Source organism: Streptomyces sp. NPDC031474, assembly GCF_055581185.1.
Genome location: NZ_JBVIJX010000009.1, coordinates 297,395 through 379,181 on the forward strand (window position 1 = coordinate 297,395; position 81,787 = coordinate 379,181).

The window sequence follows — 81,787 nt, forward strand, 5'->3', positions numbered from 1 at the left end:
TGTTCTCGCGAGGCGTGGCGACATCCCCGGCGATACGGGTTCTGACGAGGTGGTCGACGAGCTCGACGCGGCTGGGCGTCCCGGGTATCGGCATGCCTCCCATTGTGGGGCAGCCGACTGTGCGCGTCTTGGCTGTTCCGGACGCCGAGACACACGTCAGTGGATGTACGTTCCCTCCACTCCGTGGCTCACAGCTGGACGAAACGTACACTTCGCAGCCGCTTTCCCGCTGCCTAGGGTCGGTGGTCGTCATCGTCATCAGTGCAGTCGCCAGAGAAGCAGCGCAAACGCGACAAGGCGTAAGAAAGAGAGCATTTCTCCATGAGCAGCAACGAGACGCCTCGCGGCCCCGTCGACTCCTCCCGCATCCCGAGGTATGCCGGACCCGCGACCTTCGCCCGGCTGCCCCGCCTCGACGAGGTCGGCCGCGCCGACGTCGCCGTGGTGGGCGTGCCGTTCGACTCGGGCGTCTCCTACCGGCCGGGCGCCCGCTTCGGCGGCAACGCGATCCGTGAGGCGTCCCGGCTGCTGCGCCCCTACAACCCCGCGCAGGACGCCTCTCCCTTCGCCCTCGCCCAGGTCGCGGACGCCGGCGACATCGCCGCGAACCCGTTCAACATCAACGAGGCCGTCGACACCATCGAGGCGGCGGCGGACGACCTGCTGGGCACGGGCGCACGCCTGATGACCCTCGGCGGCGACCACACCATCGCGCTGCCTCTCCTGCGCTCGGTCGCGAAGAAGCACGGCCCGGTGGCGCTGCTCCACTTCGACGCGCACCTCGACACCTGGGACACGTACTTCGGCGCGGAGTACACGCACGGGACGCCGTTCCGCCGGGCGGTCGAGGAGGGCATCCTCGACACCTCCGCCCTCTCCCACGTCGGCATCCGCGGCCCGCTCTACGGCAAGCAGGACCTCACCGACGACGAGAAGCTGGGCTTCGGCATCGTCACCTCGGCGGACGTCTACCGCCGCGGCGCGGACGAGGTCGCCGACCAGCTGCGTCAGCGCATCGGCGACCGCCCCCTCTACATCTCCATCGACATCGACTGCCTCGACCCGGCGCACGCGCCCGGCACGGGCACGCCGGAGGCGGGCGGCATGACCTCGCGCGAACTCCTGGAGATCCTGCGCGGCCTCGCGTCCTGCAACCTGGTCTCGGCGGACGTCGTCGAGGTGGCCCCCGCGTACGATCACGCGGAGATCACGTCGGTGGCCGCCTCCCACACGGCGTACGAACTGACCACGATCATGTCCCGCCAGATCGCCGAGGCCCGCAAGGAGAACGACGGCAAGTGACCCACGACCACGACCTGGAACTCCGCCCGACGGCAGCCCAGACGAAGGCGGCACTGAACCCTCCTCCGGGCCGCACTGGCGGAGACCTGGTCGTGGAGACGCTGTCCGGGCTCGGCGCGACGACGGTCTTCGGCCTGCCCGGCCAGCACGCGCTCGGCATGTTCGACGCCCTGCGCCGCTCCTCGCTGCGCTACATCGGCCTGCGGGTGGAGAACAACGCGGGCTTCGCGGCGGACGCGTACGGCCGCATCACCGGCGAGGCGGCCCCGCTGCTCCTCTCGACGGGCCCGGGCGCGCTGACGTCGTTGGCGGCGCTCCAGGAGGCCGCCTCCGCCTCCGCCCCCGTGCTGGCGATCAGCAGCCAGATCCCGACGGCGGGCCTGGGCGGCGGCCGCCACGGCTATCTGCACGAACTCCCCGACCAGGCGGCCTCGTTCCGGGGCGTGGTGAAGTCGGTCCACCAGGTCCGCACCCAGTCCCAGATCCCGTCGGCGATCGCGGAGGCCTGGAAGTCGGCGCTGACGGCGCCGCACGGCCCGGTGTGGGTGGAGATCCCGCAGGACGTCCTCCTCGCCGAGACGATGCTGCCCGTGGTGACGGCACCGGACGCGACCCCGGAGGAACTGGTCCCCCGCCCCGAACTGACGGCGCTGACAGCCCACTTGCTGTCCAGCGCCGCCCGTCCGGCGATCATCGCGGGCGGCGGAGTGGTGAGGGCGGACGCGTCCCGCAAGCTGCGGCAGCTGGCGGAGCGGCTGCAGGCCCCCGTCGTCACGACCTACGGCGGCAAGGGCGCGTTCCCGTGGACGCACCCGCTCTCCCTCCAGTCCTGGCTGGAGGACCGCCACACGACGGACTTCCTTGAGGACGCGGACGTCCTGCTGGTGGTGGGTTCCGGCCTGGGCGAATTGTCGTCCAACTACCACACGTTCAAGCCGCGGGGCAGGATCATCCAGATCGAGGCGGACCTCGGCAAACTGGAGTCCAACCACCCGGCGCTGGGCATCCACGCGGACGCCCGCCTGGCGCTCCAGGCGCTGCTGGAGACGGTGGAGGAACGATCGGACGAGACGGCGAGGAACCGGGTGGGAGAACTCCTGACGAAGGTGGCCGACCGCATCGCCGCGCAGGAACTGACCCTGGAACAGAGCCTGTTGACGTCGATCCGCAGCGCCCTCCCCGCCGACTCCCCGTCCTTCTGGGACATGACGATCCTGTCCTACTGGGCCTGGTCGGCCTTCGACCCCAAGTCCCCCAACACCATGCACTCGGCCCAGGGCGCCGGCGGCCTCGGCTACGCCTTCCCGGCCGCGCTGGGAGCGGCGGCGGCCGACCCGACCCGCCCCGTCCTGGCGGTCTCGGGCGACGGCGGCGCGTTGTACTCCATCGCGGAGTTGGCGACGGCGAAGCAGTACGCCCTCCCCGTCACCTGGCTGATCATCGACGACGGCGGCTACGGCATCCTCCGCGAATACCTGACGGACGCCTTCGGCGAGGCCGCGGCAACGACAACTGCAACGGAACTGACCCGCCCGGACTACGCGGCCCTGGCGGAGTCCTTCGGCGTCCCGGGCGTGCGGACGTCCCCGGAAACCTTGGAGACGGACCTGACGAAGGCCCTGTCTGCCCCCGGCCCGTCGGTGCTCGTGCTCCCCGCGGTACTACGGATGTTCGCGCCTACGCATCTGGACTGACTCCAACGTCACCCGCTGCTCGCGCAGTTCCGCCCACACGGTCTTGCCTGGGGCGGCCGGGCGAGGGACAACGCCCCAGTCGTCCGCGAGGGCGGCGACGAGGAGCAGGCCGCGGCCGGACTCGGATGCGGAGTCGGGGGCCGGGGAAATGGATGGGGGCTGTTTCTCGGCGCGGGTGTCGGTCACCTCGATGCGGAAGGTGTTCTCGGCCAGGGTGAGTTGGAGGTGAAAGTCCCGGCCGGGGACGTGGCCGTGGCGTACGGCGTTGGCGGTGAGTTCAGCTGCGATGAGGGTGAGAGTCTCGTTCACCGGGGTTGCGTAGGGGTGGCCCCAGTCGTCCAGGCGGTGCGAGACGAGTCGGCGGGCGAGGCGGGCGCCGCGCGGCGTTGAGGTGAAGCGCATGGCGAACTCGCGTTCGGGTGCGAGACGCTGTGGCATATGCCCGTTCGGGGGAGTTGCTGACTTCATGGGGTAAACGGTTGCGGACTCTGCGTAGCGTTGACCAGGAGCGACGTGCTGACGGGTGCGGGCTGTACGCGTGGGCGGAGCGCTTGTGTGTGGTGTTGGCGCGACCGGGCGGAGTCCGGTGGCCGGGACGGTCGTACGGGAGGAGTCGCGGCGTGGACGACGAGGTTCAGCAGCCGGAGTACGAGGTCGGAACGGGCATGCTGTGCGTGTTCGGCCGGCAGTTGAAGCTGTTCCGGGACCGGGCGGGCATGGATCGCGCGAGGCTCGGGTCGCTGACCGGGTACTCGGCCTCGACGATCGCGGCGTTCGAGCAGGCGAGACGTATTCCGCCGCCGAAGTTCATCGACCGGGTGGATGAACTGCTGGACGCCGGTGGAGTGTTGAGCGCGAGCAAGGAGGAGGTGGCTCGGGCCCAGTATCCGGCGTTCTTCCGGGACGCGGCCAAGTTGGAGGCCGAGGCGGTTGAGCTTCATGTGTACGACACCCAGCTGGTCAACGGTCTTTTGCAGACCAATGAGTACGCGCGAGCGGTGTTTGCCATGTGGCAGCCACTGCTGGACGAAGCTCAAATCGAGCAGGGAGTGGCCGCACGACTGGCCCGGCAGGAGATCTTGTCCCAACGCTCGGCGCCGCACCTGAGTTTTGTGATCGAGGAGGCTGTCCTTCTCCGGCCGCTCGGTGGGGAGGCCGTCTGGCGAGGCCAGTTGGAGCACCTCAGGCTGATCGCGGAGAAGCGCAACGTCGTGATTCAGGTGATGCCGTTGTCCCGCCAGGAACATGCGGGGCTCGCTGGCCCGTTCACCTTGATGGAGACCAAGGATGGGCGGAGGATGGCGTACACGGAGGTACAAGGCAGCAGTCGTGTCCACACGGAGCGTCTGAAGGTGCGAGAACTTGAGCGTACGTACGGGATCCTTCGCGCGCAGGCCCACACTCCGACAGAATCGCTGGCGTTGATCGAAAAGCTGCTGGGAGAGAGATGAGCGCGGAAAAGACGCGGCCGGACACCGATGCCCTGGCATGGTTCAAGAGCAGTTACAGCGCTGGCGACGGGGGACAGTGCGTCGAGGTCGCCTCCCGCCCCGGCACGGTCCACGTCCGCGACTCAAAGGACACAACCCGCGCCGCACTCGCCGTAGACCCCACGGCGTGGACCGCGTTCGTCGAGTTCGCGGCACTATGACAGGGGTCGGGGCCTTCGTAGGCGGGCCGGTGCCCTCGATCCAGCCTTGGAGCGAGGGCGCCGGTGCGGTGCGGGCCCGTCAGCTCTCGCCCTCCTTCGAAGGGGTGGCCGATGCGGCGGACGCCCACGGCTTCGGCGATACGGCGGGCGAGGTCTTCGACGTCTTGCCTGTAGAGCTCGGGGAGGTCACCGACGACGTGTTCGGCGTCAGGGTTGTACTCCCAGGCCCAGTCGCTCACGCGGCGTCGGCCTCCGCGTCGGCGAGGATGCGGCCGAGTTCGGCGGAGGCGGCGCGGCGGGCATCTTTGTCGTCGCTGGTGGCGACGGTGTGTTCGCATGCCCGGAAGCGGGCGGCTCGTTCGGGCCACCGCTGGACGGCGACCCATGTCCACCAGTGATCGACGAAGTGGCGGCCGGGTAGCAGGCTGAACTCGTCGCGGGCCTGGTTCATGGCTTCGGCCCAGTGTGTGTCGAACTTGGGCAGGGCTTCGGGGCTGAGGCGGGCAACGGCGATCCGGAGGGCGGCGGGGCTCCTGTCCGGCATGGGGATGAGCGGCCCCGCCGGGGTGTCGGTGAGCCTGGTCATGAGCGGCGTTCCTTTGCGGCGGCGGTGTTCGTCAGGCGGCTACGGGGGCGGGCGTGGTCTGCTTGAGTTCGTCACGCTGGGAAGTGGTGACCATGCATGCGTACGGGTGGATCTCGCCTTGGGCGTAGGCGTCCAAAAGGATCTCGCAGAGCGCGGACATTGAGCGAACCTTGTCCTTTGCGCGACGCTTGTCCGCGCCGGTCCACGCGGTGTCGGTTGCGAAGACGGTCCGGCCGCGGCGAGGACCGGCATCCCGCCTGGCGGTGGTGCGGGACAGGGTGAGGGTTCCGGCGGCGTAGTCGGTGAGGGCTCGGCTCATGACCCAGATGAGAGGCAGTCCCTCGCTCTTGGCTCGTTCGCCTGCGCTCTCCCAAACGGCCTTTCCGACATTGGGGGCGCGTTCGCTCTCTCCTGCTGCCGGCATGCTGGGCTCCGGTTCTCGTGACGGCGCTTTCTACCAATCGAAACGGTACTACGGATCAGGGTGCCATCCCACATGCGGAAACGGTGACGGCGTTCCGGTCGGAAAGCACCTCTCCAGCCTGCCGCTGGCGGAACCCTGGCACCGAGCGACGGATGGGGAAGTCGTGGAGGGCGAAGTCGTTGAAGATGCCTGAACCCCGAGGGGGCGGCCGAGGCGGTGGGCGTTGTCGTCATCGCCGCCGGGGGCGGTGATCTGTCGGCGTGAGGGCTCGCCCGTCACCCCGCCTCGCTGCTCATGGCAAACCGCGTAGACCCGTCGAAGTGCCGGACCCCCGGGGCGGGGGCAAGGGGACGATCTCGAGGCGGAGGTTTCATCCGCTCCGTACTCCCAGCTCCTGATCACCTCACGCACCGGCGAGCAGACCTTGGCGTTGGTCGATGACCTCGCCGACATGCGCGCGGCGTACGGCTCCCCGGTGCGGCCGCACGGCGCCCGGGTCGCGGACCTGTGGGACTGCGCCGCGGTGGTGGTTGCCGTCCGGGCCCGGTTCACCAACACCAGTGCGACGGACGTCCGCATGGGCGGGGCGCAGGCGAACACGCCCGTCGTGCGGGAGCTCGCCGCCCAGCTCTCCGGCTACGCCGGCACCGTCCTGATGGTGACGAACCCCGTCGACCTGATGACGCGGCTCTTCGCCGAGACGTCCGGCTGCCTACGAGTCTTCGGCATCGGCTCCAGTCTCGACACCGCCCGCTACCGGCTCACCCTCGCCCGCCTCCTCGGCGTACCCATGGACGCCGTCGCCGGGCACGTCATCGGCGAGCACGGCGACGCCGCCGTGGTGTGTGCCTCTTCCACCACCGTCAACAGGCAGAGCGTTCCCGTTCCCCTTCAGCAGGTACGCGACGAACTCGCCGCCCGGCCCCGCCGGATCAACGCTGGAATCGGCCGCACCAGGTGCGGACCGGCCGGTGCCGTGCTCTCCACACTGCGCCTTGCCCTCGGCGCCGAGGACGGGGTGACCGAGCTGTCCGCGCCCTATGGAGACGGCTGCCTCGGAATCCCGTTGCGGTTCACCCGAGGCCGGCCTCTGCCGTGCGTGCCTGCGTTGGATGAAACGGAGGCCCGCCAACTCGAGGCGGCCCGCATCAAGCTCCGCGACGCCTACCAGGCCGTGCGCGGGATCCCCATCCGACAGCTTCCCGCAGGGAGGAACTCATGACCCACGCCGTACGCCTGGAGTCCGCTGGCGCGTCCATGGCCGTCATCTCCACCGACAAGGCCGTGACCGACTGGACGGCCCGGTACTTCGGGCCGTGGTGGAAGGCGACAGAGGTCCCGCCGGAGAGCGTCTGCGCGGACCCGGTCGTCATCGCCGAGGTCTCGCCCGACCAGTACGCGAGTGCGGCCCTCGCGGTGACGCAGGCACCCAACGAGAACCTGACGTACGCGAAGGCACAGATGCTTCTCACCCGCGACGTCGCGGCCCGGGTGATCCGGGGCGTGCAGCCGGACGAAGGCCTCGCATACCGGTCGGAGCCCGACGCAGGGAAGCTGACCGTCTTCGGCCGTGACACCGAGCCGGTCGCGACCGCGACCGCGCGCCTGGCCCGTGAGGTGATGCGCGGGATGCTGCTCCGCCAGGGCTGGTCGGTGCTGCACGCCTCCGCCGTCGTCAAGGACGGCCGTACGATCCTGACGTTCGGACAGAAGGGCGCGGGCAAGACGACGACCGCCCTCGCGTTGGCGCAGCGGCACGGGATCGGCCTGCTGGCCAACGACCGCGTGTTCGTCCGCGTAAACGGCGCGGGCGGCGTGGATGTGCTGCCATGGCCGTCTGCCGCCGCGATCGGCCTCGGCCTCCTCGATGCCCTGAGCTGGTTCGAGATCACGCGTGAGCGGCTTCAGGGCGGCGAGCAGCTGCACCCGACGCAGAGCGAGCGGGTGACGGAGGCCCTCCTCGCGGGCGATCGCGAGCCGCTGTGGGACGCCGGCAAGGAGTTGAAGACGCAGGTCTTCCCGGACCAGTTCGAGCGCTGGTACAGCGTGCCGCTGGCAACGGGCGGCGAGGCTGCGGCCCTCGTCTTCCCACGCATCGAGGCCGGCGCCGAACCGGCCGAGGAAGAGACCGTGCGGACGCTGACCGACCACGACTTCATGAGCGGCAAGACCGAGGACCGCTACCCCGACGTATTCGCGCTGGCCCGGGTCGACGGCGGCGGCACCGAGGAGTCCCGGCAGGAGGTCGCCAGGCACCTGGGGACACTGCCGCACCACTCGGTGGTCCTCGGCCACGACGTAGTGGCAAACGCTGACTTCCTGGCAAAGCTGACCGGCTGCGCCTGACTTGAAGGCCCCGGTCGTACTGCGTGACGGCGTACGGCCGGGGCGGCCACACCACACCTGATCCGTGGAGGACCACGTGACCGCTCGCTCGATCATCACCGGAGTCCAGGCTGCGTCCTGCTAAGCCGTGCGCCCCCACCCGTCCAGAAGCGCCAGCGTACGCAGCGTTTCGGCCTCGCTGCCGGTGTAGGCGAAGGTGCGCCGGCACCCTCGCCAGGCATCTCTAGAGATATGTGCGAAAGTGCTCGGAAGGTGTCGCCGTCCGGCTGTAGTGCGTGACCCTTGGTGCCTAGGACGTCTAGAGATGATCAGAGGAGAGACCTGGATGAGCAGCCGGGATGCGGGACGTCAGCCCAAGTACCAGCGCATCGCCGCGGAACTGCGTGCGGCCGTTGCTGCGGGCGAGTACGGGCCCGGCGAGCGGCTCCCCGGCGAGAACGACCTCATGGTGGCGCACGGCGTGGCCCGCATGACGGCCCGGCAGGCGCTCGGGGTTCTGCAGGCGGAGGGGATCGTCGAGGCACGTAAGGGTGCCGGGGTGTTCGTACGGGACTTCAAGCCGATCCGGCGGCGGGGCATCGAGCGTCTCGCCCACGCGCGGTGGGGAGAGGGGCGATCCGTCTGGGAGGCCGATGCCGCCGGCCGTGAGCTCCTCGTCGACTCGGTCGAGGTGAGCGAGGAGGACGCTTCCGATGCGATCGCGGGTGTCCTCGACATGGCCGAGGGCGGGGGCGAGAAGGTCTGCGTCCGTCGGCGCCGCTACACCCTCGACGGCAAGCCCGTACTGCTCGCCACGTCCTACCTGCCTGCCGACCTCGTCTCCGACACCCCGATCACCCAGCCCGACACGGGACCCGGCGGCCTCTACGCCCGGCTCGCGGACCTGGGCCGCAAGCCCGTCCGCTTCCGCGAGGAGATCCGCTCCCGCATGCCCAGCGCGGACGAGGCCGAGCGGCTGACGTTGCCTGCGGGCGTGCCGGTCGTGCTGGTCGCACGCACGGCTTTCGACGCCGAGGGCGCTGCCGTCGAGGTCAACGAGATGGTGCTGGACTCGTCGGCGTACGTGCTGGAGTACGGCTTCGAGGCGTGAATTGAAGAATTCAGCGTGAGTCGCCGTCGATTGAATCAGAAATCCGAAGGTAACGCGCCACAAGCGGACTGTCGCCCTCATATGCGAGTAGTCGCAGTTCGTCGCCTCCGGGAGCCTGGTAGTCGAATAATTGCATGCCAGGTCGCCAGCTGGTGCTTCGCACGGCACGCCCACCAACCGGCAGTCGCACGGCCCGCCGAGCCGGACGCTTAAAAAGGGCACCACCTGCGTCACCGCTGAGCTTTCCGTACACAAAAGCCCTACGCCGCAACCCCTTCCGCCAAGAGATACGACAGGGGACGGGGACATTTTCAGCCCGTTCAGATTCCATCGCGCGCCGAGCCGACCGTCTCGCAATAACTGTCCGAGCCGCGGCACCCGCAAGTGCCGCGAAAAGGGCAAACGCAAGAAATTCCAGCATTGAAGCAACCCTTCCAGATGCGGGTCCCGTGTCCCCGGCAATCCCCAGGGAATTGACGATCCTACGGGCGGCGCCGCAGATGGTTTCCGATAGCACTTACCGAATTAGGGGACCGGATCCTCGGCCATGATCGCGTCGCGTGTCACCTCGAAGGCGGCTTCGGCTTCCGGATCACGTTCCATCATGCGCTCCCAGAAATCTCCTGCGATCCATTCCTTCGGCCCCAGGCTCAGCCCGCCTCCCTGGTAGATCTCCACACTCCATTGGGAAGGGATGGCGTCAGAGACCTGCTCAAAGTATCTCTCGCTGTACAGTCCGGCGAGGTTGCCTGGCGAGCTCTCGATTCGCAGGGAAGAAGAACCGTCACTCCGTACATGAAGTTCGAGTACGACGTGTTCTTGCCCTGGGGTGAAATAATATCTGCCATCGGTCGGTTTGGGAGGCCCCTCCGGGACGCCGCGGTAACGAACTCTCATTGCCTCTGTTCTCCGCCCATCTTATAGTGAACTTCTCCAGTCGCATTGTTCATTTGGAAATGGATATCGAAAATTCCCTCACCTCCCGGAGTGTTAATTCGCGGAGTGCCTCACTTAGCCCACTGGTGAACCCCGCCGTGTGCCCGCACAGTATTCTTTCAGGTGGTCGTTCACCATCTCGGAGCCGTCCTGAATTTTCTGGGAACGTGCGATAGTTTCTGCGGTGGGATCACCATCCCTCGTGGGCATTTTAGCCACTGCGGCTGCATCAGCCTCGTACTCTTAGCTGTTTCTGTTTCCCAAGCCGGTTTCCTATTTTGGCTATGACTGGCCCGACAGCTGCAGCGACCGGGGCACCGACCACAGCCACCGTCACGGCTGTGGCAACTCCCAGCACGATTCTCCGCCAGGTTGCGAGCTTCCCGGTGTCTGGCAGATCGTCGGCGTTGGGGTCGTAGTGCGGGTTCGTTGTGCTGGCATGCTGCTGTTCATAGTCGACCGGGCTTCGGTGACCGAGGGCCGAGTGACGCCGCCTGCGGTTGTACCAGGTCACGCGGTCCGGCAGGAAGCACTCTTTCGCTGGTTCGCACACGTGTGTCACCCTGCGTCCACGATGCGTGGGGCGAGGGCGGGGATCTCTTGAGCAAACGCGGTTGGTTGAGCGCCCGGAAGTGGTTCAAGCGTGGGGTCGCTCTCGCCGAGCAGGGAAAACTGACGGAAGCGCGTGACGCGTACCTCCGTGCGGCGGAGTCCAGCAGCGTGAACGCTCAGTACAACCTGGGGCTCGTCTACGTCGATCTCGGTGACCTCGACAACGCGATCCTGTGGTTCCGCCGGGCTGCCGCCGCTGGAGACGCCGGTGCCATGCACAGTCTCGCGCTGAATCTCTACGGCGGGGATCGGAAGGCGGTCGCCGAGGCGCTGCGCTGGTACGCCGAGGCGGCCCTGCGCGGTCACGCGCCATCGCAGTACAACCTGGCTCTCCACTACCACCTGGCGGGTCAACTCTCCCTCGCCGAGCGCTACTACGAAGAAGCGGCGAAGCAGGGGGACCTCGATGCGGAGGTGTCCCTGGCAGGCCTGTGGTACGGCCGGGGCCTCCACCGGGAAGCCGAAAAGATGCTGCGCCGGGCAGTGGTCAAGGAGCATCCCGGGGCGCTCGACTTCATGGGCAAACTGGCCGAGAACCGAGGTGACACCGAGGGGGCCGCCGGATTCTATGCGCGCTCCCACGCGGCGGGATTCTCCGGTGCGGCGGTGAACCTGGGGATGCTGTACCAGAGTCAGCAGCGCGAGGCGGAGGCCGAGGAGTGGTTCCGTAAAGCGGCCGACGCCGGGAACGCCGGCGGCATGTACGCCTTGGGCCGGCTGATCATCGATCTGGACCGGTCGGACGAGGCCCTTGTCTGGTTCCGCAGGGCCGCCGAACTGGGGGACGCGTCGGCGCAGCACGCGGTGCGGGTCCTCACCGCGCGCGAAGAGGAATGACACTTCGCCACACTCCAGAGCGCCGATGTCCCCGAAGGGCCGGGCGCCCTGCCCGAAGGCGAGGCGGAAACGCGCGGCTCCTGTCGGATGGTCGTTGATACCGTCCGGCCATGTCTGAATCAAGTGGATCATCAGGTCCCGGCCCCGGCCCCGTCACCGCCCATGATGTGCAGTACGCCGTCCGGCTGGCCGTCGTCGCGCTTCGAGGTGTCGAGGCCGCGGCCGACTGGGATGCCAACGCGGGCTCGCTGGAGTGGAGTTGTTGGGAGACCGTCGAGCATCTCGCCGATGATCTGTTCGCCTATGCCGCTCAACTCGGGCCCGAGCAGCCGCCGTTGGACGCGGAGGTGCCGTTCGTCTGGAGTCGGAGGAAGCCAGGGGCGCCGGCGAACGTGATCTTTGCCGATCGTGCGGCCGGGCCGGGCGGGCTTGCGCAGGTGTTGGACGCCTGTGGGGCGATGCTGGCGGCCGTGGTGCGGACGGCGCCGGCGAGCGTCAGGGCTCATCATGTCTTCGGGGTTTCCGACGCCGAGGGCTTCGCCGCCATGGGGGTCGTCGAGACGCTGGTGCACCTGTACGACGTCGCCGAGGGGCTCGGGGTCGAGTGGGAGGAGCCGGATGCCGGGCTCTGTGACCGGGTGCTGGCGCGGCTGTTTCCCGATGCGCCCACCGGCACCGACCGGTGGCCCACGCTGCTGTGGGCCACCGGTCGGGGGGAGATTCCGGGGCATGCGCGTCTCACTCGGTGGCGGTGGTACGGCGTTCCCCGGGGCGAGCGGTAAAGAGGCCTCAGCAGGCGCCCGGGCCCACTCCGTCGATCCTGCCGCCGAAGTCGCCCTGGTAGCGCGAGCGCCAGTCGCCGTTGAAGACGTCCCGCTTCTCGACCGGCCCCCAGTTGATGAAGCAGGCGCGGGTGCTGGCCACGAAGGAGCCGACGTGGTCGTGGAGGTAGGGAGGCATGTCGCGGTAGCCGCTGCGGGCGGTCCACTCCCAGCTGCTGCCGCCGAAGTCCTCGCCGCTGTAGAAGCAGACCGAGCCGTCGGGACAGGACGGCGCCGCCGCGGCCGAGGCGTCCTGGGCCGGCAGGACGAGAGCGGTCAGGGCGAGGGCGGCGGCGCAGGACCAGGCGCGAAGTTTCATGAACGTCTCCGGAGGAGGAAATGAGGGTGCTCAGCGCCTCGGCGGACCGCCGAGGCCGCCTTCATGCTTCCGGCCCGGCTCCGCGACATGCCCGGGGTGATGATCCACATCACCGGTGTGAGGGAAGTGGTCAGTTGATATGGAAAGTGGCTTGAATCGGTAAAGGAAGTCCCATACGTTCTCCCTCGCCCCTGCAGTGCTGCATGGGCACATCAACTTCATCAACTTCATATTCGTCAGAGGGAGCTCTGGGGAGAGCTCCAAGGGGGAGACAAGGGAATGACCAACCCTTGGTTCAGGCGGCTTCGTCGTACCCGGACGCTCGGTGTGCTGCTCGGCAGCGCCGTCGTCCTGGGCACGTTGCCCGCCGTCACCAGCGCGGCCGAGGCCGCCGACACCGTAATCAGCAGCTCGGCCGGTACCACCGCCGAGGCGACCGCGTTCGCCGAGGCCGCCGCCACTGGCGAACCGGTGGAGATCGTGCCGCGGCGCACGGAGGACGAGCTCGTCTTCGCCAACCCGGACGGCTCGCTCACCAGTGAGACCAGTGTGCAGCCCCAGCGGGTGCACCGGGCGGACGGCAGTTGGGCCGCCGCCGACGCGACGCTGGAGCGGCGGGCCGACGGAACCGTAGGACCCAGGGCCGCCGTCGTCGACCTGACCTTCGCGGCCGGCGGCTCGCAGGACTTCGTGACCCTCGGCGAGGACGGCAGGTCCTTCACCCTGCGCTGGCCGAAGCCGCTGCCCGAGCCCGTGCTGCGGGGCGACACCGCCGAGTACCGCGAGGTGCTGCCCGGCGTGGACCTGCTCGCCTCCGCCTCGGTCACCGGGTACGCCTACGTGCTGGAGGTGAAGACGCCCGAGGCCGCCCGCAACCCGGAACTCGCCCGGCTGCGGCTGCCCGTGCGGGTCGACGGGCTCGACCTCAAGGCCGCAGCGGACGGCGGGCTGGAAGCCGTCGACGCCTCCGGCGCGCGCCTCTTCGGCGGCCAGGCCCCCAAGATGTGGGACTCCGCGACCGCCGCCCAGCAGCTCCCGGCCGAGGCCGCGGCCGATGCCCATGTCGAGGCCGTGGCCGCCTCCGGGGCCGCCGCCCCCGTCCAGGACGCGCCCGGCGCGGCCGCGAAGGTCGCCGACATGGGCCTCGACGTGTCCGCCGACGCGGTCACCGTCGTCCCGGACCGCACCGTGCTGACCGCCGCCGACACCGACTTCCCGGTCTATCTCGACCCGGAGGCCGGCATGTCCAAGAGCGAGTGGCTGTACGTCTCCAGCGCCCACCCGGGCACCGAGTTCCACAAGTTCAAGGACGACGAGGGCGTGGGCCGCTGCTCGTACAAGTCCATCGGCGGCACGTACTACGTGTGCAGCTCCTCGCCGTACACCAACCGCATGTACTTCCAGTTCTCCACCGCGGGATGGAAGAACCGCACCATCTCCAAGGCGGTCTTCGAGGTCTACGAGACGTTCTCCTTCTCCTGCCAGGCGAGCACCGTCAACCTGCATCTGGTGGACGAGGCCGGCGTCGACTCCGCCACCAACTGGAACAACAAGCCCAAGGACGGCGACCTGATGGTCGACCGCACGGTGGCCTACGGCCGCGGCAGCAGTTGCAGCCCCGACGCGCCCGCCGGCTGGGTCGACTTCCAGGACAGCAGCAAGGAGGACAACGAGAACCTCACCCCCACCGTCCGCAAGAAGGCCGCGGCCGGCGCCCCGATCGCCTTCTCGCTGCGCGCCGCCGACGAGGACGACGCGAACTCCTGGAAGCGGTTCCGCGGCGACAACGCCAAGCTGGTCGTCACCTACAACACCACCCCGGGCAAGCCGTACAACGAGCGGCTGAGCAACCCGGAGGAGAAGACCTGCACGACCGACAACACCAAGCGGCCGTGGATCCGTGACGACACCCCGACCATGGCGGTCAACGGCACCGACGCCGACTCCTACACCGACGGCACCGGCCAGAACCTCACCGCGACCTTCCGCGTCTGGGACCAGGTCGACGGCCGGCCCATGGTGTACGAAGGCAAGGACGGCCCGCAGAACGAGGGCGTGTTCGAGAAGGGCATCCCGATCAGGGAGCTGGCGCACGGCCACGGCTACAAGTGGCACGCCCAGACCTACGACGGCTCCACCGGCAAGCTGAAGGACTCCGGCTACTCGGACTGGTCCGACTGGTGCGAGTTCGTCGTCGACACCGAACGGCCCGACACCAAGCCGCTGGTGACGCCGGCGGACGGCGAGGCCGACCTCCCGGCGGGCGCCGAGCGGCACTTCACCGTCTCCGCCAACGGAAACTCCGACTCGGTCTTCAAGAACGACGTCGAGTACTACGAGTGGGACCTCGGCAACGACACCCCCGGCCGCCACGCCACGCCCGCGAGCCTCGGCGGCAACGCAACCATCGAGGTGGCGCCGTCCACGTTCGGGCCGAACGTGCTCTACGTGCGCAGCGTCGACCGGGCCGGCAACCGCGGCCCGCTGGAGAAGTACATCTTCACCGCCGACCGCGCCTGCGCCGACGCCCTCGCCGACTCGTGCGCGGCGGCCGTCTACGGCCTCGACCAGAGCACCGGCGCCACCGTGCCCGACGCCTCCGGCCACGACCGCACCCTGACCGTCAAGGGCGCCGACTGGGTCGCGGGCAACCACTCCGCCGACCAGCCCGCCGACAAGGCCCTGCGGTTCAACGGCAGCAGCGACTACGCCACCGCCGCCTCCGCCGTCCACACCGGGCAGGCGTTCACCGTGTCGGCGTGGGTGCGGCCCACCTCGCTGAGCGAGAACATCGCGGTGATCGGCCAGTCCGGCGGCCAGGGCAACGGCTTCAACCTCTACTACTCGACGGCGTTCAAGCGCTGGATCTTCGGCCGGCACATCTCGGACACCGCCGACTCCGACATCATCCGCGCCATGGCGGCCAGTGAGAAGCCGGCCGTCGTCGGCAGGTGGACACACCTGGCGGGCACCTACGACCCGGCCGCCCGGAAGTTCACCCTCTTCGTCGACGGCGAGGAGCAGGGCAGCGCCGCCGTCACCGACGTCTGGAACGCCACCAAGGGCCTGAACATCGGCCGCGCCCAGTACAAGGGCGAGTGGCACGACTTCTTCGCCGGCGACATCGACGACGTCCGCCTCGTGCCCGGCCTGCTCTCCGGCACGGAGATCTACCGGCTCGCGAACAGCTGATCACCCGGTGATCACCGGCTGATCAACCGGCTGATCACCGGCTGCACTTCGACGCTCCTGACCAGAGCGTCCGCCACATCACAAACGGGAGGAGCGCGCATGCGCTCAACACGGAGACATCACGCCCGAAAGTGGGCAAAACCCCTGGCCGCGACCGTGTCCGCGGCCCTGACCCTGACCCTGCTCCAGGCCGTCCCCGCCCTCGGCGACGACGACACCCGGGAGCAGCGGCGGCCCAAGACGCAGGACGTGGCCTCCACCCCCGTGGAGGAGGCCGACGGCCCGCGCACCCCGCTCAAGCACCTCACCGGATACGGCGTCACACCCCGCCCGAGAGCCGCCTGGCCCGAGCCGGGCAGCGCCACCGTCACCCTGGGAGCGAGCGGGGCGAGCGGGGCGGGCGGGGCGACCGCGGCGGTCCGCAAGGGGCTGCGCGCGGGCGGTCTCCCCGTCCGCCTCGCGGCTCCCAAGGCCGCCGCCTCGCGGGCGGCCGCACCCACCCGGGCCAAGGTCGACGTCCTCGGTCACGCCGCCGCGCGCAAGGCCGGCATCGACGGCCTGCTGCTGAAGGTCACGCGCGCGGACGGCCGTACGACGGTCGGGGGCAAGGTCTCCGTCCAGGTCGACTACGCCTCCTTCGCGCAGGCCTACGGCGGCGACTGGGCGCAGCGGCTGCGGCTGGTGCAGCTGCCCGCCTGTGCGCTGACCACGCCGAACGCGGCCGCCTGTCAGGGCGTCACGCCGCTCGCCACCAGCAACGACGTCCGGGGGCAGAAGCTCACCGCCGACGTCCCGGCGGCCGTCGCGGGCGCCAAGGCGCCGCTGCTCGCGGTGTCCGCGGCGCCCGCGGGCGGTTCCGGCTCCTACACCGCGACCTCGCTGGCGCCCTCGGCGTCCTGGCAGGTCGCGGGCCAGACCGGCGCCTTCACCTGGCAGTACCCGCTGCGCGTGCCGCCCGCCCTCGCGGGCCCCTCGCCGCAGCTGGGCCTGGCCTACAACTCGGCCTCCACGGACGGTCGTACGGCCTCCAGCAACAACCAGACCTCCTGGGTCGGCGAGGGCTTCGACCTCAGCGCCGGCTACATCGAGCGCGCCTACCGCTCCTGCACGGAGGACGGCCACGACGAGGCCGGCTCCCAGAAGTACGACCTGTGCTGGCACTCCGACAACGCCACCATGAACTTCGGCGGCCGGGCCGGCGAGCTGGTGAAGAAGTCGGCGAACGAGTTCCGGCTGAAGCAGGACGACGGCACGAGGATCGAGCGGAAGACCGGCGGCTTCAACTCCGACGACAACAAGGAGTACTGGGTCGTCACCACCACCGACGGCACCCGCTACTACTTCGGCAAGGGCAAGCGGGAGTCCGAGGCCGCCGACGCCGAGAACACCGGCTCCTCCTGGGAGGTCCCGGTCTTCGGCGACGACAAGGACGAGCCCTGCCACAAGGACACCTTCAAGGAGTCCCGCTGCCAGCAGACCTGGCGCTGGAACCTGGACTACGTCGTCGACGTCCACGGCAACACGATGACCTACTACTACGGCACCGAGACCAACAAGTACGACTCGGTGCGCGGCGACAAGGTCGTCTCCTACGACCGCGGCGGCTGGCTCAAGCGCGTCGAGTACGGCGAGCAGGAGGGCAAGGAGAACACCACCGTCGCCCCCGCGCAGGTCGTCTTCACCACCGTCGAGCGCTGCACGGGCGCGGCGGCCGACTGCGAGCCGGGCGATCTGAAGGAGTCCACCGCCACGCGTTGGCCGGATGTGCCGTTCGAGCAGATCTGCACGTCCGACACCGAGTGCAAGGACCAGTGGTCGCCGACCTTCTTCAGCCGTAAGCGCCTGTCGAAGGTCACCACGCAGGTGCTGGGCGCCGACGGCAAGACGTACACGGACGTCGACGTGTGGGACCTGGCGCACAAGTACCAGAGCGCCGACACCACCCACTCCCCGGCGATGTGGCTGGAGTCCATCACCCACTCCGGCAAGGACGGCGCGAACAAGCTCCCGAAGCTGACCTTCTTCGAGCGGCAGGACGCCAACCGTGTCGACACGGGCGCCGACGACCGGCTGCCCATGTACAAGTGGCGCATCCGGGCGATCCAGTCGGAGACGGGCGGCACGATCTCGGTCAACTACAAGCCGAACGAGTGCACCCCCTCGAACCTGCCCACCCCCGAGACCAACACCAAGCGGTGCATGCCGTCCTTCTGGTCGAAGGAGGGCACGGTCGGCGAGAAGGAGGACTGGTTCCACAAGTTCGTCGTCGACACGGTGATCGAGGACGAGGTCACCGTCACCGGCCCCAACAAGGTCACCTCCTACGACTACTCCGGCGCGGCCTGGGCCTTCGACGACAGCGAGCTCGTCAAGACCAAGAACAAGACCTGGAACCAGTGGCGCGGCTTCCGCTCCGTCACCATGAAGACCGGCGAGGCGGGTTCCAAGCAGCTGCGCACCGAGACCACCTACCTCCAGGGCATGGACGGCGACCGGGAGAAGGAGTCCGGCGGCAGCAAGTCCGTCACGGTCACCGCCTCCGACGGCACCAAGGTCCGCGACGACGAACGCCACCAGGGCTTCCAGCTGGAGCAGCGCACCTTCGACGGCGCCGACGAGATCAACGCCACCGTCAGCACCCCCTGGAAGTCGGCCCCGACGGCCACCGAGGGCAGCGACGAGGCGACCTACGCGGCGGTCAAGTCGACCAGGACCCGCACGGCGCTGGACGGCGGCAAGGTCCGCCGCGCCGCCATCGAGCACTTCTACGACTCCTACGGCATGCTGGAGCGCTCCTCGGACTCCGGCGACCTCGCCGACCCCGACGACGACACCTGCACCACGAACGCCTACAACCGCAACACCGACATCGGCCTGCTTACCCTGCTGAAGCGGGTGACGGTCGTTCCGGTGGCGTGCGACGGCGGCCCGCCGTCCTACCAGGGCGAGGCGATCAGCGACGTCCGCACCTGGTACGACGACCCCGACACCTACGGCGCCACGCCCACCAAGGGCGACGTGGTCCGCAGCGAGAAGGTCAAGGGCTACACGGCCGACGGCACGCCCCAGTACGTGACCACGTCGACCGCGAAGTACGACGCCCACGGCCGGGTGACGGACTCCGCCGACCAGCAGGGCAACACGACGAAGACGGCGTACACGCCCACCCTCGGCGGCCCGGTCACCGGCATGAAGGTGACGGACCCGGCGGGCAACTCCACGACCTCCACGGTCGACCCGCGCTGGGGCCTGGTCACCGCGACCGTCGACGCCAACAAGCAGCGCACCGACCTGGAGTACGACGGCCTCGGCCGGCTGCTCAAGGTGTGGCTGCCGGGCCGCGCCAAGGCATCTCAGACCCCGAGCCTGGAGTACGGCTACCTGGTCCGCAACAACGCGCCCGTCGTCACCACCACCAAGTCCCTGCTCCCCAACGGCTCGGTGGCCACCAGCCACCAGCTCAGCGACGGCCTGCTGCGGCCGCGCCAGACCCAGACGCCGGCGGCGAACTCGGGCCGGGTCGTCACGACCACCGAGTACGACAGCCGGGGCCTGGCCGTGAAGGAGATCGGCCCGTTCTACAACTCGGCGGCCGTCAGCACGAGCTTCGTGAACGTGGTGGACGCCTCCGAGGGCACCCCGCGCGAGACGGAGACCGTCTACGACGGCGCCGGCCGGCCCACGGACGAGATCTTCCGGGTCGCGGGCGCGGAGAAGTGGCGCACGAAGGCGTCGTACCACGGCGACCACACGACCGTGGATCCGCCGGCCGGCGAGACGCCGACCGCCACCTACAACAACGCGCAGGGACTGACGACCAGACTCCTGCAGTTCAAGGGGTCCTCGCCGACCGGTGACGCCGACACCACCACCTACGCCTACGACACGGCGGACCGCCTGACCGAGGTCAAGGACCAGTCCGGCAACGTCTGGTCCTACGAGTACGACGTGCGCGGTCGCCAGACGGTGGCCAAGGACCCGGACACCGGCACCACCCGCATGACGTACAACGACCTGGACCAGGTCCGCACGACGACGGACGCCCGCGGCACCGTCCTCACCTACGACTACGACAAGATCGGCCGCCAGCGCTCCCTGTACAACGGCTCGACGAAGCTGGCGAGTTGGGAGTACGACAGCGCGACCGTGGCCAACGGCAAGGGCCGGCTGGCCTCGGCGACCCGGTGGATCGGCGCCGACGCCTACACCACGTCCGTCGACTCCTACGACGTGGCGGGACGCCCCACGAAGTCCTCGGTCACCATCCCGGCCGCCGAGGGCAGGCTGGCGGGCACCTACTCCGTCACCGCCTCCTACAAGCCGGACGGCTCGCTGAACGACGTCGACCTGCCGGCCGCCGGCGATCTTCCCGCGGAGACCGTCACCACCGGCTACACCGCGACCGGCCTGCCGTCCTTCACCCTGGGCGACAAGACCGACTACGCCCGCGAGACCCGCTATTCCAACTACGGCGAGGTCCTCCAGCTGACCCTGGGCACCGCCAGCGCCGACAAGTACACCTGGCTGACCAACACCTACGAGGAGGGCACCCGGCGCCTGGAGCGCGCCCGCATCGACCGGGAGATCGTGAAGACCCCGGACGCGGACCTCACCTACGGGTACGACCCGTCCGGCGAGATCAGGAAGATCGCGGACACGCCGGAAGGGAAGACGGCCGACGTTCAGTGCTTCCGTTACGACTACCTGCGCCGGCTGACCGACGCCTGGAGCCAGACCGCCACCGACTGCGCCGCGTCCGGCGACACGGCCACGATCGGCGGCCCGGCTCCCTACTGGCACTCGTACGCGTATGACGCCGCGGGCAACCGCACCGGCGAGACCCGCCACGCGACCGGCGCCACCGGTACGGCGGCCATCACCCAGACGACGTCCTTCACCCCCGGCGGCACGGACGCCAAGGGCGGGGTCCACGTCCACGCGCCGAAGTCCGCCGAGGCGCGCACGGTGACGTCCGCCAAGGAGGTCACGGCCGCCCAGTCCTTCGCCTACGACGAGTCCGGCAACACCGTCCGCCGGACGAAGGCGGCGACCGACCTGGCGCCGGCCGTCGACCAGAAGCTGGACTGGGACGACGAGGGCCATCTGGCCGCCGTCACCCCGTACACCTCGGGCGGCGCCCTCGACGAGGCACAGAAGACCGGCTTCGTCTACGACGCCGACGGCAGTCGGCTGCTCCGCAAGGAGAAGGGCGCGGTCACCCTCTACCTGGGCGACCAGGAGATCCGCCTCGACACGGCGAAGAACACCCTCACCGGCACCCGCTACTACTCGCACGGCGGGCAGCAGATCGCCGTGCGCACGGCGGCCGGGGTGACCTGGCTGGTCGGCGGGCAGAACGGCACGGCGGAGATCGCCGTCCGGGCGGCCGACTCGGCGATCGTCCAGCGCCGCACCCTCCCGTTCGGCGAGGTGCGCGGGGCGGGGCCGGCCGCCGGGGCCTGGCCGGGCGACAAGGCCTTCGTGGGCGGCACCGCCGACGCCACCGGCCTGATCCATCTCGGGGCGCGCGAGTACGACCCGGCGACCGGCCGGTTCGTGTCGGCCGACCCGGCGCTGAACTTCGACGACCCGCAGCACCTCAACGCCTACGCGTACGGGCGCAACAACCCGCTGGCCTTCCCGGACCCGACGGGCCTGTACTGGGGCGAGTCCTGGATCAGCCCGATCGGCCACGGCGTCCTCGACGTCGCCGGTCTGGTGCCCGGCTTCGGCGAGCCCGCCGACCTGCTCAACGGCCTCTGGTACACGGCCGAGGGCAACTACATCGACGCCGGTCTGTCCTACGCCTCGGCCATCCCGATCGCGGGCTACGGCGCGAGCGCGGCCAAGGGCGCCCGGTACGTCAACAAGGCCGTGGACGCCGTCGACACCGCGACCGACGCGGCCAAGGCGGCCGACAAGGTCAAGGACGCCAAGAAGGTCGCCGACGACATCACCCCGCCGGCCACGCCGAAGCCCAAGCCGAAGCCCGAACCGGCCCCGCCGGCCAAGGCCAAGGAGGCGCCCGAGGTCAAGAAGGGCGACTCGGGCGGCAAGAAGGGCGACGGCGCGGGCGAGAAGGGCGGCACGACCGGCAAGGCCGACGACGCCGACGCGCCCGGCCCCTCCTGCAAGGTCGGCAACAGCTTCGTCCCCGGCACGACCGTCGTCATGGCGGACGGCACCGAGAAGCCGATCGAGGAGATCGAGCCCGGCGACGAGGTGCGGGCGGTGGACCCCGAGTCCGGCGCCGCCGAGGCCGAGCCCGTCACCGCCGCCATCACCGGCCACGGCGTGAAGAACCTGGTCGAGATCACCGTCGACGTCGACGGCGACCGCGGCGAGGCCACGGCGAAGGTGACGGCGACGGACGGCCACCCGTTCTGGGTGCCCGAGCTGCACGAGTGGGTCGACGCCAAGGACCTGAAGCCGGGGCAGTCGCTCACCACCGACAAGGGGGCGCGGGTCGAGGTGGTGGCCGTCGTGAAGACGGTCCGTACCGCCACGGTGCACAACCTGACGGTCGCCGACATCCACACGTACCTGGTCCGGGCCGGCGCGGTGCCGGTGCTGGTGCACAACTGCGGGAACGCGGAGAGGGACCACGGGGTCCAGGGAGCGCATCCCAAGGACCACATCGGCAAGACCGACCAGGAGCTGACCGACCGTGCCGCGAACGACCCGACGGCCGGCGGACGGGCCTCGTCCCTGAACGCCGGTGACGCCCAGGCCCACATCGACACGGCGGTGCAGGCCAACCTGAGCAAGATCAACGAATGGATCCGCAAGCAGTCCACGCCGGTGAGCGCGCGCAGGGAGTTCACCCATGACTTCGGCGCGACCGTGATCGGCAGGAAGGCGGACGCGAGCGGAGTCCATGACGCCACCAAACTCACCCTGGTGGTCATGAAGATCAACAAGGGGACCGGCGGACACAAGGGGGCCTGGGTGCTGTTCACTCTTAAGGCCAACTGACCGCCGCCGCCGTGCCCCACCTCGTCGTTCATGAACCCAGGAGCTTCCAAGTGCCCACTGCCGAGGAGCAGTTCGCCGGTTTCCTGCTGTCGCTGGACCGTTTCCAGAAACAGCTCGCCGAGTTCATGCTCGGGACGTTCCTGTCGTTCGACTTCAGCGGCGACCGCACGGACGACGAGACGGAGCTCCTCCCACAGGTCCTGCTCGATGTCGTGGACGGGGTGCCGCAGGTGACCCTCCATCACGGCATCACGTGGCTGGACCTGACCCGGGACCAGGAGCCCCACGAGTACCGGCTCGCCGTGATCCTCGCCTTCACCGGGGCGGGGATCACGGTGGAGGCGTTCGTCCGGCTCGACCTGGAGCGGGACATGGGCGAGTGGCCGGCCGGGGTGCATGTCCCCTACCGGGAGCGGGCCGAGGGGCTGGACCTCGACGAGGCGGTCGCCTACGTCGAGGCCCGGGTCGAGGAGATGTGCCGCAGGCACGAGGACGCGGCCCGGCTGGGCCTCGCCCGGCGCTGAGCCGAAACGACGCTGAGCCGAAACGGCGCTGAGCCGAAACGACGCAGGGCCCTTCCGGGAAATTCCGGGAGGGCCCTGTGCTTTGTGCCTGTGGTGACGGTTGTGGTGACGGCCGTGCCGTGTCCTACCAGATCGCGTCGACCCACTCGGGGTGGTCGATGAACGGGTTGCGGTTGTGCTGGTAGGTGTCGTAGATGACCTGGTTGCGCTTCTCCTCGAAGGCGCTCGGCGGGTCCTCGTCGTTCCACTGCTTGAGCACGGAGAGCTTGCCGATGTACGGGGCGCTGCCGTTGTTGACCTTCTCGTTGGGCTCAAGGTCGGCGAAGCCGTCGCCGCCGTCGTAGCGGACCGCCATGTAGAGGATCATGCGGGCCACGTCGCCCTTGTCGGCGTCGCGCGGCTCGAAGGAGTCGGAGTCGGTGAGGCTGCCGCCGCCGCCCGAGACCGTGCTGCCGCCGTTGTCGAAGTCCTTGTTGCCGCGGACGCTGTTGACCGTCACGTCCGCGGGCCGCAGGTGGTGCAGGTCGGTGCCGGGACCGGTCACCTCGCCGAAGTCGCCGTGGGACTTGGCCCACACGTGCTCGCGGTTCCAGTCGCCGACGTCGCCGCCGTTGAGGGACTTGCTGCGCGAGACGCCGCTGTACAGCAGGATCACGTTGCTGCTGTTGTTCGGGTCCTGGTCGGTGACCTTCAGCGCGTTCCAGACGGCGGAGTACGAGATCTTCGAGACATTGGCGCTGATGATCGTGTGCAGGGACGACTTCAGGCTCGTACCCGTCTTGCCGACCGCGTTCTTGTAGTACGTCGAGTCGTACGCCGTGGTGGTCGCGGCGGCGGGGGTCGCCGTGAGCGCGGGCGCGGAGAGGCCGACCAGGACGGCAGTGGTGGCAAGCGCCACCGACTTCCATCGGCGTATGCGTGTCGCCAGCATGTGGGGTGTCCGATCTACGCGGGTTGACAGGAGGCGGCAATCGGGAGAGTGACATGCACATGCGGTCATGGCAATGAATCTGACATGTCCATCAGATGACGGGAACCGGCAAACCGCCCTTTGTCTACGCGAGTTGACATGCCGAAACGGCCCCCGACAGGAAAGTCGGGGGCCGTTGGGGGCTGTGCGCGTCAGCTCACGTCGGAGGCGTCCAGCCGGTAGACGGTTGAGGTGTTGGAGGTGTTCGAGGTGCTGGAGGAGGTGGAGGATGTGTCGGCCTCGGAACCGGCCTCGGAACCGGCCTCGGAACCGGCCTTGGAGGTCGAAGTCGAGCTGTACTCGCTCTCCTTCACCGCCGTCCCGTTCTTCTGCACCCAGGTGGTGATCTCGGAGAGGAGGCTGTTGTTGCCGCCGCCGGGGCCGCCGCCGCTGCCGAGCTGGATGTAGTGCAGTTCGCCCTTCTTCACCAGTTCCTTCAGCTTGGCCAGAGTCATCGCGTTGTCGGAGCCGGTGAAGCCGAACATCGAGATGACGGGCTTGCCGGTGCTGAGGATCAGCTGGCCCGCGCTCTGCGAGTTGGAGACCGCGATCAGCCACTCGGCACCGTCCTGGTGCTTCTCCAGGTACGAGACGAGCCCGCTGTCGGCGCCGCCCATACCGCCGCCACCGCCCATACCGCCTCCGGCTCCGCTTCCGCCTCGGGCGGGGAACTCCCCGTTCGCGCCGCCCTGTTGACCGTTCTGGCCGTCGACCTGGCCGTCGCCCTGCGGGAGTTCGCCGTTGCCGCCGCCCGGGGGCATCTGCCCGTCGCCACCCCCGCCGGGGAACTCGCCGTTGGCCTGGCCGCCCTGCTGCGTACCGCCCTGCTGCGTGCCGCCGGGCAGCTGTCCGCCGGGACCGCCGTTGCCGTCGCCGCCCATGCCGCCCCGGCCGCCGCCTCCGCCGGGTCCGCCCATGCCGCCTCCGGTGGAGGGGCCGGCGGTGGGGTTGGTGCCGCCCATCATGCCCGCGGAGGAGCCGAAGGCCGGCGAGGCGGCGTACGCCGTCGGACCCGCGAGGGCCGCCACGATCGCCGCGGCGACGGACACGCCGAGCAGCCGGACCCTGGTGCCGGAGCTCGCGGACCGCAGGACGAACAGCCCCACGATCGCGAGGACCATCACCACCCCGACGGCCGGCCACAGCCAGGTGTTCCAGCCGGTGGCCCGGCGCAGCAGCACGATCGCCCAGATGGCCGTGACGGCCAGTCCCGCGGGCAGCACCCACGACCAGCGGGCGTCGCCGCCGCGGAAGGCGCGCCACAGCATGACGCCGCCACCACCGGCGAGCGCCGCGATGCCGGGGGCGAGCGCGGTCGTGTAGTACGGGTGCATGGTGCCCTCGGCCATGGCGAAGGTCAGGTAGTGCAGCACCAGCCAGCCGCCCCACAGGACCAGCGCGGCGCGGGTGACGTCCGTGCGCGGGGCGCGCCCGCACAGGACCAGGCCGGCGACGAGCGCGATGCCCGCGAAGGGGATCAGCCAGGAGATCTGGCCGCCGAGGATGTCGTTGAACATCCGGCCGATGCCCGCGGTCCCGGCGAAGGTGCCGCCTCCGCCGCCCCCGCCGCCTCCGCCGTTGCCCTCGCCGCCGAGGACGCGGCCCAGGCCGTTGTAGCCCATGATCAGGTCCCAGGCGCTGCCGTCGGTCGAACCGCCGATGTAGGGGCGGTCGTCGGCGGGCACCAGGGACACGGCCGTCGCCCACCAGAAGCTGGAGACGGCCAGTGCCGCGGCCGCGAGCAGCAGGTTGACGGCCTTCTTCCGCCACCCCAGCCTCGACGCGTACACGTAGACGGCGAAGACGGCGGGCAGGGCGATGTAGCCCTGGAGCATCTTGGTGTTGAAGGCGAGCCCGAAGCACACGGCGGAGCCGATGAGCGGCAGCAGCCTCTCGTCACGCGTGGCGCGCAGCGCGAGGGCCGCGCCCGCGACCATCAGCAGCACCAGGACGGTGTCCGGGTTGTTGTCGCGGTTGATGGCAACGGTGATCGGGGTCAGCGCGAGCACGAGCGCCGCGACGGCGGCCGCCGCATGCCCGAACACCCGCTTCACGGACGCGTGCAGGATCCAGATCGTGCCCAGCGCCGCCGCGACCTCCGGCGCCATCATCTGCCAGGTGCCGAAGCCGAAGATCCGGCAGGACAGGCCCATGATCATGAGCGCGAACGGCGGCTTGTCGACGGTGATGAAGTTCCCGGCGTCCAACGAGCCGAAGAACCACGCCTCCCAGCTCTTCGTACCGCTGTAGACGGCGGCGCTGTAGAAGCTGTTGAGGCTCGAACCGGACAGGTTCCAGGAGTAGAGCACGCCGGCCAGCAGCATGATCGCGATCAGCGCGGGGAGCGACCAGCGCGGCGCCTTGTCCGGCGGGGGCGCCGCGGGGGCCGCCGTCGGCGGGGGCCGGTCGGGGGAGACGGTCGTGTGGGGATGCGGATCGGTGGCTGATGTCACTCGGGCATCGTGCAGAGCGGGGGTGGGTGCGCGCTGTGCCGTAGCTGGCCCTCAGCTGTGGAAACGCAAAAGGGATCCGCAAAGAGACCTGTACCCCGCGCCCGACGAGAGACCTCGGCGTATCGGGACTAGCCTGGAAAAAGGGCCTGTACCCGCTCCCGTACAGGAGGCAAGGCGATGCCCGAGCACAGGGTCGGCACACCGGAGAAGTTCGAGGCAGCCCGGCAGGAGCTGCTCGCCGAGGAGAAGGAACTCACCCGGCGGGGCGACGAGCTCGCGCGCAAGCGGAGGGAGCTTCCCTGGGTACCGGTCGACAAGGACTACACCTTCGAGACCGAGGGCGGGACCAAGTCCCTCGGGGACCTCTTCGACGGGCGCTCGCAGCTGCTCGTCTACCACTTCATGTTCGGCCCGCCGTACGAGGCCGGATGCCCGGTCTGCTCCTCGATCGCGGACACCCTCGACCCCAACGCGGTCCACCTCAAGGCCCGCGACGTGACCCTGATCTGCTCCTCACGGGCGCCGGTCGACAAGCTCCTCGCCTACCGGGAGCGGATGGGCTGGAGCTTCGACTGGGTCTCCGCGGGCGGCGGCGACTTCCACCGCGACCTCGGCTTCACGTACTCCGAGGACGAGTTGAAGCCCTTCCTCGAGGGCGGGATCCCCCCGACGGTGAGTCAGATGGCGCAGGCGTGCGGCACGGACGTCCTCCAGTACGTCACCGAAGGTCCCGGTCTCAGCGCCTACGCGCTCTCGGAGGGCACCGTCTACCGGACGTACGTCACCACCGCCCGAGGCCTCGAGCCCGCCATGGCCTACTACGGCCTCCTCGACCGCACCCCGATGGGCCGCCACGAGGAGGGCGAGGCCACCCACTGGCTGCGCCGCCACGACGAGTACGTGGGCTAGGAGCGGAGGCCGCCCCGCTTGACCGCGTCGACGAACGCCGCCCAACCGGACGCCGAGAAGGCCAGGGCGGGGCCGTGCGGGGTCTTGGAATCGCGGACGGGGACGCCGCAGGGGTGGTCGTCGAGGACTTCGAGGCAGCTGTCGGCGTTGGGGCTGCTGTACGTGGACTTCCGCCAGCCGCTCAGCGCGGCAGCGTTGCGGATGGTTCGGTCAGTCATGGTGTCCGTAGTCCTTCGCAGTGGCCCTGAGTAGGGTGACCGACTCCCTGAGAGGGAGGGCGTCGCTCAGGGCGAGATCGTAGCGACTCTGCAACTCGCGGACCATGGACGGGGAATCATGCAGTTTTCCGAACCCATGCCCCTCGGCGTAGGCCAGTGGTGGCTGGTCCTCGAACCACATCAGCGTGAGCATGCTGCCCATCAGCGGATGATGCCCCAGACCGAACGGCAGCACATGCACGCGGATACGTCCAGTTTCGGTGAGGTGGACGAGGTGCATGATCTGCTCCGCCATCACGTCCTCGCTGCACACGGGACGCCGTAGCGTCCCCTCATCCAGCAGCACCCAGACTCGGGGCGTGAGTGGGCTTTCGAGGATCTTCGCGCGTTCGAGACGTGTGACAAGGCGTCTGTCACACTCCTCCTCGTTCACCGGAGGGAACGCCGCGCCGAGAACCGCATGCGCGTACCTTTTCGTCTGGAGAATGCCCGGGAAGTACGCCAAGGCGAACTCCCTGATCTCTACCGCCTGTTGTTCGAGCTGACGCACCGCCTCGAAGTAGTCGGCGACCGCCACCTCCTCCTGCGGCAGGAAGCTGCTCAGCACATTGCCCGTGTTCAGCGCCTTGTCCAGCCTCCGCGCGTCCTCCTTCGACGGCAACCGTCGCCCCGCCTCGATGTGGGCGATGTGCGAACGCGTCATCACCGTCATGTCGGCCAGCTGCTGCTGAGTCAGCCGCGCTGCCTCCCGTTGCTGCTTCAGCCAGTCACCGTACGTGCTGGTCATGGGTACTCCTTTGTGACGAATGACTGGTCACACCCGACCCCCTGGCGAGCCTAGACCGGACCGTCTCACTCTGTGAGTGGATCGCTACAGAACGCGAGACCCCCGAGACCGAGCGACCGGTCCGGGGGTGTGGCCATCAACGAACCCAACGGAGTTGACGACATGCCACTCGGCCCGCCGCCCCTGCGCGGCGATTACAACGCGATCGTCCGCCCCTACCTCGTCGCCCACGAGCGTCACGACATCGGCCCGCGTGTCATCCACGGTGTGGAGGTGACCGCGTGATTGGGAGTCAGGACGGAGTGTTGCGGCTGTTGCCATGGGTCGGTCCGGAGGGCAAGCCGTGTTATCTCGTCGGTGACGGGATCGGGCGTCTCTCCCGGCTTGCCGACACGGTCGAGGCCGTACAGCTCGGCATGGCGTGCGAACTCCTCGACCACGCCGCCGACATGCTCGCCGATCGCAAGGCCACGTCCGCGCAGTTGCATTTCCTGGCCGCCCGCATGGCCGAGGCGCTGCGGGATGTCCACCGCATCGCGGAGAGCAGGGGAGCCCGCCTTCCCTCACCCGAGTACGACGATCCCGGTGTACGCGACGAGACCGACGGCGACGATTGAGGCTCAGTCATGTCCGCGGCTCTGTGCTGTTACAAACGGACTCTCCAGAACGTGAGTACAACCTTCGTTCACCTGTGCGTGTCAACGAGGCATGACTCACCGGACCACCAGAAGCAGAAGACTGCTCGGCGCCGGGCTCACCGCCGGCGTCCTCATAACCGGCGTGGCCGCCGCTGCACCCGCCGCGGCCGCCGCCGCCCCGACGGTCAGCTGTACCTCCGCACGGGCGGGCCTGGCCGTCAAGTTGCAGAAGGACATCACCGCGGCGCTGGCGAACCGCGCGGGCACCGTCGCGGTCGGCCTGTACGACCGCACCACCAACACCACGTGCACCCTGCGCGCGACTTCGGCCTACGACTCCGCGAGCGTCGTCAAGGTCACCGTCCTCTCCGCGCTGCTGTGGGACGCCAAGAAGCACAACCGCTACCTGACCACCAGGGAGACCACGCTCGCCAAGGCCATGATCACGCAGTCGGACAACAACGCGACCACGACCCTGTGGAAGCAGCTCGGCATGACGAAGATCAAGGGCTTCCTCACCGCCGCCGGTATGACCCGGACCGTGCCGGGCGCGAACGGCTACTGGGGCCTGACCCAGATCAACGTCACCGACGAGCAGAAGCTGCTCAAGCTGATCACCGCCAAGAACACCGTGCTGAGCGACAACTCCCGCGCGTACATCCTCAAGTTGATGAACCAGGTCATCTCCTCGCAGCGCTGGGGTACGCCGGCCGGGGCGCCCTCGACCGTGACGGTGCACGTCAAGAACGGCTGGCTGCAGCGCTCCACGCACGGTTGGCGCGTGCACAGCGTCGGCACGTTCAACGGCGGCGGCCACGACTACATGATCACCGTGCTCACCCATGGCAACAGCACCATGAGCTACGGCGTCACCACCATCCAGAACGTGGCCAAGGCCATCCACAAGGACCTGGTGCCGACGACCGTCGCGAACAGTGCGACCATCCAGCGGTACGTGCCGACGGACAGGCCCCAGGAGGCGATCCCGGCGGTGCCTTCGAGCGGCTGACGCTCTCCGCCTTCGACCGTCGGCCTTCGCCAGGCCGACGCTTTACGCGGCGGCCGCCTCCGCGTCACCGGCCCGTTCTACGGTGACGGCCATGCGCCTGCGAACCGTACTCGCCGCCCTCGCCGCCGGCCTGGCGGCGGCCACCACTGTGGCCGCCGCCGGGCCCGCCAGCGCCCACCCGACCACGACCAACGCCTGCTCACCGTCCGTCTCCCTCGACCGCTTCTCCGACGCCCTCGACAAGACGACCTACGACGGCACGTTCGTCGGCAACCTCTCCGCGCTCGCCGTCGACCTCCCCCACTCTCGGCTTCGCTCGAGCGGGGGGACCCCCATCGGCTCCCTCGCGGCCCTCTCCGACCGCTCCGCCCTCTTCGGCCTGGACGCGAGAACCCTCGCCCCGGAGTCGGTCGTCCCGCTCGCCGACGAGAACGGCGCCGCCCTGGACAGTGAGGGTCTCGTCGTCGACCGGGACGGCACCCGTCTGATCACCTCCGAGACGGAGCCGTCGATCCGCCGCTACAGCCGCGAAGGCCGGATCCTGGACCGTCTCCCGGTGCCGTCCTCGCTGCTCGTCGCGCCCGCCGGCCGCGCCACGTCCAACCAGACCTTCGAGGGCCTGACCCTCCTGCCCGGCGGTCGCACGCTCCTCGCCTCGATGGAGTACGCGATAGCCGGGGACAGCGCGGGCATCGTCCGCTTCCAGACCTGGAACCGGACCAAGGGCGGCCGCTTCGCGCTCGGCGCGCAGTACGCGTACCGCACGGACTCCGGCCTCGGCGTCCCCGAGGTCCAGGCCACCCCCGACGGGCGCCTCCTGGTCCTGGAGCGCGGCTTCACCGTCGGCGTCGGCAACACGGTCCGCCTCTACCTGGCCGACCCGCGCCACGCGACGGACACGAGCGGTGTCGGGAACCTCACCGGCCAGGACGGCGTACGCCTGGTCAAGAAGACCCTGCTGACGGACCTGGTGACCTGCCCGTCACTGGGAGCGACCGCCAAGCAGCCCCAGCCGAACCCGCTGCTGGACAACATCGAGGGCATGGTGATCACAGGCCACGCCAAGAACCGCCTCAAGGTGCTCCTGGTCAGCGACGACAACCAGAACGCTGCCCAGACGACCCGCTTCTACGACCTGCGTGTACGTGTCTGACCGACGCCCCCGTTTTGTTGCGGCGGGATGAAATCCGCCCCGTTCGGCGTTGGTGCCTTCCGGAAGATCAGGTCTGTTCGACGTCCGAAGGAAGGCATCCGCGTGGCAGCGCAGCAGGGGGAGACATCGCGAGGCTGGGCACGCCGCCTGGCAGGCTACGCATGGCGTCACCCGACGGACGTCGTTCTCGCGCTCGGCTCCTCCCTGGCCGGCATGGCCGTCATGGCCCTGGTCCCGCTGGTCACCAAGGTGATCATCGACGACGTCATCGGCGATCATAGCCGTGACATGGCCCCCTGGGCGGGAGCCCTCCTCGGCGCCGCGCTCCTCGTCTACGTCCTCACCTACATCCGCCGCTACTACGGCGGCCGGCTCGCCCTCGACGTCCAGCACGACCTGCGGACCGCGATGTTCGAGACGATCACCCGGCTCGACGGCCGCCGCCAGGACGAGCTGTCCACCGGGCAGGTCGTGGGCCGCGCCACCAGCGACCTCCAGCTGATCCAGGGCCTGCTGTTCATGCTCCCGATGACGATCGGGAACCTGCTCCTCTTCCTGATCTCCCTGGTGATCATGGCGTGGCTGTCGCTGCCGCTGACCCTGGTCGCCCTCGCCGTGGCGCCCGCGCTGGCGTACATAGCCAAGCGCAGCCGCACCAAGCTGCACCCGGCGACCTGGTACGCGCAGGCGCAGGCGGCGGCGGTCGCGGGCGTGGTCGACGGCGCCGTCAGCGGCGTCCGCGTGGTGAAGGGCTTCGGGCAGGAGGACCAGGAGACGGGCAAACTGCGCGAGGTCGGCCGCCGGCTCTTCGCGGGCCGGCTGCGCACGATCCGCCTGAACTCCGCCTACACCCCCGCCCTCCAGGCGGTCCCCGCGCTCGGCCAGGTCGCGATGCTGGCGCTGGGCGGCTGGCTGGCCGTGCGCGGGCACATCACCCTCGGCACGTTCGTCGCGTTCTCCACCTACCTCGCCCAGCTCGTCGGCCCGGTGCGGATGCTCGCGATGGTCCTCACGGTGGGCCAGCAGGCCCGCGCGGGCACCGAGCGCGTCCTGGAGCTGATCGACACCGAGCCGTCGATGACGGACGGCGCCAAGGAACTCCCCGCCGACGCCCCCGCCACCGTCGAGTTCGACGACGTCTCCTTCGGCTATGACCCCGACCACCCGGTCCTCGACGGTCTCACCTTCGAGATCCGCCCCGGCGAGACCCTCGCCGTCGTCGGCTCCTCCGGCTCCGGGAAATCGACGGTCTCCCTCCTCCTGCCCCGCTTCTACGACGTCACCCGGGGCGCCGTCCTCGTCGGCGGCCACGATGTCCGCGAGCTCACCCAGGACTCCCTGCGGGCCGCGATCGGCCTGGTCCCGGAGGACTCCTTCCTCTTCTCCGACACGGTCCGCGCCAACATCGCCTACGGCCGTCCCGACGCCACCCAGGACGAGATCGAGGCCGCCGCCCGCGCCGCCCAGGCCGACCGGTTCATCGCCGAGCTGCCCGACGGCTACGACACGACGGTCGGCGAGCACGGCCTCACCCTCTCCGGCGGCCAGCGCCAGCGCGTCGCCCTCGCCCGCGCGATCCTCACCGACCCGCGTCTGCTGGTCCTCGACGACGCCACCTCCGCCGTGGACGCTGCCGTCGAGCACGAGATCCACGAGGCGCTCAGGCACGTCATGCAGGGCCGCACGACCCTCCTCATCGCCCACCGCCGCTCCACCCTCAACCTCGCCGACCGCATCGCCGTCCTCGACGCGGGACGCCTCGCCGACCTCGGCACCCACGAGGAGCTCCAGGAACGCTCCGCGCTCTACCGCCGCCTGCTCACCGACCCCGACGGCCTCGGCGGTGTCTCGCCAGGGCACGCCCAGCCGGTCGCGCCCGGCGAGGACACCTCCGTCCGCGATGAGCTGGACGCCGAGTTCGACGCCGAGCGCGGTGTGACGCCCCGCCTGTGGACCGGCGACCGCGAGCCGAAGGACACCGCCCTGTCCGGGATGCCCGCCACTCCCGAACTCCTCGCCCAGGTGGAGGCGCTGCCCCCGGCCGCCGACACCCCCGGCATCGACGAGGGACGGGCCGTCCAGCCGGAGGAGTCGTACGGCCTGCGCAGGCTGCTGCGCGGCTTCGGCGCGCCGCTGCTGGTCAGCCTCGGCCTGGTCGCCGTCGACGCCGGGATGAGCCTGCTGCTGCCGGTGATGATCCGGCACGGCATCGACCAGGGCGTGACCCGCGCCGCGCTGGGCGCCGTCTGGGCCGCCTCGCTGCTGGCGCTGCTCGCCGTGCTGGTGCAGTGGTTCGCGCAGACCGGCGAGATCCGGATGACCGGCCGCACCGGCGAACGCGTTCTCTACACCCTCCGCCTGAAGATCTTCGCCCAGCTCCAGCGGCTCGGACTCGACTACTACGAGCGGGAGTTGACCGGCCGGATCATGACCCGGATGACGACCGACGTCGACGCCCTGTCCACGTTCCTGCAGACGGGGCTGGTCACCGCCTTCGTCTCGGTCGTCACCTTCTTCGGCATCATGGTCGCCCTGCTGGTGATCGACGTACAGCTCGCGCTGGTCGTCTTCGCGACGCTCCCGCCGCTGGTCGTCGCGACCTTCTTCTTCCGCCGGGCGAGTGTGAAGGCGTACGAGCTCGCGCGCGAGCGGGTGTCGTCGGTCAACGCCGACCTCCAGGAGTCGGTGTCCGGGCTCAGGATCGTGCAGGCCTTCCGGCGCGAGCGGGACGGCGGGGCGCGGTTCGCGGAGCGCAGCGACAGCTACCGCCGGGCCCGTATCAGGGGCCAGTGGCTGATCTCGGTCTACTTCCCGTTCGTGCAGCTGCTGTCGTCGGTCGCGGCGGCGGCGGTGCTGATCGCGGGCGCGGGCCGGATCGAGGCGGCGACGCTGACGACCGGCGCCCTGGTGGCGTATCTGCTGTACATCGATCTGTTCTTCGCGCCCGTCCAGCAGCTCTCCCAGGTCTTCGACGGCTACCAGCAGGCGACCGTCTCCCTGGGCCGCATCCAGGAGCTGCTCCAGGAGCCGACGTCCACGAAGTCCGCCGACGAACCGCTCGACGTCCTCTCGCTGCGCGGCGAGATCGCCTTCGAGGACGTGCACTTCGCGTACGGCTCCACCGGCGAACCCGAAGAGGCCCTGACCGGGATCGAGTTGAGCATCCCCGCGGGCCAGACGGTCGCGTTCGTCGGCGAGACCGGCGCCGGCAAGTCGACCCTCGTCAAGCTGGTGGCCCGGTTCTACGACCCCACCGGCGGCCGGGTCACGGTCGACGGCACGGATCTGCGTTCGCTCGACCTCACGTCGTACCGCCATCGTCTGGGCGTCGTACCGCAGGAGGCGTATCTCTTCCCCGGCACCGTCCGTGACGCCATCGCCTACGGCCGGCCCGAGGCCACCGACGCCGAGGTGGAGGCGGCGGCGCGGGCGGTCGGCGCGCACGAGATGATCGCGACGCTCGACGGCGGCTATCTGCACGAGGTCGCCGAGCGCGGCCGCAACCTCTCCGCCGGTCAGCGTCAGCTGATCGCGCTGGCCCGCGCGGAACTCGTCGACCCGGACGTCCTGCTCCTCGACGAGGCCACGGCCGCCCTGGACCTGGCGACGGAAGCCCAGGTCAACCAGGCCACGGACCGTCTCGCAGGCCGCCGTACGACCCTGGTGGTGGCCCACCGCCTGACTACCGCGGCCCGCGCGGACCGCGTCGTGGTCATGGACCACGGCCAGGTCGTGGAGGACGGCACCCACGACGAGCTGCTCGCCCTGGACGGGCGCTACGCCCGCCTGTGGCGGACCTTCGTCGGCGAGGTCGAGCCCGAGGAGCCGGTGGGCGCGTCCCGGTGACGGCCGTGCAACCATCCGACACACGTCCTGCGTCCGTACATCTGTACGGCAATCGCGCGTGAGGCCGGGGGGACGCGGCCGTCGCGTACGGCGAACGTGGGAGGGGACGGGGACCGTGGGCAAAGGTGCGAGGAGTGCGGCAGTGCGGCGGCTGGGGGTGGGACTGGCCGTGCTGATCGCGGGCGTACTGCTGGCCGTCGTGGCGCCGGGCAGCGCCCAGGCGGCGCCGTCCACGACCTGCGCGGGCCACAAGGTGCGCACCCTGTCGTTCTCCACCGGCTCGGTGCTGGTCTACAAGAACAACAACCTGGTCTGCGCCGTCACCGTCCAGAAGCACCCCGGCACGGTGCGGCCGATGTCGGTGAGCGTGCAGGCACGCGGCCATGTCGCCGTCACCAAGTCCTGGAAGCACACCCGTACCTCCCCCTCCGTGACCGTCTACGCGGGACACCGGTGTGTGCGGGTGACGGGAGCGGTGGGCGCCGGCAGATACAGCTCGGGCTGGCTCCTCTGCTGACGTCTCCGCTGACGTTTCTGCTGAGGTTGATCCACCAAGTCCCTCTGGTGTGACGGGTGTTGTCGACGATAGTTTCCGGCGACGCACATCTGTCTCACAGGGAGGGTGCACGCGCATGCGCAAGGCGCTCAGATGGCTGCTGGCGCTCACCGTGCTCATAGGCACGTTGAGCACGGCGGGCGCGGCCACCGCCGCGGAGCCGGAGCCGGCCGACATCAAGGACCGGCTTCTCTCGATCCCCGGCATGAGCCTGATCCAGGAGAAGCCGTATCCCGGCTACCGCTACTTCGTCCTGAACTACACCCAGCCGGTCGACCACCGGCACCCGTCCAAGGGCGCCTTCCAGCAGCGGATCACGGTGCTGCACAAGGACGTCAGCCGCCCCACCGTCTTCTACACCGGCGGCTACAACGTCTCCACCACCCCCGGCCGCCGCGAGCCCACCCAGATCGTGGACGGCAACCAGGTCTCCATGGAGTACCGCTTCTTCAACCCCTCCCGCCCCGACCCGGCCGACTGGTCCAAGCTGGACATCTGGCAGGCGGCGAGCGACCAGCACCGCATCTTCCAGGCGCTGAAGAAGATCTACAGCAAGAACTGGATCTCCACCGGCGGCTCCAAGGGCGGCATGACGGCGACGTACTACGAGCGCTTCTACCCCAAGGACATGGACGGCGTGGTGGCCTATGTGGCCCCCAACGACGTCGTCAACGACGAGGACTCCGCCTACGACCGCTTCTTCGCCGGCGTCGGCACCAAGGAGTGCCGCGACCGTCTGAACGGCGTGCAGCGCGAGGCGCTGGTGCGCCGGGAGCCGCTGGAGAAGAAGTACGCGGCGGAGAACGGCTACACGTTCACCACGATCGGCACCCTGGACCGCGCCTACGAGGCCGTCGTCCTGGACTACGTCTGGGGCTTCTGGCAGTACAGCCTGCTGTCCGACTGCGACACGATCCCCGCGAACGCGGCGACGGCGACGGACGACGAGATCTGGACGTCGGTCGACACGATCTCCGGCTTCTCCGCCTACACCGACCAGGGCCTGGAGACCTACACCCCGTACTACTACCAGGCGGGCACCCAACTGGGCGCCCCCACCATCCACTTCCCGCACATCGAGAAGCAGTACATCCGCTACGGCTACCAGCCCCCGCGGAACTTCGTGCCGCGCTCGATCCCGATGAAGTTCCAGCCGTGGGCGATGCGTGACGTCGACACCTGGGTCCGGCACAACGCCCACCACATGCTCTTCGTCTACGGCCAGAACGACCCCTGGGGCGCGGAACGCTTCCGCCTGGGCAAGGGCGCGAAGGACTCCTACGTCTTCACGGCCCCCGGCCTGAACCACGGCGCGAACGTGGCCGGCCTGGTCGCGGACCAGAAGTCCCTGGCGACGTCCCGGATCCTGGACTGGGCAGGCGTCGCACCGTCGGCCGTGACCCAGGCCAAGCCCCTCGCGAAGTTCGACGCGAAGCTGGACGTCCGGGACGTGGAACGGGAGCCGGCGCTTCGGCCGTGACCTCGGTGAGCGGAGGGTTCGGCGGCGGTGTCCGCGTCCCACAGACGCGCCGTCCTCCGCATGTCACACCGGCCGGGCGCACCCCACCGGGTTCGGGGCGCCGCCGAGTTGGACGTACAGGGCCGTGGACGGTGGGCAGTTCGCGCGGGTCGGTACCGCCTTCGTCACCTTGTACTGGGGGGTTCGCGTGCCCGAGCCGTCGCAGGCCGTTTCGCGGACCCGGCCGTGGCCCGCGCCGTAGACGCAGTCGCCGACGATCGTGCGGGGGCCGCCGCCGGCGCCCGCGTCGCCGGGGTGGGGCGGCTGGAGGGTGCGCATGCAGGCGTAGCCCTGCGGGATGGTGCCGGCGCCGGTCTCGGCGGGCTGTTCGCCGATGTGGAGGACGAAGTCGGTGGTCGGCGGGCAGGGCGGGCCCTCGGCGGCCGTCCCGTCGTGCCGGGCGACGACCCGCGCCGCCGCCCGTTCCCCGCCGCACGGCACCTCGGTGAAGCTGGTCGTCCCGAAGGAACTGCACTCGCCGACGGCGAGGAAGAGCGGCCCGAAGCCGGAGACGGGGGCCAGGGAGGAGGGAGGCGTTCGTGCTGTCGTAGGCGCGCTGCCGTCGGATCCGTCATCCGAGGACAGCAGTTGACATGCCGTCAGGAGCAGGGCGGCGGCCAGCGCCCAGCACGCCACCCCCACGGACCGGCTCCCGCGCATCGGCATCCCCCACCCGCCCCGACGAACAGGGCCTGACCAGCGTGACCCGCGCCGCCGGGCGCACGCCAGCCGCGTGGGGTGCTTTGCGCGTGGTGCGGGGCGCACGCCCGGCGCTCGCCGTAGGTCCAGTACGCCTAGTACGCCTAGTACGTCAGGCCGTGGCCGATCGGGTAGAGCACCTGCGTCGGATCGTCCGCCCGGCGCACGGGCACCGGCAGTTTCCCGCGCGGTGCGACCGTCCCGGCGATCACCCGGGCGGCGGCCCGCAGTTCGACGTCGGTCCAGGAGTAGGCCGCCAAGTGGGCTTTCACCAGCGGCAGTCGGGCCGCGTCGTACGGGTTGCGGATCGACACCGCCACCAGCGGACGGCCGGTCGGCGCCAGGTGCTTCGCCAGTTGTTCCACCAGCGTGCGCTGCCCGCCGTCCGCCGTCACGTTGTACGTCGTCACCACCACGGCGTCGGCCGTACCCGCCGCCGTGACCGCCTGGGCGATCGTCTCGGGCGGCGGGGCCGTGCCCGTGGACAGGGCCGTCGCTGTGAAGCCCAGCTCGGTGAGGGCGGCGGCCAGAACGCCGGTGGGCGGGCCCGTGGTGCCGGTGGGGGAGGCCGGGTCGGCGCCGACCACCAGGACACGGGGGTGGGTGCGGGGGGACAGGGGCAGCACCTGCCCCTCGTTGGCCAGCAGTGTCGTCGTCCGCTCCGCCATCGCGTCGGCCGCGGCGAGGTGCGCCCGCGTGCCGACCGTCCGTCCGACCTCGGCCGGGTCGACGTACGGCTCGTCGAAGAGCCCCAGCCGGGCCTTCAGCCGCAGGATCCGCAGGACCGACTCGTCGAGCCGCTGCTCGGTGAGCTCCCCGTCCTGGACGGCCTTCAGGACGGCGTTGAAGGCCACGTCCAGCCTGGGCGGGTTGAGGAGCTGGTCGACGCCCGCCTTGAGGGCGAGCACGGGCACCCGGTCGTCGCCGTACTTCGTGCGCACGCCCGCCATGTCGAGCGCGTCGGTGACCACGACCCCGTCGTAACCGAGCTTCTCGCGCAGGAGGCCGGTGACGATGGGACGGGACAGGGTGGCGGGGTCGCCGGAGGCGTCGAGGGAGGGGACCAGGATGTGGGCGGTCATGAGGGAGTCGACGCCGGCCGCGATCGCCGCCCGGAAGGGCACCGCGTCCAGCGTCTCCCACACCTTGCGCGTATGCGTGATGACGGGGAAGCCGGTGTGGCTGTCGACGGCCGTGTCCCCGTGCCCGGGGAAGTGCTTGGCGGTCGCCGCCACCCCCGCCGACCGGTAGCCCTCGATCTCCGCCGCGACCAGCGCGGCCACCGCGTCCGGGTCGGCGCCGAAGGAACGCACGCCGATGACCGGGTTGGCCGGGTTGACGTTGACGTCGGCGACGGGGGAGTAGTCCTGCCGGATGCCCATCGCCCGCAGCTCGCGGCCCGAGAGCCGCCCGAGCGTGCGGGCGTCGGCGCGCGAGCCGCCGGCCCCGATCGCCATCGCGCCCGGGAAGAGGGTGGCGGGCCTGCCCACCCGGCAGACGGCGCCGTGCTCCTGGTCGGTGGAGATCAGCACCGGCAGACCGCGCGGCTGCCCGAGCGAGGCCCGCTGGATGCCGTCGGAGAGCTCCGCGAGCTGCCGCGGGTCACGGATGTTGTGCGCCCACGTGAAGTAGATGATCCCGCCGAGCCGGTAGCGGGCCAGCAGCTCGGCGGCCGTGCGTACGCCCAGTTCGGTGCGGTTGGCGTCGACGTCGGCCTGGTCGGGGGCGGTAGCCGAGTGGCCGTACACCCGTGAGACGAAGACCTGGCCGACCTTCTCCTCCAGCGTCATCCCGGCGAGGAGGGCGCTCGGGTCACGGTCGCTCGCGGACGCCGCCGCGCCCACGGTGAACGCGGCGGTGAACGCGGCGGTGACGCCTGCGGTGGCGGCGAGGACGGTGCGTCGGGAGGGCATGTGCGCTCCTTACCGGAGGCCGAAGGCCGGGAGGGGGGTCCGGGTGGGGGTCCGGGTGGGGGTCCGGTGGCGCACGCTACCTGGAGCGGCGCCGCCATCGGCGCATTGGAGGGGGGCGCGCCGATGACGGCTCGACTGCCGGTTCGCGGTGCGGCGGAGAGGGTGGGTCAGCGATCGCAGCCAGTGGCGAGGGCCGACACCGCACCGAGGTGACTCATCCGACAGCCTGCGAGTGGGACGAGCGGGCCTCGGACAGGGTTCCCGCTCACGCCCGGATTTCCGGAAGTCGGTACGGGCGAGACATGAGCGGACTTCCGGGACTCAGTGGGCCGACACCCGCGGCCACTGCTCGCGCAGCACCCGCACCGTCTCCGCGATCGCCGGCCGCCGCGCCGCGCCCGTGCGCCACAACGCGTACAGCCGCCGTACGGGAATCGGGTCGAGCGGCACCTCCACCACCCCGGGCGGCAGCGGGCCGCGCCCGAGCCGGGGGATGAGGGCGACGCCGAGGCCGGCGGCGACCAGGGCGACGAGGGTGGGGTTCTCCTCGGCGGTGTGGACGACGTCCGGCTCGTGCCCGGCCGCGCGCAGGGTGCGCATCAGCCAGTCGTTGCAGACCCGGCCGGGCGGCTGGCAGATCCAGCGCTCACCGCCCAGCTCCTCCCGCCGTACCGCCGTACGCCCCGCGAAGGGGTGGCCCTCGGGGACCAGCAGGTCGCACAGGTCGTCCCCGATCACCGCCTGCTCGACGCCCGCCGGGGCAGGCAGCGGGGCGATGTCCCAGTCGTGGGCGACGGCGAGGTCCACCGCGCCCTTCGCGACCAGGTTCACCGACAGATGCGGGTCGACCTCGCTGAGCCGGGCGTCGAGGGCGGGGTGCGCGCGGGCCAGTTCGGCGAGGACGGACGGCAGCAGGCCGCGGGCCGCCGAGGGGAACGCCACCAGGGTCAGCCGCCCGGCCGGCACCCCGCGCCGCTCCTCCAGCTCCATCTCCGCACGCTCGACGATCGCCAGCAACTCCTTTGCCGTGTCGGCGAGTTGGAGCGCCTCGTCAGTGAGCCGGATACCGCGCCCCTCCCGCTCCAGCAGCACCGTCCGGGTCTCCCGTTCCAGCTTGGCGATCTGCTGGGAGACCGCCGACGGGGTGTAGCCGAGGGCGGCGGCCGCGGCGCCGACCGTGCCGTGGACGGAGACGGCGTGCAGGGCGCGGAGGCGTTGGAGATCAAGCACCGCAGGTCCAATCGGTAGTGTCGCTTCATCCAACCGTGCAGTAATCATCGCTGGTGCTTCACGGTCCGCACCAGTGATCCTCGACGTATGCGACCCGCCCACGTCCTTCTCGCCGTTCTCGTCGCCGCCGTCTGGGGCGTGAACTTCACCGTCGTCGAGATCGGCCTCGACCACTTCCCGCCGCTGCTCTTCTCGGCGCTGCGCTTCCTCACGGCGGCGCTGCCCGCGGTGTTCTTCGTGGGCCGCCCGAAGGTGGCCTGGAAGTGGATCGTGGCGGTGGGCCTGGTGCTGGGCGTCGCCAAGTTCGGGCTGCTGTTCGTCGGCATGGACGCGGGCATGCCGGCCGGACTGTCCTCCCTGGTCCTGCAGATACAGTCGGTCTTCACCGCCGTCATCGCCTTCGCCGTACTCGGCGAACGCCCCACCCGGGTCCGGGTGCTGGGCATGGCCGTGGCCCTCGCCGGCATCGCGGTGGCGGCCGTCGACGAGGGCGCCTCGGGCCCGCTCGGCGCGTTCGCGCTCGTCATCGCGGCCGCGGCCTGCTGGGGCGTGTCCAACGTCCTGACCCGCAAGGCGTCCCCGCCGGACTCCCTGAACTTCATGGTCTGGGTGAGCACGGTCCCGGTGCTGCCGCTGCTCACCCTCTCCCTCCTCATGGAGGGCCCGTCCAGGGACCTGGCCGCACTGCGCGGGCTCGACTGGCAGGGCGTCGGAACGGTCGTCTACGTCGCCTGGGTCACCACGGTCTTCGGCTTCGGCGCCTGGGGCCTGCTGCTGCACCGCCACCCGGCGTCCACGGTGGCCCCCTTCTCCCTCCTCGTCCCCGTCTTCGGCATGACGTCCGCCGCGCTGTTCCTCGACGAGTCGGTGAGCGGCCTGCGCTGGTGCGCGGCCGCGCTGCTGGTGGGCGGGGTCGCACTGACGGCACTGGCGCCGGCGAAGAGGGCTGTTCCCCCGGCCGTTCCCTCGTCTGTTCACCCACGGGACACCGCCCCGACCGTCGTCCATCCCGTGGACGTACCGGCAGCGGGGCGTACCGGCGCGGGATCATGAGGGGCATGGCCCTCGTCGACATCCCCGGTTCCAAGTCCATCACCGCCCGCGCCCTGTTCCTGGCCGCGGCCGCCGACGGCGTCACCACCCTCCAGCGCCCCCTGCGGTCCGACGACACCGAGGGGTTCGCCGAGGGCCTGACGCGGCTCGGCTACCGCGTCGGACGGACCCCGGGCGCCTGGCAGGTCGACGGCCGCCCGCAGGGGCCGGCGCTCGCCGAGGCCGACGTCTACTGCCGGGACGGCGCGACCACGGCCCGCTTCCTGCCGACCCTCGCCGCCGCCGGCCACGGCACCTACCGCTTCGACGCCTCCCCGCAGATGCGCCGCCGCCCCCTCCTCCCGCTCACCCGCGCCCTGCGCGACCTGGGCGTGGACCTGCGGCACGAGGCGGCGGAGGGCCACCACCCGCTGACCGTGCGGGCGGCCGGAGTCGAGGGCGGCGAGGTGGTGCTGGACGCCGGCCAGTCCTCCCAGTACCTGACCGCCCTCCTCCTGCTCGGCCCGCTCACCCGCACCGGCCTGCGCATCACGGTCACCGACCTGGTCTCGGTCCCGTACGTCGAGATCACGATCGCGATGATGCGGGCGTTCGGGGCGGAGGTGGGCCGCGAGGGGAACACGTACGTCGTCCCGCCGGGCGGCTACCGGGCCACGACCTACGCGATCGAGCCCGACGCGTCGACCGCGAGCTACTTCTTCGCGGCGGCCGCGGTGACCGGCGGCGAGGTGACCGTGCCGGGCCTCGGCGCGGGCGCGCTCCAGGGCGACCTGGGCTTCGTGGACGTCCTGCGGCGGATGGGCGCCCGGGTGGACGTCGGCGCCGACCGTACGACCGTGGCGGGGACCGGCGAACTCAACGGCGTCACCGTCAACATGCGGGACATCTCCGACACCATGCCCACCCTCGCCGCGATCGCCCCGTTCGCCTCCGGACCCGTACGCATCGAGGACGTGGCGAACACGCGCGTCAAGGAGTGCGACCGGCTGGAGGCCTGCGCGGAGAACCTGCGGCGGCTGGGCGTGGAGGTGGCCACGGGCGACGACTGGATCGAGATCCGCCCCGCCACGGGCGGCTCTCCCACGGGCGGCTCTCCCACGGGCGCCGACATCAAGACCTACGGCGACCACCGCATCGTCATGTCCTTCGCGGTGACCGGTCTGCGCGTCCCCGGAATCTCGTTCGACGACCCCGGCTGTGTCCGTAAGACTTTCCCCGGTTTCCACGAGGCGTTCGCGGAGTTGCGGAAGGACTTGATCGGGTGACGTTCACACTGCGGGGGCCGGTCCTCGAGGGCACGCTGGTCCGCCTGGAGCCGCTGGAGCGGCGGCACGCGGCCGGACTGGCGGTGGCGGCGGCGGAGAACCGGGAGACGTACGGCTACACCCAGGTCCCCACGGCAGACGGGATCGTCCGCTACGTCGACGACAAGCTGACCGCGGCGGCGGCCGGGCGGATCATGCCCTACGCGCAGATCTCCCTCGCCTCCGGCCGCGTGGTCGGCGCCACGGGCTACTGCGAGCCGCGCCGCTGGCTCTCCGACGACCGTCTCGACGCCGTCGAGATCGGCTTCACCTGGCTGGCCGCCTCCGCCCAGGGCACGGGTGTGAACACGAACGCCAAGCTCCTGCTGTTCCGGCACGCCTTCGACACGTGGGGCGTCTCCCGCGTCGACCTCAAGACGGACGCCCGCAACGCCCGCTCCCGGGCGGCCATAGAGAGCGTCGGCGCGCGCTTCGAGGGCGTCCTGCGCAACTGGTCCCACTCCTGGGCCCCGGGCGAGGACGGCCGCCTCCGCGACTCCGCGATCTTCTCGATCACGGCGGACGAATGGCCCGAGCGCCGGGCACGGCTGGAGGAACGGGTGGCGTCCAAAGCACTGCAAGCACCGCAAGCACCGTAAGAACTGCAAGAACTGCAAGAACTGAAAGCAGCGGGGTCATGACCACACGTTCCTTCCTCATCCTCCACGGCTGGCAGAACCACCGCCCCGAGGACCACTGGCAGCACTGGCTCGCCGACCGCCTCACCGAGCTCGGCCACGATGTCGTCTACCCGCAGCTGCCCGACCCGGACGACCCCGTCCTGCCGGAGTGGCTGGGCGAACTGGAGCGGCGTCTAAGGGAGTTGCCGGACGCCGACGACCGTGTGGTGGTCGCCCACAGCCTCTCCGTTGTCCTCTGGCTGCACGCCGTCGCGCGGGAGACACCGGGGGTCGGCGACGTGGACCGCGTCCTGCTGGTGGCTCCGCCGTCCGGCCCGGTGCTCGCCGGCTACCCCGAAATCGCGGAGTTCGTGCCCCCGCCGCTCGACGCCCTCGAACTCCCCACCCCCACCCGGCTCGTCGCCGGCGACGACGACCCGTACTGCCCGGAAGGCATCCAGACGGTCTACGGCGACCCGCTGGGCCTCACCGCCGAACTCCTCCCCGGCGCAGCCCACCTCGACCTGGACGCTGGGTACGGCCCCTGGCCCTCAGTGCTGGAGTGGTGCGCGGACGGGGAGGCGAAGTTCAGGGTGCGGTAGTTCAGGTCGCGGTGGTTCAGATGCGGCCTGCGGTGCTCACGCGGAGTCGTTGAGCAGTCGTCCGAGGTGCTTGCGCCCGTCGTCCAGCAGCTCCGGCAACGGCTGGGCGGCCTCGTACCACCGCTTCTCGTACTCCCAGCACAGCCAGCCGTCCCAGCCGTGCCGCGTCAGCACCTCCACGCACTCGGCGAGCGGCAGCACCCCGGCGCCGAGCGCCAGCGGAGTGGTGTCCTCGGCCGAGGCGATGTCCTTGACCTGCACGTACCCGAGATACGGCGAGAGCGCGGCGTAGGTCTCCAGCGGCTGCTCGCCGCCCAGCCAGGTGTGCATGACGTCCCACAGCGCACCGACCTGCCGATGCCCGACCAGCCCGAGCACGCGCATCGCGTCCGCTCCGGTGCGGTGGGAGTCGTGGGTCTCCAGCAGGATGCGTACGCCACGGTCGGCGGCGTGTTCGGCGGCCGTGCCCAGTCGGCGCGCCGCCACGGCGTCGGCGTCGGCGGCAGACTGTCCGTCGGCCCCGCCCGGGAAGACGCGGACGTACGGCGCCCCCAGGTCCGCGGCGAGGTCGATCAGCGTCCTGACCTCCTCGACGACCGCAGCGTCGTCTCCGGGAGCCGCGACCCGCGCGTACCCGGCGATCCCGAGCACCTCCACCCCGGCGGCCCGGAACGCGGCGGCCACGGCCGCCCGCTCGTCCGGGCCGATGCCGGGATGGACCGGTTCCTCAGGATGGGCGCGCAGTTCGACGCCGTGGTAGCCGTGCGCGGACGCGAGCGCCAGTACCTCCGGTACGGACAGTCCTGGAACTCCGAGGGTGGAGAAGGCGAGCTTCATGCCTCGGACCCTACTCGCCGTAGATCCAGTCGCCAGTCCTGGCCCACCAGGTCCTTGCCGAAGGAGTGGTGGGGGCGTTCGGCGGTGAGCGTGAAGCCGTGGCGGCGGTAGATGTGCCGAGCGGTGGACAGGATGTCGTTGGTCCACAGGACGATGTCGTCGTAGCCGGCCTCGCGGGCGAACGCGACGACCGCGCCGACCAGCCGGTCCCCGATGCCGTGGCCGCGCGCGTCCGGCTCGACGAGCAGCAGCCGCAGCCGGGCGGTGCCGGGCGCCTCGTCCCGTACGCACATCACGCAGCCGACCGCCCGCCCGGCCAGCTCGGCGATCCACACCCGCTCCCGGCGCGGATCGTGGTTCTGGGCGAAGTCGGCGACGATCCGGGCGACGAGCCCTTCGTAGTCGGCGTCGAAGCCGTACTCGGCCGTGTAGAGCGCGGCGTTGCGCTGCACGATCCACCCGAGGTCGCCGGGCTCCGGCTCGCGCAGCAGGACCTCCTGGGCCTCCGGTGGCTGTTCGCCTCGCTGTTCGCCGAGGAGGTGGCGGATGGTCCGCATGGCCTCGGAGAGCCGCGCCCGGTCGGCGGGCGCGACGCTCTCCAACAGCGTGCCGGTGCTGTCCTGGGCCCGCTCGTCGAGCAGACCGGCGGCTTCCCGGCCGCGCTCGGTGAGGACGACACGGCGCCGCCGCGAGTCCTCCTCGGACGGCACCCGCTCCACCAGCCCGTCCTGCTCGAACCGGTTGAGGATCCGGCTCAGATAGCCCGAGTCCAGCGAGAGCGCGGCCCGCAGATCGGCCGCGTCCGTGCGGGGCGCGTGCGCGAGTTCGTACAGGACGCGGGACTCGGTGAGGTTGTAGGGGGCGTAGAGGTGGCGTCCGTAGTCGAGGGCGCCGATGACGTTCGTGTAGAAGCGGTTGAAGGCACGGAACTCCTGGACTGTCTGGACTGTCTGCCCTGTCATGACCGACCCGATCCCCTCGCCGTGGAGACATCTCTGACTCAGTCAGAGAAACCGTCCCGCCGAGCGTAACCCCAAAACCCAACCGCCCTCCAGTGCCCCCGCCCCTCACGCCACCGGGGCAGAGTTCGACCCCGGTCGCCCGGTGCTCCGCGAGGTCGGCGTGGCCGAGGAGGTCGTCCGCCATGCCGAGGGCGCCCGCAGCACCTGCCTCACCTGTGCCTTCGCCGATGAGGCGATCCGCTGCAGTGCACCGCGCGTCTCCTCGTCCAGCACCACCGGCACTGCCGCACATCGCCCAGACCCCTCGGTCATGAGCAATGATCACGGCCGGGGACCGGTCAGGGGCGGCAGGATGGGGTCGTGCCGATGAACCCGCCCGAGTCCATGCAGCACCACTTGCGCCAGCGGCTCAACACCCACGCCACCGAGCACTGGCCGCAACTCACCCGGGTCCACGTCCGATTCCGAGCTGGATTCGCCTACGTAGACGGCGAGTTGAAGGACGGCGAGCGGCTGCCGCTGTGCCGCCTGCGCTTCACCGGCGTCCTGCACACCTGGGGCTTCGCCCTCTACGAGGCCGGCGACGACAGCTACCGGGACAGCATCCTCCCCAGCGGCCTGCCGGCCGGCTCGGCGGAAGAGGCCCTGGACTGCGCGGGCGACCGCTACCTCGAACCTCACCCGCTGGGCGGCTCCAGGCCGACCCGCGTCCCAGCGGGACTCGTGCTCCTCGTCGGCCCACCGGCTTCCGGCAAGACCAGCTTCGTGCGAGCACTGATCGCGCACGGCCAGATCGACGCGGACGCCGTGGTCTCCAGCGACGAGATCCGCACGGAACTCTTCGGCGCCTCACCCACCGACGCCGACCCCGACGCGGCGGACGCTCGAATCTTCGAGGAACGCGACCGCAGGATCGTCGCCCGGCTCGCCGCCGGACAAACCGCAGTCGCGGAGTCCACGAACGTCACCCCACAGGCGCGCACCCGACTCATCGCCATCGCCAGGCGCTTCAACGCCCCGGTGACCATGCTGCGATTCACCCCGGACCTCGGCCTTCTCCTCCAACAGCACGCAGAGCGAGGCCGTACCGACATCACTGCCGCAGACATCCGCGGCTACGCCGCGGTCATGGCCCGCCACGCCGGGGCTGACCAACTGCGCGCCGAGGGCGCAAACGCCGTCCATGACGTCCCCGGACGCCTTCAAGGGGCCACGCCCGCCGAGGCCGCAGCCCACTTCTCATTCACCTGACGACCCGACGCATCCAGACTCGCCTTCCCGCGGCCCCCCCCCACGAACTTCTGCGGAGCAGCACCGGTAGGACTCCGTTAGGTTGCTCTGGGTCTTGGGGGAGGCGGTCGTCGTTTTCCCCGCCGGCGTGGAGCGATCGGATCCCCCGCCGCCTTCTGTGCCTCCGGGCGCGGCCCGGTCACCCCTCCGCGGCTTGTGAGCCTTCCAAATGGGCCAGGACCAGTTCCAGTAGGCCAGTCAGCGTGTCGACCTGCTCGGAGTCCAGAGCGTCAAGGAGAGTAGCCCGGACGGTACGGACATGACATGGGGCCGCCCGTGCGAGCAACTCGGCCCCCTCATCGGTGAGTTCCACCATGATGACGCGGGCATCGTCTGCCGAGGAGCCCCGCCGGACGACTCCAAGGCGTTCCAGCCGGTCGACCTGGTGGGTGAGCCGGGTCCGGGGGATCTGGGCGACGCCGGAGATGGTCGACATTCGGGCCGCACGGCCGGGCGACTGCGAGAGCAGAGCAAGGATCGCGTATTCATTGTGCGAGATGCCCCCGTCGCGCCGGATCTGCTCGCCGACGCGGCGTTCGATGCGCCAGCTCACATCGATCCAGGCCTGCCACAGCCGTTCCTCCGCCGAGGACAGCCAGAGTCCCTCCTGCTCCATGATCGCCTTCCTTCATGTATTCCAACATTGGATTACATGCTATCGTCCCTCTAGATAGTCCAACCTTGGCCTATCTGGGGGCTCCTGCGCCCCGCGCAATGGAAAGGACGAATACCCCATGAAGCTTGCTCGCGCTTCCCTTGTCGCCGTCCCGTTGGTTCTCGCTCTGGGTGCGGGTACGACCGCCGCCTTCGGCGTCTCCAGTGATGCCGGCGCACCGCAGCCGGCCGCTCGGCCCGCTCATGACGGCTCCCGGACCGGCGTTGAGACCGACGCCGTGCTTCCCAGTGTCGGTCAGACCTGGCTGGCGGACTTCGGCGACGACACCCCCTTCGGCGGCCCATTCGCTGCGGAGATCACGTTCACCTCCGCGACCCAACTGAACTTCGTCGTCACCAAGGGGGCGCTGAAGGGGGCGACGGACAGCGTCACCTACACCACCACCCGGATCCGGCCCGGCCTTTACATGGTGCGCTGGCACGAGCCCAAGTCGGGCGCCAACGTCACTCATGTCGAGGACTTCAGCCAACACGTCGTCGTGTCCAGCATCGTCGCGGGAGACCAGTTCGTGCAGATGGAAGGCAGCCTCACCAGGCACAAGTGACCCGTTGCGGGCGGTGTCCGAGTCGTCGCGCCACGGCCGAAGGGGCAGGCGCTGCCATCATCGCCGCTGCCGAGCGGTACGGCCTCCGGGAGTGCATCGAGCAGACAGGTGCGTCGAGGGAGAACGAGCTGTCGCTGTCACGAAACTGCTCAAGGTGGACCACCCGGTGGTCATCCTGGGTGAGCGGACAGGCGGCTGAGCCCGGCCGGCTCACTCCGGCGCCTCGTCGGGTGGCCGGAGTATGCGGGCTGTCGCTGCTCGGTCTCGGGACGATCTTCGGTCATGCGTCCTGCCGCTGGCTTGCGAGTAGCGGCTCTTGGTGGTTTCCGGCGGGATTCAGGTCCCATCGGAGGAGAGGCGGTGGCGGAGCAGTGGGAACCCGGCTCGGCCGCGCATCTGCCTCATGATCCGCTTGGTTCGCGTGTCGACCCCCTCAGTGCGGCCGTTGTCGTAAGGCGGGGTGAGGCCGCCGCCGACGGCAGCGCGGGCCGAGAACGGGCCGCTGAGGGCTGATCCGGAGCACGCACCACCACACGCTCAATCGTCCAGCTCGACGCCGGCCAGATCGCATAGCAGTGGGAGGAGCGTGCCGGTTCTCTCCTCGCCGAGTTGATCGACGGTCCATTGGTTCACGCGCGCGACTGCCGGTTCCACCTCGCGCAGCAGCGCGTGCCCTTCCTCCGTGATGTGGACGATGTGACGCCTGCGGTTGAGCGGGTCGGGTTCGCGGTTGACCCAGCCCCGTGAGGAGAGCCGGTCCAGCAGGGTGGTCATGGTGGACCGGTCGATGGCAGTGGCCAGACCGAGGGCGGACTGGTCGATCCCGGGACGCTCCGCGAGCGTGGCGAGAGCCGCGTACTGGGGGGCGGTCAGCTCGGGCACCTCCGCCTGCCAGACCGCGGTGACCCGCTGAAGCGCGCGACGCAGCAGGTGCATCGGCTGGTCGATGAGCTGTTCGGGTTGCATGGCGTGCGGACTCCGTTCGGGCGCGGGATGAAGATCCTGTCACACGACTCACACCTCCCCGATACCCGCAGCAGGCAGGCATGTGGCATTGTTCAGTACACAGACATTCCGCGTACTGACATTCTCTCGAGGAGGACGGGATGAGCCATCCCGCGGACCTGCGTGAACACATCAAGGCACTGGAAGCCCTGGGAGACCTCGACCGGATCGAAACCGAGGTCGACTGGAATCTGGAGGCGGCCGCGCACACCCGCTACAGCACCGAGAACCGCCTGCCCGCCCCGCTGTTCGAGAAGGTGACCGGCGTTGCCGACGGCTTCCGCCTCCTGGGCGCACCCGCCGCGCTCAGTGCCGCCCCCGGCAAGCCCTTCGCCCGCGTCGCGCTGAGCATCGGACTGCCGCCCGAGGCCACCGGCCGGCAGATCATCGACCACCTGGCCGCCACCCAGCACCGCCCCGGCATCCCGCCGAAGACGGTCAGCCGCGGCGAAGCCGCGGTCAAGCAGAACGTCCTGCTCGGCGATGACGCGGATCTCACCCGCTTCCCGGTGCCGTTCGTGCACGAGGGCGACGGCGATCGCTACGTCAACACCTACGGCGTGATCGTCGCCCAGACTCCGGACGGGTCCTGGACCAACTGGTCCATCGCCCGGATCATGATGGTCGACGGCAAGACCATGACCGGGCTGGTGATTCACCCGCAGCACATCGCCCAGATCTGGCAGCAGTGGGCCGACCTCGGCCGGCCCATGCCGTATGCGCTGGTCCAGGGCGGCGACCCGGCCATCCCGTATGTCGGCGGCATCCCGATCGGCGACGGCGTCGCCGAGGCGGACTTCATCGGCGCGCTGATCGGCGAGCCGCTCGCCGTCGTCAAGGCCGAGTTGTCGGACCTGCTGGTCCCCGCGAGCGCCGAGATCGTCATCGAGGGCCACCTCTCCGTCGAACGCACCGGCGTCGAGGGACCCTTCGGCGAGTTCGCGGGCTTTATCCCGTCCGGGACGACCCTCCAGCCGGTCTACAGCGTCGAGGCGATCACCTACCGCGACGACCCCATCTGGCCGCTGGTCGCGGAAGGAAAGCCGACCGACGATTTCCACACCGTCACCGGGCTCGGCGTGGCGGCAGGCACCCTGGACGTGATCCGCGCGGCCGGACTGCCCGTCACCACCGCCTGGTCCTCCCTGAGCAGCGCCAGCCACTGGCTGGTCGTGTCCGTCCCCGGCGACTGGCGCGACCACCTGCCCGGCGTCACCACCGAGGAGTTCGCCCGCCGGGTCGGCGAGGCGATCCACTCCACCAAGTACGGGGCAGCCCTGCCGAAGGTGTTCCTGCTCGACGACGACGTCGATCCCGCGAACGATACCGACCTGATGTGGGCGCTGGCCACCCGGGTCCACCCCGTCGACCGCACGGTGCGCTTCGAGGACGGCCCCATTCTTTCGCTGCTCACCTGCTACACCAAGGAAGAGCGCCAGGCAGGCCGCGCCACCAAGGTCGTACACGATGCCCTGCTCCCCGCCCCGGCCGAACGCGATTCACTGAGCGACTTCGCGCACGCCTACCCCGCCGCGGTGCGCGCCAAGGTTCTGGCCAGGCACCAACACTGAGACCGCCGGATCCGCCGGGCCGCGCCCTGAACGGGCGGTGCCAGCCGCACAGGACGCGGCCCGGCCCGCGCACAAGAAAGGGCAGTTGCGATGCGATTGATCGTGGGGATGACGGGTGCCACGGGGGCCATCCTGGGCATCCGGTTGCTTCAGGAGCTCGCCGGCCAACCGGACGTGGAGACACACCTGGTGACGAGCCGTTGGGCGCGGGCGACCATTGAGCTGGAGACCGGCTGGTCGGCGCGGCAGGTCGCTGACCTGGCCGATGTCGTCCACGGCCCGGATGACCAGGCGGCCTCCATATCCAGCGGCTCGTTCCGCACCGACGGCATGGTGATCTTGCCGTGCAGCGCCAAGACGCTCGCCGCGATACGGGCCGGCTACGGCAGCGACCTTGTCTCGCGGGCCGCGGACGTCATCCTCAAAGAACGGCGTCCCCTTGTGCTCGGCGTACGGGAAACCCCGCTGTCGACCATCCACCTGGAGAACATGCTGGCCCTCTCACAGATGGGGGTGACGATCCTGCCGCCCATGCCGGCCTTCTACAACAAGCCCGCGTCCGTGGACGACATCGTCGACCACCTGGTCGCCCGGGTCATGGACCAGCTCGGCCTGGACAGCGAACGCGCCGTGCGCTGGCAGGGGCCCGCCACCGCACGCCGCAGCGACCGACGCACGCCTCCCGACTCCGACGTGCCGACTCCCGTAGCGCCGTTCTCGCGCTGACGTTGCGCCGCCGAAACCAGGGACAGGCGGTGTCATCTGTGCCCTGTCCCGAACCGGCCCCACTTCAGGGTGGTGACCTGCCACGGTTGCGCAGGAACGCCGCCTTCGGCGGACCGCGCCCACGTGGCGGTGGCGTCCCGGGGCGGCAGGGATCGGCCACAAAATCACCCGCCAACCATAATATTATATTTGTCATACCATGGATGAGAATGGGATGCGGGGCAATGGCCCCGCGGAGTTGACGGAGGATCTCTGTGGCCCGCTATACCCAGCAGCACAAGCAGGTGACGAGGCAACGGATCATCGAGCGGGCCGGCCACCGGTTCAAGCAGGACGGGATAGACGGCTCCGGCATCTCCATGCTGATGTCGGACGCCGGGCTCACCAACGGAGCCTTCTACGCCCACTTCGACTCCAAGGACGACCTCGTCACCAACGTCGTCGCCGACCAGTTGCGCACGCAGGTGAAGAAGTGCGGCGCGCTGCGGCCCGGTCGCGAGGGACTCGAGGACTTCCTTCGCGAATATCTGTCGCCCGAGCACCGGGACAACCCCGGCGACGGATGCCCGTCCGCCGCCCTGCTCGACGAGATCGGCCGCTGCGGCGGCGGGACCAAGGACGCCTACACTGACGGCGCCAGGGCCATCGTGGAAGAGCTTGCCGTCCGACTGGCACCAGAGGATCCGCAATCCGCCCGCGGTAAGGCCGTCGGGCTCTTCACCATGGCGGTGGGAACCTTGCAGTTGTCCCGCGCTCTCTCCGACCGGAAGTTCTCCGACGAGGTCCTTGAGAAGGGAATCGAGAACGCCCTCGCCTTCATGCGCTGAGGGGAAAGGTCGTCGGTTCCTGCTGTCGAAGTCGGTGGCCCCTGCTCGCAACAGGGGCGCCGTCGTGTTGGCGTCGGCGCCCGAAAGGCCACCATGGGTGAGTTCGAGCACGATCCCGCCCAAGTCCAGTGGACCGCGCAGGCCACGACCGCCCGCACACGCTGGAGGTATGCCACGGCCGGTGCCGGTGGCCTGCAGCCAGGCGGTCTCCCGAGCGGTGGGGGGGGGAAGTCGACCGGGTCGGTTCCGTCATCGTCGATGAATCCGACGTGCGACCGGTCGTTCGGTGCCCTCGACCTGGCGCAGGATGCTCGGCCTGTCCGAGCTCTGTGGCACTGATGCCGACCGCCGCCCCCCCCGGCCGGAAGTAGCGCAGGTTGCGGTCCGGAGCATGCGGCCTTCGCCGGAGCGGCAGCGCCTGAGGGCTGGCCGGCCGCTGTTCCCGCAGCGCCGTCCATGTCCGGCGTCCGCTGCGGATGGCCCCGGCTGCGCCTCCCTGACCGGTCACTGGCTCGCCGGTCGTCCTGGCAGTCCGACCCGCCGTCACACGCGCCGGACCGGCAGCCGCGGCGTGCAATCGGCCTGGCCTGCGAGGGGGCGCACGGTTGTTTCTTCCTACCTGCGACCTGTGCCCGCCCGGCAGGCGTACGTGCCTTCTGGCTGGTGATAGTAAACTCAGCTATACGGTGCAGGCCGCGGGGCGTATGTGGTCACCGGAACGAATACCCGGCGTCGATGTGGAGGTGAGTGCTGTGCCGTCAGGAAGGCACGTGTCCGGCCCCATGGATGACGAGCCGGCCTGCTCGATGGAGCGGAGCCTGCAGATACTCGGCGAGCGGTGGACTCTGCTGGTGCTGCGCGAGGTCCTCTACGGCAGGCACCGGTTCGCTGAGATTCAGTCTTCTCTCGGTATCGCGTCGAACCTGCTCAGTGACCGGCTCAAGGTTCTCGTCGACGCCGGAGTGCTGCGGACACTGGCCTACCAGGAGGCCGGCAGCAGGCCCCGGCAGAGCTACCATCTGACGCCGGCCGGGCTCGAACTGCAGCCCGTCCTGGGTGCGCTGCAGCAGTGGGGTGACCGTCACCGTCCGCGGCCCGCGGGTCCCTCCGCCTGCCGGCGGACCCGCTCCACGGGGCGGGCCGTCCACGTGGGGTTCCTCGATGAGGACGGTCGCGAGGTTCCCATGGAGGATGTGTCGCTGATGGAGGCACCCGACCCTCAGGACTCACCCCTCGGCCAGTCCGGCTGAACGCAGCCTCCGCCAACGAGTTCCCGATCCCGCCCAGCCGAATGCAGCGGTACCCGGAATGCGGCGGAACGGCGGGGGAACCGGCGGCTCGCAGGACCCGCGCCGCGGCGGTACACGGAGAGCCTGCCCGCACTCCAGTGAGCACTCCTGGGTCCATGGATCTCTTGACGGCCCGGGGCGGTCACCGGGGCTCCCTCCTGACACTCCCTGCTGCCGCCCGCGTCAGGCTGCGCGAGAGCTTCGCGGACTGCGCCATGAACAGCAGCAAGAACCCCACCCCTCACCTCCCCTCGGGCGGCTCGCGGCGCCATCCGCGCAGCCGGACGACGGCAGTGCCTGCTCAGCACCGTTGCGGGTGACACTCCGGCGTGGTCGGACTCGCCGCTTCCCTCGAACGTGGAGCCAGAGGGCAGAGTCACATCCACGCTGGATTGCATTTTTAAAGCTAGACCCTCTAGGGTCACCCCCATGAGCAATCCCTCGCAGTTTCAAGTGCATGCGGTGTCGCCGTCCTACTGGAAGGTGACCTTCGAGAACGACCCGATCAACCTCATCGATCTGGACACCGTCGAGCAGCTTGGCGATCTGGTGACCCGTATGGAGCAGGACCCCGATCTGACCGTCGTGGTGTTCCAGAGCGCCAACCCCGACTTCTTCATGGCGCACTTCGACCTCCGGTCCGACATGCAGCGCTTTTACACCACGGCGCCGGGTCCCACCGGACTCCTCCCCTACTCGGACAGCCTTCTGCGCCTCAGCAGGGTCCCGGCTGTCACGATCTCGGCCATCAAGGGCCGTGCCCGAGGAGCGGGAAGTGAGTTCGTCCTGAACACGGACATCCGCTTCGCCGGCAGCAACGCCATCCTGGGGCAGCCCGAGGTGGGCTTCGGCGCCGTACCCGGCGGCAACCCGATGGGGCGACTGGCCGAGCTGGTGGGCCGGGGCCGGGCGATGGAGATCGTGGTGGGAGGAGACGACTTCCCGGCCCAGCTCGCCGCCGAATACGGCTACGTCAACCGCGTTCTTCCCGAGGACGAGCTGGACGACTTCGTCGACACCTTCGCCCGCCGCATCGCGGGCTTCGACAAGGCCGCGGTCTCCGGCACGAAGGAGTTCGTCGACTCGGCCACCGCAATCCCCGCGGGCGACTACGCGGCCGCTCTGGCCGCCATCAGGCGCACGGGGGGGCGTCCGGAGAACGCGGATCACGTGCGCAGCCTCTTCGAACGCGGCTTGCAGCAGCCCCAGGGAATCGAACTCGATCTCGGCAAGCACGTCGCCGAGAGGTTCTGAGCCTCCCGGGCGTTCGTACCGTCACCTGCTCCATGGGGGCATGCGCGGACGGACGCCCGCGAAGCGCAACGCAACCCGGAACATGGCGCCGCGTGCGAACGGCCGCGCCTGCTTGTGATTCAAATTTGAAGCACGATGTCCCGCGGGCATCACACCCACCCCAGGGTTCACGCCGAGGCGTGCACCTCGGCCCAAACGACAAGGCCCTCCCCCATGTTCTCGATCCATCCCCGACACTCCGCGGTCCGCTTCGGCGTGATCGGAGTGTCCGCCGCGTCGCTCGTCACCGCCATCGCGATCTCCACCGGGGGCGCATCCGCTGCCACCGGCGGTGACCCGGGCTTCACCCGCCACACGATCACCCAGAAGGTCTCACTCACCGGCAGCGGACCGGCTGACCAGACACTGAGCGCCGTGGAGTACGAGCCGACCGGAGTGCGCGTCAAGGGCATTCAGGTGATGGTCCCGGGCGTCACCTACGACCACCGGTACTTCGATCTCAAGACAAGCCGCGGCTGGGTCTCGCAGGCGCGCGAAGCAGCCAAGGACGGCTGGATCTCCGTCGCCGTCGATCGCCTCGGAACCGGCGACTCCAGCAGCCCGGCCGCGGACCAGCTGAACGGCGCGACCCACTCCGCCACCATCCATCAACTGATCACCAAGCTGAAGGCCGCCCATAAGGGGCTGCCGGTCGCATTGGTCGGCCACTCCATGGGAAGCGCGGTGGCCATCAGGGAGGCCGCGACCTACAAGGACGTCGACGCCTTGGTCGTCACCGGATTCATGCACCATTCCGGCTCCGGGCAGCTGGTGTTCAACGCCATGATGCACCCCGCAGCCGAGGACGCAGCCTTCAAGGGCCGCACGATACCGGATGGCTCCCTCACCTCCAGGGACGGCATGCGCCACCAGTTCTACTGGCCGTTCAACGCCGACCTGAGCACCGTCGAGGGCGACGACGCGGTCAAGCAGATCACCACCCAGGGAGAGTTCACCGCCTTCGGGGACGAGCTGACCAACGACACGTTCGGCAAGAACGTCAATGTCCCGGTCCTGTCGCTCGTGGGCGAGCACGACGGACTGTTCTTCGACCCCGCGGACCTGAAGAAGGCCCTCGCCGCGGAGCCGGCCTCCTACGGGTCCAGCCCTGACGTCGACGTGAAATCCGTTCTCAATGCCGGTCACGACCTGGCTCTCCAGCGCAACGCCGACAGCACCACGAACACCATCAACAAGTGGCTCTCCAACAAGCTCTAGTGTCCTGCGCCGGAGATCCGTTGGCAGAAGCAGGCGAGGGAGTCGAGGATCTCTTCGGCTGTTTTGGTCCAGATGAACGGCTTGGGGTCCTCGTTCCAGTCCTTGACCCACGCGCGGATGTCGGCCTCGAGAGCCTGGACGTTCTTGTGTGCGCCGCGGCGGATCTTCTGGTCGGCCAGGAAGCCGAACCACCGCTCGACCTGGTTGATCCAGGGGGAGCCATCAACGCCGTACTGGACCATCGGATTGCGGTGATTTGGCTCACGGCCGATGGCGTGGGTGTAGGTGCTGCGGGGCAGATACGCGGCCACCTGGCGGCCCGTGGCACAGGCCGCCCCGATCAGCAGGGCGGCGCCAGGTGGGGTCTCGGGGCCGGAGCCGTCGACGACAATGCGCGCCGAGCTGAGAGCGGCGTCCCAATCCTGGCGTGCGGCCGTGATGGGTTCGGCGGCCGCGAAGCGGGTCGGGCCAAGGATGGTGGCTCCCGTGATCGTGGTCAGGCCGGGGAGGGCGTAATGGGCTGCCGTGTACGGGGATGGCTCGACGTACACGGTGCTGGAGTCTTGGGCGGGGACGGACATTGTCGGGGGTCGGGCGGGGAGTTGGAGGGCGGCGTCGACGCATGCCTCTGTTGCGTACTGGGCTTGGGCGTTGTTGCGGACGACGTAGTACGTCGGGCTGCCTCCTGCTGCTGGTCAGGAGGGGGCGCGGGGTGGGGCGGGGAGGGTCAGTGGCATGTGGGCGGTGTGCTGGCTGGCGGCCTGTACGGCGCGGTCGAGGGCTGCGGCCGGTGGGAGATGCCGTGCGCGGTGGGCGAGGTAGGTGCCGGCCAGAGTTCCGTCCCCGCCGGGCAGGCCGTACAGAGTGCCGCTGACCGGGACGAAGAGCTGAAGCGGCTGCGGAAGCCGGCCGCCGAGCAGGCGAAGACAAGCTCCATTCGCCTCATGGACCGCGAGTCGACGCGTGCCCGACGAAGTGCCGATCGTCCAGTCGTCCGAGGGCGTGACACAGGGTTCCGACGCGATGACGTGCCCACCGGAGCGGAAAGCGTCCGGTGGGCACGTCATGGGCTCGATTCGGCTCTTCCTTGTTATCTGACGAACACGAGGTTCCAGCTTTGGTCGAGGTTACCGTTCTCCTGCTGTTGCACCGCGAGCGCGCCTTCGGACGTTGATCCGTCCTTGATGCCGAGCGCCTTGGAGCTGTATCGGTTGACCAGCTTGTAGGTGCCATTCGCCGACGTCACCAGTTGCCACTCGTGGTCGGCTGTTCCGTTGTCCGACCACTGCAGGGCTTGCGCGTCGTCAGCGGTCGACATGCCGCTGATGCCGAGCACCTTGCCGGAGTTCACGTTCGTGAGCTCGTAGTTGCCATTGCTCAGCTGGGTGAATGTCCACTCGTGGTCGGCTGTTCCGTTGTCCGACCACTGCAGCGCCTGGGCGCCGTCGGTCTTCAACATGTTGGTGATGCCGAGCACCTTGCCGCTCTTGGCGTTCTGGATCTTGTAGACGTGTCCGCTCTGGATCGTGGTTCCGCTGCCCGCGGAGAAGGTGATGTTGCTGGTGTAGTTCCCGATCACGAATCGCCCGGCGGCGGCATTCGTCACCACGGCTCCATTGACCTTCAGGTTCTCGAAGGCCACGTTCTGGGTCATCCGGGTCGCGTCGTAGCCGTAGATGTTGTTGTCGTACTGCAGTGTGCCGTTGTACGAGAAGTTCTTGACGGTGACGCCGTTGATTCCGCGACCGACCGACAAGCCGTATCCCGGATTCTTGTAGGTGATCACGTCCAGGAACTTGCCGACGAGCACGTCCTCCCACCGGATGTCCGTGAGCAGGACGTTCGTCACGAGGTTCGAATCGCTCGCGGTGAGAGAAATCGGCGAGACGGCAGACAGCGGGTTGTGCGTCAGGATGTCCACGTTGGAAATCGTGATCCCGCTGATCGTGTCGGGGTCGTCCGGATTGCCGTGTGTGCCCACGTTGACCGGATGCGCTTTGCCAGGCATGAGGATCGAGTTGGTCACATTGAAGACGTTCGTGCTTCCGAAATACCCAAAGCCGGTATCGCCACGCGAGCCGTAGATCCCGATGCTGTCGTCACCGGTGCGGATGTAGGAGTCGTTGACGTTGATGTTGTTCGACGCCATCGCGTCCACTCCATCGGTCCACTTCCTGTACGCCAGCAGCTTGACGTTGTTGATGGACACGTTGTTCGAGGATCCGAGGTCGACTCCGTAACCACCGTTGTTCAGGTTGCCGTAGTCGTTGACGATGATGCCGTCGACGGTCACGTTCGTCGAGCGATCGACCGAAACCCCCTCGCCGTCGGGGTGGTAGAGGATGCCGCGCCCCCTGATCGTCACGTCGGAGACGTTGTCCGCGATGACGCCGCCCCTGATCACGGCTCCGCCGGCGATGTACAGCGTCTTGCCGCTCGGGACGGTGATGTTGCCGGTGTCGTAGAACCCGGGGCCGTAGTAGATGACGTTCGGATCCGACGCGCTGGGCACGTTGGTCTCCAGCGGGTTGGCGAAGATCATCAGGTCCTGGTCGACGTTGTCGTTCACGTCAACGACGAGCTTCATCGGCCCCGAGATCGTGAAGGTCGAGGTATTGCCGCTGATCGCCGGTGTGACGCCTTTGGCCGAGGGCTTGACCTTCACCGTCGACACGGCCCCCAGGTTGTAGGTGACGGACAGTTCGACGGGACCGTTGGTGTCGAAGTAGACGAACGAGGCGAACGACGCCCTTGAGGGTCCTCCGACCCGAGTCTGGTACTCGTCCAGGTCGGTCCAGGTTCCGCCCGGGGTGCGCACCTTGACCGTGTAGTCGGTGCTCAGGGGGTTACCGGCAGGCGCCGGGTAGGTCGTCAACGTCGTCGTGGCGGCGTGAGCGGGTATCGCGACCACGAGCGACATGAACATCGCTGTGATCAGACACGAGATGAAGGCGGCGATCCTGCCTCCGCGATGCAAGGACATCTGTACCTCAATTCGCTATAGGACCAAAGAGGGGAGTGTGTTCACACAGTGTTTACAGACCGTGACCCCGGCATGCGGCGGACGGTAGCCAGGTCCACGGTGTGGAGTCAGCGCACCAGTCGCACCTCGCGCAGTCGGATGGTGGTTGCAGGGCCGACTGCTTCGAATCGAACCTCGATGGGCCCGGCGGAACCGTCCGCGTCGAAGGGGAACAGCCGGGAGATTTCCTCGCCCTCGGAACCCGGCGAGGCTGGCAGCGTGGCCAGCGCATGCCCGTCGACCAGCACGCGGGTCGGTCCGGCACTTACGTCCGAGAGGTGGATCACCTGAAGGCCGGTGGCGGTGCCGTCCGGGTCTGTCAGGCGGTAGGACCACCATCCGGTGGCGGCCCGCCACCTCAGCCCGTCGGTGAGGCCCGACCAGGTGTCCTGCCCCTGGAAACCGTGGTCGCTCTCGGGTTGCTGCTCGCCGGCGGCAACGGCGTCAACGGTGCGGTCGTGCAGCGCGAGTGCCGCCTCGTCGGCCGCGCGCAGCTCTGCCCGCCGCTCGTGGAGCCGCTCTGGTTCCGACAGCGGGAAGTAAAGGTGGTAGCGGGAGCTGTGGATGCCGGCGAAGGGGACGAGGGTGATGGTCTCGCCCGGTGGCGCGTCCACGCGTTCCAGGGCAAACGCCAACCCGTCCGATGCGAGTCGGCGTACGTCGGCTGCCGGATCGGAGGAGTTCCGGGCGAGTACGACGGGCAGGTGCTCCAGGGGGCGCAACGGGCCGCTGGCGACATGCCCCATCCTGGAGTCGTCGGCGAAGAGACCGACCAGATCCTTCCGGTCGCCCTCGGCCGCGAGGACGCTGGGCCCGAAACGGAACGACACCCATGGCGAGCCGTCGGGCAGCAGCTCGGCGCTGATGCGTGGGTGCAGCCGCATGGTGACCGTGTCCCCTTCGCACCACCGGCGCTCGAGACGCACGTAGGTCAGGGACTGTTCACCTGCCCCGCGGCGGATCGTGAGCGGGGTTGGCCCGTGCTCGGGCGGCGTGCCGTTGATGTGGATCTGCGGTGTTCCCTCGTGCCAGCTGGGGACGCGCAGGTGGATCGCCACAGGGACGGCCGGAGCCCCGCGCACCACGAGTCTCACCTGGTTGTCGTAGGGGGCCGTTCCGGTCTGCTCGAGCACCAGGTTCTGTTCGGGCCGGCTGAGCCGGGAGGCGATGAAGAGGTTGACGAACAGGTCATTGCCTTCGGTGGTGTACACCAGCTCGCCGTACTTCGCGTGGTTCTCCAGCCCGGTCCCGACGCAGCACCAGAAGCAGTCCTGGGGCGTCGACACCACGCGGTAGTGCCCCGGTCGCACCGGTGTGAAATACACCAGCCCGCCGTCCGGATGCAGGGACGACAGAATGTGGTTGACCGTCGCCCGCTCGTAGTGATCGAGCACCTCGGCATCCGGCTCTTCGAGGAACAGCGCGCGACTCAACTTGAGCATGTTGTAGGTGTTGCAGGTCTCGGGGCCCTCCGGCGACTGGAGCGCGGAGCTGAAGTCGTCGCGGGGATGCAGGTGCTCGCGTACGGAGTTGCCGCCGAAGGAGAACGTGCGGTGCCGGGTCATGGTCTGCCAGAAGAACCGTGCGGCGCCCCGCAGACCGGGGTCGCGGGCGACCTCGCCGAGCCGCTGGTATCCGACGGCCTTGGCGATCTGGGTGTTGGCGTGCATGCCGTCGAGGACGTCGCGGTGCTCCTGCAACGGGCGGAGCAGGGACTGGTCGAGGAACCGTCGTGCCAGGGCGGCGTACCGGTCCGTGCCGGTGACGTCGGCGAGGTCCGCCAGCACCTCGCACATCCCACCGAACTCCGTGCGGAGCATGGCCTCGTGGGTGTCGTCGTCCATCCCCGCCGCCAGCTGGTCCCACCAGTCGGCCAGCCGTCGGACGGCGGTCAGCGCCAGGTCCGAACCAGCGTACCGATGGGCGTCGAGCAGGCCGGCGAAGAGCTTGTGCAGGTTGTACCACGGCACCCAGGCACCACCGAGCTCGAACGAGTCCCGCTCCACCTGCCCTGCGGCCACCCGCTGCCACAGCCGCACACCGTCGGGGATGCCCCCGACGTAGCCGGTGCCCAGGGCGTCCTGGCACTCGACAATGCCCTGCACCAGGCGTTCGACCATGACTCTTGGCCGGGGATCGTCCGTCACCACGCTCATGAGAGCGGCGCCCGACAGCGCGTGCCCGACGGTGTGGCCGTCGAGACCCGAGCTTTCCCAGTTGCCGTAGGACTCGGCAACCGGCGGCAGGCCGGCCTCGCGCCGCAAGGGCGCGAGGAGCCTGTCGGCGTCGAGGGACAGCAGGTAGTCGAGAGCGGTGGCCTGCGCGCTCAGGAACGGACCGGGAAGGAGGCGTACGGCGCTGCGGGGGACTGTCTGCATGGATGTTCGTTTCCGTCGTTCGAACGCTGCGGCCTGCGGGGGAAGCGGCGTCGTGGTGGCGGCGGGCCGGCTCGCGAGCGGGCCGCTCAGCCGATGGGTCGTGGTCGGCGTGAGCCGCATCACCGGTCCGGCCCCTTGGGAGGGAGGATGGGAGCCCCAGGGACTTCGTCGCGGTCGCACACGAGGGTGTCTCCGCTCACACCCGCAGGCGGGCGACCTGGATCGAGCTCCGGCGGTCGTCGTGGCTGCTGTGGTCCCCGGAGCCGTCGTCGGATCGCTTCGGGTGCGATGACGGGCACGTGGTGATCGTGGTCAGCCCTGCTGGCTCGTCAGCCGGATCATGTTCCAGGACATGGGCTCGAGTTCGGCGCGCAGTACTCCTTCCGCGACGGTGCTGCCGGTGGCAGCGCGCGGGGTGACACGATTCGGCTGGTCCGCGGTGTTGCGGGCCTCGGGGTCGGTGTCAGCCAGGACCAGGTGCTCCACCACGGTGTGGGCCTCGATGCCCCGAAGGTCGATCTCCAGGGGCAAAGTCGTGTCCTGGCCGCGGTTGACGGCGAAGACGGTGACGGCACCGGTCTCGTCGTCGGTGACGGCGGTGGCGTGCAGCAGCGGGACGTCGCCGAAGCGGGTGGTGGGGTAGGTGGGGCTGTCGACCTCGACGCGGAGGACCCGGCCGCGGCCGTGGGCCGACGCCTGGGCGAAGGGGAAGAACGTGGCCTGCCGCCACGCGAGTCCGCCCGGTTCGGTCATGATCGGCGCGATGACGTTGACGAGCTGGGCGAGCGAGGCCGCGGTGACCCGGTCGGCGTGCCGCAGCAGGGCGATGAGCAGCGAGCCGAAGACCACGGCGTCGGTGACGGTGTAGACGTCCTCCAGGATGCGTGGTGCCTGCTGCCAGTCCTCCACGGGGTGCGGGTTGGGCCGCTGCTGGTACCAGACGTTCCACTCGTCGAAGGAGAGGTTGATGCGCTTGGTCGCTTTGAGGCGGGCGCGGACATGGTCGCAGGTGGCGACGACCGACTCGATGAAGTGCTCCATGTCCACGGCGGAGGCCAGGAACGAGGCGCGGTCGCCGTCGATCTCCTCGTAGTAGGCGTGCAGGGAGATGTGGTCGACCTCGTCGTAGGCGGCCTCCAGGACCGTGGCCTCCCAGGCGGCGAACGTGGGCATGGACGACGCCGAACTGCCGCAGGCGACCAGTTCCAGCTCCGGGTCGATCAGCTTCATGGCGCGGGCGGTCTCGGCGGCGAGCCTCCCGTACTCCTCGGCCGTCTTGTGGCCGATCTGCCAGGTCCCGTCCATCTCGTTGCCCAGGCACCACATCTTGATGCCGTACGGCTCCTTGGCGCCGTGGGCGCCACGGCGGTCGGACAGTTCCGTACCGCCCGGGTGGTTGCAGTACTCCAGCAGCCGCAGGGCGTCCTCCACCCCGCGGGTGCCGAGGTTGACGGCCATCATCGGTTCCATGCCGGTCTTGGCGCACAGGTCCATGAACTCGCCGAGGCCGAACTCGTTGGTCTCGGTGGACTTCCAGGCCAGATCGAGGCGGGTCGGCCGCTCCTCGCGCGGGCCGACACTGTCCTCCCAGCGGTAACCGGAGACGAAGTTGCCGCCGGGATAGCGGACGGTGGTGACGCCGAGCTCGCGGATCAGCTCAAGGACGTCCTGCCGCAGGCCGTCCGCGTCGGCCATGGGGTGGCCGGGCTCGTACACGCCTGTGTAGACGCAGCGGCCGAGATGCTCGACGAACGATCCGTACAGCCGGGGGTTGACGCCGCCGACGGCGAACGCCGGGTCGAGGGTGAACCGTGCGGTGGTGCCGGGGTGGGACATGACTGCCTTTCATCGAAAGGTGGGGAGAGTTTTGAAGGCGACGCCTGTCAGGTGGGGTTACTTCAGTCCGGAGGTGGAGATGCCCGCGACGAAGCCGCGCTGGAGGATCAGGAAGAGCACCAGCACCGGCACGACGTACATCAGGGTTCCTGCCGCGACGAGGTTGTTGAGCTGGCCCCCGTGCGAGTTCTGGTAGCCGACGGTGAGCTGTACCGCGAGGGTCGTGCGGCTGGTGTCGAGCAGCAGAGCGGGCGCGATCCAGTCGCCCCATGTCCAGGAGAAGGACAGGATCAGGCTGGTGGCGATGACCGGCCACGACTGGGGCAGGAAGATCCGCCAGAAGATGCGGAACTGCCCGCAGCCGTCCACGATCGCGGCCTCCTCCAGTTCCTTGGGCATGTTGGAGAAGAACTGCCGGAACAGGAAGATCAGATACGGTGCGCCGGCCAGGCCCCACAGCACCCAGGGTATGTAGGTGTTGAGCAGGCCGATCTTGCCGAACAGCAGGTAGGTCGGGATGAGGGTGATGATCTGCGGCATCATCATCGTCGCCAGCAGCACGCCGAAGATCACTCGTTTTCCGGGTGCTTCGAGCCGGGCGAAGCCGTACCCGGCCCACGCCGAGGCGAGGGTCGCGAGGACCGAGTAGATGACGGCGATCGTCAGGGAGTTGCGGGCGTAACCGAAGTAGTCCCAACTGGTCAGCGCATCCACGAAGTTCCCCGGGCTCGGGAGGTGCGGCCACCAGTGGATGGGGACGGCACGCAGCTCGGAGGGGTCCTTGAACGCGGTGATGACGAGCCAGGCGAAGGGGCTGAGCATGAGGACGAGAGCGCTCACCAGGAGCATGTAGACGACACTGCGCCGGGAGAGCACCATCACGCGCCTCCGATCGTGCGGGGCTTGGTCTTCGCACGTTCCGGCTCCACGGAGTAGAAGACCGCGCCCTTGCTGAGTTTGAAGACGAGGAAGGTGACCGCGACGATGATCAGGAAGAGCACCCACAGCAGGGCGGAGGCGTACCCGTAACGGCTGTCGACGAGGTACTGGTCGAGCACATGGATCATGAAGAGGTTGTTGCTCTCCGGGACGGCCGCGAGGCCTTTCGGGCTGGGGTCGAGCGAGATGAGCAGCGGTGCGAAGGTCTGCAGCGCGGCGATGATCCCGGTGACGACCTGGAAGAAGATGACGGGCGAGAGCAGCGGCAGGGTGATCCGGGTGAAGGACTGCCAGAAACTGGCGCCGTCCACCCGGGCCGCCTCGTGCAGTTCCCTGGGGATGTCCTGCAGTCCCGCCAGCGAGATGATCATGACGTTGCCCACGCCCCACAAGGTCAGGACGATCAGCACCCAGCGGGCGTAGGGATCCGCCAGCCACGCGATCCCGTTGACGCCGAAGAGGTCCAGCAGGCCGTTGGCCGCCCCCGAGTCACGGTCGAAGATCATCCTGAAGGTGAGTGCGGCACCGACCGGCGGCACCACGGCGGGCAGGTACAGCAGCGTGCGGAACAGGCCGCGGGCCCGTATCGGCTGGTTCACCAGCACCGCCAGGAACAGTCCCGCCACAATCGTCAGCGGCACGGTCAGCGCGGTGAACACCCCTGTGCGGGCCAGGGAGTGCAGCGTCTCCGCGTCCGAGAAGACCTCCTTGTAGTTGTCCAGGCCCACGAAGCGGGTGTTCGGGGACAGTCCGTCGGAGTTGGTGAAGCTCAGCCAGAGGGCGTACCCGAGCGGAAAGGCCGTCAATGTCAGGAAACCCAGCACCCAGGGGCCGGTGAAGGCGTAGAAGGCCCAGGCTCTGCGCGCCGTCCGGGAGCGGCGCCGGCGCGGCGGCCCGGCGGCCGCCGTCCCGGCCGGGGCCGGGGTCTGCGCGCCCGGCCGGGCGGTGGTTCCGGTGAGCTGTCCGGTGCTCACCCCAGCACATCCTTGCCCTTGGAGAGCAGGTCGTTCATCTGTTGGTTCAGCGCGTCCGCGACCTTGCCCGCCGACGTGCCGGACTTGACGGCGCCCGGCAGCACCTTGCTGATCACTCCGTCCAGGGCCGTCAGCTGGGCGTACGGGGTGAAGGTCAGGACCGAGAAGTGGGCGAGCTCCTGCTGCTGCACGTCGAAGGCCTGCTTCTGGTAAGGCTGGTTCTGCGGCATCTTCGGGCGCAGCGGCTTCAGGGTGGGGATGCCCCAGCCGCCGGCGGCCCGGGCCTGGGCGGGCGCGCCGCCGAAGAACCACTCGAAGAACTTCCAGGCCGCGTCCTTGTTCTTGGCGTCCCTGGGCATCCAGAAGCCGGTGGCGCCGAAGCATGCGCTGACGCGGCTGCTGCCCAGCTGGGGCGCGGGCGCGAAGCGCGAGACCGCGGCGACCTTGGGATCACCACCGATCGCCCCGCCGAACCAGTAGCCGTCGGTGGCCATCGCCATCCGGCCGGCCTGATAGGTGGGCCAGTCCCAGCCGTCCGGGTTGGGGTTGGCGACGCTCGGCCCGATGTCGGCCTTCGTGTAGTCCAGGTACCACTTCAGCGCCTTGAGCGCCTCGGGGGAGGAGAAGTCCACCGAGGCCAGGTCCTCGGCGAACAGCCTGCCGCCGGCCGACGCGGTCATGCCCATCAGCTGGGAGAAGTATCCGAGTCCGGAGGCGTTCAGGCCGTACACCTTCACCTTGCCCAGCCGGCGCTTGGTCAGGCGCTTGCCCAGGTCCAGCCACTCGTCGGCGGACAGCGGCTCGGTCTCACTGGGCAGGTCCAGCTTCGCGGCCTCGAACATGTCGGTGCGGTACCAGAACATCTGGTCCTGCGAGTAGTCCTTGGCCATGCCGTAGCGCGGGCCCGCGCCCTGCTTGCTGCCGTCGTACCGCCACAGGTCGTTGACCGGGTCGAGGTCGGCGGGCTTGAGCACCGTGCTCTTGGCGAAGTACGGGTCCAGGTCGGTCATCAGCTTGCGGGCGGCGAAGTACGGGGCTTCCACAGCGCCGAGCCCGCGGACCACGTCCGGCGGCGTCTTGGCGGCCAGCAGTGCGTTGAGCTTCGTGGTGTCGTACTTGAGCCACCTGATGTTCACGCCCAGTGCCTTCTGGGCGGCCTTGATGTCGAAGTCGTCCTTCTCACCCATGACGGTGAGCGTCTTCTTGCCGTCGCCTCCGCCCGAACTGCTTCCGTCGTCGACGGAGGCGGCACATCCGGACAGAGCCGTGACGGCGAGCGCGGCACTGGCGGAGATGGTGAGGAATCGGCGTCTGTCGAGGGACTCTGCGCTCGGTATGGACATGCTGGACAACCTTTCGTGCGGGGCGTGCGGAGCTGCCGCGGGAAGGAGAGCGGCTGAGCGGGACTCGGGGATGGGCAGGGGCCGGGTGGGGAACGTCGGGCTCGCTCGGCCCGAGAGAACCGGGTCTGCGCGAACCGGCAAGGGTGAGCGAAGACCGCTGGCGTGGGGCGCGCGAATCGTCGCTGCCGGAAGGCCGGTGAGTGGTCGGCGCTGCGATCCCGGTGTGGGTGCCCGGGATGTGCGGGGGTGCGTGGATCAGGGGTGAGGCAGTGCGTGGAACGCCACGGTGTCGCGGTCCAGCAGCAGGCGGTCGCCGTCGGTGGTGACCCGTGCCAGCTGGACGACGGAGCGGCGTGGACCCGGGCCGTGGCCGCCCGCCGGAGCCGTGTCCCGCTGCGGGTGGGTGAAGTAGAAGACCCAGGCATCCTCGGGTCCCGTGACGACGTCGGCGTGGTGTCCCACGCCCTGGTCGTCCATGCGGGTGCCGGACCCGTCGAGGATGCGGCCCGCCGGGGTCCAGTCGTCGAGGTCGGCGGAGCGGAAGACGTCCTGGCCGTCCCAGCAGTCGACGATCATCCAGTACCGGCCGCCCAGCTCGAAGACGTTGGGCCCCTCGTGCTGCCGGTGCTCCAGGACCGGGCCCCGCACCTGCCAGTCGTACAGATCGGCCGAGTCCGCGGCCCAGGTGTGCGAGCCGTGGGCCTCGTCCTTGTACCACATGCGCCACCCGGAGCCGTCCGGCACCGGGTGGACGCAGGCGTCGATGACCTGGCGGGAGCTGAGCGGCACCGGTCCGACGTGGGCCCAGTGCCACAGGTCGCGGCTGGTGTAGTGGAGGATCTGCCGGTCGTGTCCCTCCCAGCGGTCCGGCACGCCTTGGATGTAGCTGACGTACATGTGGAACACCCCGTCGGGCGCACGCACGACCTCCGGAGCCCAGAAGGTGTTGGTGCCGGGCTCGAACGGGAGGCTGTCCAGGACCCCGCGGTAGAGCCAGTCGTGGCCGTCGGCGCTGGTCGCCACGCCGATCGCGGTGCCATGCACCCAGGCGACGCCGGGCGCGTCCACGTCGGCGCGACGCTGTGTGTAGAACATCCACCACTGCCGGCCGTCGTGCACGACGACGGGATCGGTCGGGCCCACGTGGACAGGGTCTTCGTACAGGGGTGCCGGGGCTGGAACCAGGGAGGCCATGACGGACCTTCTTCTGCCGACGACCGCCGGCTTCGTAACGGAAGAACGCGCCGAAACCGGTAAACCGGGTGTTACGGCTAGGAAGCGGGATCAGAATGTCCGGCGCGTTCATCGTCGTCAACCCCTTGGGATCAACCTTCTTCCCGATCGGCCTCGGACCGCCCGCCGCCCCACACCTCTTCGATCCGCTATTTACGCAGTTCAACAACGCCAAGTCCCGCAGAGCCCTCAGCACGGAGCCTGCCCGACTCGATGATCTGACGCCTATGCGATGTCCTGGCTCTTTGACAACGATGAATCTCCAGTGCGATGCTGCCGCCGCTTAGGTCCCGCACACGAGGAGACACCACCCCGTGCCACAGAGCACTCACGTCAGACGGCCCGCCGGTCACCTCTTCGCCTACTTCACCGGCGAGCACCACCCGGACGGCGAGCGGATCCGCTTCGCACTGTGTGATGGCCCCGGCATGGTCCGCTGGACGGAGCACGCCGCCATCCCACCGCTCGCTCCGGCCGACGGCGGTGCGCGGGACCCGTTCCTGATCCGGGCCGCGGACGGCAGCGGCTTCCATCTGCTCGCCACCGACCTGCGCATCCACGGCAGTGCCGGCTGGGAGCAGGCGATCGCGCACGGCAGCCGCAGCCTGCTGGTGTGGGACTCGGCCGACCTGCGCGACTGGGAGGGACCACGCCGGGTGGAGGTCATGCCGGAGCAGGCGGGTTGTGTCTGGGCGCCCGAAGCCGTCTACGACCCCGGCCGGGAGGAATACCTGGTGTTCTGGGCCTCCACCGTCTACCCGGACGACGACCCGGGGCACGAGAGCCCCTCGTACCAGCGCATGTACTGCGCGACCACCAAGGACTTCCGCACGTTCGGCGCCCCGCGTGTGTGGCTGGACAGGGGCTACCCCGTCATCGACTCCACCGTCGTCGAGCACGACGGATGGTTCTACCGGTTCACCAAGGACGAGCGACTGCCCGGCACCCCGGACGCCCCCGACGCCAAGTTCGTCTTCGTGGAACGCTCCCGGGACCTGATCGCCCCGGACTACGAGCCGGTGACGCAGGGCGTGGGCCGCGGCGCCGGAGGACTGCCGGGGCTGGCGCACGCCGAGGGCCCGATCGTGCTCCCGGCGCCCGACGGGCAGGGCTGGCTGCTCCTGCTGGACGAGTTCGGCGGCCGCGGGTACGTGCCCTTCCGGGCCGACCGCCTGGACAGCCCGGTGTGGCTTCCCGCGGCAGACCCGGACGTCTGCGCCCTGCCTCCGGGCCTGCGCCACGGCTCCGTACTGCCGCTCACCGAGGCGGAATACGCCACGCTGCGCACCCTGATCCCCGCCGAAGCCTAGAGTTCGGTCATGTCCACGATGCATGACGTGGCCCTGCGGGCCGGGGTGTCATTGAAGACCGTCTCCCGGGTGGTCAACAACGAGCCGAGCGTCAGCGAACCGACCCGGCAGAAGGTCAACGCCGCCATAGCGGAGCTGGGCTTTAGGCCCAACTCGGTCGCCCGCAACCTGCGCACCGGCCGGATCGACGTGGTCGGCCTCGTCCTGCCGCAGTTGTCCCAGCCGTACTTCTCCTCGCTCGCCGAAGCGATCATGCGGGAGGCGGAGCGCCACGGGCTCACCGTGCTGATCGAGGTCACCGACGGGGACGCCGAAGCCGAGCTGGCCCTGGTGCGCGAACACGGTCCGCACCTGGGCGGGCTGCTGATGTACCCGGTCGGACTGTCGGACGCCGAGGCCCGGACCGTCGCACGAATCGTGCCTACGGTGTTCATGTCCGAGCGTGCCTACGACGCACCCGTCGACCGGGTCGCCATGGCCAACCGGGAAGGCGTCCGGGCCCTCGTCGGGCACATGGTGTCCCTGGGATACACCCGGATCGCGGCTCTCGGCGCCGATCACAGCGACCTTCCCGAGCGGTCGGCGGCCCACCTGCGCCTGGCGGGCTACCAGGACGGGCTGCGCGACGCCGGCCTGCCCTGCCTCCCCGAACTCGTCATCGACACCGACCCCCACTGGGGCCGCCAAGTGGGGGCCGCGGGCATCCGCCGGCTGATCGAACGGGGCGTCCCGTTCGACGCCGTGGTCGCCTTCGCCGACGCGCTGGCGCTGGGCGCCCTGCCTGCCGTGCGGGAGGCAGGGCTGCGGGTTCCCGCGGAGGTGGCCGTCGCCGGGTTCGACGACACGGACGAAGCCCGCTACTCCTATCCGTCGCTCACCTCTGTCGCCCCCGGCACAGCACAGATCGCCCGGGAGGCGCTGGCTCTGCTGAACGACCGCATGACCGATGACACCGCCCCGGACGCGGGGCGGCTCGTCGTCGCCGACTTCGAACTGATGCTGCGCGAGTCGACTGTGGGAGGGATGGCGGCATGGGGCGGAGCGTGACCATGCGTACGGTGGCCGAAAAGGCGGGCGTGTCGGCCAAGACGGTCTCCAACGTCATCAACGGCACCGGCTCGTTCAGCGCGGAGACGGAGCACCGTGTCCGCGCGGCCATTGAGGAGTTCGGCTACAAGATCAACCCCTTCGCCCGCGGTCTGCGCTCGCGGCGCACCGGCACCATCGCCCTGGTCCTGCCGAACGTCCACCAGCCGTTCTACGCGGAGCTGGCCGAACAGATCATCACGGGCCCGGAGACCCAGGGACTGAAAGTGCTGGTGGAGACCACCCGTGCGAGCGCCGACCGCGAGCGAACCGTGCTTTCCACGTCGCACGGGGAGCTCGTGGACGGGGTGATCTACGTACCGCAGGCCCTCACACCGGAGGAGTACCTGGCCCTGCCGGTCACTCAGCCCACGGTCGTCCTCGGCGAGCGTCCCGCTGGCGCGGCAGGACTGAGCCTGGACTACGTCGAGATCGCCGACGAACAAGGCGCGCACGCGGCCGTCAGCCATCTGCTCGCCCAGGGCCGTCGCCGGATCGCCGCCATCTGCGAACAGGCGGAGCCACGAGCCGGCGCCCGGCGCCTGAACGGTTACAGCAGGGCCCTCGCGGAAGCCGGGATCCCCTACGACGACTCCCTGGTGATCGGCGTGACCGATGCCGATCTATGGAGCTCAGGGGCCGGTGCGGTGACCCGGCTGCTGCGCACCCGCGTCCGCTTCGACGCCCTGTTCTGCCACAACGACGTCGTCGCCATCAGCGCGCTGTCGGTGCTCGAACGCAGCGGCGTGGCCGTACCGGACGACGTGGCGCTGACCGGCTTCGACGACATCGATGCAGCCCGCTTCACCTCGCCGTCCCTGACCACCGTCGACCCCCAGCGGGAGTCGATCGCCCGCACGGCTGTGGCGCTGCTGCGCTCCCGCATGGACGCGGAGGACTTCCGGGAGCTCCCGGGCCGCCGTGAGAGCACCGGGTTCGTTCTGCAGGTGCGCAGCTCCTCCTCCGCCGCTTCGCACACACCCGCCGCCGCGGAGGCATGACCAGGCGGATGTCGCTGCGCGCCCGTACCATGCGGATCAGGTCGTGGCAGCGGGGCCGGGCGGCAGGTGGAGGCTCTCGAGGCCGACATCCGCGCGTGGGTCAAGGACTGGAACGAGGACCCCAAGCCGTTCATCTGGACCAAAACAGCCGAGGAAATCCTCGACTCCCTCGCCCGCTTCTGCCAACGGATCTCCGGCGCAGGACACTAGCAGGACTCCGTCAGGTTGCTCTGCTTCTTGGGTTCTGGCTGGTGGTGGATGTTCTGGGCAGGGGCCGGTGCAGGTGAACCGGCGGGGCGTTTCGGTGGGTCTGCGGGGACGCCGGTATCCGGGAAGGGCCCGGGGGATCCGGCGCGTCGCGATGAGTTCTGCGGCGTCCGGCGGTCGTAGTGTCGAAACCCGTCACCGAGGAGGACTGCCGATGCGCAGCGTGAGCTATTCGATGAGCGTCTCGCTCGACGGCTACATCGTCGGGCCGGACGGCGGCTTCGACTGGTCGGCGCCCGACGAGGGGGTCTTTCGGTTCTGGATCGACGACATTCGAGAGGTCGGCGTCCACCTGTTGGGACGACGGCTGTACGAGACGATGCTGTACTGGGAGACCGCCGAGCAGGATGGCTCGCTCGACGACTCGGAGCTCGAGTTCGCCGCGCTCTGGAAGCCGCTCCCGAAGGTGGTGTTCTCCACCACGCTGTCGGCGGTGCAGGGCAATGCCCGTCTGGCCTCCGGCGGCCTCGCGGAGGAGATCGAGCGGTTGCGGGCCGAGCCGGGGGAGGGCGACATCGCGATCGGCGGCGCGACTCTCGCCACCGAGGCGGCCGCGTCGGATCTGATCGACGAGTACCGGGTCATGGTCTACCCGGTGCTGGTGGGCGGTGGCGTCCCGTTCTTCGCGCGGCAGGAGCGCCGGGTGGACCTCGAACTCGTCGAGACCCGCACCTTCAGCTCGAAATTCGTCTACCTCCGCTACCGCGTGGCGCGCTAGCCGGCTCGTCCCCCCGAGCCTTTTTTCGGCGGCCGGAGAGAGGGCCTGCAATCCCCCCATCCCCCTCTCCGGCCACCGCCGCCGAGCCCTACGCCGTGTGCTCCAGGAACCGGGCCGCCGTCTCCGCGAGGACCTCGCGGCCGTCGCGGGCCCACAGCCCGTCGTTGAAGAGTTCGACCTCGATGGGGCCGGTGTAGCCGGCCGCCTCCACGTAGCCCTGCCATGCGCGCATGTCGATCGCGCCGTCGCCGATCTGACCGCGACCGTTCAGGACGCCCTCGGGCAACGGGGTCGTCCAGTCGGCGAGTTGGAAGGTGTGGATGCGGCCGGACGCGCCGGCCCGCGCGATCTGGGCGGGGGCCCGGTCGTCCCACCAGATGTGGTACGTGTCGACCGCGACGCCGACCTGGTGGGCCGGGAAGCGTTCCGCGAGGTCAAGGGCCTGGGTGAGGGTCGAGACCACGCAGCGGTCGGACGCGTACATCGGGTGGAGGGGCTCGATGGCCAGCCGGACGCCGTGCCGCTCCGCGTACGGGCCCAGCTCCCCCAGGGCGTCCGCGATGCGCTCCCGCGCGCCGTGCAGGTCCTTCGAGCCGGCCGGGAGGCCGCCGGAGACCAGGACCAGCACCTCGGTGCCGAGGGCCGCGGCCTCGTCGATGGCCCGGCGGTTGTCGGCCAGGGCCGCCTTCCGCTCGGCCGGGTCGATGGCCGTGAAGAAGCCGCCCCGGCACAACGTTGTCACCGTCAGGCCCGCGTCGCGGACCAGCTTCGCGCTCGCCTCCAGACCGTGACTCTGGACCGGCTCACGCCACAGGCCGACGTTCGTCACGCCCAACTCGCGGCAGGCGTCGGCCAGTTCGGGCATCGACAGCTGCTTGACCGTCATCTGGTTGATGGAGAAGCGGGACAGGTCCCCGAGAGCGCTCACTGGTTCACCCCGTACAGCGACAGCAGGTTCTTCATGCGTTCCTCCGCCAGCTTCGGGTCCGGGAACAGGCCCAGACCGTCGGCGAGTTCGTACGCGCGGGCGAAGTGCGGGAGGGAACGGGCCGACTGCAGGCCGCCGACCATCGTGAAGTGGGACTGGTGGCCGGCCAGCCAGGCCAGGAAGACCACGCCCGTCTTGTAGAAGCGGGTGGGGGTCTGGAAGAGGTGGCGGGAGAGCTCGACCGTGGGGTCGAGGAGGGTGCGGAAGCCCGCCTTGTCGCCCGTGTCGAGGACGCGCACCGCCTCCGCCGCCAGGGGGCCCAGGGGGTCGAAGATGCCGAGGAGGGCGTGGCTGAAGCCCTTCTCGTCGCCCGCGATCAGCTCGGGGTAGTTGAAGTCGTCGCCCGTGTAGCAGCGGACGCCCTGCGGCAGCCTGCGGCGGATGTCGATCTCGCGTCCGGCGTCCAGCAGGGAGACCTTGATGCCCTCCACCTTGTCGGGGTGGGCCGCGATGACCTCCAGGAACACCTCCGTCGCCGCGTCCAGGTCCGACGACCCCCAGTAGCCCTCCAGCGCCGGGTCGAACATCGGGCCCAGCCAGTGCAGGATCACCGGCTCGGCGGACTGGCGCAGCAGGTGGCCGTAGACGTCCAGGTAGTCCTCGGGGCCGGCGGCGGCCGCCGCCAGGGCCCGGGACGCCATCAGGATCGCCTTGGCCCCCGACTCCTCCACGAGGGCGAGCTGCTCCTCGTAGGCGGCGCGGACCTCGGCGAGGGAGGCCGGGGCGGTGAGCTGGTCGGTGCCGACGCCGCAGGCGACGAGCCCGCCGACGGACTTGGCCTCGGCGGCCGATCTGCGGATCAGTTCGGCCGCGCCCGCCCAGTCCAGGCCCATGCCGCGCTGGGCGGTGTCCATCGCCTCGGCGACGCCGAGGCCGTGGGACCACAGGTGACGGCGGAAGGCGAGGGTGGCGTCCCAGTCGACGGCGGCCGGGGAGTCCGGCGACACGTCCGCGAACGGGTCGGCGACGACGTGCGCGGCGGAGTAGACCGTGCGGGAGGTGAAGGGGGCGCCGGTGGTGACGGCGAGGGGTTCCGTGCGGGGCTCGTACGACCGCAGGGCCCCGGTGGGGTTCGGGAGTCGGATCGTCACAGCGTGACCTCCGGGACGTCGAGGCGGCGGCCCTCCGCCGAGGACCTCAGGCCCAGCTCGGCGAGCTGGACGCCACGGGCTCCGGCGAGGAGGTCCCAGTGGTAGGGGGCGTCGGCGTAGACGTGCTTGAGGAACAGCTCCCACTGGGCCTTGAAGCCGTTGTCGAAGTCCTGGTTGTCCGGGACCTCCTGCCACTGGTCGCGGAAGACCTCGGTGGCGGGGATGTCGGGGTTCCAGACCGGCTTGGGGGTGGCGGACCTGTGCTGGACGCGGCAGTTGCGGAGTCCGGCGACCGCCGAGCCCTCCGTGCCGTCCACCTGGAACTCCACCAGCTCGTCGCGGTTGACGCGGACCGCCCAGGAGGAGTTGATCTGGGCGATCGCGCCGCCGTCGAGCTCGAAGATGCCGTAGGCGGCGTCGTCGGCGGTGGCGTCGTAGGGCTTGTCCTGCTCGTCCCAGCGCTGCGGGATGTGGGTGGCGGTGAGGGCCTGCACGGACTTCACACGGCCGAACAGCTCGTGGAGCACGTACTCCCAGTGCGGGAACATGTCGACGACGATGCCGCCGCCGTCCTCGGCGCGGTAGTTCCAGGACGGGCGCTGGGCGCTCTGCCAGTCGCCCTCGAAGACCCAGTAGCCGAACTCGCCGCGGATGGACAGGATCCGGCCGAAGAAGCCGCCGTCGATGAGGCGTTTCAGCTTGAGCAGGCCCGGCAGGAACAGCTTGTCCTGGACGACGCCGTGCTTGATGCCCTTCTCGTTCGCGAGGCGGGCGAGCTCCAGGGCGCCGTCGAGGCCCGTGGCCGTCGGCTTCTCGGTGTAGATGTGCTTGCCCGCCGCGATCGCCTTCTTGATCGCCTCCTCGCGGGCGGACGTCACCTGGGCGTCGAAGTAGATGTCGACGGTCGGGTCGGCGAGGACCGCGTCCACGTCGGTGGAGACGTTCTGCGGGTCCAGGCCGTGCTGCTCGGCCAGCGCCTTCAGCGCGTACTCGCGGCGGCCGACGAGGATCGGTTCCGGCCACAGCACGGTGCCGTCGCCGAGGTCGAGGCCGCCCTGTTCGCGCAGGGCCAGGATGGAGCGGACGAGGTGCTGGCGGTAGCCCATGCGCCCTGTCACGCCGTTCATGGCGATTCGCACCGTCTTGCGTGTCACGTCGATCCCTTCGTAGGCGTCGTGCGCAGCGTGCCTGCGCTATTCGTACGCGGTTGTGCGCGCCGCGTACGCCTCTTCCTGATCAGCGTTACAGCAAGCGCTTTCTATCCAAGGAGAAGCTAGCCTCTGACCAGCGGTCCGGACAAGACCGTGTCCATCCCGAGTTGTTCGAGGGGGCGAACGGCAGGGGTGCGGGGCCGTAAGGTCTGCTCGACACGCCCGGAACCGCGCCGTCACGGCGACTGTCTACCAGGGCGTACGACGACGTACGACAACGTATGACGTATGACGAGATGCGCGACCGGAGGACGACGAAGATGACGGTGACCCTGGCGGACGTGGCGGCCCGCGCGCAGGTCTCGCCCGCGACGGTGTCGCGCGTGCTGAACGGGAACTACCCCGTCGCCGCAACCACCCGGGAGCGGGTGCTGCGGGCGGTCGACGAGCTGGACTACGTGCTGAACGGGCCCGCGAGCGCGCTGGCGGCGGCGACGTCCGACCTCGTCGGCATCCTGGTGAACGACATCGCCGACCCGTTCTTCGGGATCATGGCGAGCGCGATCCAGCAGGAGATCGGGGGGCCGGGCGGCCGGGCCGGGGGCGAGCGGCTGGCGGTGGTCTGCAACACCGGGGGCTCGCCCGAGCGTGAGCTGACCTATCTGACGCTGTTGCAGCGGCAGCGGGCCGCGGCCGTGGTGCTGACGGGCGGGGCCATGGAGAACGAGCCGCACGCGGCGGCCGTGGCGGCGAAGCTGCGCAGGCTGGGCGAGGCGGGGACGCGGATCGTGCTGTGCGGCCGGCCGCCGGCGCCGGAGACCTCGGCGATCGCGCTGACCTTCGACAACCGCGGCGGCGGACGGGAGCTGACCGAGCACCTCATCGGGCTCGGCCACCGGCGGCTCGGCTACATCGCGGGCCCGGAGGAGCGGACGACGACCCGGCACCGGCTGGAGGGCCACCGGGCGGCGCTGGCCGCGGCCGGCATCGAGGAGGACCCGCGCTGGACCGTGCACGGCCGCTACGACCGGCGGGCGGGCTACGAGGCGACGCTGGAACTGCTGCGCCGGGACCCGTCCCTGACGGCGGTCGTCGCCGCGAACGACTCCGTCGCGGTGGGCGCGTGCGCGGCGCTGCGGGAGTCGGGGATGCGGATCCCGGACGACGTGTCGGTGGCGGGCTTCGACGACCTCCCCTTCAGCATCGACGCGGTGCCCTCCCTCACGACGGTGCGGCTGCCGCTGGCCGAGGCGGGCGCCCGGGCGGGCCGCATCGCCATGGGCCGCGAGGAGCCCCCGCCCGGCGGCATCGCCACCGTGCGGGGGGAACTGATGGTGCGGGGGTCCACGGGGGCGCCTCGCGGGTGAGGGTCGGGGGCCGGTGGTTTTCTGGGGGCCGGCGGGACTGGAGGCCGGCGGGGCTGAAGGGCGGCGGGACTGGAGGCCGGCGGGGCTGAAGGGCGGCGGGGCTGAAGGGCGGGGTACCGAAGGCCGGGGGGACTGAAGGCCGGCGGACCGGAGATCGGCCGGACCGGAGATCGGGCAGGACCGGAGACCGGGCAGGACCGGAGACCGGGGTACCGAGGGGCGGCGGACTGAAGGTCGACGGGGCCGGAGGCCGGGGCGCTGAAGGCCGGCGGGACCGGGGATCGGGCGGGACCGAAGGTCGGGGTACCGAAGGTCGTCGGGACTGAAGGGCGGGGGTCAGGCAGGGAGGCGGTCCAGGAGCCAGGTGCAGAGTTCCTCGGTGATGGCCGTGTGGGCGGTGGTCGTGGACGAGCAGAGGAATTCGTCCAACTCGCTTTCGTCCGGCGGGAGTTCGTTGATGTTGGTGTACAGGTCCGGCTGGCGTTCGACATCGCGGACGGCGACCGCGCTCACCGACGGGACGAAGCACACCTCCCCGTGCCGCAGGTCCACCGTGCCGCCGAGCTTCCGCAGCGTCTCGGCGAGGATCTGGTACGTGTGCAGCGTGCCGCCGGGCGCGCCGTCCAGCTCCGGGAAACCGCTGGTGGTGATGGTCTTTTCCGCCTTGGGGAATCTCCGGTTGAGGTAGGCGACCGTCACGTCGTCGCCCTGGGCCTGGGTGTAGAAGGTGGTGCCGGGGTAGATGCGGTCGATGCGCAGCGCGACGTCACCGGGCGGCATGTCGGGCAGGCCGACGCCGTCGCCGCGACCGTTGGCCACGGCGACCCTCAGCGGGATCTGCGGCCAGCCGCCGAGCCGCTCCAGTGCGGCCAGGAAATCCGTGCGCTCCTTGGCGACCCCGATCTTCCCGGTCTCCTTGTCGTAGTGCCGCCACAGCATCTGGCGCGCGGCCGGGCTGTCCATCTGCTTCGCGAAGTCGTTCGGGAACGGGATGAAGTACGAGAACGCCTGCACGCCGACCGGGATGGAGGCGCCCCGGTGCGGGCTGTCGTAGGAGAAGTACAGGCCGGTCCGGTGGTCCATCCGCTGGGCCTCCATTCTGGCCAGCGCGTAGCGGGTGACGATGCCGCCCATGCTGAAGCCGCCGACCACCAGCCGGGCGCCGCCGAACTGCTGGGCGGCGGCCCGCATGATCGCGGCCTCGACCGCGTGCGCGTTGTCCAGGATGGACGCGCTGCGCTCCTCGAAGCCGAGCAGGATCACGTCCCTGCCGCGCCGGCGCAGCTCGGTGACGAACGGGAAGCCGCCCTCCAGTCCCTGGTAGAGCTTGTCGAGCTCGCTGCGGCCGAGATTGAAGCCGTCGGCCATGATCACGGGCCGGACGAGACGGCCGTTGTTGCCCTCGCCGGGGAAGACCCAGGCGAAGCCGTTCGGCAGCGCCCATTCCTCGTGCTCCGGTACGGCGACCGGGTGGGCGGGTTCGACGGTCAGCGGGTCGCCGAGGGTGAACGCGCCGATGTTGGGTTCGGTCGTCTCGGACATGGTCGTACTCCTCGCGGAAGAGGCGGCAGAGACGACGTCAGGATGCTGGACGAACCGGGCGAACCGCCCATGCAGTCAGGGGTGTTCACTACAACTGATGGAATATGCACGGAAATGGTTTGATGCGTCCGGCATGTGCCATTGGCCTGTTCTCTTCGCTTACCTGTTCCTCGCCGATCCCATGCCGAATACTCTCCGAAAAATTTCCCGCGGACCGCGCAACCCTTACCGTCCTGTGGCTGTCGTACATGGCATCAGGACTTCTGGAGGGGGATCCGGGGGGATCGCGGGGGTTCTGGTACGGAGGGGAAAAGCCGAGGGGGCCTGGTCGACGGACCAGACCCCCTCGAAGCTTCTCCGGACGCCTCGACTCAGCAGTGCGAAAGCTGCTGCTTCCAGGTGCTCGGGCCCCCGGTGTCCAGGTACAACTCCGTTGTCTGACAAGGCGATCCCGGCCCTGGTGTCGCGCCCCTCCGGGCCGCTATGGCGTGGTGCCACAGCTACTGCTACCGAACACTTGCCCAGTGCTCCACCCTTCAGGGCGGAGGTGTAGGGCATCCGTCGGCGTCCGGGTCGCCGGTGGTCCAGCACTCGACCTTTTGCCGCAGCGGGCCACCGCCGTGGAGCCGTAGCGCGGCTCGGTGCGCATCACGAGGGCGATTCCTCCCCGGCGTGGACGCCGGAGCCTCCTCGCAAGAACCAGGTGAAGTCTCAGGGTGCCGCGCGCTGCCGAGGCTTCCGCGCGTGCTGGGCCTCCGTCAGAAGAACACCCCGCACCGCAGCAGTACGTTCGCGTAGGGCCGCGCCTCACCCGTGCGCACCACCAGCCGCGCGCCCGCCGACAGCCTCTTCAGCTCCTCGTGCGAGACCAGGGCCAGCTCGGGGAAGTGCCCGTCCAGCAGTGCGGCCGCCGCCGGATTCGCCGCCCGGACCTCCGTCGCCGCCGTCGCGCCCTCCACGACCAGCTCGGCGAGCAGCCCCTCGACCACCTCCGCGAACGACGGCACCCCCGCCCGGAACGCGAGGTCCACGATCCGGGGACCGTCCGGTATCGGCATGCCGGCGTCGCACACCAGCACCCCGTCCCCGTGCCCCAACTCGGCAAGCGCACCGGAGAGCTGACGGTTGAGGATCCCGGCCTTCTTCACAGAAACTCGCCTCCCTGGGACTCTTCGGCCCCGTTGCCCGACTCCTGGTCCAGCGAAGCCACCTCCTGCGCCGTCGGGAACGACTCCTGCGCGCCGCGCCGGGTCACGGCGACCGCACCGACCCGCGCCGCGTACGCCGCCGCCTCGGCCAGGGACGCGCCCGCGCCCAGCTTCCACGCCAGCGCCGCCGTGAAGGAGTCGCCCGCACCGGTCGTGTCCACGGCCGTCACCTTCACGGACGGCACCCGCACCACACCCTCCGCCGAGGCCACCAGCGCGCCCTCCGCGCCCAGCGTGACGACCACCGACTTCGGCCCCTTCGCGAGCAGCACCCGCGCCCAGTCCTCCGGCCGGTCGCCGGCCTCCGCGTCCCCGAGGATCACCTTCGCCTCGTGCTCGTTGACGATCAGCGGGTCGCAGGCCGCGAGCAGCACGGCGGGCAGCGGGCGCGGCGGGGAGGGGTTCAGCACGAAGCGGCTGTCCGGCGACAGGCTCGCCGCCACCGCAACGACCGTCTCCAGCGGGATCTCCAGCTGTGCCGACACCACCCGGGAGGTCTGGAAGAGGCAGGCGGCGGCGCGTACGTCCTCCGGCGTCAGCCGGCCGTTCGCGCCCGGCGACACCACGATGCTGTTGTCGCCCGACGGGTCCACGGTGATCAGCGCGACGCCGGTCGGCGCCCCGCCCACCAGCACACCCACCGTGTCGACACCGGCCGCCCGCTGCGAGTCGAGCAGCAGCCGGCCGTTCGCGTCGTCGCCGACCCGGGCCAGCAGGGCCGTACGGGCCCCGAGGCGGGCGGCCGCGACGGCCTGGTTCGCGCCCTTGCCGCCGGGGTGGACGGCCAGGTCGGAGCCGAGGACGGTCTCCCCGGCCCCCGGCCGCCGCTCGACGCCGATCACCAGGTCGGCGTTGGCCGACCCTACGACCAGCAGGTCGTAGTCGTACATGAAGCAACTCCCCTTATACGTGGCCTGATAGGTGGCCTGATACATGGCCTGATACGTGGCTCGGGGCGAGCGCCCCCTCACCGAGGTGACCGCCCGCCCGCCCGTCCACCGAACACCGGCCGATTGCCCCGCCGAACGCCGCCCGACCCCCCACCGGGCCCGGGCTGATTGTCACCCCAACCCCGCGGGACCCCGGCCGCCGGATCCCGGGTGCCATACGCCGGACCCCGTTGCCGGATCCCCGGTTGCCGGTCCCGTAAGCCGGTCCCGGACCCTGGACCCGGGGTGCCGGTCCCGTACGCCGGACCCGGGGGCCGGACTCCGTACGCCGGACCCGGGGGCCGGACTCCGTACGCCGGACCCGGGGGCCGGACTCCGTACGCCGGACCCGGGGGCCGGACTCCGTACGCCGGACCA

70 protein-coding genes (1 of these 70 only partly in view) are annotated in these 81,787 nt (G+C 69.8%); 38 read left to right on the forward strand and 32 right to left on the reverse strand.

The annotated features are described in order from the left end of the window. Window positions 1-94 carry the start of a phosphatase gene (locus ACZ5SK_RS20785; protein ID WP_334579661.1) on the reverse strand. The gene continues 698 nt to the left of window position 1, outside the view, so 94 of the gene's 792 nt are visible here — the first part of the coding sequence; its start codon is at window positions 92-94; its stop codon lies off the left edge, out of view. 227 nt (window positions 95-321) lie between these two features. Between ACZ5SK_RS20785 and speB the strand changes: the two genes are divergently transcribed. Both speB and ACZ5SK_RS20795 read left to right on the forward strand, forming a co-directional pair. Further along, window positions 322-1,302 carry an agmatinase gene (gene speB / locus ACZ5SK_RS20790; protein WP_334579662.1) on the forward strand — a complete coding sequence of 327 codons (981 nt, stop codon included), beginning with the start codon at window positions 322-324 and terminating at the stop codon, window positions 1,300-1,302. Then, window positions 1,299-2,996, forward strand: coding sequence for a thiamine pyrophosphate-binding protein (locus ACZ5SK_RS20795; protein ID WP_468576412.1), 1,698 nt, complete (start codon window positions 1,299-1,301; stop codon window positions 2,994-2,996). The genes speB and ACZ5SK_RS20795 overlap by 4 nt, the downstream gene beginning before the upstream one ends. Here ACZ5SK_RS20795 and ACZ5SK_RS20800 read toward each other — a convergent pair. Beyond that, entirely contained in the window at window positions 2,964-3,434 is a 471-nt protein-coding gene (locus ACZ5SK_RS20800) for an ATP-binding protein (RefSeq protein ID WP_443041350.1), read from the reverse strand. The two genes, ACZ5SK_RS20795 and ACZ5SK_RS20800, sit on opposite strands and share 33 nt — an antisense overlap. A 182-nt stretch (window positions 3,435-3,616) precedes the next feature. Here ACZ5SK_RS20800 and ACZ5SK_RS20805 point away from each other — a divergent pair, with 182 nt between their 5' ends. Then, a complete protein-coding gene (locus ACZ5SK_RS20805; protein ID WP_334579666.1) occupies window positions 3,617-4,447 on the forward strand; it encodes a helix-turn-helix domain-containing protein in 831 nt (276 codons plus the stop codon). Continuing rightward, window positions 4,444-4,647, forward strand: coding sequence for a DUF397 domain-containing protein (locus ACZ5SK_RS20810; protein WP_334579667.1), 204 nt, complete (start codon window positions 4,444-4,446; stop codon window positions 4,645-4,647). The genes ACZ5SK_RS20805 and ACZ5SK_RS20810 overlap by 4 nt, the downstream gene beginning before the upstream one ends. A 235-nt stretch (window positions 4,648-4,882) precedes the next feature. Here the strand turns inward: ACZ5SK_RS20810 and ACZ5SK_RS20815 are convergent, their stop codons facing one another. Then, on the reverse strand, window positions 4,883-5,233 hold the full coding sequence (locus tag ACZ5SK_RS20815) for a DUF6247 family protein (RefSeq protein ID WP_334579668.1): 351 nt from the start codon (window positions 5,231-5,233) through the stop codon (window positions 4,883-4,885). A 31-nt stretch (window positions 5,234-5,264) separates the two neighbouring features. Next, window positions 5,265-5,552 carry a hypothetical protein gene (locus ACZ5SK_RS20820; RefSeq protein WP_334579670.1) on the reverse strand — a complete coding sequence of 96 codons (288 nt, stop codon included), beginning with the start codon at window positions 5,550-5,552 and terminating at the stop codon, window positions 5,265-5,267. 529 nt (window positions 5,553-6,081) lie between these two features. Here ACZ5SK_RS20820 and ACZ5SK_RS20825 point away from each other — a divergent pair. The 3 genes from ACZ5SK_RS20825 (at window position 6,082) to ACZ5SK_RS20835 (ending at window position 9,093) form a co-directional block, all read left to right on the forward strand. Beyond that, on the forward strand, window positions 6,082-6,879 hold the full coding sequence (locus ACZ5SK_RS20825; RefSeq protein WP_334579671.1) for a Rossmann-fold NAD(P)-binding domain-containing protein: 798 nt from the start codon (window positions 6,082-6,084) through the stop codon (window positions 6,877-6,879). Continuing rightward, window positions 6,876-8,003, forward strand: a complete 1,128-nt coding sequence (locus ACZ5SK_RS20830) for a phosphoenolpyruvate carboxykinase (ATP) (protein WP_334579672.1) — start codon at window positions 6,876-6,878, stop codon at window positions 8,001-8,003. The genes ACZ5SK_RS20825 and ACZ5SK_RS20830 overlap by 4 nt, the downstream gene beginning before the upstream one ends. Before the next feature lie 325 nt (window positions 8,004-8,328). Further along, the gene (locus ACZ5SK_RS20835; RefSeq protein WP_334579673.1) at window positions 8,329-9,093 is read left to right on the forward strand and encodes a GntR family transcriptional regulator; all 765 of its coding nucleotides are present in this window, start codon (window positions 8,329-8,331) and stop codon (window positions 9,091-9,093) included. A 525-nt stretch (window positions 9,094-9,618) separates the two neighbouring features. Here ACZ5SK_RS20835 and ACZ5SK_RS20840 read toward each other — a convergent pair. Further along, the gene (locus tag ACZ5SK_RS20840) at window positions 9,619-9,771 is read right to left on the reverse strand and encodes a hypothetical protein (RefSeq protein WP_334579674.1); all 153 of its coding nucleotides are present in this window, start codon (window positions 9,769-9,771) and stop codon (window positions 9,619-9,621) included. Between the two features lie 876 nt (window positions 9,772-10,647). Between ACZ5SK_RS20840 and ACZ5SK_RS20845 the strand changes: the two genes are divergently transcribed. Next, window positions 10,648-11,478, forward strand: a complete 831-nt coding sequence (locus ACZ5SK_RS20845; protein WP_334579676.1) for a tetratricopeptide repeat protein — start codon at window positions 10,648-10,650, stop codon at window positions 11,476-11,478. Window positions 11,479-11,588: 110 nt separating this feature from the next. Then, a complete protein-coding gene (locus ACZ5SK_RS20850) occupies window positions 11,589-12,260 on the forward strand; it encodes a hypothetical protein (RefSeq protein WP_468576414.1) in 672 nt (223 codons plus the stop codon). Window positions 12,261-12,267: 7 nt separating this feature from the next. Here the strand turns inward: ACZ5SK_RS20850 and ACZ5SK_RS20855 are convergent, their stop codons facing one another. Next, complete coding sequence (locus ACZ5SK_RS20855) at window positions 12,268-12,618, reverse strand: peptidase inhibitor family I36 protein (protein ID WP_334579678.1); 351 nt, start codon at window positions 12,616-12,618, stop codon at window positions 12,268-12,270. Window positions 12,619-12,897: 279 nt separating this feature from the next. Here ACZ5SK_RS20855 and ACZ5SK_RS20860 point away from each other — a divergent pair, with 279 nt between their 5' ends. From ACZ5SK_RS20860 to ACZ5SK_RS20870, 3 genes are all read left to right on the forward strand, one after another. Then, window positions 12,898-15,810: a LamG-like jellyroll fold domain-containing protein gene (locus ACZ5SK_RS20860; protein WP_361700766.1), complete on the forward strand. Its 2,913-nt coding sequence runs from the start codon at window positions 12,898-12,900 to the stop codon at window positions 15,808-15,810. 99 nt (window positions 15,811-15,909) lie between these two features. Then, entirely contained in the window at window positions 15,910-22,785 is a 6,876-nt protein-coding gene (locus ACZ5SK_RS20865; protein WP_468576415.1) for a polymorphic toxin-type HINT domain-containing protein, read from the forward strand. Window positions 22,786-22,835: 50 nt separating this feature from the next. After that, on the forward strand, window positions 22,836-23,309 hold the full coding sequence (locus tag ACZ5SK_RS20870; protein WP_334579682.1) for a hypothetical protein: 474 nt from the start codon (window positions 22,836-22,838) through the stop codon (window positions 23,307-23,309). 124 nt (window positions 23,310-23,433) lie between these two features. Here ACZ5SK_RS20870 and ACZ5SK_RS20875 read toward each other — a convergent pair whose 3' ends face one another. Then, window positions 23,434-24,240 (reverse strand): endonuclease I family protein, encoded by an 807-nt coding sequence (locus tag ACZ5SK_RS20875; protein ID WP_334579683.1) that lies wholly within the window; start codon window positions 24,238-24,240, stop codon window positions 23,434-23,436. A gap of 191 nt (window positions 24,241-24,431) precedes the next feature. Next, complete coding sequence (locus tag ACZ5SK_RS20880; RefSeq protein WP_361700761.1) at window positions 24,432-26,732, reverse strand: ArnT family glycosyltransferase; 2,301 nt, start codon at window positions 26,730-26,732, stop codon at window positions 24,432-24,434. A 177-nt stretch (window positions 26,733-26,909) separates the two neighbouring features. Here ACZ5SK_RS20880 and ACZ5SK_RS20885 point away from each other — a divergent pair, with 177 nt between their 5' ends. After that, on the forward strand, window positions 26,910-27,641 hold the full coding sequence (locus ACZ5SK_RS20885) for a DUF899 domain-containing protein (RefSeq protein WP_468157504.1): 732 nt from the start codon (window positions 26,910-26,912) through the stop codon (window positions 27,639-27,641). Here ACZ5SK_RS20885 and ACZ5SK_RS20890 read toward each other — a convergent pair. Both ACZ5SK_RS20890 and ACZ5SK_RS20895 read right to left on the reverse strand, forming a co-directional pair. Further along, window positions 27,638-27,859, reverse strand: coding sequence for a DUF397 domain-containing protein (locus ACZ5SK_RS20890; protein WP_334579686.1), 222 nt, complete (start codon window positions 27,857-27,859; stop codon window positions 27,638-27,640). The two genes, ACZ5SK_RS20885 and ACZ5SK_RS20890, sit on opposite strands and share 4 nt — an antisense overlap. After that, window positions 27,852-28,646 carry a helix-turn-helix domain-containing protein gene (locus ACZ5SK_RS20895; protein ID WP_334579687.1) on the reverse strand — a complete coding sequence of 265 codons (795 nt, stop codon included), beginning with the start codon at window positions 28,644-28,646 and terminating at the stop codon, window positions 27,852-27,854. Before ACZ5SK_RS20895 ends, ACZ5SK_RS20890 begins: the two co-directional genes overlap by 8 nt. A 162-nt stretch (window positions 28,647-28,808) precedes the next feature. Here ACZ5SK_RS20895 and ACZ5SK_RS20900 point away from each other — a divergent pair, with 162 nt between their 5' ends. The 7 genes from ACZ5SK_RS20900 (at window position 28,809) to ACZ5SK_RS20930 (ending at window position 37,328) form a co-directional block, all read left to right on the forward strand. After that, the gene (locus tag ACZ5SK_RS20900) at window positions 28,809-28,931 is read left to right on the forward strand and encodes a hypothetical protein (protein ID WP_457494541.1); all 123 of its coding nucleotides are present in this window, start codon (window positions 28,809-28,811) and stop codon (window positions 28,929-28,931) included. Beyond that, window positions 28,928-29,263 (forward strand): hypothetical protein, encoded by a 336-nt coding sequence (locus ACZ5SK_RS20905; RefSeq protein ID WP_334579690.1) that lies wholly within the window; start codon window positions 28,928-28,930, stop codon window positions 29,261-29,263. The genes ACZ5SK_RS20900 and ACZ5SK_RS20905 overlap by 4 nt, the downstream gene beginning before the upstream one ends. A 91-nt stretch (window positions 29,264-29,354) precedes the next feature. Continuing rightward, window positions 29,355-30,293: a serine hydrolase gene (locus tag ACZ5SK_RS20910; protein WP_468576417.1), complete on the forward strand. Its 939-nt coding sequence runs from the start codon at window positions 29,355-29,357 to the stop codon at window positions 30,291-30,293. A 91-nt stretch (window positions 30,294-30,384) separates the two neighbouring features. After that, window positions 30,385-31,446, forward strand: coding sequence for an esterase-like activity of phytase family protein (locus ACZ5SK_RS20915; RefSeq protein ID WP_468576418.1), 1,062 nt, complete (start codon window positions 30,385-30,387; stop codon window positions 31,444-31,446). A 102-nt stretch (window positions 31,447-31,548) separates the two neighbouring features. Beyond that, window positions 31,549-35,292, forward strand: coding sequence for an ABC transporter ATP-binding protein (locus tag ACZ5SK_RS20920; RefSeq protein ID WP_468157507.1), 3,744 nt, complete (start codon window positions 31,549-31,551; stop codon window positions 35,290-35,292). Between the two features lie 151 nt (window positions 35,293-35,443). Further along, window positions 35,444-35,809 (forward strand): hypothetical protein, encoded by a 366-nt coding sequence (locus ACZ5SK_RS20925; RefSeq protein ID WP_334581340.1) that lies wholly within the window; start codon window positions 35,444-35,446, stop codon window positions 35,807-35,809. Window positions 35,810-35,924: 115 nt separating this feature from the next. Continuing rightward, entirely contained in the window at window positions 35,925-37,328 is a 1,404-nt protein-coding gene (locus ACZ5SK_RS20930; RefSeq protein WP_468576420.1) for a S28 family serine protease, read from the forward strand. A 63-nt stretch (window positions 37,329-37,391) separates the two neighbouring features. Here the strand turns inward: ACZ5SK_RS20930 and ACZ5SK_RS20935 are convergent, their stop codons facing one another. The 3 genes from ACZ5SK_RS20935 to ACZ5SK_RS20945 form a co-directional block, all read right to left on the reverse strand. Then, on the reverse strand, window positions 37,392-38,027 hold the full coding sequence (locus tag ACZ5SK_RS20935; protein WP_334579697.1) for a hypothetical protein: 636 nt from the start codon (window positions 38,025-38,027) through the stop codon (window positions 37,392-37,394). A 143-nt stretch (window positions 38,028-38,170) separates the two neighbouring features. Further along, window positions 38,171-39,979, reverse strand: coding sequence for a glycoside hydrolase family 3 protein (locus ACZ5SK_RS20940; RefSeq protein WP_334579698.1), 1,809 nt, complete (start codon window positions 39,977-39,979; stop codon window positions 38,171-38,173). 321 nt (window positions 39,980-40,300) lie between these two features. Continuing rightward, window positions 40,301-41,209 (reverse strand): LysR family transcriptional regulator, encoded by a 909-nt coding sequence (locus tag ACZ5SK_RS20945; RefSeq protein ID WP_334579700.1) that lies wholly within the window; start codon window positions 41,207-41,209, stop codon window positions 40,301-40,303. An 87-nt stretch (window positions 41,210-41,296) separates the two neighbouring features. On the opposite strand from ACZ5SK_RS20945, the gene ACZ5SK_RS20950 reads away from it, so the two are divergent. Genes ACZ5SK_RS20950 through ACZ5SK_RS20965 form a run of 4 tightly spaced genes read left to right on the forward strand, consistent with a single transcriptional unit; the run spans window position 41,297 to window position 44,788 of the window. Beyond that, window positions 41,297-42,262 carry an EamA family transporter gene (locus ACZ5SK_RS20950; RefSeq protein ID WP_334579701.1) on the forward strand — a complete coding sequence of 322 codons (966 nt, stop codon included), beginning with the start codon at window positions 41,297-41,299 and terminating at the stop codon, window positions 42,260-42,262. A gap of 5 nt (window positions 42,263-42,267) precedes the next feature. Beyond that, window positions 42,268-43,527 carry a 3-phosphoshikimate 1-carboxyvinyltransferase gene (aroA, locus tag ACZ5SK_RS20955; RefSeq protein WP_361700740.1) on the forward strand — a complete coding sequence of 420 codons (1,260 nt, stop codon included), beginning with the start codon at window positions 42,268-42,270 and terminating at the stop codon, window positions 43,525-43,527. After that, entirely contained in the window at window positions 43,524-44,165 is a 642-nt protein-coding gene (locus ACZ5SK_RS20960; protein WP_468576422.1) for a GNAT family N-acetyltransferase, read from the forward strand. The genes aroA and ACZ5SK_RS20960 overlap by 4 nt, the downstream gene beginning before the upstream one ends. Window positions 44,166-44,203: 38 nt before the next feature. Beyond that, window positions 44,204-44,788: an RBBP9/YdeN family alpha/beta hydrolase gene (locus tag ACZ5SK_RS20965; protein ID WP_334579704.1), complete on the forward strand. Its 585-nt coding sequence runs from the start codon at window positions 44,204-44,206 to the stop codon at window positions 44,786-44,788. A gap of 36 nt (window positions 44,789-44,824) precedes the next feature. Here the strand turns inward: ACZ5SK_RS20965 and ACZ5SK_RS20970 are convergent, their stop codons facing one another. After that, entirely contained in the window at window positions 44,825-45,625 is an 801-nt protein-coding gene (locus ACZ5SK_RS20970) for a sugar phosphate isomerase/epimerase family protein (RefSeq protein ID WP_334579705.1), read from the reverse strand. Further along, window positions 45,622-46,587 (reverse strand): bifunctional helix-turn-helix transcriptional regulator/GNAT family N-acetyltransferase, encoded by a 966-nt coding sequence (locus ACZ5SK_RS20975; RefSeq protein ID WP_361700734.1) that lies wholly within the window; start codon window positions 46,585-46,587, stop codon window positions 45,622-45,624. Before ACZ5SK_RS20975 ends, ACZ5SK_RS20970 begins: the two co-directional genes overlap by 4 nt. 366 nt (window positions 46,588-46,953) lie before the next feature. Here ACZ5SK_RS20975 and ACZ5SK_RS20980 point away from each other — a divergent pair, with 366 nt between their 5' ends. After that, entirely contained in the window at window positions 46,954-47,838 is an 885-nt protein-coding gene (locus ACZ5SK_RS20980; protein ID WP_468415839.1) for an AAA family ATPase, read from the forward strand. A gap of 178 nt (window positions 47,839-48,016) precedes the next feature. On the opposite strand, the gene ACZ5SK_RS20985 is transcribed toward ACZ5SK_RS20980, so the two are convergent. Then, complete coding sequence (locus ACZ5SK_RS20985; RefSeq protein ID WP_468415584.1) at window positions 48,017-48,493, reverse strand: MarR family winged helix-turn-helix transcriptional regulator; 477 nt, start codon at window positions 48,491-48,493, stop codon at window positions 48,017-48,019. A gap of 118 nt (window positions 48,494-48,611) precedes the next feature. Here ACZ5SK_RS20985 and ACZ5SK_RS20990 point away from each other — a divergent pair, with 118 nt between their 5' ends. Beyond that, on the forward strand, window positions 48,612-49,097 hold the full coding sequence (locus tag ACZ5SK_RS20990) for a MoaF-related domain-containing protein (protein WP_334579710.1): 486 nt from the start codon (window positions 48,612-48,614) through the stop codon (window positions 49,095-49,097). Between the two features lie 537 nt (window positions 49,098-49,634). On the opposite strand, the gene ACZ5SK_RS20995 is transcribed toward ACZ5SK_RS20990, so the two are convergent. Beyond that, window positions 49,635-50,063: a MarR family winged helix-turn-helix transcriptional regulator gene (locus ACZ5SK_RS20995; RefSeq protein WP_334579711.1), complete on the reverse strand. Its 429-nt coding sequence runs from the start codon at window positions 50,061-50,063 to the stop codon at window positions 49,635-49,637. 140 nt (window positions 50,064-50,203) lie between these two features. Here ACZ5SK_RS20995 and ACZ5SK_RS21000 point away from each other — a divergent pair, with 140 nt between their 5' ends. From ACZ5SK_RS21000 to ACZ5SK_RS21025, 6 genes are all read left to right on the forward strand, one after another. Beyond that, window positions 50,204-51,673 (forward strand): UbiD family decarboxylase, encoded by a 1,470-nt coding sequence (locus tag ACZ5SK_RS21000; RefSeq protein WP_361700726.1) that lies wholly within the window; start codon window positions 50,204-50,206, stop codon window positions 51,671-51,673. A gap of 90 nt (window positions 51,674-51,763) precedes the next feature. Next, window positions 51,764-52,399 carry a UbiX family flavin prenyltransferase gene (locus ACZ5SK_RS21005; protein WP_334579714.1) on the forward strand — a complete coding sequence of 212 codons (636 nt, stop codon included), beginning with the start codon at window positions 51,764-51,766 and terminating at the stop codon, window positions 52,397-52,399. A gap of 254 nt (window positions 52,400-52,653) precedes the next feature. Further along, window positions 52,654-53,226 carry a TetR/AcrR family transcriptional regulator gene (locus tag ACZ5SK_RS21010; protein WP_334579716.1) on the forward strand — a complete coding sequence of 191 codons (573 nt, stop codon included), beginning with the start codon at window positions 52,654-52,656 and terminating at the stop codon, window positions 53,224-53,226. Window positions 53,227-53,996: 770 nt separating this feature from the next. Further along, window positions 53,997-54,476 carry a winged helix-turn-helix transcriptional regulator gene (locus ACZ5SK_RS21015; RefSeq protein ID WP_334579717.1) on the forward strand — a complete coding sequence of 160 codons (480 nt, stop codon included), beginning with the start codon at window positions 53,997-53,999 and terminating at the stop codon, window positions 54,474-54,476. 468 nt (window positions 54,477-54,944) lie between these two features. Then, window positions 54,945-55,769, forward strand: coding sequence for an enoyl-CoA hydratase/isomerase family protein (locus ACZ5SK_RS21020; protein WP_361700722.1), 825 nt, complete (start codon window positions 54,945-54,947; stop codon window positions 55,767-55,769). A 213-nt stretch (window positions 55,770-55,982) separates the two neighbouring features. Continuing rightward, window positions 55,983-57,026, forward strand: a complete 1,044-nt coding sequence (locus ACZ5SK_RS21025; protein ID WP_334579719.1) for an alpha/beta hydrolase — start codon at window positions 55,983-55,985, stop codon at window positions 57,024-57,026. Here the strand turns inward: ACZ5SK_RS21025 and ACZ5SK_RS21030 are convergent. The 9 genes from ACZ5SK_RS21030 to ACZ5SK_RS21070 all read right to left on the reverse strand — a co-directional run bounded on the left by ACZ5SK_RS21030 (window position 57,023) and on the right by ACZ5SK_RS21070 (window position 68,661). Further along, window positions 57,023-57,577 (reverse strand): hypothetical protein, encoded by a 555-nt coding sequence (locus ACZ5SK_RS21030; protein ID WP_468576425.1) that lies wholly within the window; start codon window positions 57,575-57,577, stop codon window positions 57,023-57,025. The genes ACZ5SK_RS21025 and ACZ5SK_RS21030 overlap by 4 nt on opposite strands. 144 nt (window positions 57,578-57,721) lie before the next feature. Then, window positions 57,722-58,093, reverse strand: coding sequence for a hypothetical protein (locus ACZ5SK_RS21035; protein ID WP_334579720.1), 372 nt, complete (start codon window positions 58,091-58,093; stop codon window positions 57,722-57,724). A 23-nt stretch (window positions 58,094-58,116) separates the two neighbouring features. Further along, window positions 58,117-59,700, reverse strand: coding sequence for an RICIN domain-containing protein (locus tag ACZ5SK_RS21040; protein WP_361700716.1), 1,584 nt, complete (start codon window positions 59,698-59,700; stop codon window positions 58,117-58,119). Window positions 59,701-60,116: 416 nt separating this feature from the next. Next, the gene (locus tag ACZ5SK_RS21045; RefSeq protein ID WP_334579722.1) at window positions 60,117-62,426 is read right to left on the reverse strand and encodes a beta-L-arabinofuranosidase domain-containing protein; all 2,310 of its coding nucleotides are present in this window, start codon (window positions 62,424-62,426) and stop codon (window positions 60,117-60,119) included. A 312-nt stretch (window positions 62,427-62,738) separates the two neighbouring features. Beyond that, window positions 62,739-64,262 (reverse strand): arabinosylfuranosidase ArfA, encoded by a 1,524-nt coding sequence (arfA, locus tag ACZ5SK_RS21050; protein ID WP_361700712.1) that lies wholly within the window; start codon window positions 64,260-64,262, stop codon window positions 62,739-62,741. 57 nt (window positions 64,263-64,319) lie between these two features. Next, the gene (locus tag ACZ5SK_RS21055) at window positions 64,320-65,141 is read right to left on the reverse strand and encodes a carbohydrate ABC transporter permease (protein WP_334579724.1); all 822 of its coding nucleotides are present in this window, start codon (window positions 65,139-65,141) and stop codon (window positions 64,320-64,322) included. Then, the gene (locus tag ACZ5SK_RS21060; protein WP_334579725.1) at window positions 65,141-66,175 is read right to left on the reverse strand and encodes a carbohydrate ABC transporter permease; all 1,035 of its coding nucleotides are present in this window, start codon (window positions 66,173-66,175) and stop codon (window positions 65,141-65,143) included. Before ACZ5SK_RS21060 ends, ACZ5SK_RS21055 begins: the two co-directional genes overlap by 1 nt. After that, on the reverse strand, window positions 66,172-67,518 hold the full coding sequence (locus ACZ5SK_RS21065) for an extracellular solute-binding protein (protein WP_334579726.1): 1,347 nt from the start codon (window positions 67,516-67,518) through the stop codon (window positions 66,172-66,174). The genes ACZ5SK_RS21060 and ACZ5SK_RS21065 overlap by 4 nt, the downstream gene beginning before the upstream one ends. Window positions 67,519-67,773: 255 nt before the next feature. Next, window positions 67,774-68,661 carry a glycoside hydrolase family protein gene (locus ACZ5SK_RS21070; protein WP_334579727.1) on the reverse strand — a complete coding sequence of 296 codons (888 nt, stop codon included), beginning with the start codon at window positions 68,659-68,661 and terminating at the stop codon, window positions 67,774-67,776. Between the two features lie 404 nt (window positions 68,662-69,065). On the opposite strand from ACZ5SK_RS21070, the gene ACZ5SK_RS21075 reads away from it, so the two are divergent. From ACZ5SK_RS21075 to ACZ5SK_RS21095, 5 genes are all read left to right on the forward strand, one after another. Continuing rightward, window positions 69,066-70,061 carry a glycoside hydrolase family 43 protein gene (locus ACZ5SK_RS21075; protein ID WP_468576427.1) on the forward strand — a complete coding sequence of 332 codons (996 nt, stop codon included), beginning with the start codon at window positions 69,066-69,068 and terminating at the stop codon, window positions 70,059-70,061. Window positions 70,062-70,070: 9 nt separating this feature from the next. Continuing rightward, on the forward strand, window positions 70,071-71,108 hold the full coding sequence (locus ACZ5SK_RS21080) for a LacI family DNA-binding transcriptional regulator (protein WP_334579729.1): 1,038 nt from the start codon (window positions 70,071-70,073) through the stop codon (window positions 71,106-71,108). 2 nt (window positions 71,109-71,110) lie between these two features. Continuing rightward, window positions 71,111-72,148: a LacI family DNA-binding transcriptional regulator gene (locus tag ACZ5SK_RS21085; RefSeq protein WP_334581342.1), complete on the forward strand. Its 1,038-nt coding sequence runs from the start codon at window positions 71,111-71,113 to the stop codon at window positions 72,146-72,148. 66 nt (window positions 72,149-72,214) lie between these two features. Then, window positions 72,215-72,358 (forward strand): hypothetical protein, encoded by a 144-nt coding sequence (locus ACZ5SK_RS21090; protein WP_334579730.1) that lies wholly within the window; start codon window positions 72,215-72,217, stop codon window positions 72,356-72,358. Window positions 72,359-72,569: 211 nt separating this feature from the next. After that, a complete protein-coding gene (locus ACZ5SK_RS21095; protein WP_334579731.1) occupies window positions 72,570-73,133 on the forward strand; it encodes a dihydrofolate reductase family protein in 564 nt (187 codons plus the stop codon). 88 nt (window positions 73,134-73,221) lie between these two features. Here ACZ5SK_RS21095 and ACZ5SK_RS21100 read toward each other — a convergent pair whose 3' ends face one another. From ACZ5SK_RS21100 to ACZ5SK_RS21110, 3 genes are read right to left on the reverse strand one after another with little or no spacing between them, the layout of a single operon-like run. Next, window positions 73,222-74,019 carry a sugar phosphate isomerase/epimerase family protein gene (locus ACZ5SK_RS21100; RefSeq protein WP_334581343.1) on the reverse strand — a complete coding sequence of 266 codons (798 nt, stop codon included), beginning with the start codon at window positions 74,017-74,019 and terminating at the stop codon, window positions 73,222-73,224. Window positions 74,020-74,057: 38 nt separating this feature from the next. Then, window positions 74,058-75,212: a dihydrodipicolinate synthase family protein gene (locus ACZ5SK_RS21105; RefSeq protein WP_468576428.1), complete on the reverse strand. Its 1,155-nt coding sequence runs from the start codon at window positions 75,210-75,212 to the stop codon at window positions 74,058-74,060. After that, entirely contained in the window at window positions 75,209-76,366 is a 1,158-nt protein-coding gene (locus ACZ5SK_RS21110) for a Gfo/Idh/MocA family protein (protein ID WP_334579733.1), read from the reverse strand. Before ACZ5SK_RS21110 ends, ACZ5SK_RS21105 begins: the two co-directional genes overlap by 4 nt. A 317-nt stretch (window positions 76,367-76,683) precedes the next feature. Here ACZ5SK_RS21110 and ACZ5SK_RS21115 point away from each other — a divergent pair, with 317 nt between their 5' ends. Beyond that, window positions 76,684-77,730 (forward strand): LacI family DNA-binding transcriptional regulator, encoded by a 1,047-nt coding sequence (locus ACZ5SK_RS21115; protein WP_334579734.1) that lies wholly within the window; start codon window positions 76,684-76,686, stop codon window positions 77,728-77,730. A 336-nt stretch (window positions 77,731-78,066) separates the two neighbouring features. On the opposite strand, the gene ACZ5SK_RS21120 is transcribed toward ACZ5SK_RS21115, so the two are convergent. The 3 genes from ACZ5SK_RS21120 to ACZ5SK_RS21130 form a co-directional block, all read right to left on the reverse strand. Continuing rightward, entirely contained in the window at window positions 78,067-79,272 is a 1,206-nt protein-coding gene (locus ACZ5SK_RS21120) for an esterase/lipase family protein (protein WP_334579735.1), read from the reverse strand. 758 nt (window positions 79,273-80,030) lie between these two features. After that, window positions 80,031-80,420, reverse strand: coding sequence for a D-ribose pyranase (gene rbsD / locus ACZ5SK_RS21125; protein WP_319674584.1), 390 nt, complete (start codon window positions 80,418-80,420; stop codon window positions 80,031-80,033). Then, on the reverse strand, window positions 80,417-81,370 hold the full coding sequence (locus ACZ5SK_RS21130; RefSeq protein ID WP_334579736.1) for a ribokinase: 954 nt from the start codon (window positions 81,368-81,370) through the stop codon (window positions 80,417-80,419). The genes rbsD and ACZ5SK_RS21130 overlap by 4 nt, the downstream gene beginning before the upstream one ends. Window positions 81,371-81,787: the final 417 nt, after the last annotated feature.

What these genes read in the sequence shown, in the direction of transcription:
- speB (WP_334579662.1), top strand. Translation starts at nt 322, where the DNA reads ATGAGCAGCAACGAGACGCCTCGCGGCCCCGTCGACTCCTCCCGCATC.
- ACZ5SK_RS20800 (WP_443041350.1), bottom strand. Translation starts at nt 3,434, where the DNA reads ATGCCACAGCGTCTCGCACCCGAACGCGAGTTCGCCATGCGCTTCACC.
- ACZ5SK_RS20810 (WP_334579667.1), top strand. Translation starts at nt 4,444, where the DNA reads ATGAGCGCGGAAAAGACGCGGCCGGACACCGATGCCCTGGCATGGTTC.
- ACZ5SK_RS20815 (WP_334579668.1), bottom strand. Translation starts at nt 5,233, where the DNA reads ATGACCAGGCTCACCGACACCCCGGCGGGGCCGCTCATCCCCATGCCG.
- ACZ5SK_RS20820 (WP_334579670.1), bottom strand. Translation starts at nt 5,552, where the DNA reads ATGAGCCGAGCCCTCACCGACTACGCCGCCGGAACCCTCACCCTGTCC.
- ACZ5SK_RS20830 (WP_334579672.1), top strand. Translation starts at nt 6,876, where the DNA reads ATGACCCACGCCGTACGCCTGGAGTCCGCTGGCGCGTCCATGGCCGTC.
- ACZ5SK_RS20835 (WP_334579673.1), top strand. Translation starts at nt 8,329, where the DNA reads ATGAGCAGCCGGGATGCGGGACGTCAGCCCAAGTACCAGCGCATCGCC.
- ACZ5SK_RS20850 (WP_468576414.1), top strand. Translation starts at nt 11,589, where the DNA reads ATGTCTGAATCAAGTGGATCATCAGGTCCCGGCCCCGGCCCCGTCACC.
- ACZ5SK_RS20855 (WP_334579678.1), bottom strand. Translation starts at nt 12,618, where the DNA reads ATGAAACTTCGCGCCTGGTCCTGCGCCGCCGCCCTCGCCCTGACCGCT.
- ACZ5SK_RS20860 (WP_361700766.1), top strand. Translation starts at nt 12,898, where the DNA reads ATGACCAACCCTTGGTTCAGGCGGCTTCGTCGTACCCGGACGCTCGGT.
- ACZ5SK_RS20865 (WP_468576415.1), top strand. Translation starts at nt 15,910, where the DNA reads ATGCGCTCAACACGGAGACATCACGCCCGAAAGTGGGCAAAACCCCTG.
- ACZ5SK_RS20875 (WP_334579683.1), bottom strand. Translation starts at nt 24,240, where the DNA reads ATGCTGGCGACACGCATACGCCGATGGAAGTCGGTGGCGCTTGCCACC.
- ACZ5SK_RS20885 (WP_468157504.1), top strand. Translation starts at nt 26,910, where the DNA reads ATGCCCGAGCACAGGGTCGGCACACCGGAGAAGTTCGAGGCAGCCCGG.
- ACZ5SK_RS20890 (WP_334579686.1), bottom strand. Translation starts at nt 27,859, where the DNA reads ATGACTGACCGAACCATCCGCAACGCTGCCGCGCTGAGCGGCTGGCGG.
- ACZ5SK_RS20895 (WP_334579687.1), bottom strand. Translation starts at nt 28,646, where the DNA reads ATGACCAGCACGTACGGTGACTGGCTGAAGCAGCAACGGGAGGCAGCG.
- ACZ5SK_RS20900 (WP_457494541.1), top strand. Translation starts at nt 28,809, where the DNA reads ATGCCACTCGGCCCGCCGCCCCTGCGCGGCGATTACAACGCGATCGTC.
- ACZ5SK_RS20910 (WP_468576417.1), top strand. Translation starts at nt 29,355, where the DNA reads ATGACTCACCGGACCACCAGAAGCAGAAGACTGCTCGGCGCCGGGCTC.
- ACZ5SK_RS20915 (WP_468576418.1), top strand. Translation starts at nt 30,385, where the DNA reads ATGCGCCTGCGAACCGTACTCGCCGCCCTCGCCGCCGGCCTGGCGGCG.
- ACZ5SK_RS20930 (WP_468576420.1), top strand. Translation starts at nt 35,925, where the DNA reads ATGCGCAAGGCGCTCAGATGGCTGCTGGCGCTCACCGTGCTCATAGGC.
- ACZ5SK_RS20935 (WP_334579697.1), bottom strand. Translation starts at nt 38,027, where the DNA reads ATGCGCGGGAGCCGGTCCGTGGGGGTGGCGTGCTGGGCGCTGGCCGCC.
- ACZ5SK_RS20940 (WP_334579698.1), bottom strand. Translation starts at nt 39,979, where the DNA reads ATGCCCTCCCGACGCACCGTCCTCGCCGCCACCGCAGGCGTCACCGCC.
- ACZ5SK_RS20950 (WP_334579701.1), top strand. Translation starts at nt 41,297, where the DNA reads ATGCGACCCGCCCACGTCCTTCTCGCCGTTCTCGTCGCCGCCGTCTGG.
- aroA (WP_361700740.1), top strand. Translation starts at nt 42,268, where the DNA reads ATGGCCCTCGTCGACATCCCCGGTTCCAAGTCCATCACCGCCCGCGCC.
- ACZ5SK_RS20965 (WP_334579704.1), top strand. Translation starts at nt 44,204, where the DNA reads ATGACCACACGTTCCTTCCTCATCCTCCACGGCTGGCAGAACCACCGC.
- ACZ5SK_RS20970 (WP_334579705.1), bottom strand. Translation starts at nt 45,625, where the DNA reads ATGAAGCTCGCCTTCTCCACCCTCGGAGTTCCAGGACTGTCCGTACCG.
- ACZ5SK_RS20975 (WP_361700734.1), bottom strand. Translation starts at nt 46,587, where the DNA reads ATGACAGGGCAGACAGTCCAGACAGTCCAGGAGTTCCGTGCCTTCAAC.
- ACZ5SK_RS20980 (WP_468415839.1), top strand. Translation starts at nt 46,954, where the DNA reads ATGAACCCGCCCGAGTCCATGCAGCACCACTTGCGCCAGCGGCTCAAC.
- ACZ5SK_RS20985 (WP_468415584.1), bottom strand. Translation starts at nt 48,493, where the DNA reads ATGGAGCAGGAGGGACTCTGGCTGTCCTCGGCGGAGGAACGGCTGTGG.
- ACZ5SK_RS20990 (WP_334579710.1), top strand. Translation starts at nt 48,612, where the DNA reads ATGAAGCTTGCTCGCGCTTCCCTTGTCGCCGTCCCGTTGGTTCTCGCT.
- ACZ5SK_RS20995 (WP_334579711.1), bottom strand. Translation starts at nt 50,063, where the DNA reads ATGCAACCCGAACAGCTCATCGACCAGCCGATGCACCTGCTGCGTCGC.
- ACZ5SK_RS21000 (WP_361700726.1), top strand. Translation starts at nt 50,204, where the DNA reads ATGAGCCATCCCGCGGACCTGCGTGAACACATCAAGGCACTGGAAGCC.
- ACZ5SK_RS21005 (WP_334579714.1), top strand. Translation starts at nt 51,764, where the DNA reads ATGCGATTGATCGTGGGGATGACGGGTGCCACGGGGGCCATCCTGGGC.
- ACZ5SK_RS21020 (WP_361700722.1), top strand. Translation starts at nt 54,945, where the DNA reads ATGAGCAATCCCTCGCAGTTTCAAGTGCATGCGGTGTCGCCGTCCTAC.
- ACZ5SK_RS21025 (WP_334579719.1), top strand. Translation starts at nt 55,983, where the DNA reads ATGTTCTCGATCCATCCCCGACACTCCGCGGTCCGCTTCGGCGTGATC.
- ACZ5SK_RS21035 (WP_334579720.1), bottom strand. Translation starts at nt 58,093, where the DNA reads ATGACGTGCCCACCGGACGCTTTCCGCTCCGGTGGGCACGTCATCGCG.
- ACZ5SK_RS21045 (WP_334579722.1), bottom strand. Translation starts at nt 62,426, where the DNA reads ATGCAGACAGTCCCCCGCAGCGCCGTACGCCTCCTTCCCGGTCCGTTC.
- arfA (WP_361700712.1), bottom strand. Translation starts at nt 64,262, where the DNA reads ATGTCCCACCCCGGCACCACCGCACGGTTCACCCTCGACCCGGCGTTC.
- ACZ5SK_RS21055 (WP_334579724.1), bottom strand. Translation starts at nt 65,141, where the DNA reads ATGGTGCTCTCCCGGCGCAGTGTCGTCTACATGCTCCTGGTGAGCGCT.
- ACZ5SK_RS21065 (WP_334579726.1), bottom strand. Translation starts at nt 67,518, where the DNA reads ATGTCCATACCGAGCGCAGAGTCCCTCGACAGACGCCGATTCCTCACC.
- ACZ5SK_RS21080 (WP_334579729.1), top strand. Translation starts at nt 70,071, where the DNA reads ATGTCCACGATGCATGACGTGGCCCTGCGGGCCGGGGTGTCATTGAAG.
- ACZ5SK_RS21085 (WP_334581342.1), top strand. Translation starts at nt 71,111, where the DNA reads ATGCGTACGGTGGCCGAAAAGGCGGGCGTGTCGGCCAAGACGGTCTCC.
- ACZ5SK_RS21095 (WP_334579731.1), top strand. Translation starts at nt 72,570, where the DNA reads ATGCGCAGCGTGAGCTATTCGATGAGCGTCTCGCTCGACGGCTACATC.
- ACZ5SK_RS21100 (WP_334581343.1), bottom strand. Translation starts at nt 74,019, where the DNA reads ATGACGGTCAAGCAGCTGTCGATGCCCGAACTGGCCGACGCCTGCCGC.
- ACZ5SK_RS21115 (WP_334579734.1), top strand. Translation starts at nt 76,684, where the DNA reads ATGACGGTGACCCTGGCGGACGTGGCGGCCCGCGCGCAGGTCTCGCCC.
- ACZ5SK_RS21120 (WP_334579735.1), bottom strand. Translation starts at nt 79,272, where the DNA reads ATGTCCGAGACGACCGAACCCAACATCGGCGCGTTCACCCTCGGCGAC.
- ACZ5SK_RS21130 (WP_334579736.1), bottom strand. Translation starts at nt 81,370, where the DNA reads ATGTACGACTACGACCTGCTGGTCGTAGGGTCGGCCAACGCCGACCTG.